The sequence below is a fragment of the Vibrio rotiferianus genome, from assembly GCF_002214395.1.
Lineage (GTDB): Bacteria > Pseudomonadota > Gammaproteobacteria > Enterobacterales > Vibrionaceae > Vibrio > Vibrio rotiferianus.
In genome coordinates, this window is record NZ_CP018312.1 from 2,766,726 (window position 1) to 2,882,068 (window position 115,343).

Below are 115,343 nucleotides of genomic sequence, written 5' to 3' on the forward strand. Positions count from 1 at the left end.
CCAACAACGTCAAGCGCATTCTCAATCGACGTAACAGTCGTTACCCCTTCGATTGTAAGCGATGCATCGCGGCTGATGACAATGTTCAAACGACCAGGTAATGGACGCCCAATCGATTCATAAGTTTTGCGTCCCATCACTACTGGTTTACCCATGGTGCAACGCTTAAACCATGCAAAATCGGCAGGAAGATGCCAAGGCATTTGGTTATCTTTACCGATAATACGATTGTCTGCCATCGCGGCAATCATGCTGATGATCATATTGGGTCCTTAAACTATTGGTCGACGGCGATAGAATAGCAGCCCCGGAACTGCCAAGCCAACCGCTAAGCCTGCAATAATAAACATCGCCTTAAGAAAGTTTTCCATGCACGTCGCAATAAGTTCAGGTGAGTAACCCAGGTGGTTTATCTCTACCATGGCAATCATCGCTTTATAAGCAAATACCCCAGGAACCATAGGGATTAAGGCTGCAACAGTGAATACTTTAGGGTGAGCAAGAAAACGATGCGACCAATGAACACCAATCATACCAACCAGAGTAGCGGCAAAAAAAGTAGCCCACTCAATCGGTAAGCCAAAATGCATCATCAAATATCGACTGCCATGGCCAATAGCACCACCCACTGCACAATAGACTAAAGCTCTCTGTGGCACATTGAACACCATAGCAAAGCCAACAGCTGGAATCGCTGCAAAAAACATGTCATTTAAAAGACCTAAAGCCAGTTCAAACACACTCATTAGCTCATCCACCCCCAAATGCCAGTCACCTCCATTGCCGCCACAATACCAAGACAGGTTGCTAAAGTAAGCAAGCTCGCCATAGTGAATCGCGCGATCCCCATGTTGATGTGACCTTTCAACATATCAGCAACCGAGTTAATGAGTGGAAAACCCGGAACCAGCATCAGTACTGATGACGCCATAGCGACCGTGGGCAGATTTCCGATATCAAAGATAACCGCTTGAGCAGAAACAAGAGTGGTAACAAAAGCCGTTGCAGCAAAGTTAAGTAATGGGTTGAAGTGACGATGACCTATCTCTTGACGTACTGTCATACCAACTGCTGAGGCTATAAACGTCATAGCGAACACCCCCCAATCCCCTCCGGCAAGGCGACTAAAGGCGGCGCACGATAGGCCAATCATAAATACCACCAACCATCTGTTATAACGTTCAGGGCTAATATGATTGAGCTTTTTTTGCGCCATATTGAAATCCAGCAGTCCACGCTCCATTAGGATACAGATACGCTGAATTTGGGTAATCACACGCATATTGATGCCGCGATCAGCACAGCTCCGTGCAGTGGTGATACAGTGATCTTCCATAACAGTGGTCACAACAAGTGCATTAGCAGAGAGTGCTACAGCAACTTCAGATACTCCACATGCAAGACCGATACGACGCATGATGTCACTCACCAAAGTGCTTTCTGCACCATGGGCCAATAACATCTGTCCAGACTGAGCGACTAACCTAGATATCGCTCTCTGCTTTGATGACATAGAGACTTCCTAATTCCTTTTATAAAAGCGTGTAGACGCAAACATTGCCGCCTACTAAATATGTGATTAAGCACAATTTGATATTGTGCCGCAAATCAAATCGGCTAAACATGATTTAGATACAAAAAAAGCCGCAATACACATTGCGGCTTAATGAATTAGCTAGCGATTAGTCGCGGACGTAAACAACGTGACCGTCGTCTTCTTCGTCGTCCCAGTCATCCCAATCGTCGTCGTCATCTTCAGTGATCACGTCTTTACCAGCCATTGCGTCTTTATGGTAATCGTCCCACATGAAGTTAACTTTATCTTCTTCAGCCACTTCTTCCTCTTCACGAGGTAGGTTTTCCATAAAGTCTGCTAGCTTGTAGCAAAGCTCTTTTGTACCGTTACGGTTGATCGCCGAGATCTTAAAGAACTCGTCTTCCCAACCTAGCGCATCCAAGATCTCTTGGATCTTTTCATTCGCTTCTTCTTCCGGCATCAGATCCGTTTTGTTGAAAACTAACCAACGAGGTTTGCCTGCTAGTTTTTCACTGTACTGCTCTAGCTCATCAATGATGGTTAGGGCATTTTGAATTGGATCAGACTGATCGATAGGCATGATATCAATCATGTGCAATAACACTCGGCAACGCTCTAGGTGCTTAAGGAAGCGAATACCTAGACCTGCACCGTCTGCTGCACCTTCGATAAGACCAGGAATATCAGCAACCACAAAGCTCTTCTCAGGAACCACACTCACAACACCCAAGCTTGGGATTAGCGTAGTAAATGGGTAATCTGCTACTTTTGGTTTTGCTGCGGATACTGCGCGGATAAAGGTTGATTTACCTGCGTTAGGCAGACCAAGCATACCAACGTCAGCCAATAGCAATAGCTCTAGACGGATTTCACGGATTTCACCTTTAGTACCCAACGTTCTCTGACGAGGAGCGCGGTTTACTGAAGATTTGAAACGCGTGTTACCAAGACCGTGCCAGCCGCCTTTAGCGACCATCACTTTCTTACCGTGTTCTGCTACTTCTGCAACGATTTCGTTAGTGTGGATATCAACTGCGCGAGTACCAACTGGCACGCGAAGCGTGATGTCTTTACCACGTTTACCAGTACAGTTACCGCCGCGACCGTTTTCACCGCGTTCTGCTTCGTAAAAGCGTTGGAAACGGTAATCGATCAGGGTATTTAGGTTTTCATCGGCTTGGATGTATACATCACCACCATCACCACCGTCGCCACCATCTGGGCCACCTTTGGTGATGAATTTTTCACGCCAGAAACTTACAACGCCGCTACCGCCGTCACCAGCCTGAACTTTTACTACCGCTTCATCTACGAACTTCATCTTTTACTCCGACTACTTCGTGCGTGGATTAAATCTGACTTGTCATCAAACAATTTTAGCAGATGACAGATCTAAGCTCCCAGATACCCAGCGCTCAGGGCTAAAACGAGAAACTTCGATATGTCGACTGCTACAAATAAAAAACCCCGCCGAATCGGCAGGGCTTTTGAATTCAGCTGTAAAGCTTTAATAATTAACCTAAAAGGTAAAATTACTCAGCTTCGATGCTTACAAACTTACGGTTCTTAGGACCTTTAACCTCGAACTTCACCTTACCTTCAGTAAGAGCGAATAGAGTGTGGTCTTTACCGATACCTACGTTGTTACCAGCGTGGAACTTAGTACCACGTTGACGAACGATGATGTTACCTGCAAGAACAGATTCACCACCGAAACGCTTAACACCTAGACGTTTGCTTTCTGAATCGCGGCCGTTACGAGTAGAACCACCAGCTTTTTTGTGTGCCATTGTTAAACTCTCCTAATAGATTAAGCGTTGATACCAGTGATCTTCACTTCAGTGAACCACTGACGGTGACCCTGTTGCTTACGAGAGTGCTTACGACGACGGAACTTAACGATTTTAACTTTATCGCCACGACCGTGTTGTACAACTTCAGCAACAACTTTGCCGCCCTCTACAAGAGGAGCACCAACTTTGATGTCTTCGCCGTTAGCAACAAGAAGAACTTTATCAAATTCTACAGTTGCACCAGTTTCAACGTCTAATTTCTCTAAACGAAGAGTTTGACCTTCGCTTACACGGTGTTGTTTACCACCAGATTGGAAAACAGCGTACATATTTTACTCCGCTTTTTCCGCACAGCCTTTTCATGAGGGTGTGCGCTAAACTAATCATCAATAGGGCGCAGATTCTACAGAAGAGATGCTCCTATGACAAGCCATATTTTGAAAAAATTGGCGAAAAGCTAATCGCCAAAGAAAAGTGCGGCAATCATGCCCTTTAGTAATGTATTAATCAACGTTTTTTAGTGTATTATTCGACAATTATATAAATCGAATAAGCCTTGCAGGGTCTAACTTCAGCCGGATATACGATGGATTTTAAAACTATCCAAGCGCTTACTGCCGATGACATGGCAAAAGTGAATGAAACAATTCAAGCCCAACTAAATTCTGATGTCTCTTTAATCAACCAACTCGGTTTCTATATCGTGAGTGGTGGGGGCAAACGCCTGAGACCACTTCTGGCAATATTGTCAGCACGTGCTCTTGGTTACCAAGGTAACGGTCATACTATGGCTGCGGCGTTTATCGAGTTCATCCATACAGCAACTTTGTTGCACGATGATGTAGTTGATGAATCTGACATGCGTCGTGGTAAAGCGACAGCGAACGCTGCATTTGGTAATGCGGCGAGCGTGTTAGTTGGGGACTTTATTTATACTCGCTCGTTCCAAATGATGACTGAGCTAGGATCAATGAAGATCCTTAAGCTAATGAGTGATGCTGTTAATGTGATCGCAGAAGGTGAGGTTCAGCAGTTGATGAACTGTAATGATCCTGACACGACTGAAGAAAGCTACATGCAAGTCATCTACTCGAAAACAGCACGTCTGTTTGAATCAGCAACACAAATTGGTGCGATTCTTAATGATGCTCCAGAAGAAGTAGAAGTGGCGTTACAAAACTACGGCAAATACCTTGGCACCGCATTCCAACTCATCGATGACGTGATGGATTATACGTCAGACGGTGAGGATATGGGCAAGAATGTTGGTGACGATTTAGCTGAAGGCAAACCAACACTACCTCTATTGCATGCGATGCGTAACAGTACACCAGATAATGCGCAGATGATCCGTGAAGCAATTGAAAAAGCGAACGGTATGGACAGGTTAGAAGAAATTCTTGCCGTCATGCAAGCTGCAGGCTCTCTCGAATACACCACGCAAAGAGCGCTGGATGAAGCAGATAAAGCCATTGCTGAGCTCGCAATCCTGCCAGAGTCTGAATATAAGCAAGCACTCATCACACTAGCCCATATGGCTGTAAAACGTACTAGCTAATAAAGTAGACCCAAATATAAAAAGGAAGAGCCCCGCTCTTCCTTTTTATTATCTGTTGTTTTTAAACGTTGAACATCATTCTAGTAATACTGGTCACTACTACCATGGAGTTGAGGGTTATCTTCTATTTCATCGAAGCTAACCGCTAATTGCTCTTCAGAGCCTTGCTTAGCCAACAGTACCGTTTCCGCTTCTTGGTCAACCACCAAAATGGTCCCTACTCCCTGCTGACACTCTACAACCATACCTTTACGGATTCGACTTGCTTCCATCATCTTCTCCTTCACAACGCTGCTTGGTTCTGACTCTGATACGTAAGCCAATAAAAAAGGATCAAAAAAGCCGATCTTAAGATCGGCTTTGTCATTATATGATGCTCTTTATATGGAGAGAGGCTTATTTAGCAAACTCAACACCAATGTTGATATCACCATTTAGCGTTTCTAGCATGCCATCAAGTGCTGACTTTTCGTAGTCACTTAGAGCACCGTAGCTTAGCACTTCTTCGACACCATCTTTACCTAGCTTCACAGGTTGTGCAAAGTAAGGAGCGTGCTCACTGCCACCTTCTACGTATGCACACTCAACCACACCTTCTTCACCTTGAAGAGCGCGAACTAGCGCTAGACCAAAGCGACACGCTGCTTGACCCATAGATAGAGTCGCACTACCGCCACCCGCTTTAGCTTCTACAACTTCTGTACCTGCGTTCTGAATACGCTTCGTCAGAGCTTCCACTTCTTCAGCGGTAAACTCAACACCTTCAACTTGAGAAAGCAGAGGAAGAATGGTTACGCCAGAGTGACCACCGATAACAGGCACACGAATGTCACCTGGATCTTTGTCTTTTAGTTCAGCGACGAATGTTTCTGAACGGATAACATCTAACGTTGTAACACCAAACAGTTTGCGCTTGTCGTAAACGCCTGCTTTTTTCAACACTTCAGCAGCGATTGGCACTGTGGTATTCACTGGGTTAGTGATGATACCTACACATGCTGTCGGGCATACTACCGCGATCTTCTCTGCTAGCGACTTAACGATGCCAGCATTTACGTTAAATAGATCTGCGCGATCCATACCAGGTTTACGAGCAACACCAGCTGAGATAAGTACCACGTCCGCACCTTCAAGTGCAGGTGTTGGATCCTCACCAGCGTAACCTTTGATAGAAACCGGAGTTGGGATGTGGCTAAGATCGGCTGCCACACCAGGAGTTACTGGAGCAATATCGTATAGGGCTAAGTCAGAACCTGCAGGAAGGCGGTTCTTAAGTAGAAGGGCCAGAGCTTGACCGATGCCACCAGCGGCACCAATAACGGCTACTTTCATGTAGTTCTCCTTGAGAGTATTTCTCTTATAAACGTATTCGTAGGGTATTTTGTAACCAGCTAAAATAAAGCTATCGGAATCACAACTTGATTACAATCAATTAACGTCAGCTTTGCGACCTCGCGCAACTCACTGTTATCGTGCTACAAATGAGGCCTCGATTATTCTGTTATTCGACTGAAATGACAAGAAATTCAATGTCATTTTTCACCTAGTTTTTGGAACAATACGAAACACTATTCTCTTTGGGGTTTACAGTGATGGAATTAACATATTAGTTGGAGCTTTTGGCTTTAGATGAATATCTATGCGAAAATATGCACATTGCTGATACTTAGATGAAGAGAATCAAAAAACACTATGCGCAATTCAGAAAAACAAGACAATTTAGTTCGCGCTTTTAAAGCACTATTAAAAGAAGAAAGCTTTGGCTCACAAGGTGAGATTGTTGATGCACTAAAACAGCAAGGTTTCGAAAGTATTAACCAATCTAAAGTCTCTCGCATGCTAACCAAGTTTGGTGCGGTTCGTACACGTAATGCGAAAATGGAGATGGTTTACTGTCTTCCTGCTGAGCTAGGCGTCCCAACAGTAAGTAGCTCTCTGCGTGAATTGGTGTTAGACATCGACCACAACGCCGCTTTAGTTGTTATCCATACTGGTCCAGGCGCAGCTCAACTTATCGCTCGTCTACTTGACTCACTTGGTAAGTCCGAGGGCATCTTAGGTGTGGTTGCTGGTGATGACACCATTTTTATCACACCAACAATGGCAGTAACGACGGAACAGTTGTTCCAATCCGTATGTGAGTTATTCGAGTACGCTGGTTAATGCTAACTACTTATGGGCTATGAAAATAGTTGAATTTTTGTAGCCCATAATTTATGTAAAATGTTTGCTAATTAGGCTAATTTTCACCCACAAAAAACGTGACACACATCACGCTATTAATTATTTTCATCAACCCCACCAGAAAACACTTAAGTAGCTGTAATAAAAGAACTATTACTCTCTATTTTCTTTTACTCCCATGACTACCCATTAGATTTTTTCGCTATAAGTTTTAACAATCGGATAATTTTCTGCCAAATTTTTGTTATTATTCGCTCGCTTTTTCAAACATTAGGATTGAAAAAGATGCCGTTTCCAGACAGGAAACTTCAGAAGTAACTTATGGTTACTTTTGGGTAGATAAAAAATAAAGGAAGGGAAATTCATGGCATTTACCAAACTTATTAAAGTAGGCGCAATCGCTGCAGCTGTAATGGGCGCAGGCGCTGTTAACGCTCAAGAATTCATCACAATCGGCACAGGTTCTGTAACTGGTGTTTACTACCCTACCGGTGGTGCAATTTGTAAATTGGTAAACAAGGGTCGTAAAGACCACAACGTTCGTTGTTCTGTAGAGTCTACTGGCGGTTCTATTTACAACGTGAACACAATTCGTGCTGGTGAGCTGGATTTTGGTATCGTGCAATCGGATTGGCAGTACCACGGCTACAACGGTACAAGCAAGTTTGCAGATCAAGGTCCATACAAGAAGCTACGCGCGATGTTCTCTCTTCACACAGAACCTTTTAACATCATTGCACGCGCAGACTCTGGTATTGAAAGTGTCCAAGACCTGAAAGGTAAACGTGTAAACATCGGTAACCCTGGTTCTGGTGACCGCGCGACAATGGGCGTAGTAATGGATGCTATGGGCTGGACAAACGACAGCTTCAAACTGGCATCTGAGCTAAAAGGCTCTGAGCGTTCACAAGCGCTATGTGACAACAAGATCGATGCGTTTATCTACATGGTTGGTCACCCGAACGGTTCAATCAAAGAAGCAACAACATCTTGTGATGCTAAGCTAGTATCTGCAACGGGTCCACAGATCGAAAAGATCGTAGCAGACAACCCATACTACGCATACAGTACAGTTCCAGCTGGCATGTACCGCGGTACAGACAAAGACGTAAATAGCTTCGGTGTTGCGGCAACGATGGTAACAACAACAGATGTATCAGATGATGTTGCATACAACGTAGCAAAAGCTGTGTTCGAAAACTTCGACACATTCAAACGTCTACACCCAGCATTCGCAAACCTGAAAAAAGAAGACATGGTGAAAGCTGGTCTTTCTATCCCTCTTCACCCAGGTGCAGAAAAATACTACAAAGAAATTGGTTTGATTAAATAACCAATTCGCCATAAATCAAGCAGAGAGGGATGGCTCTCTGCTTGAAAGCAGGTGGTAGTTCTAATCGCCTGTTCAATTCAATTATCCGGTTCTATTTCCTAGAATCGCGTTCAATTACTCAAGAAAAATTAAAGCTGGCTTTATTTAATCCAGAGCTTTGCCGTTCTACTGGAAACAGCCAGACACCAATAAGAAGCAAGTTTTGCCCTATTCACTACACTGAAAGAGGCGAAATAAGGTTCTCGAAAAGTAAATCTAAGACAGGACCATCAATAATAAGGGAAAAGTACATGTCGACGAACAACACTCCGTCACAAGATGTGCAAGAAATGGTGGCTCAAGCCGATACTGGCGCGCGCAGCCCATCTGGGCTACAAGGCCGAATCTTATGGTTCGTTCCGCTGTGCTGGTCACTATTTCAATTATGGTATGCATCTCCACTACCATTTATTTTTAATTTTGGCGTACTGAATGACACTGAAGCCCGTGCGATCCACCTTACATTTGCTACTTTTTTAGCATTTACTGCTTATCCTGCAATGAAGAATTCTCCACGAGATCATATCCCATTAATCGACTGGGCATTGGCGTTAGCGGGCAGTTTTTCAGCAGCTTATATCTTTATTTTCTATACCGAACTGGCTGGCCGTTCAGGCGCTCCAACCACCATGGATATCGTGGTTGCCGTTACAGGTATGGTTTTACTACTTGAAGCAACACGACGCGCATTAGGTCCACCACTGATGGTCGTGGCTGCCGTGTTCCTGACTTATACCTTCGCGGGCCCATACATGCCCGACGTAATTGCCCACAAAGGTGCAAGCTTAAACAAAGCGATGTCGCACCTATGGCTAACAACAGAAGGTGTATTTGGCGTTGCGCTTGGTGTATCAACATCTTTCGTGTTCTTATTTGTACTTTTCGGTGCCATGCTAGAACGTGCTGGTGCGGGCGCTTACTTCATCAAGGTTGCTTTCTCACTGCTTGGTCACATGAAAGGCGGCCCTGCGAAAGCGGCGGTTGTAGCATCCGGTCTATCCGGTCTCGTTTCAGGTTCATCCATCGCTAACGTGGTAACCACAGGTACATTCACCATCCCGCTAATGAAACGTGTTGGTTTTCCTGGTACCAAAGCGGGCGCAGTAGAAGTAGCTGCTTCAACCAATGGCCAGCTGACGCCGCCTATCATGGGCGCTGCAGCCTTCCTAATGGTTGAATATGTTGGTATCTCTTACGTTGAAGTAATCAAAGCAGCCCTACTTCCTGCACTTATTTCCTACATTGCTCTGATTTACATCGTTCACCTTGAAGCATGTAAAGCAGGCATGACCGGCCTTCCTCGTCGCCACAACCCAACCATGCTACAAAGCCTATTATCATTTACTGGCACTATCCTTGGCTTGTGCGTCATCAGCGCCTTGGTTTACTACGGTGTGGGTTGGACTAAAGACGTCTTCGGCGATGCAGCAACACCTATCGTTACTGTAGCTTTACTGATTGCTTATGTCGGTCTTGTGAAGATTTCAGCGAATCACGTTAAAGATGGCGCGATTGAAATTGATGCTGAGCTAACCGAAGTACCAGATCCGGGCCCAACAATTAAATCTGGTCTGCACTACCTATTGCCTATCGTCGTATTGGTTTGGTGTTTGACGGTTGAGCGTTTTTCGCCAGGCCTATCAGCATTCTGGGCCACGGTATTTATGATCTTCATCTTGCTGACACAGCGTCCGTTGATTGCAGTGTTGTCCAAAGAGGGTGATCTTGTCGAACAAACTAAAGACGGTTTTGTCGATCTAGCTGAAAGCTTAGTCTCTGGTGCGCGCAATATGATTGGTATCGGTGTTGCGACCGCAGCTGCGGGTACCGTTGTTGGTGTAGTAACACTAACTGGTATTGGCCTTGTAATGACGGACTTTGTTGAGTTCATCTCCGGCGGTAGCATCATACTGATGTTGCTATTTACTGCAGTGATCAGCTTGATCTTGGGTATGGGTCTACCAACCACAGCAAACTACATCGTGGTATCAACACTGATGGCGCCAGTTATCGTCACTTTAGGTGCAGCACACGGCTTGATCATCCCACTGATTGCGGTGCACTTATTCGTGTTCTACTTCGGTATTCTTGCCGATGATACGCCGCCAGTCGGTTTGGCTGCCTTCGCAGCAGCAGCTATTGCAAAATCAGACCCAATTCGTACTGGTATTCAAGGCTTTACCTACGATATTCGAACCGCAATTCTGCCATTCATGTTCGTTTTCAACACACAACTGTTATTAATGGGGATCGATACATGGTGGCATTTGGCGTTAACCGTGATCTCTTCGATCATTGCGATGTTGATCTTCTCAGCAGCAACACAAGGTTGGTGGTTCACACGTAACAAGTGGTGGGAAACCGTTCTCCTATTAGTGCTCACTTTCTCTTTCTTTAGACCAGGTTTCTGGTGGGACATGCTTTATCCCGCGAAAGTTCTTTCCCCTGGCGTTGAGATAGCTCAAATAACAGAAGGGCTAAATGTAGGAGAATCCATAGAGTTACGTGTCGCCGGTGAAAACCTTGAAGGTGACTACGTTGAAAAAACGGTACGTCTTCCGTTCGAAGATAAAGCAGCAACCGCTGAAGAACGTATTTCTTCAATGGGCCTAATGCTGACCGAGAACGACGGCAAAATGATCGTAGACATGGTTGAGTTTGGCAGCCCGGCAGAGTCAGCCGGAGTCGACTTCGACTGGGAGATCAAATGGATTGTTCAAGACGCAGATCGTCCAATGAAAGAATGGGTATTTGTGCCTTGCTTAATGATCTTGCTGGTACTTGCCCTGAACCAAAAACGTCGTGCTCGTAAGGAACAGCTGAGCGCATAACCGATTTGGCCCCGAGGATAAGGGGCCTCAATGAGAGACATTGAATGTACAAACAAATTCTTGTTCCGGTTGATCTAAATGACCAAGGCTTTTCTGACCGCGCTGTTGAATTAGCGGTATGGCAGGCAAAGCAAGCCAATGCTGAAGTTCACTTGTTAACTGTTTTGCCTGGTATTCATATGTCGATGGTCGCAACTTACTTCCCGAAAGATGCGGCGGCGAAAATGAAGCAAGACGTAAAACAGCAACTCAAAGCCTTTGCAGACCAACATATTGATGACGAAGTGATCTACAAAGTCCACGTTGCAGAAGGCAAGGCGTATGCAACCATCCTTGATTACGCAGAACGTTTAGGTGCTGACCTTATCATTATGCCAAGCCATAAACGCTCAAAGATCAACAAAGTGATGCTGGGCTCTGTGGCAAGTAAAGTGGTAGAGAACTCACCAATCAATGTAATGGTAGTGAAACCTCAAGGTTAACGCGCTCATTCAAACTCATAAAACAAAAAAGGTTGATGCTTGCATCAACCTTTTATTTTTACAATGTAGAAGACTTACCCCGCCGCTTTGACAAAGGCTTTCAATGCTTCACTGCTATGTTGAGCGTTAAGCTCACCAATCGCACCAGCAGCTTCAACCTGACCACCAGCTACAAATGCAAAATGACTAGCAATCGCTCTGGCGTCACTTAGATGGTGCGTCACCATCAAAACGGTAATACCACGCTCAGCAGCAAGCTGTTTAACCAGTGTCAGCATTTCTTCACGCAGCACTGGATCTAGTGCAGAAAAAGGTTCATCGAGTAACCACATTGGATGCGGCTGAACAAAACAACGCGCAAGTGCCACACGCTGACGCTGACCACCAGAAAGATGTTCTGGTAAACGGTCCAGATACTCAACAACCCCGACTTGCTTCGCCGCTTGCTCAACAAGCAGTTTTTGGTCTACCGTGAGCTTTAACCCCGGATGTAAGCCCAAACCAATATTGTCCCTTACTGACAGGTGAGCAAACAGGTTATGCTCTTGGAACAGCATTGAAAACGGACGCTGATAAGGCTCTTTACGCACGATAGACTCACCATCAACCAAAATATCGCCTTGGTCTGGATTGATGAAACCAGCCACTAACGCCAATAGGGTAGATTTGCCCGCCCCACTCGGCCCCATTAGCGAAACAATTTGCCCACGCTGAATGGCTAAGTCAAAACGAAACAGTTCACGTTGATAGGTGTACTGCACATCATCCAACACTAACATTGCGCTCTCTCCTTCGTTTTCAACACTTTCTCAATCACCGCAAAACAGCCGACACTGAGTAACAACAAGGTAACCGATACCACTGCAGCGGCATCCATTTGATAACTGCCCAGCAGTTGGAATAGATACAGCGGTAAGGTTCTAAACTCTTGCCCACCGAACAAGGCAATCGCACTTAAGTCGCCAATTGCAAACATAAAGCTGATAGCAAAAGCATGTGCAAATGGCTTGCGCAGTGCTTGCCACTCCACGACTTTAAAACGTTGCCAACCACGCATACCCAAACTGGCGCACACGTACTGGTACTGCTGTTCAATATGTAACATGGGTTGAGACAAGGTTTTAATCACATATGGCAATGCCATTAAGCCATTGACCAAAATAACCACAAAAAACGCCAAGCTGAAAACATCGGTAAACGATCGCAGTAACAGGAACAATCCGGTACTGATCACCAATCCCGGCGTTACTAAGATAATGGTTCCGATAAGCTCAATTTGATCGGCGCGAGTGTTTTTACACTGCAATCGCCAACGTCGGCTGGTCAGTAAAATCGATACGCCTGCTGCAACGGCAAGAGAGCTCGCCAGTGCCGCAACTTTGAGTGAATTAAGCAGTGCAGACCAAAAACGCTCATCGGTCAATACCGACCAAACTTGTTGGTTTATACCACTGAACACCACCATCACAAGTGGCGGTATTACTAGTAAAAAGGCACCTATGATCCAAAAGCTATCCCAAGCTTTTGACCACCCATGATCCTTCGTTAAATATTGCTGTACCGATGTGCTACCAGCGCTTACTGAGACTGGTTTCGTCAACTTCTGCACGCCAATCGCTAACAAGCCACATAGTAGCATTTGCCACAGTGCCAAAAGCGCCCCAGCCTGCAGATCAAAATCGAACTTAATCGCCTGATAAATGGCGAGTTCAATGGTGGTCGACTTCGGTCCGCCACCCAGCGCCATCACGGTGGCAAAACTGGTAAAGCAAAGCATAAACACTAAGCCACTTACGTGTGGTAATTGCTGCCTTAGGCGTGGCCATTCCACCCAACGAAACTTGTCCCAATGGCTCATTCCAAGGTGCGCGCACAGTTTATGTTGCTCTGCGGGGATCGATTCCAATGCTTGCAAAAGTAGGCGCGCCGCATAAGGCATGTTGAAGAACACATGCGCAAGTAAAATACCGTTCAGGCCATAGATGGAAAACGGCAGCTCCGAATCGATGCTTTTCAGCCATTGTGCTAACAAGCCGCTGTTACCGTAAATCGCCAATAAGCCAAATACACCAACTAACACCGGCAGAACTAAGGTAGACGCAAACAACTTTAGTAGTAGAGACTTCCCAAAGAACTCACGTCGAGAAAGTGCGTGAGCAACAGGAATAGCAAAGCCAACACTCAATAGTGTAGAAAGGAAAGCTTGGTAGAAGCTGAACTTGGTGACGTGTTGATAGTATGGGTCTCCCCACACCATAGACACATCAAGTGAAGGCGCTTGAACAATCAAAGCACCTAGGGCAGAAACAACAAAGGTCGCGATAATCATCGCGACCCCTAACCCTATTTTCGGAACAGAATTCAAAAGTAGAACCTATATTAGAACGTCAATGCGCTTTGCCACTCGCGAATCCAAGTCTTGCGCATTTTCGCGACTTCGTCTGCGCTGAAGCTTAATGGCTTGCTTGGCACGCTCAGCGTTTCAAAGCCTTTTGGTAATTCAACGTCAGTCACTGGGTACATCCAGTTACCTGTTGGCATCGCAGATTGGAAATCATCACTCAAAATAAAGTTCATGAACTCATCCGCAAGCTCAGCATTCTTTGAGCCTTTCACCTTAGCCGCCACTTCCACTTGCATGTAGTGCCCTTCGGCAAAATCTGCGCTTGCGTATTTCGCGTCATCTTCTGCAATCAAATGGTACGCGGGAGAGGTCGTGTAAGACAGCACTAAATCTGACTCACCGTTCAAGAACATCGAGTAAGCTTCTGACCAGCCTTTAGTAACTGTAACTGTTTTCGTTGCCAGTTGCTTCCACGCTTGAGTCGCATCATCGCCGTAGATAGACTTCATCCACAACATCAAGCCTTGACCCGGCGTTGAAGTACGAGGGTCTTGGTAAATCACTTTAAGATCATCACGCTCTTCCACCAGCTCTTTCATGCTTTTTGGAGGATTCGCCAACTTCTCCTTGTTGTATACAAACGCAAAGTAGCCGTAGTCATATGGTACGAAGGTCTTGTCTTTCCAACCACTAGGCAAAGTCGTTTTCGATGTATCGACATTATGTTCAGCCAGTAGCCCGGTCTTTTTCGCTTCCGCCATCAGGTTGTTATCCAAACCTAACACGATATCCGCTTTACTATTGTTTCCCTCTAAACGAAGGCGGTTAAGAATAGAAACACCGTCGTCCAGCGCAACGAAGCTAACATCGCACCCGCATTTGGCTTCGAAAGCTTTTTCGACTTTAGGACCAGGTCCCCAATCGGCAGCGAAAGAGTCGTACGTGTAGACAGTTAGAGTGTTTTCAGCGGCAAACGCTGAAGTAGAAGTGATGGCTGCAAGGGCAATCAGACTAAGAGTGGTTTTCACTGCTCGCTCTCCATTTGCATTAGTAAAAATGAGTTGAGCGGCACAGGGTTGAGACGGTATTTAGGACTTCCAATATCCAGACTCAATTCCTACGCCAGCATTATCTGGTTCAGGTAATACGGGTCCCTGTTTGCTCAACAACGTTAAGCGATTAGGTCTCAGCGCCCAATAGTATTGATAAGATCAATGCCAAATGGGTTTGCTCCCCGATGAGTTGGATGGATTGTAAAGGTCTTTTATTGATTACACAATCAACGTTGGTCATAACCCCAACGTGGCACTAAACCTTGCTCAATGCCGAGGTGATCCAGAATTCTCGCCACCATGAAATCAACCAAGTCTTCGATAGTTTTAGGTTGATGATAGAAGCCCGGCGCTGCAGGCATAATGGTGACACCCATTTGCGAAAGCTTGTGCATATTTTCAAGATGCAACGTCGAGAATGGTGTTTCACGCACCACAAGCAGTAACTGTCCGCGCTCTTTCATTACCACATCAGCAGCACGCTCAATCAAGTTATCCGACATGCCGTGTGCAATAGCCGCGACACTCCCTGCAGAACATGGACACACCACCATTTGCTTAGGTGCCGCAGAGCCCGAAGCCACAGGCGAGAACCAATCATCTTTGCCACAAACGGTGATGTTATCTGGATTGCAATTAAGGTGTTCAACCAGCGCCTTTTGCGCCGCTTCAGGGCCACTTGGCAGTTTCAGGTCATGTTCGGTCGCCATTACCACGCGGGCAGCCGAAGAGATCAACACGTAGACGTGGTAATCCGCTGCCACTAAACATTCAAGAAGACGAAGTCCATATGGGGCACCAGAGGCACCCGTTAGTGCTAATGTGATGGCTTTTTTAGGGGTTACTTTTTGCTGCATAAATGTCATTAAGCTTTTTGTTTCAGTTGTTCTAGAAGCTTGCCGTGGATACCACCAAAGCCACCATTACTCATCACGAGAATTTGGTCGCCCGGTTGCGCTCGTTCGACGATTTTTGCGACAAAAGTTTCCATCTCTGCATCAACAAACGCAGGCTGTTTACACTGGTCTGCAATCTCTTGTACCGACCAATCAATGCTATCTGGTTGGAAGAGGAACACTTCATCGGCACTGTGTAGAGAAGCCGCTAAAGTATTCTTATGCACACCACGTTTCATGGTCGCAGAACGAGGCTCTAAAACGGCAAGGATACGTTTTTCACCAACCTTGTTACGTAACCCGCCCAATGTCAGTTCAATCGCCGTTGGATGATGAGCAAAATCATCATAAACCGTCACGCCTTGCTCTTCGCCTTTTAGCTCCAAACGACGTTTGGTATTAATAAAGCGACCAAGAGCCTGACAAGCCAGTTCTGGTGCAACACCAACATGACGCGCAGCAGCAATAGCCATCAAAGCGTTATCTACGTTGTGGTCACCAACAAGGTCCCAGTCCACAACGCCTACTTTCTCACCTTGCAGTGACACTTCAAATTTTGAGCCATCAACAACCAGCTTGTGTGCTTGCCAATCACCATCGATACCAGAGAACTGCTTTTCAGTCCAGCAACCGCGCTCGATCACGTCTTGTAGCGACTGATCTTGCTTTGGTGCAAGGATCAAACCGTTGCCCGGAACAGTGCGCACCAAGTGGTGGAATTGACGCTTGATCGCTTCTAGATCGTCGAAGATGTCCGCATGATCGAATTCAAGGTTATTCATGATCAGCGTGCGTGGGTGGTAGTGAACAAACTTAGATCGTTTATCGAAAAAAGCACTGTCGTATTCATCCGCTTCGACGACGAAGAACATGCTCTCACCCAAACGAGCGGATACACCGAAGTTACCCAGCACACCACCAACAAGGAATCCCGGTTGGTAGCCACAATCTTCTAGGATCCAAGCCAACATACTTGAAGTGGTGGTTTTACCATGGGTACCCGATACCGCCAGAACCCAGCGATCGTGTAATAGAAACTCTTGTAACCACTGTGGGCCAGAGGTGTAACGCATATTGGTATTCAGCACATGCTCAACACATGGGTTACCACGGCTCATCGCGTTACCAATCACCACGAGGTCAGGTTGTGGGTCAAGCTGAGAAGGGTCAAAGCCTTCAATAATTTCAATACCTTGAGACTCCAACAGGGTACTCATTGGTGGATAAACGTTGGCATCCGAACCCGTCACTTTATGACCTAGCTGACGCGCTAAAATTGCCGCACCGCCCATAAACGTGCCGCAGATACCCAAGATATGAATGTGCATAAACTTAACCTTGTAATGCGTTCTTTAATCCTTTCATTATCGTGATAACCACCAGAAAAGCGAGAGCCTTTCGCTGTGTTCTTGCAGTCTCTTTCACAAATCTGACAGGGCTTAGGGCTGACTGACCAAGCATTAACCAAGAGATTCGCTTCTTATGCAATAAGACAAATAATTTGCGATCTCAGTCGGTTACTTCATTACCATTAATAAGATCTACGTCATAAACTTACATCTAACGCAATCGTTTAACATCCATAAAGAGATGACCCCATTGCGTAACACCCCCAACGAAATGAAAAATGTAAGGATAAACCATGTCAGGACTGCGCACCCTAGGCGAATTCATTGTTGAGAAACAAGCGGATTTCCCCCACGCTAGCGGTGATCTTTCATCTCTATTAGCTTCTATTCGTTTAGCTGCAAAAATCGTAAACCGCGAAATCAATGCGGCAGGTCTTGGTGATATCACTGGCGCTGTAGGTACAGAGAACGTACAAGGCGAAGATCAGCAAAAACTTGATGTATACGCGAACGACAAGTTCAAAGCAGCGCTCGAAGCACGCGACCAAGTGTGTGGCGTTGCCAGTGAAGAAGAAGATGAAGCGGTTGCGTTCAATAAAGAACTTAACCAAAACGCAAAGTACGTTGTGCTAATGGACCCACTCGATGGCTCATCAAACATCGATGTGAACGTATCAGTCGGTACGATTTTCTCTATTTACCGTCGAGTTTCTCCTATTGGTACCCCACCAACAGAAGAAGACTTCCTGCAGCCTGGCCACAAACAAGTGGCGGCGGGCTACGTGATTTACGGCTCATCCACCATGTTGGTTTACACCACGGGTAATGGCGTAAACGGCTTCACTTACGACCCATCGATTGGCAGCTTCTGTCTATCTCATGAAAACATGATGATCCCAGAAGACGGCAAGATCTACTCGATCAACGAAGGTAACTACATCCGCTTCCCGCAGGGTGTGAAGAAGTACATCAAGTACTGTCAGGAGAATGTGCCTGAAGATGGTCGCCCATACACATCTCGCTACATCGGCTCATTGGTTGCAGACTTCCATCGTAACCTGCTTAAAGGCGGCATCTACTTGTACCCAAGCACGCAAAGCCACCCTCAAGGCAAACTGCGTCTGTTGTACGAATGCAACCCAATGGCATTCTTAATTGAGCAAGCTGGCGGTTTGGCGTCTGACGGTGTAAACCGCATTATGGATTTGAAACCTACTGAACTGCACCAGCGCGTGCCTTTCTTTGTGGGTTCAAAGAACATGGTCAACAAAGTCGAAGAGTTTCTTGAGCTGAATCGCGAAGAAGACTAATTTCAGACCTTTGTCCAACGCGGCGGGTGTTTACCTGCCGCGTTTTTGTCGTTAAAGTGAACTGCGTAAATGTTAGCCAGATTAAGCCTCTAAACGCTTAATCCTCAATGAAAAGGAATATTCAAATGAGCTTAAACAACGTACCAGCAGGTAAATCACTGCCTGACGATATCTATGTCGTTATCGAAATCCCTGCTAACGCGGATCCAATCAAATACGAAGTAGATAAAGACACTGGTGCTGTATTTGTCGACCGTTTCATGTCTGCGCCAATGTTCTACCCATGTAACTATGGCTACGTGAACGATACTCTTTCTCTAGATGGCGACCCAGTGGACGTACTGGTTCCGACCCCTTACCCATTAATGCCAGGTTCTGTGATTCGCTGCCGTCCAGTCGGTGTACTGAAAATGACAGATGAATCGGGTGAAGATGCGAAAGTCTTCGCTGTCCCGCACTCTAAAATCTCAAAAGAGTACGAAGGCATTCAAGATGTTGACGATATTCCAGAGCTACTCAAAGCCCAAATCACGCAGTTCTTTGAACGCTACAAAGAGCTTGAAGCGGGCAAGTGGGTGAAAGTCGACGGTTGGGCTGATGTAGAAGCTGCGAAAGCTGAGATTTTAGAATCTTATGAACGCGCTCAAGGCCAAAAATAGCCTCTAATAAAGAGACAAAGAGCCGCGCTTATTAACTGCGGCTCTTTGTTCTAAGCTGTACTAGGGGCGATTAAATCAGTAACGTTTACTACCCTTGAGGGTTCTGCCCAACTCATATTCTCGACGAAACCTATCGTCAATCTCATCGCAAATACCTCGGTAATAACGCCTGCTTTCACCTAATGAGAAAGCGTCTTGAGCACAATAGTTAGCACGACCTGTTTCATAGCCGTTGCTATACGCCATGTAAAGCTCATCATCTTTGTTAAGCTCTTGCATAGACAGCTTAGTATCACCCGCTTCCGCGCGCTGCATACCGTATTGATTCCATTGCATGCTGTCAGTACCGCTTGGCGGTGTGCTATTAGAACAACCAACAAGCAGCAGTAGTATGATTGGAGATAGATATTTCATCGCAGACCTCCCAAGTCTTTGTTGTATATATCGTCAATGCATACGTTGCTGGTTCAAGTATAGTTCACACTCGCTGGCACCAATCTCCTGAAGCAATCTCTTCGGAAAGTTGTTCTGTATCTTGATAAAGATAGATCCAAGCTTGGCCAAACGGTGTTGCAATGCTCTCTCGTCGGTACTCCACTGGCACATCTTCAAGCAGGTCTAAAGCTTCTAACGTTTGTTCATCAATAAGGTAGACCTCTCCAAACACCCTCTTTTCACCGCGAGACAATGCCGGATAAGGCCCTAGATCGAACAGCGCAAACTGGGCATCAGTCTCATGATGCCCCAAAAACTGTGCTGACTTCAGGTAGTGATGGTTTGACTCTCCTTGACGAAGAGTGCCATAGACAAATACGAGATGCTGCATAACTGCTCCTTGTTATCGAATGCACCTAATCAAACTCGAATTGGTAAAGAATATCGACAGCACTATCTAATCCAGACACCGCCTCGATGTACAAATCCTTCATTAAACGGTAGCGAACGGTGAATTCACCTAACGAATTGAAAATACCAACGCCATATTTCACTTGAAGGCCTGGTAAAATATAGCCACTGACCGTTACTTGAGAGTCATCACCTGAACCTGCCGTGTCCAACTGCAAGTCTTGCACACCGAATGCTTCGCCAATCTCACCAACAACTTTGCCGCTTTTTGCTAAGCTTAGACCGATTAACGTAGTAGTCATCGCATTACCGCCAGATTCCGCATCAATATCTTGACCACGTAATAAGTAAGATAATGCATTTGCTTGTGGCATCGCAGGATCAGAGAAGATTTCTACCGAAGGATCACTCGCGGGTCCCGTCACTCGAACACCTGCAGTGACATCATCTTGAGTATTATCTGGGTTACGAATTGCCTTAATAGAAACATAAGGCTGATCTGCAGGACCATTCATCATGATCTTGCCTTCTTCAATCACCAAATCTTGGCCGAATGAACGGTAAGAACCATCAATGATGTTTACTTCACCGACAATAAACGGACCTTTATCTTTTTGCGTCACGTTCAAGTTACCTTGCAGCTCACCTTTTAGACCAAAGGCTGACAGCTGAAACTCGTCACCAATTTTAATATTAATATCAGTTTCAACATTAAATGGTAATGCAGGGGTTTCATCAACTGGCTGCATTTCTTTGTTCAAGATAACCGTGTCGCTCGACACACTGACCGCACTTGGTGGCAGCTCATCAATCAAAATACGCCCCCAAGGTAAGTTAACATTCCCCTCTACTTTGGCTAAAGTTGGCGTGACATCAATGGTCATATCTGGCTCAACTTTAATTCGCACCATAGGTGGCATATCAACTTTCAACTCTTTGGCAAATACTCGGGCTTTGGTGTGCCAGTTTTCTAAGTCGCTCCAATCTGCATCACCATTAATTTCAAGCTTGCCATCAGGTGTAATAATACCCGCATCTAAATCCGCTTGATGACCTTTGAAATTAATCGCAACTTGCCCAGAGTTAATATCGATTGGCGTGACTTCACCTTGCAGCTTCATTTGGTCAATCAGGAACTTACCATCCACTTTCGGATGCATCACATCACCAGACAGAGCCAGGTCGGTGTTCATGTTCGCTTTAAATAGGCTGTACTCACCGATCAGTGGTGCCAAGAAGTCTAAATGGAACGTTGATAGTGATACCTTACCATCGATAGTTGGCCGCTCTGACGAGACATCATTTAACGACACCTTCCCAGATAAATCGCCGTTATCTGTAACGTCAAATAACCACTCGGCATCCAGTTTGTCTTGGGCTAACTTAGCTTTAAGGCTGACACTGTCCCAACCAACCTTAATTGGCTGTTCTAGTGTTTGTTCTACCTGACCTTGCGGCATATCCACATTCACCGTGACTTCCGGTTTCATGTCTGGAGACCATTTTGCAAAAGCGTTGGCGTTCACTGAACCTTGCAGTTTGGTTTCGGCTGGTAAGAACTGTTTGATTTGGTCGAAATCAAAGTTAGTGATGGCTAACTTCGCTTCGCCGCTCTTACCGACACTGATATCTTCACTCAAACACACACTTGATTTTGACTGTAGCCAACAGTGTGCTTGTACATCCGCAATCTGCTTATCAATATTGACTTTAACGGCCGTCGATTTCTGTAGTGCCCAAGGGCCTTGTGGCGTACTTAGCGTGAGTCGGCGTAATGCACCATCCCAGATCATTTCTGGTTTCTGCTTGAAGGTGCCTTCGATTTCTAAACTACTTGAAACGATGTCTGAAACCACGTCTAGAGTCAGTTGGTGCAATTTCTCATCACCACTTAACTCCAAATCAGCACTATCGATGTTAATGTCATCGTAGGTAATGCTCTTCGCAACCAGACTAACATCGGCTTTTGGTGCAGGCAGAGGCGTCACATCCCCTTTTAGAGTGATGGTTTCTACCTTTGCCTGCTGTTGCCAATTCACTTGGTTAAGCGCGAGATCTAAGCTAATGTCTGGCTGCTTTAAACTGCCACGCAGTGCAACTGTACCATTCATCTTACCACCAAGATCAGGAACACTTTTTGCGAAATCGGGGAAGTTAACCTCAACATCCATCAAGATCTGTTTGTCGATCTTACCTTTTGCGCGCAAAGAGTTTGGACCATGAGATAAAGCCAAGCCTTGCGTATTAAGCCGAATGTCTTCGCCCTTTCCTGTCTTATCTGATGCCTCTAGTTGGCCTTCAATATTCAGTGGGTAGCCACGCAAAATACCGTCGATGTCTAGCTTAGGTAGGCTGACTTGCCAGCCACCTTGCTCAGTTAGAGAGCCAGAAGTTGATAGGCTACCACTGATGTCACCTTCCGCTTCTTTCCATTGCAAACCAGGCTGAATGTTCTTCAAATTCAGATCTGCTTGCCAGTTAATTGGTGCTGACCAGTTAGCCATCACCTTACCAGCTAATTCACCGCCTAACGTTTTGACAACGAGACTGTCCAAATCGATCTGTTCCAGGGTGCCTTTACCGTCTAACACCACGTCCACAGCAGGAATATCTTTACCCGAAGCCTTAGTTTCTAGCGCAACGGTATAGCCCTTTAGTGAGCCTTTGGCTGCGAGGCTAGGAACAGAAACTTGGTAATCACTCTTACCACTTAATGGCCATTGCGCGGCAACATCTTTCAGCTTGATATCAAATGGCAACTCAGGTTTGAGCGGTTGAACTTGGCCTTCAATCTTGGCTTTCACCAAGTCAGATAACGTCGCCTGCAATGATAAATCGCCAACCGAACCAGATGCAGACAGCGATAGTTTCTGACCTTTTACATCCGCTTGTTTAACCAGAGCGTCAATCTGCGCTTGAATTGGATAATCGGCTGATAATGTTACTTGAGTACTTAATTGGCCTTCCACTTCTGGCATATCAAGTTCTAGCGTTTTGACATCGACTTTGTCACCACCTGCTGTTGCTTCTAGCCCTAGATGGTGAACGACAACTGGAGTGTCGCCAGCTAATTTAAAATCATGAATATCCAGACGCTTTGCTTCAATGGTAAGCGGAATCCATACCTCAGGCAGTACAATCCCTTCAGGTTTAGCTTCTGCTGTAACTTGGGTTTTCGCGTCTTTTTGTTGATCTTCCGTAGAGTCTGGGGTCGCTTTAGCTTGCTTCTCTGCTTGCTTAGTCTTTGGCTCCGTATCTTTTGGTTGCGCTGGTTTCTCTTCTGTCGCACCTTCACTTGGTGCAAGTGCCACATTGATAGCTTTCAATGCAGTTGGAGCAATGACCAATCGGTCACCTTGCATCGACAATGCAGTCGAGAAATCTTGCCAATCAATCTTGTTACCCAAGATGTTCAGGTTGATGTCGTTAAAGCTAACGTTGTTAACAAAAATAGGAACGGGAGTACTGATTGAACGAAGCGGTGGTGTTTCTTCTTCTTGCTCTTCGTTTGAAGGCGGCAGCTCTGGCATCTGGAAGTTTACACCTTGCAGTGACAACTCATCCACACACACTTTAGGATCGAAGAAGCAACGGAAATTAATCGCTAGCGTTAAGCTATCCACCTTGGCATCAACATGAAGAGACTCATCAACAAAACTGACATTATGCAAAGCAAAACGTGGAAACAGCGAACCTTGTACCTCTTCCACTTTAAGTTGAGGCAAAGCCTTTTCTGCTCCCCAAAGTGCTAACTTCAAACCTGGGTGAGTAAATAATACTGTCGCTATCAAGAGCGAAATCAGCAACACAAAACCAAGCAGACCAAGCGAAAACCATTTCGTCCACTTAAGGGTTGTTTTCATCATAATTCAGGCCCTAAAGAGAAGTGGATGCGGAAATCATTCTTAGGCACGGCATCTAGGCCCCATGCGAAGTCAAAACTCACAGGACCAACAGGAGAAGCCCAACGGATACCAACACCGGCACCTGCTTTCCAATCAGGGGTTTTATTGAATGCATCACCGTAATCGTAAAACGCAGCTAGCCACCAATTGCCATAGACACGATATTGATATTCCAACGTGCTGGTCGCAATGTACTTAGCACCCGTCAAAGCGCCACTCTCATCAACTGGTGAAATCGACTCATAGCCATAACCACGAATATTGTTATCACCACCAGCGAAGAAACGCAGCGATGGCGACAGTTTTTCAAGTTCATCGGTAATATTTGCCCCGCCCTCTAGGCGTAACAAACCACGATGATTTTCTCCAATACCGCGAATCCACGATGTACGCCCTAGTAGTCGCAACACTCGAGTGTTGGACAACACCGCGGGATCACCGTACTCGATAGTCACGCTTTGTTTATCTCCCCACATTGGCATATTTCCGCCACGAGTTCGGGTTCTTGAAAAAGACGCACCAGGAAGGACAAACTGTACACCGTCTTCTTGCAAGCCTTGAGAATAGTTTTCATACAGGTGACGTACGTACAGAGTCTTATGCCAACCACCATCGGTAATCCAATGGCGCTCGACTGCCAGGTTTGATTCCAAACTCTCCGTATCACGGTTATCAAGACGCTTTAAACCGAACTGAAGTTGGTAGTACTCGTGCAATACATCATCAAGTGGGATTTTATAACCTGCGGTGACAGTTTGCTCTGGCTTAGACAGGGAAAGTGCAGTGTCGAAACTATGGCCTCGTGCACTCACCCACGGTTTTTTCCACTTTAATGTCCCGCGGACACCAGTATCGGTTGAATAACCAATACCCGTTTCAATTTGGTTTTTCGCAGCAGGAGCGAGGGACACTTTAATCGGTAAATCTCGTCCATCGTCAAGCTTAGTTAAATCTGGTTCAACAAACACAGATGAGAACCAATCAGTATTGGACAAGTTTTGATTGTATTGACCGACTTCTGAAACTAAATAGGGTTCCCCCTCCTTAAACGGGCGAAGTGACGCCACACGCTCTTCCCAGATTTGGCTACCCGTAATTTCCACTGAACCAAAGTAGTAGCGGATACCACTGTTGTAATGTAAGCGTACATTCGCCTCATTAAGCTCTGGAATGACTTCAAGCTTACTAAGCTCAAAATCACCATTAAAATAACCACGTTGCAGCGCCAAATTACGAATGCTTGATTTCAGAGAATCATACTCTCCATGGTTTAGGATACGGCCCACTTTGAGCGGCGACTTATTGAGCAGCTTAGTAAACTCTTCATCTTGATTCGCTTCACCTGATATCACCACGTCCATGACTTTAATTCTGACAGGTTCACCCGGTTGGACGTTAACGATCAACTCATCATTATCTTTCGTAATAGTGTATGAAATTTTCGCATGATAATAGCCGAGCGCATTGAGTGCTTCGGTGATACTTTGTTCTAATCGCGCCTGAAAACGCAAAGACGTAGAGTAATCATCTTCAGGAATGGAAGACAAATAAGCGTTCACATTATCTTCTAGCGCGCCATCAATCCCCTTTATCGTAAGGGATACATCGGCGTAAGCGCTATGAGAAAAGGCAAGTAGGCTGACAATGATCGGAGTAGCTTTTCTTATCATGCTTTTTAGCTGGACGAGGTTAAATAAACGTAAACAATAATAACGCCAAATAAAGGCTAAGTCTGTAATATTAATAGGTTTAACAAGGTCTATGTCATCACAACATCATATTCAGACTGAATAGAGTTTTTCGCAAAATTAAGACATGTATTAAAGGACAGATACCATGCTCAACAAACAGACAATGATCAGTATAGAAGATGCGCTGCCCGGTAGAGAGGCACCAATGCAGATCGAGGACACGCATTTTGTAAATCAATCGAGCTTAACAGCGCAGCCAAAAGCCAACCAGCAACAGTTATTACTCGGCCTGGGGTGTTTTTGGGGAGCTGAACGTCTTTTTTGGCAACTCGATGGCGTACTCTCAACATCGGTCGGTTACGCTGGCGGTTATACGCCAAACCCAACTTACGAAGAAGTGTGCACCGGCAAAACTGGCCATACCGAAGTAGTACGCGTGGTATTTGATGAACGCGTGATTTCTTTAGAGCAATTGCTGGCGGTATTTTGGGAAAAACACGACCCGACTCAAGGAATGCGCCAGGGTAACGACTTAGGAACTCAGTACCGCTCTGCCATTTATACTTACTCGCAAGAACAACAGAATGCAGCTGAAAAATCAAAAACTCAATATCAACAAGCACTACAAGAAGAGCTGCGCTCGACCATTACGACCGAAATTCAGCCAGCTGGACCATACTACTTTGCAGAAACCTACCACCAGCAATACCTAGCGAAAAACCCAAACGGTTACTGCGGCTTAGGTGGCACAGGAGTCTGTTTCCCACCGAGTCTCGAAGAATAGCGACAACAAAAAAGAGCGACTAAAGTCGCTCTTTTACAATTCTTGATTTTAAATTGGGAGAGAGAGAATCGCTTGGTTTACTTCTCTAAAAATTGAAAGATGTTGCGGATTTTTGACGTCTGGCAGTAACACTTTTCCATTATCAAAACGAAACTCGCCCACACCGACTATTGAGAACTGACCTTTAAACAAAGTCTTAACGAAACGCGCCACCTGACGTGGACGGTACACAGCAAACTCACGTAGCATAACTCACCTCAACATCCTTTTGAGAAAACACCAATTGCTCTTTCCTGGCAATCTTTATGCGCAATTTGCGACTGAGTTCATTCTAACAAAAATCCTCACTATCGCAACTATTTTGCACATCGTACGTTAAATAATTGTTATAAATGGTTCTACATTTTTATTCACTGTAAGTATATACTTGGAAAGTCTCGCAACCCATACGGAACATAACAATATGAAAACTAAGACTCTCCTCCCTATTTTTTTTGCTCTTGCGCCAAGCTTAGCACTTGCTCACAACCTCTCAATGGGGGAAAGCGTCCCTACCGTTAAAGTTGATGCTTACGGAGAGATCGTAATGCAAGGTGAAGGGGTAGCCTACCAACCTTGGGCAACACAACAAATGCTAGGTAAAGTCCATGTCATTCATGCAATCGCAGGCCGCAGCAGTTCAAAAGCAATGAACGCGCCGCTAATGACCGCGCTAACTGAAGCGAAATTCCCAGAAGGTGCTTACCAAACGACAACCATCATCAACCAAGATGATGCGGTTTGGGGTACTGGATCATTTGTAAAATCATCAGCACAAGACAGCAAACAAGAATTCCCTTGGTCATCAATGGTACTTGATGAAAATGGCGTGGTGGCAAACACTTGGGCTTTGCAAGAAGAGAGTTCTGCAATCGTAGTGCAAGACAAGCAAGGTAAGATCTTGTTCGTCAAAGAAGGCGCTCTAACCTCTGATGAAATCAACCAAGTACTTGGCTTGATCCAAGAAAACATCTAATGCACCTCAGCTCCTTGCAGACAATAAGCAAGGAGCACCTCCCCTTCATGAACGTAAGCTATTATTTCACATAAGATAATTTCTCTAGTCGCAACAAAAGAGTGAACTTTTCGCGAAAATGGGTGTTATATTATAACACCAGGTATCGTTTCAGGTTTTAAGATGTCCCCTCGCTGGCAAGTAACCACACATCATTGGCGTCGCACTGTTGTATTACTCAGTGTTGCGTTACTGCTTGCATGGAACTTTGCCACCATCGCACATCAACTTGATCTCATTCCAGAGCACCATAGCCATCATCATTGCCAGATGTTTGCTGGCTCACATCATGGCTTAGCTAAGGCTCAACCAGAACTTCTCCCCCCAACTTACCAGCGTTCGACGTATTCTGACTGTATCGAAACACAGTTTCACGTCAGTGATGTACGCTACACTGCACGCGCACCGCCTATATTTGCCTAAACTTAAGAAGCCCCCATACTAGAAATTAAACGGGTTGCTAACCCTATGATTTAAAAAGCAACCAAATAAAAAATTAAGCAAATTAGGAAAAGATAATGCCTTCTAAACACGCTCTAGCTCTTGTTATCGGACTATCACTAACAGCAACTGCAAACGCAGAGGAATACCGTCAACACGAAGCGCATGTGCACGGTCACGTAGAATTCAATATTGCTCAAGATGGTAAAGACCTGCTGATTGAAATCACTTCTCCAGGTGCAGACGTTGTTGGCTTTGAGCACGCACCAGAAAATGCAGAGCAAGAGCAAGCACTTAAACAAGCGATTGCTGCGCTAAAAGATACAGGCAAGCTATTTGCTATCAACAAACAAGCGAAATGTGTGATTGAAGATGTTCACGTATCTCACACACTTAGCCAAGACTCTCATGAAGGTCATGATCACCACGACCATGAAGGCCACGATCATGATAAACATGACCACGATGGGCATGAACACGACAAACATGATCATGAAAAGCATAGCGAGCATGAGCATGATGAACACGCACATGATGACCATCACGATCATGAAGGCCATGAGCATCACGACGAGCACGAGGGTCACGATCATGAACACGGCGGCCACGGCGAGTTTACGGCTGAATATCGCTACCACTGTGATTCAGTTGCTGACCTAAACAGCATTGATACCACTTGGTTCAAACTGTTCCCGGCAACAGAATCAATCAGCGTTAACTTGTTCACTGACACAACTCAGTCTGCGACCAACCTAAGCAAAGACAACACTAAGATCGCAATTAAATAACTTATATGGCGTGTAAGTAATCACTTACACGCCATTGCTTTGGTGATTTATTATGACTGAAACCACGTCAAACGTTGTTGAGCTGCATAATGCCCAGTTTGTCTGGCCCGGCTCAGAAAACGCAACCATCCATATCCCACAGTTACACATTGCTCAAGGCGAGCATGTATTTATCAAAGGCCCGAGCGGCTGTGGTAAATCAACTCTGCTTGCTCTGTTAACAGGCATCAATACACTCACATCCGGTTCACTGTCGGTATTAAATACTGATATTGCTAGCCTAAGGGCAAGTCAAAGAGACAAATTTCGTGCCGATCACATTGGCTATATCTTCCAACAATTCAATTTGTTGCCTTATCTAAATGTGATAGAGAACGTCCTAATTCCATGTCAGTTCAGTAAAGTTCGCCGCGACCGTGTTGCTCTCAATGCTTCAATAGCATCACTGGAAGAACAAGCAACAACACTACTAGAGCGTTTACGTTTACCAAAAGAACTGCATGACAAACCCGTTTCGGAGCTGAGTATTGGCCAACAGCAACGTGTCGCTGCAGCGCGTGCTTTGATCGGTCAACCTGAACTGGTGATTGCCGATGAGCCAACATCCGCACTGGACCATGACAACCGCAAAGCATTTATTGAACTACTAATGGAGCAAGCCAACCTTGCCAATGCCACGCTGGTTTTTGTCAGCCATGACCCAACTCTAGAATCTTTGTTCGACAGAACACTTAATCTGCCTGACATCAATCAAGCGAAGACCCTAGGAGGCGAATCATGAGTGCCGTTGTAAAGCTCGCTTGGAAAAGCCTGATGAACCGCAAAGCGACGGCCATTCTCACCATCATGACCGTCGCAATTTCGGTTGTCCTTTTATTGGGAGTTGAACGTATTCGAACCCAAGCAAAAGACAGCTTCGCTAACACCATTTCTGGCACAGACTTAATTGTCGGAGGCCGCTCGGGGCAAGTGAATTTGCTGCTGTACTCAGTATTCAGAATCGGCAATGCCACCAACAATATTGACTGGAAGAGTTACCAAGAGTTTGCTCACCACCGCGCTGTAGACTGGGCAATTCCAATCTCGTTGGGTGATTCGCACAAAGGCTTCCGAGTCATGGGGACCAACCACAGTTATTTCGAGCATTACAAGTACGGAAGTAAGCAACCACTAACCTTCTCTGAAGGCAAAGAATTCAATGGCTTATTTGAAACAGTTCTCGGTTCTGACGTTGCGAAGCAGCTCGGCTATAACATCGGCAGCGAAATCATCATTGCCCATGGCATCAGTGATGTTGGTTTTAGTCGTCACGATAATTTGCCATTTAAAGTCGTCGGTATTCTGGAGCCTACAGGTACGCCCGTTGATAAAACCGTACATGTATCGCTCGAAGCGATTGAAGCAATTCACGTTGGTTGGGAAAGTGGAGCACGCTTAGGACCAACACCAAAAGCAGAAGACCTCAAAAGCAGAGACTTCCAACCTAAGCAGATCACTGCCATGTTGGTCGGCTTGAAGTCACGCATTCAAACTTTTGCTCTACAAAGACAAATCAATACTTATCCAAAAGAGCCACTTAGCGCCATCATGCCAGGTGTCGCTTTGCATGAATTATGGGGCATGATGTCGGTTGCAGAGCAAGCGCTGATGGCGGTCTCTGGCTTTGTGGTCGTCGCGGGCTTGCTTGGGATGCTGAGTAGCCTACTGACAAGCTTACAAGAGCGCCGCCGTGAAATGGCAATACTACGTGCTATGGGCGCAAGGCCAAGACATGTCTTTTCACTACTGATCAGTGAAGCAAGTTTGCTGACTTTTGCAGGCATCATTACTGGTGTAGCTGGTTTGTATTCCATACTTGCCCTATTGCAACCGATAATCCAACAAAGCTATGGTATACATCTTACATTAACGGCGCTCTCTCCTTATGAGTGGATGCTACTTGGCTTGGTACAATGTGCCGGTATTGTGATTGGCTTCATCCCTGCATTCCGCGCTTACCGACAATCGCTCAGTGATGGGATGACAATAAGGATCTAGTAAAAATGTGGAAAAAAATACTCGCGAGCTGCTTGCTAGTGATTTCGTTTACTGCGCCAGTCATGGCCAGTGATGAAGCTCTGACACTTGATTGGATAGATCTTGTACCAGAAGCTGAACGGAAAATGTTTGATAGTGTGGGTATGCCAGCCTCCGATCACAGTGGTGGTGCGGCTCAACAGTCAAAGATTGGCAATGTTCGTTCGGAACTGAACGGTAGTGAGGTGAAGATTCCTGGCTTCGTGATCCCTTTAGAAGGCGATGCGAATACAGTGACAGAATTCCTACTGGTACCGTACTTTGGCGCTTGTATCCACGTTCCGCCGCCACCGCCAAACCAAATCATTTATGTAAAATTCCCGAAAGGCGCCCCAGTACAGGAGCTATGGGATGTCATTTATGTGGTGGGGACCTTAAAAACCGAGACCATCAGCCACGAATTGGCAGAAACCGGTTATGTCATTGAAGGCACAGCGATCGAAGCCTACGATGACATGTAGCTTGTTTACTTAATTGAATAGATACACCAAGGCGTCGATTCGGCGCCTTTTTTATGTCTGCAAGTTACACTATGTAGCGAGATAAATACGCTAAAACGCCAACATACAAAACCAAAAGTAGCACTATCGACAGGTGTTTTTTCAGTTTACTTGCATCTGAATATTTCATCACCCCTCCAAAATAACGATAACAATTTTAACAAGTCATTATCATTTTGAATAGCCTTTATTCTGTAAATACCGGACATGCCTCTCTGGTCGCACAACATTTATCGGTGTAAATTGACAAAGGCATAAAACGCAAGTTCTTGGTAGGGCATCAGCATATGGCAGAATCCATCAAACAACCCGTCGTCATCGAGCACGATGCGAGTTCCTCAACTCATCAAGCACACGATAAAAAATCAAGCTACATCAAAGACAGTGCAAGTCGAGTTCAAACAATTGCACAGACTTATGGCTTAGATGCGTTATTACAAAGCGATCCACCAGCCAAGTCTGCAATAGAACGAGCCCAACTACGAGAACAAAGACGACAAGAGCAAAGACAAAAGAATCTAGAACAGATATTAAAGCTTGCTCATACATCGTGTCGGGATGAGACCGCTGGGGATCCAGACCAAGATTGGTTATATCGCTTCTTTGATATGGCACAAGATATACACAACAGCTCAATGCAAAAACTCTGGGCTCAAGTATTAAAACGTGAGGTAACCAACCCAGGCTCAACATCAATGAAAGCGCTCAAAGTGCTGAAGGACATGACTCCTAAAGAAGCACAAATTCTCCAACGAGCATCTTCATTAGCCTGTAGCTTTGGGGGAGATAACAGTCGTAAACTTCTTATTGGATATAAAGCGCATGGTGGCATATTCAGTTTTGGTAAACGAGATACAACCAACAGTCTGAATATGGGGAGCTTCCAGCTTCCTTATTCGAGTTTACTAGTGTTGATTGAATTGGGGCTACTACACAGCACCGAATTAGAGTCTGGAGAGATTGGCATTGAAACGCCGTTAATGCTCACGTATCAAGGCAAGAACTTGTCACTACAGGTGAACACAAAAGGTGTGCGCCTGCTGTACTACCGCTTTACTCCAACAGGCAATGAGTTATGTAAGCTACTTGGCAACAAAACTAACAGTCAGTACTACGATCAGATGTTAGCGCTTTTAAATCATAAGTTTAGTGTTCATAGCGAAGCGACACCTACGGTAAATCATACTGTTTAGTACAGCAAAAAGAGCTTTTGGTCACCTATGATCCAAAAGCTCTTTGGACTGCACAACGACTTTTTGGCCACCTATGATCCAAATGCTTTTTTATCGGATCACGCCGCGTTGTTTAAGGTCGATTAAACACAACTCCACCAGCTCTTCGACACTCTTTTCGCCCGCTGGCAAATCAATTTCTGGGTTTGCTGGTGCTTGGTATTCTGAGTCAATACCGGTGAAATTCGGGATTTCACCTGCGCGTGCTTTTTTGTACAAACCTTTCGGATCGCGACCTTCACACACTTCTAAAGAGGCATTGACGAACACTTCAATAAACTCACCTTCAGGCAGCAGATCACGCACCAATTGACGCTCAGCACGATGAGGAGAAATAAACGCCGACAGAACAATCAAACCAGCATCAGCCATCAGTTTCGCCAACTCACCAATACGGCGAATGTTCTCGCGGCGATCTTGCTCAGAAAAACCTAAATCGCTACACAAGCCATGACGAACATTGTCGCCATCAAGCAAATAAGTGTGATAACCCAGTTCGGCTAAGCGATTTTCCAATGCGCCTGCTACTGTTGATTTGCCTGCACCAGATAGCCCAGTAAACCAAAGTACCGCAGGCTTCTGCTTTTTTAATCCAGCACGAAACTGTTTATCAACCGAATGCTGATGCCAAACGATGTTTTCATCTTTTACCGGAGTTTCGGCAGCCATAACGTATCCTTGTAAATTTACAGATTAAAACGGAAAGAAGACCGGAATCAGCGTCAGAACTAACACTGAATACACGATGGAAATCGGCACGCCAATTCGCACATAATCGGTCAATTTGTAATTCCCTACGCTGTACACCAACAGGTTGGTTTGGTATCCGTAAGGAGAAATAAAACTGGCACTGGCGCCAAACAGCACCGCCATTATGAAAGGCATTGGGTCAACGCCATAACCTACCGCCATACTGTAGCCAATAGGGAAAGACAGCGCTGCCGCCGCATTGTTGGTCACCAACTCAGTTAACACCAAAGTCATGATGTAAGTGGCGACTAAAGCGCCAAACACGCCCCAGCCATTAAAGGCTTCGATAAACATATTCCCCATACGCACCGATAAGCCGGATGAAATCATCAATTGCGCAATAGATAACGCTGAACCCACAATCACCACGATATCAATTGGGAAGCGACGACGAAGTTCGGAAAGTTGAATCACGCCAAAGGCAAGTAGCGCAATCAAATACGCCGCCAGACCTTTGATAATAGGTACGAGTTCCAGCAGTGCACAGCCAATCACTGCAGCAAAGCCAAACAACACCAAGGCAGATTTGTTGGCATCCAAGCGTGCACTCGAATCCAGATCGTTCACCAACACAAACTCTTTTCGATGCGCGCGGCGTTCCGTCTCAAAGCGCTTACCGGGAACCAAAACTAACGTATCACCCGCAGCTAAGGTAATGTTGCCTAAGCCACCTTCAAGACGCTCATGGCCACGACGAATTGCTACCACAACGGCATCGAAGCGATCACGGAAGCGACTCTCTTTAAGTGTTTTATGGCAGAAAGTCGCCGATGAACTCACCACCACTTCCATAAAATTCTGACCATTGAGGTGTTGATGGCCAAACAACGTTAAACCAGGGATTTCCTGTAGCGTCGCCACGCTCTCTACATCGCCACAAAACAGCAGTCGGTCTTTGGCATTGAGGACAAAGTCAGGCCCGACAGACGGAACACTGACACCATCGCGTATCACTTCAGCCAAGAATAGTTTTCTCAGTGCGCGTAAGTTGTTTTCCGTGATAGTACGTCCAACCAATGGCGATCCTGGTTCAACTCGAGATTCTAAGAAGTAAGGTAAATCTTCTTGGCTTTGGTCATCATAGTTTGGCAATAAATAACTCAGCGGAATAAGAATAAGTACTCCGCCCACCAGCACCGCCAAACCAATCATAGTCGGAGTAAAGAAATTCAGGCTTGGTAAGCCCGCATCCTCAACAAAGCTGTTGATGATTAAATTGGTCGAGGTACCAATCAGCGTCAGCGTGCCACCAAAAATCGCCGCATAAGAAAGGGGAATTAAAAGCTTAGAAGGCGCGTGCTGTTGATTACGTTTTATGGCACCAATTAATGACACCACCACCGCTGTATTGTTAGTGAAAGAAGAAAGCAAAGCAGTAGAAAAGCCTAATTTGGCAATAACACTACCCAGATTACCTTCAGAAATACTGCGACTGACCCAACTAATTAATAACGTTTTTTCTAATGCGCTTGATGCAAGAATTAATAGCACTAAGGTCAGAAGTGAAGAGTTAGTAAAGTTTGCCGCAATGGTATTGAGCTCTAACATACCAGCCATAAAAGCAATAAAGGCAGCGCCAGCAAAGACATAACTTGGTTTAAGTTTGGTTACGAGTAAACAAGTGATAATGCCAAGCAAAATCGCTAATACAAATCCTTGTTCCCACATAGCCAATCCTTACCAATAAACCCAATACGGGCACAACAACTCGTGCAAACTTAGCTGCACGGAGTGACAAACGAGTAACCAGACAAAAAAGCAAAGCAAGCGAAAAAGAACGCCAGAATGCTCGGTTTCTTGGGCTTCCGGAGCATCCTGGATTCGGGGGAAATCAGCCTGACGGGTTTCGCAACCCCATCAGGCTTGATGAACCAAATTACTTCTTCAGTAACTGGCTTAGATCTTTGGCTTCCCAGTGTGGGAAGTGCTTACGAACGAGAGCATTGAGTTCAAGCTCGAACGCAGAAACATCCGCAAGACCACGCTCAACAGCCGCCAAGCTTTCTTTCACCATGCCCGCCCCAACCGTTACATTGGTTAGACGATCGATGATGATGAAGCCGCCGGTATCGGCACAATCTTGGTAGTTATCCAACGCGACAGATTCGTTCAGCGACCACTCACACAAGCCAATGCCGTTAAGCGGCAACTCCGCTGCGCCGTGAGTCGAAAGGTTGTTGATGTCGTACTGGTGACGAATCGCTTCAACGTGACCCACCGTCTTCTTACCAGCAATCTTAATGTCGTAATCACGACCCGGTTGCAGCGGTTGCTCTGTCATCCACACAACGTCAGCCAACAAGTGGTTGGTTGATTCTACTTGCGCATTTTCTAGTACCAATAAATCACCACGACTGATGTCGATTTCGTCATTTAGAGTCAAGGTCACAGCCAGACCTGCTTGTGCTTCCTGTACATCACCATCAAAGGTCACGATGCGTGCTACGGTTGAGGTTTTACCTGATGGCAGCGCCTTAATCGCATCACCTACTTTCACTGAGCCTGATGAAATCGTGCCCGCAAAACCACGAAAATCGAGGTTAGGACGGTTTACATACTGAACAGGGAAACGGAAGTCGCCTTTGCCTTTCTCGTGGTCAACGTCAACAATCTCAAGTAGCTCAAGCAGAGATGGACCTTCGAACCAGCTTAGGTTCTGTCCTTTCTCTACTACGTTGTCGCCTTCTAGCGCTGACAACGGAATGATCTGGATATCCGTCTCACCCACTAGGTTCTCTGAGAACTGTAAGTATTCATCGCGGATCTCTTCAAAACGTTCTTGTGAATAGTCCACCAAGTCCATTTTGTTGATCGCTACAACGAAATGTTTCAAACCCAGTAGGTTAGAAATGAATGAGTGACGACGCGTTTGGTCCAACACACCTTTGCGTGCATCAACCAGAATCACAGCCAAATCACAGGTCGATGCGCCTGTTGCCATGTTACGCGTGTACTGCTCATGCCCTGGTGTATCAGCAATGATGAACTTACGCTTCTGCGTCGAGAAGTAACGGTAAGCCACATCAATGGTGATGCCCTGCTCGCGCTCTGCTTGTAGACCATCTACCAGCAATGCCAAATCTGGCTTTTCACCCGTGGTGCCTACGCGTTGGCTATCCGAGTGAACTGCCGCTAGCTGATCTTCATAAATTTGTTTTGAGTCGTGGAGTAAGCGACCGATTAGGGTACTTTTACCGTCATCTACCGAGCCACAAGTCAGGAATCTAAGTAACGACTTGTACTGGTGTTGTTTTAAATAGCCTTCAATACCAAGCTCGGCTAATTGAGCTTCAACTGCACTGTTCATTATCTTTCCTTAGATCCTTTAGAAGTAACCTTGACGTTTCTTAAGCTCCATCGATCCTGACTGATCGTGGTCGATCGCACGACCTTGGCGCTCACTTGAGGTTGCCACCAGCATTTCTTCGATGATGCCTGTTAGCGTGTTTGCTTCAGACTCAATCGCGCCAGTCAGCGGGTAACAACCCAAAGTACGGAAACGTACACTCTTCTCTTCAATCACTTCACCTGGTTCTAGCTCCATGCGGTCATCGTCTACCATGATCAGCATGCCATCACGCTCAACAACCGGTCGCTTGTCTGCAAGGTACAGAGGCACGATCTCGATGTTTTCTAGGTAGATGTATTGCCAGATATCCAGCTCAGTCCAGTTTGAAAGTGGGAACACGCGAATGCTCTCCCCCTTGTTTACTTGACCGTTGTATGTTTTCCAAAGCTCCGGACGTTGGTTTTTCGGATCCCAGGTATGGTTCTTATCACGGAATGAGTACACGCGTTCTTTTGCACGAGACTTCTCTTCATCACGACGTGCACCACCGAATGCTGCATCAAAACCGTACTTGTTCAGAGCTTGCTTCAAACCTTGAGTCTTCATGATGTCAGTATGCTTAGAAGAGCCGTGTACAAATGGACTACAGCCCATTGCTAGACCTTCTGGGTTCTTATGAACCAAAAGCTCAAAGCCATACTTCTCAGCGGTACGGTCACGAAACTCGATCATCTCGCGAAATTTCCAATCCGTATCAACGTGCAATAAAGGGAATGGAATTTTGCCCGGATAGAAGGCTTTACGCGCAAGATGCAACATAACTGATGAATCTTTACCAATCGAATACATCATGACTGGGTTATCGAACTCAGCAGCAACTTCACGGATGATATGAATACTCTCCGCTTCGAGCTGTTTAAGGTGAGTTAAACGTTGTTGGTCCATGTTTTGTCTTTCCTTTTTAAGCTTGAAGGCTCATTAGTCCCTAATTTTTTGTCTGAAATTATATGGAGCTGGCAATAGCACTTTTGTTGAATTCAGTACTAGACAAAAACCAGTCCAACTTTTGAGATAGACGCACAACTTCGCCGACAACAATCAAAGACGGAGCTTGAGCTTCTTTAGATAATTCAGATAGTTGAGAAAGTTCTCCGGTGAAAACTTTTTGCTGGATTTGCGTACCGCGCTCGATGATGGCGATAGGGGTTGAGGCTGCCCTACCATGTTTGATGAGCTGATTCTGAATATAGTGTGATTTCATCAGTCCCATGTAGATCACTAAAGTCTGATTCCCACGAGCTAGTGTCGACCAGTCCATGTCATCACTTTCTTCTTTCAGATGACCGGTGACAAACAGTGCTGATTGCGCGTAATCACGATGCGTCAGCGGAATTCCGGCATAAGCGGTTGCACCCGCAGCGGCAGTAATGCCCGGAACGACTTGGAAACGCACGCCGGCGTCTGCCAAGACTTCCAGCTCTTCACCACCACGGCCAAACACAAATGGATCGCCACCTTTAATGCGTACCACTTTGTAGCCTTGCTTAGCAAAATCCACCAGCAGTTGGTTGGTCTTCTCTTGCGGCACACTGTGGTGACCCGCACGTTTACCAACGCATACCAAAATGGTTTCGCTTGGGATTAACGCCATGATCTCGTCAGACACTAGATAGTCGTATAGCACAACGTCAGCTTGTTGCAGGCAGTTAAGCGCTTTAAGCGTTAATAGCTCTGGGTCGCCCGGACCTGCACCGACAAGGGCAACTTCACCCGGTTGAAGAGATTGTTTGCTGAAACGGGGAAGATCAGCAGCTTGGTTATTCGAAACCAGCCGAGGCTTATTGATTGGGAGAGTCGTTACTGAATCGTTCACTGCCATGTGCTTGCTCATCATCCATTGATATCGGTATGAGCAGCATTATGGCTGCCTGGCTATATTACCTGAAATTCTAAAATTTCATTTTTTATTCAAAAAACTGCTAAGAAGCTTTGGTTTGGTCTCATTCTAATTTGCACAAAAAGCAAACACACTAGAATATTGTTAGGCTATTTCTTATCTAATTATCACAATTTTCTCTCCAGCAATCGTTTCGTCACATAAAAGTTTGTTACAGTACGCCACACTTCCCTATCCCATTAAATTGGAGCACTTCATGAAAATGGCTGTTAATCCTCTATCCGTCGCAGTTTTGGGTGGCATGTTAGCACTTGCTAGCCCAGCAATGGCGGACACCATCAAGTTACGTATTATCGAAACCACCGACATTCACACCAATGTGATGGATTACGACTACTACAAAGACCAGCCTTCTCAGCAAATTGGTCTTAGCCGTGCAGCAACACTGGTAAAGCAAGCTCGTGAAGAAGCCGTGAACAGTGTTTTAGTCGACAATGGCGACTTGATTCAAGGCAGCCCGATGGGCGATTACATGGCAGCAAAAGGGGTTAACGCAGGCGAAATCCACCCGGTATACAAAGCGATGAACCAGCTGGATTACGATGTGGGTAATATTGGTAACCACGAATTCAACTATGGTCTTGAGTTCCTGAAAAACTCTATTGACGGTGCAAACTTCCCTTATGTTAGTGCTAACGTTTTCGACAAGAAGACAGGTGAGCACTACTTCAAACCTTATCTAATTAAAACGCACACGTTCAAAGACACTGATGATCAAAGCCACGAAATCAAAGTGGGTTACATCGGCTTCGTACCACCGCAAATCATGGTATGGGATAAGAAGAATCTAGAAGGCAAAGTCTTCGCTGAAGACATCACTGAAACAGCGAAAAAGCTGGTTCCTCAGATGAAGAAAGAAGGCGCAGACGTGATTGTGGCGATCCCACACTCAGGCATTTCGACTGACCCATACAAACTAGGCGCTGAAAACTCGGTTTACTACCTTACAGAAGTTGAAGGCATTGATGCGATTGCGTTTGGTCACTCTCACGCGGTGTTCCCGGGTAAAGACTTTGCCAAGCTGCAAGGTGTCGACAACGCAAAAGGCACGATTAATGGCGTAACCGCAGTCATGCCAGGCCGCTGGGGTAGCCACGTTGGCGTAATGGACTTAATGCTGAAAGAAAAAGACGGCAAATGGCAAGTGGTTGAAGGTCAATCCGAAGCGCGTCCTATCTTCGATAAAGCCAACAAGATGTCTTTGGCAGAAGCAGATAAAGGCATCGTGGATGCACTGGTTGATGACCACAAAGGCACACGTGAATTCGTCAACCAGCCAATCGGTAAAGCGAATGACGTGATGTACAGCTTCCTAGCGCTTGTACAAGATGACCCAACGATTCAAATCGTAAACCTAGCGCAGAAAGATTACGTGGAACGCTTTATCCAAGGCGACCCAGATCTTGCAGATATTCCTGTATTGAGCGCAGCGGCACCATTTAAAGTCGGCGGACGTAAAGACGATCCAAATGGCTTCACGGAAGTAGAGTCCGGCCAGCTGACTTTCCGTAATGCCGCGGATCTTTACTTATACCCGAATACGCTGGTAGCAATGAAGGTTAAAGGCAAAGAAGTTCACGAATGGCTAGAGTGTAGTGCAGGTCAGTTCAATCATATTGATGTTAACAGCACCCAACCTCAGTCTTTGATCAACTGGGATAACTTCCGTACTTACAACTTCGACGTGATTGATGGTGTGAACTACCAAATCGATGTTACTCAACCGCCGAAGTACGATGCGGATTGTAAAGTGATCAACCCAGATTCACAGCGTATCGTGAACCTGACTTACAACGGTAAGCCAGTAGATCCAAAACAAGACTTCATCATCGCAACCAACAACTACCGTGCTTACAGCGCAACCTTCCCAGGCACTGGTCCGGACTTCATCGCGTTTGATGCTCCAGATGAGAACCGTTCAGTAGTTGCCGCTTACATCTCTCGCATCAGTAAAGAGCAAGGCGAAGTGACACCAAGCGCGGATAACAACTGGTCTTTCGCACCAATCAAATCGGATAACAAACTTGATGTTCGTTTTGAAACCTCACCAAGTGATAAAGCTGCGCAGTTCATCAAAGAGAAAGGGCAGTACCCGATGAAACGTGTCGCAACTGACGAAGTTGGTTTCGCGATTTACCAAATTGACCTGAATAAGTAAGGCAAGTTTGGCAATGATTTCAAGCGGCTCTCATGAGCCGCTTTTTTGTTGTCAGTAAAAACCGTTAGAATGAGAAAAACCGTTTCTGAGTTATCACATGCACAGCGATCTTTTTTCTGACTTAATCAATCATGGCTTCCTCGAAGATGAAGCGAATCAGCTAATTGAACATGGGCAACAGCTAGAGTTGCCGACACGCCATATTCTCAATCACCAAGGTGAATCCAGTTCGCACATCTACTTTGTGTTAGAGGGCTTGTGCCACGCCAGTTATCTGACCGACAAAGGGAAGGAATTCAGTAAAGAGTTCTACTGGGAAAAAGACTGGGTGATTGGCTTTGAAGGGCTTATCAAGAATCAGCCTTCGCCATATTTATTGGAAACACTGACGCCTTGTCATCTGTTTTGCTTACCGGTTGAAGTACTACATCAGTGGCGTTCAGAAAAGCATCCTATCTACTTAAAGCTGCTCGAAGCGCAGCTGATGCATAAAGAAAACAAAGAACGCTTTATGTTGCTCTACTCACCAGAAGAGCGCTACCAACTGTTTTGTCAGCATTATCCAGACTTAGAACAACGCATCACCGATAGCCAGATTGCCGCTTACTTGGGTATTACCGCGATCAGTCTTAGCCGCATTAAGTCGCGCTTAAAGAAAGGCAATGAATAAGATCAGGTAGGCAGGAAAAAACAAAGGCGCTCATATCGAGCGCCTTTGCATTAAATGAGGTCCTGCTTACTTCAGAATACGAGCACGGAATTGACGACCTTTCATCTTACCGTTACTGATGGTTTGCAGTGCTTTCTTCGCCACAGATTTCTCTACCGCAACATAAGAACGCATTGCCATTAGCTGGATCTTACCCACTTGTGCACCCGTGATACCATTTTTACCAGTCAAACAGCCAAGGATGTCACCCGCACGTACTTTCTGTTTCTTACCGCCATCGATATTAATCGTCACCATCTTCGCTTGGTATGGCTGCTGAGTTGATTTCGCTGGCAGTGTTGCTGGTACCACATCCATATCTAGGTACTCTTCAATACGAGCTACACGTAGACCATCTTTCTCACCAAAGAAGCTGAACGCCAGACCTTTGCTGCCCGCACGACCAGTACGACCAATACGGTGAACGTGTACTTCAGGGTCACGAGACAGTTCGAAGTTAAATACTGCATCAAGGTTGTCGACGTCTAAACCACGCGCCGCCACGTCTGTTGCAACAAGGATAGACACACTCTTGTTAGCAAACTGTACCAGAGCTTGGTCGCGTTCACGTTGTTCTAGATCGCCATGAAGGTCCACCACACTGAAGCCTTTGTGATGCAGTTCATCTGCCACATTCTGTACTTCTTTCTTGGTATTACAGAACACTACTGCTGACTCTGGCTGGTGCGTCAGTAGTAGGTTTGCCAGAGCTTCATCGCGTGCTTCTGAACCTTCAACGTTGTAAAAGTATTGCGCGATGCTCGACGTATCATGTGTCGATTCTACTTTGATCATCTCTGGTGATTGCATAATACGTTGAGCAATCTGTTCGATCTTCTCTGGGAAAGTCGCACTGAATAGCAGTGTTTGACGTTGTTTAGGCGCAGCATCAATGATCGCATCGAGGGCGTCTTGGAAGCCCATTTCCAGCATGCGATCTGCTTCATCTAGAACCAGCGTGTTTAGCTCTTCTAGGTTAATGCGACCTTTCTCTAGGTGATCAAGAATACGACCTGGCGTACCCACCAGAATATGAGCACCATGCTCTAGTGAACCGATTTGCGGTCCCATTGGCATGCCGCCACACAGTGTCAGTACTTTAATGTTGTGAATACCACGACCTAACGTACGGATCTCTTTTGCCACCTGATCAGCCAGTTCACGCGTTGGACACAACACCAAAGATTGTACACGGAAGCGCTTCACGTTTAGGTTGGATAATACGCCCAGACCAAATGCCGCCGTTTTACCTGAGCCGGTTTTACCCTGACCAATCACATCACGCTGATTCAAAATCGCAGGTAAGCTCAACGCTTGAATTGGCGTCATATGGGTGTAATTCAATGATTCAAGCGTCTCTAGTAGCGCTGGATTAAGCCCTACTTGGTCAAAAGTTTGTTTGCTCACAGGGAAATATCCTCAGGTGGGATGAAAAAGAGGGCACATTATCGCCAGATTTGTCACGAAGACCAGTGAAAATTAACCATTGTTAATGAGTAATAGCAGAAAACGACGTAAAGTCAGCTGCATTCGCTTATTAATGGATATTGGAAATGATCAACTGGACTGCCCTACCTTTCTCTCAACTGACAACAACACAACTCTACGAGATGCTGCGCCTGCGCGTTGATGTCTTTGTGGTGGAGCAAACCTGTCCTTATCCAGAACTGGACGGCAAAGATACACTGGAAGGCGTTTTTCACCTATTGGGCTACAAAGACGATGAACTGGTTGCCTGCGCTCGTCTATTGCCTGCTGGCACCACTTACGACAATGTCAGTATTGGTCGTGTAGTAACCAAGCAAAGCGCCCGTGGTGGTGGTCTTGGACATGAACTGCTTGAACAAGCCTTACAACATTGCCAACAGCTTTGGGCTGGTCAAACGATAGATATCGGTGCGCAAGAACACCTGATGGCTTTCTATGCGAGTCATGGCTTTGAAGTCATTTCCGAAAGCTACCTTGAAGATGGTATCCCCCATGTCGATATGCGCCGAGTGAGCTAAATGTCACCCCACCACCTGGCGTTACTATTACTGGTTATCGGCAACTTGGCGGCGTCACTCTCCGATGTCGCCGTCAAACTGATTGAAGGCGGCATTAGCCCGTTCCAATATATGTTCGTGCGCCAGTTGGCTTCACTGCTGCTCATCCTACCTTTCTATCTCAGACAACAACCGGATAAACGTAGCCTAAAGCAAGCACCTATTACCTTGTTGCGAGCGCATCTAATATTAATTGGTAGCGGATGTATGATGGTTGCGGTGACTCACCTCCCTCTGGCAACTGCAAACGCGGTTTTTTACGCAGCGCCGATTTTAATGTTGCCGCTGTCGATATTGTTCCTCAAAGAGCATCCTCCATTAAGTAAAATCTTGCTCACTTGCTTCGGGTTCCTTGGTGTCCTAGTGGTACTCAGACCGGATCATTTTCATTGGGCTGCATTGTTTGCACTCGGCACGGCGACCACACTGGCAATGTTTAATATATTGGTAAGAAAGCTACCCAGTGAACAGTCTGTCGTCACCACACTTTGGTGGACCACTCTATTCTCGTTACCTATCTCTGCAGTACTGGCTGGGTTTTACTGGCGACCTATGACGGGACAGGAATTGGTATTAGTTATCGCTAGTGCAGTATGCATCTTAAGCTATAACAGCTTGGCAGTACTGGCATATCAAAAAGCTCCAGCCGGAGAAATTGCTTTAGCTGAATACTCTGGCTTAGTGTTCGTAACACTCTTTGGGATATGGTGGTTTGACGAGATTCCAGATTGGCTGACTGCGGTAGGGATCCTGATGATCGTATTACCGCTCTTTCCATGGAATAAGAGAAGACGGCTCACCAATCGAGAGGCATCAGATTGAGATGCTATCACTAGCAAACAGAAGGATATAAAAAAGGCGCGAATCATCGCGCCTTTAGAATGTGTGCTAATGAACGTTATTTATTGCGCCCGAATGTTCCATCAGATAAGCGGAAGAACATCACCGACTCGCCACTTTTCTCAAGCTGCAGCATATCTAACTTACCATCGTCAGCGAGCTTAAAGCGAACCAATTGACCTTGTTTAATCCGGCTCAGTGGTTTATCGCTGCCTTCAATTTTGACCAAGGCGTTTAAGTCAGCCATCGAAAGTTGATTGCTACGGAATACTTGGGCCAGCGTATCACCGTTTTTAACCGTGTACTCTTTCCACTGTTCCGATTTGGGTTCTGAGTTCTGTGCTGAGCGCTGTTCACTTAAGCTTTGCGCGTTCAGTTGAATGGCAACACGTTGACTCTCAACTTGAGCATCATCGATAAGTGCCTCAGTATCTTTGGGTACAGGGATGATCAGAAGCACCAACACCACTGGCACTAATACCATCAGTGCACGTTGATGGAGTTTTGGAAAGCGTTGCCAAAACTGAGCCACAGGTTGTACTCTTTCCTGCCACTTCTCTTTGTTAAACGGCTGCTTCCAATCGATAGCAGCGAACTTTTGTTTCATCAATTCGACGTGGTCGACTTGCTGCTTTTTCTTTCTGCGACGATTCATTCTGATGAGTCCTTTAATACTTCTAATCTCAGTATAAAAATACCAGCGCGGAGAGTATATGTTTTTCGCCAAAGTAAAATGTAATTTGGCGTAAATTAGCAGAAATTTCACTTGGAGTAAGAGATAAGTCACACCCTCCGATCCAGAATGCGACATTCGAGCACAATCATTTAAACCGAGGCTCGAACCTGATATCCTGTGCCTTTATCACTCCTAATAAGAGCGACATTCATGTCTGAAATTAAATTTGAAACTGCAGAACAGAAAGCGAGCTACGGTATTGGTCTGCAAATGGGTCAGCAACTGGCTGGTTCTGGTCTAGAAGGCCTTAGCGTTGACGCTATCGCTGCTGGTATTGCAACTGCACTAACTGGTGACATGCCTTCTATCGAGATCGACGAGATCAACAACGCACTGCAAGAGCTACACACTCGTGCAGAAGCAGTTCGTCAAGAAGCAGCTAAAGCAGCAGCAGCTGACGGCGAAGCGTTCCTAAAAGACAACGCTCTACGTCCAGAAGTAAACGTTCTTGAGTCTGGTCTTCAGTACGAAATCATCACTGAAGGTACTGGCGAAATCCCAACGGCAGCGTCTCAAGTACGTGTTCACTACCACGGCGAGCTAACTGACGGCACTGTATTCGACAGCTCTGTATCTCGCGGTCAACCTGCTGAGTTCCCAGTAACTGGCGTAATCAAAGGTTGGGTTGAAGCTCTTCAACTAATGCCTGTTGGCTCTAAGTGGAAACTATACATCCCACAAGACCTAGCATACGGTGAGCGTGGCGCAGGTGCTGCTATCCCTCCATTTGCTGCTCTAGTATTCGAAGTAGAGCTACTAGACATCCTTTAATTTGGATTTTTAGCAAAGCTAATAACGGCGACACATTGTGTCGCCGTTTTTTTTGGATAATACTGAGACAAATTCTTAGAAAGAATAGTTAGCAGTAAGTAATAAGGAGATGATATGTATAAGAAAGTGGCTATCGCAGCACTTGCCAGTGTCGCATTGATGGGCTGTCAAAGCACATCGAAAGAGAATCAAGTAGGCATTGACAGCGGCTATAGTGAAATTGCGAACGCGGCACTAATGGGAGCAGTTAAAGCTTGGTCAAAACAGGGGGCAGCAGATACTGATCTAGTTTCTGCCATTCAAAAAAGTACAAACGTGTCATCCGAACAAGCTATTGGTGGTGTAGGTTCACTATTGGCCTTAGCTCAGAGTTCTCTGGGTAATAATGAGGCATCAGAATTAGCGGGACTAGTTCCAGGCTTTGACTCTCTACAGGCAAGTGGCCTGTCTGCTTTAATCGCAAACAGCGAGACAGTAAAAGGTGCGTTCTCAGCTCTAGGTATGGACCCATCCCTGATTTCCACTTTTACTCCCCTAATCTTAAATGCGCTGCAAAGCCAAGGTGCAAGTTCTGGCCTACTCGATAGCCTAGGTACTATCTGGAAATAAGCGAGAAGCGAGAAGCGAGAAGCGAGAAGCGAGAAGCGAGAAGCGAGAAGCGAGAAGCGAGAAGCGAGAAGCGAGAAAATTATGTAGGGTTGGCACACAGTGTCGACCCTTTTTCTTTGAATTCAGATAATCAAATCCAAATATGGGCTAGTAGTGCTAGTAACTTTCGACTTGCTCTCCGCGAGCAAATCTCGCAGGTCGTAAGCCGTTATTTCACTAGCTTACAAAAACAAAAAAGCCGAGCTAAAGCTCGGCTTTTTTTGTTCTTACGAACTGAGATTACTCAGCAGCTTCTTCAGCTGCTGGGCGATCTACAAGCTCAATGTAAGCCATTGGAGCTTTATCACCAGCACGGAAGCCAGCTTTTAGGATACGAGTGTAACCGCCCTGACGAGCAGCAAAACGTGGACCTAGTTCGTTAAACAGTTTTGCAACTACTTCGTTATCACGAGTACGTGCAAATGCTAGACGACGGTTAGCAACACTGTCAGTCTTAGCTAGTGTAATCAAAGGCTCAACTACGCGACGTAGCTCTTTTGCTTTTGGCAAAGTAGTCTTGATAACTTCATGACGTACTAGAGAGCTAGCCATGTTGCTGAACATCGCTTTGCGATGTGAGCTGTTGCGGTTGAGTTGACGACCACTCTTACGATGGCGCATGACCTAATCCTTCTAACTAGTATCGATTAATCTTCAGCGATTGATGCAGGCGGCCAGTTTTCTAGGCGCATGCCCAGAGACAGACCACGTGACGCAAGTACGTCTTTAATCTCAGTAAGAGATTTTTTACCAAGGTTAGGCGTTTTAAGTAGCTCAACCTCAGTACGTTGTACTAGATCACCGATGTAGTGAATCGCTTCTGCTTTCAAACAGTTAGCAGAGCGAACTGTTAGTTCAAGATCGTCTACAGGACGCAGTAGGATCGGATCGAATTCTGGCTTCTCTTCCTTCTCCTCAGGTACACGTACATCACGAAGATCTACGAACGCATCCAATTGTTCAGCTAGGATAGTAGCTGCACGACGGATTGCTTCCTCAGGTTCTAGAGTACCGTTTGTTTCCATATCGATAACAAGCTTGTCTAGATCAGTACGCTGTTCTACACGAGCTGCTTCTACAGCGTAGGCAATTTTGTCTACAGGGCTGTAAGTAGCATCTACTAGTAGGCGACCGATTGGACGCTCATCTTCTTCAGTATGGATACGCGCTGAAGCTGGAACATAACCACGACCACGTTCTACTTTAATACGCATTGCGATTTCAGCGTTGTCATCCGTTAGGTGACAAATAACGTGTTCAGGGTTAGCGATCTCTACATCACCGTCATGGGTGATGTCACCTGCAACCACAGGGCCCGAGCCTGATTTGTTCAAAGTAATGAACACTTCATCTTTGCCTTCGGCAACGCGTACAGCCAAACCTTTAAGGTTTAGAAGAATTTCAAGAATATCTTCTTGAACGCCTTCTTTAGTGCTGTACTCATGAAGTACGCCTTCGATTTCTACTTCTGTTACAGCACAACCTGGCATAGAAGATAGAAGAATACGGCGAAGTGCATTACCCAGAGTATGACCAAAGCCACGCTCTAATGGCTCAAGAGTTACTTTTGCGTGAGTCGAGCTGATTTGTTCAATGTCAACTAGACGTGGCTTAAGAAATTCTGTTACAGAACCCTGCATTGTGTCCTCTCTTTAGTTTAAACCTTACTTAGAGTAAAGCTCGACGATCAATTGTTCGTTGATGTCAGCTGATAGATCAGAACGCTCAGGCATACGCTTGAATGTACCTTCCATCTTGCCACCATCTACTTCAATCCAAGTTGGTTTTTCACGTTGTTCAGCAACTTCTAGAGCTGCTTTGATACGAGCTTGCTGTTTAGCTTTCTCGCGAATAGAAACAACGTCATTAGCCGCTACTTTGAAAGAAGGAACGTTTACAACTTTACCGTTAACTAGGATAGCTTTGTGGCTAACTAGCTGACGTGCTTCTGCGCGAGTTGCGCCAAAGCCCATGCGGTAAACTACGTTATCAAGACGACCTTCAAGAAGCTGAAGCAGGTTCTCACCTGTGTTGCCTTTAAGACGTGCAGCTTCTTTGTAGTAGTTACGGAATTGTTTTTCTAGAACGCCGTACATACGACGAACTTTTTGCTTCTCACGAAGCTGAACGCCATACTCAGATAGACGACCGCGACGAGCGCCGTGTACACCTGGTGCGTTATCAATTTTACACTTGGTATCGATCGCGCGAACACCAGACTTAAGGAATAAGTCAGTGCCTTCACGACGGCTAAGCTTCAGCTTAGGACCCAAATATCTTGCCATGATCTTTCTCCAGTAATCTAAAAAACGTTATACGCGACGTTTCTTAGGTGGACGACAACCGTTATGAGGGATTGGTGTAGCATCAACGATGTTTGTGATGCGGAAACCAGCTGCGTTCAGAGCGCGAACAGTAGATTCACGACCTGGACCAGGACCCTTAACCATAACTTCCAAGTTCTTTAGACCGTATTCTTTAGCCATTTCAGCACAACGCTCAGCAGCAACCTGTGCAGCGAACGGAGTAGACTTACGAGAACCACGGAAACCAGAACCACCTGCAGTAGCCCAAGCTAGAGCGTTACCTTGACGGTCAGTAATGGTTACGATTGTGTTATTGAAAGAAGCATGGATGTGCGCAACGCCATCTGCAACTTGCTTGCGTACGCGCTTACGAGCGCGAGTTGGTTGTTTAGCCATTGTACTCTACCTTCCCGATTATTTCTTGATCGGCTTACGCGGACCCTTACGGGTGCGAGCGTTGGTTTTAGTACGCTGTCCACGTAGTGGTAGACTGCGACGATGACGAAGACCACGGTAACAGCCAAGGTCCATAAGACGCTTGATGTTCATAGATACTTCACGACGTAGATCACCTTCTACAGTGTACTTAGCTACACCATCACGCAGTTGATCGATCTGCTCTTCAGTTAGTTCACTGATCTTAACATCTTCAGCAATACCCACTTCAGCTAGGATAGCTTGAGAGCGAGTTTTACCGATGCCGTAGATCGCCGTTAGAGCGATTACAGCGTGTTTCTGATCAGGAATGTTAATGCCTGCTATACGGGCCATTATTCACTCCTAAGTGTTTCTATAAAAGAATTAGCCGCAGCAAAGCCCGTGATGGATACGCTGCGGAGTACTACTTCTTTTGCACGCAAAAGGTAGGCCGAGGAATATACTCGACCTAACCTTCGTTTTCAAGTAAAAATTTCTGCTAATTAGCCTTGGCGCTGTTTGTGCTTTGGCTCACTGCAAATCACGCGAACAACACCGTTGCGCTTGATTACTTTACAGTTACGGCAGATTTTTTTAACGGAAGCACGAACTTTCATTGCTAAACTCCGTAATTGAAACTGAGTCTACCGTCGAATTAACGACCGTAGCCTTTCAGATTCGCTTTCTTCAACACAGAATCATACTGTTGAGACATCAGATGAGTCTGTACCTGTGCCATAAAGTCCATGATAACAACAACTACGATAAGTAGTGATGTACCGCCGAAGTAGAAACGTACGTTCCACGCGACCATCATGAACTCGGGAATCAGACAGATAAAGGTAATGTACAGTGCACCCGCTAGGGTTAAACGTGTCATCACTTTATCAATGTACTTAGCTGTCTGCTCACCTGGGCGGATACCGGGTACGAATGCACCGGACTTCTTCAAGTTATCTGCTGTTTCACGCGGGTTGAAAACCAACGCCGTGTAGAAGAAACAGAAGAAAATAATCGCTGCTGCATAAAGCATTACATACAGCGGTTGACCTGGGCTAAGAGCCAAAGACACGTCAGTTAACCAACCGAACGCGCTGCTCTCACCATTCTGACCAAACCACTGAGCCAGTGTTCCTGGGAACAGGATAATACTTGATGCGAAAATCGCTGGAATAACACCCGCCATATTAATTTTAAGTGGCAAGTGCGAGCTTTGCGCAGCAAATACTTTACGACCTTGTTGACGCTTCGCGTAGTTAACGACGATACGGCGTTGACCACGTTCCATGAAAACAACGAAGTAAATTACTGCAAAAGCTAATACCGCAATTAGCAACAGAAGAAGTACATGCAATTCACCTTGACGCGCTTGCTCGATTGTTTGACCGATTGCAGAAGGCAATCCAGCAACAATACCTGCAAAAATCAGAATGGAAATACCATTACCGATTCCTCGCTCTGTAATTTGTTCACCTAACCACATTAGGAACATGGTACCGGTTACTAAACTTACGGTAGCAATTAGCGTAAACATGGTTTGGTTCATAACAACCAGATTGTCGACCATGTTTGGTAAGCCAGTTGCAATACCAATAGCTTGGAATGTTGCAAGTACAAGCGTGCCGTAGCGTGTATATTGGCTGATCTTACGACGGCCTGCTTCACCCTCTTTTTTGAGTTCCGCTAACGCTGGATGAACTACAGTTAGCAATTGGACAACAATAGATGCCGAAATATACGGCATGATGCCCAATGCTAATATAGATGCACGCTCAAGAGCACCACCGGAGAACATGTTAAACATTTCAACGATGGTACCTTTTTGCTGTTCGAACAAATCGGCAAGTACAGCAGCGTCAATACCAGGAATCGGCACAAAAGAGCCGGCTCGGAATACTAAAAGTGCACCAATTACGAATAACAAGCGCGACTTTAGTTCACTTAAGCCGCTCTGAGCACTACGAAAATCTTGTCCTGGTTTCTTAGCCATCTGTACCTCGTTCCTCGAGATTATTCCTCGATTTTACCGCCTGCAGCTTCGATTGCAGCTTTAGCGCCTTTAGTCACACGTAGACCTTTAACAGTCACTGCTTTGTTAATTTCACCAGAAAGAACAACTTTTACGAATTCGATGTTCTTAGTGATGATGTTAGCAGCTTTAAGGCTGTTTAGATCAACCACGTCACCAGAAACTTTCGCTAGCTCAGCTAGACGAACTTCAGCAGACACTAGGCTCTTACGAGAAGTGAAACCGAATTTTGGTAGACGTTGTTTCAGAGGCATCTGACCGCCTTCGAAACCTGGACGAACTTTACCGCCAGAACGTGATTTTTGACCTTTGTGACCACGGCCACCAGTTTTACCTAGGCCAGAACCGATACCACGACCTACACGCTTAGGAGCATGCTTAGAGCCCGCAGCCGGTGCAAGAGTATTCAAACGCATTCTGATTACTCCTCAACTTTAACCATGTAGTAAACCTTGTTGATCATACCGCGTACGCACGGAGTATCTTCAAGTTCTACTGTGTGGTTGATTTTACGAAGACCTAGACCACGCAAAGTAGCTTTGTGCTTTGGTAGGCGGCCAATTGAGCTTTTAGTTTGAGTTACTTTAATAGTTGCCATGGTGTTCTTACTCCGAAATAGATTCAACAGTTAGACCACGTTTAGCAGCAACCATTTCTGGTGACTTCATGCTACCTAGTGCATCGATCGTTGCACGAACGATGTTGATAGGGTTCGTAGAACCGTATGCTTTAGATAGTACGTTGTGTACACCAGCAACTTCTAGTACTGCACGCATCGCACCACCTGCGATAACACCAGTACCTTCTGCAGCAGGCTGCATGTAAACTTTAGAGCCCGAATGGCGACCTTTCACTGGGTGGTGAAGAGTGCCTTCGTTTAGCGCGATCGTAGTCATGTTACGACGTGCTTTTTCCATTGCTTTTTGAATCGCTGCAGGTACTTCACGAGCTTTGCCGTAACCGAAACCTACACGACCGTTACCGTCACCAACTACTGTTAGTGCAGTGAAGCTCATGATTCGACCGCCTTTAACCGTTTTAGAAACGCGGTTAACTGCGATTAGCTTTTCTTGCAAATCATTCGCTTGAACTTGTTGTTCTTTAGCCATCTTCCAACCCTACCTTAGAATTTCAGACCAGCTTCGCGAGCAGATTCTGCTAGCGCCGCTACTCGACCGTGGTATTGGAAACCAGAACGATCAAATGCAACTGCAGTTACGCCTTTTTCAAGAGCGCGTTCTGCAACAGCTTTACCTACTGCTTTAGCTGCATCAACGTTACCAGTGTATTTCACTTGCTCACGGATCGCTTTTTCTACAGTAGAAGCTGCTGCGATAACCTCAGAGCCATTAGCCGCGATAACCTGTGCGTACACGTGACGAGGAGTACGGTGTACAACTAGGCGAGTCGCACCCAGTTCTGCAATCTTACGACGTGCACGTGTAGCACGACGGATGCGAGATGCTTTCTTATCCATAGTGTTACCTTACTTCTTCTTAGCTTCTTTAGTACGCACATTTTCATCTGCGTAACGAACACCTTTGCCTTTGTAAGGCTCAGGTTGACGGTAAGAACGAATGTCAGCCGCAACTTGACCAACTAGTTGCTTATCACAACCAGTGATGATGATTTCAGTTTGGCTTGGACATTCAGCTTTAATACCCGCTGGCAACTCGTGCTCAACTGGGTGAGAGAAGCCTAGTGTTAGACCTACAGCGTTGCCTTTAATAGCAGCACGGTAACCAACACCTTTAAGAGTTAGCTTCTTAGTAAAGCCTTCAGTAACACCAACAACCATGTTATTAACTAGAGCGCGAGCTGTACCAGCTTGTGCCCATGCGTTAGTAACACCTTCTTTAGGACCGAAAGTCAGGTTGTTTTCTTCCTGAGCGATAACAACAGCGTCGTTAAGAACGCGAGTTAGTTCGCCTTTAGCACCTTTTACAGTGATTTCTTGGCCGTTTAGTTTCACCTCTACGCCAGCTGGAATAGCGACAGGTGCTTTTGCAACACGAGACATAGTCTACTCCTATTAAGCTACGTAACAGATGATTTCACCGCCAAGACCTGCTTTACGTGCAGCGCGGTCTGACATCAGACCCTTGGAAGTAGAAACGATAGCAATACCAAGACCACCCATTACAGAAGGAAGTTGATCTTTCTTCTTGTAAACACGTAGACCTGGACGAGAAACACGTTTAAGTTGCTCGATTACTGGTTTTGCTTGGAAGTACTTAAGTGTAACTTCTAGCTCAGGTTTTGCTTCGCCTTCAACAGCGAAGTCAACGATGTAACCTTCAGCTTTTAGTAGTGCAGCGATTGCAACTTTAAGCTTTGAAGAAGGCATTTTAACAGCAACTTTGTTTGCTGCCTGACCGTTACGAACGCGGGTCAGCATATCCGAAATCGGATCTTGCATGCTCATATGATTTACTCCAAATGATTAAGTGGCAATTACCAGCTAGCCTTACGAAGACCCGGAATCTCGCCTTTCATGCAAGCTTCACGAACCTTAATACGGCTTAGACCGAACTTACGTAGGTAACCGTGTGGACGACCAGTTTGGTTACAACGGTTGCGCTGACGTGATGCACTTGAATCACGTGGAAGAGATTGCAGTGTAAGAACCGCATTCCAACGATCTTCTTCAGATGCGTTTACATCGCTGATGATAGCTTTTAGCGCCGCACGCTTTTCAGCGAACTTAGCTACTAGCTTCGCACGTTTTGCTTCACGTGCTTTCATTGAATTTTTAGCCATAACAGTAACCCTTCACCTTACTTACGGAATGGGAAGTTAAAGGCAGCCAGCAGAGCACGGCCTTCCTCATCAGTACCAGCAGACGTCGTAATAGTGATGTCTAGACCGCGTACTCGATCAACTTTATCAAAGTCGATTTCCGGGAAGATGATTTGCTCGCGAACGCCCATGCTGTAGTTACCGCGACCGTCAAAAGACTTAGCGCTAACACCACGGAAGTCACGTACACGTGGAAGTGCGATAGAGATTAAACGCTCTAAAAATTCCCACATACGTTCGCCACGCAAGGTTACTTTACAACCGATAGGGTAGCCTTCACGGATTTTGAAACCAGCAACAGATTTACGCGCTTTAGTGATAAGTGGCTTTTGACCAGAGATCGTTGCCATATCAGATGCTGCGTTTTCTAGCAGTTTCTTATCGTTGATTGCTTCACCAACACCCATGTTTAGGGTGATTTTCTCGATTCTAGGGACTTGCATGACGCTTGTGTAGCTAAACTGTTTGGTCAGTTCAGCGACTACAGACGACTTGTAGTAATCATGCAGTTTCGCCATAGTAGAACTCCAAATTACTTCTATTAGTTAGAAACGATTTCGTTGTTAGATTTAAAGAAACGTACTTTCTTACCATCTTCAAAACGGAAACCGATACGGTCAGCTTTACCAGTAGCTGCGTTAAAGATCGCCACGTTAGAAACATCGATTGCTGCTTCTTGTTCAACGATACCACCTTGTTGACCTAGAGCCGGAACCGGCTTTTGGTGTTTCTTAACAAGGTTGATGCCTTCAACGATAACTTTACCAGTTGCTAGGACCTTAGTTACTTTACCTTTCTTGCCTTTGTCTTTACCAGCAAGAACGATTACTTCGTCATTACGACGGATTTTAGCTGCCATTTCTACGTGCTCCTTACAGAACTTCTGGAGCCAGTGAAACGATCTTCATGAACTTATCGCCACGAAGTTCGCGTGTCACAGGACCAAAGATACGTGTACCGATTGGTTGCTCTGTATTGTCGTTCAACAATACGCAAGCATTTCGGTCGAAGCGAATGACAGAACCGTCAGGACGACGTACGCCTTTACGGGTGCGCACTACCACCGCCTTCAGAACGTCACCTTTTTTAACTTTACCGCGAGGAATTGCTTCCTTAACAGTAACTTTGATAACGTCACCGATATGTGCATAACGGCGGTGAGAGCCACCCAGAACCTTAATACACATTACGCTGCGTGCGCCTGAGTTATCAGCTGCGTCCAGCATACTTTGCATTTGGATCATGTTAGTGCTCCGCTAAATTATAAAAAAACTAGACCCTCTCGGGTCGGGCTGCCTCTTTAAAAGGGACGCGAATTGTACCACCCTTTTTTTCAATTGGGTAGTCAAAAAATAAACGGCCCCAAAAATAATTTTGGAGCCGTTTAGTTTCATAGAATTAGCTAGGATTAACCTTTAGCTTTTTCTAGAACTTTTACCAAAGTCCAAGACTTAGTCTTAGACAGTGGACGACACTCAGCGATTTCAACTGTGTCGCCTAGGCCACACTCGTTGTTCGCGTCATGTGCGTGTACTTTAGTCGTACGCTTTACGAATTTACCGTAAATTGGGTGTTTCACCATGCGTTCGATAGCAACTACGATAGACTTGTCCATCTTGTCGCTAACTACACGACCTTGTTGAGTACGTTTTACTTCGCTCATTATGCGCCTGCCTTCTCAGTCAAAACAGTTTTCACACGTGCGATATCACGGCGTACAGCTTTCAGAGTATGAGTTTGCTGTAGCTGACCAGTTGCAGCTTGCATGCGCAAGTTGAACTGTTCGCGTAGCAAATTCAATAGCTCAGCGTTAAGCTCTTCAACGCTTTTCTCGCGTAGATCTTGTGCTTTCATCACATCACCTGCTTAGTTACAAATGTAGTCTTGAATGGCAGTTTACGAGCCGCTAGGCGGAACGCTTCACGTGCCAATTCTTCAGGTACACCACCCATTTCGTACATAACCTTACCAGGTTGGATTTGGGCTACCCAGTACTCAACGTTACCTTTACCCTTACCTTGACGAACTTCAAGTGGTTTTTCTGTGATTGGTTTGTCTGGGAACACACGGATCCAGATTTTACCTTGACGCTTAACGTGACGTGTCATTGCACGACGTGCCGCTTCAATTTGACGAGCAGTTAGACGACCACGGCCAACAGCTTTAAGACCGAATTCGCCGAAGCTTACATCAGTACCTTTAGCTAGACCACGGTTACGACCTGTCTGAACCTTACGGAACTTAGTACGTTTAGGTTGTAGCATCTGTCGACTCCTTACTTACGGCCTTTACGCTGCTTCTTAGGCTTGTCGCCTTTAGGCTCTACAGCGTTAGCTGCTGGCATACCACCTAGGATCTCACCTTTGAAGATCCAAGTTTTAATGCCGATCACACCGTATTGAGTGTGAGCCGAAGAAGTTGCGTAATCAATGTCTGCACGTAGAGTGTGTAGAGGCACACGACCTTCACGGTACCACTCAGAACGTGCGATTTCAGCGCCGCCTAGACGACCGCTTACTTCCACTTTGATGCCTTTAGCACCTAGACGCATTGCGTTTTGTACCGCGCGCTTCATAGCACGACGGAACATAACACGACGCTCTAGTTGAGACGCGATGCTGTCACCAACAAGTTGTGCATCAAGTTCAGGCTTACGTACTTCAGCGATGTTAATTTGCGCTGGTACACCTGCAATTTTTGCTACAGCTGCGCGTAGTTTCTCAACGTCTTCACCTTTCTTACCGATTACAACGCCTGGACGAGCAGTGTGAATAGTCACACGGATGCTCTTAGCAGGACGCTCGATAACGATACGTGAAAGAGACGCTTTTTGTAGTTCCTTAGTTAGGAACTGACGTACCTTGAAGTCGCCGTCTAGGTTGTCAGCGAAATCTTTGGTGTTAGCAAACCATGTAGCATTCCAAGGCTTAACGATGCCAAGACGAATACCATTAGGATGTACTTTTTGACCCATTGCTTACTCTCCTAGTCTCTAGCGATCTGCTACAACAACAGTGATGTGGCTTGAACGCTTCAAGATACGATCCGCACGACCTTTAGCACGAGGCATAATACGCTTCATGATAGGGCCTTCATCTACAAAGATTTTTGCGACATTCAGATCGTCAATATCTGCACCTTCGTTGTGCTCCGCGTTAGCGATAGCAGACTCTAGAACTTTCTTAACTAGAACAGCAGCTTTTTTGTTGCTGAAAGTTAGGATTTCTAGAGCTTGGTCAACAGATTTACCACGAATTAGATCCGCAACTAAGCGAGCTTTCTGAGGCGAAATGCGAGCAAAGTTATGTTTAGCAATAGCTTCCATCATTTACTCCTTAACGCTTCTTAGCTTTCTTATCCGCAGCGTGACCGCGGTAAGTACGTGTTGGTGCGAATTCACCTAGTTTGTGACCGATCATTTCTTCGGTAACGAAAACAGGTACGTGCTGACGACCATTATGGACAGCGATGGTCAAACCGATCATCGATGGGATGATCATTGAACGACGGGACCAAGTCTTAAGTGGCTTTTTGTCTCCGCTTTCCACCGCTTTCTCTACCTTCTTCAGCAAGTGTAGGTCAATAAATGGACCTTTCTTGAGAGAACGTGGCATGGCGATTCCTCTTTATATAGATTACTTGTTACGACGACGTACGATGTACTTGTCAGTGCGTTTGTTCTTACGAGTCTTGAAGCCTTTAGTTGGCATACCCCAAGGAGATACTGGGTGACGACCGCCAGATGTACGACCTTCACCACCACCGTGTGGGTGATCAACCGGGTTCATTACTACACCACGTACGGTTGGACGTACGCCGCGCCAGCGTGAAGCACCAGCTTTACCAAGTTCACGTAGCATGTGCTCAGAGTTACCAACTTCACCGATTGTTGCACGGCCTTCAGAAAGAACTTTGCGCATTTCGCCAGAACGTAGACGGATAGTTACGTACGCACCGTCGCGAGCAACGATTTGAGCGTAAGCACCAGCCGAACGAGCTAGCTGACCACCTTTACCAGGTTTAAGTTCAACGTTGTGTACAGTTGAACCTACTGGGATGTTACGCATTGGTAGAGTGTTACCAGCTTTGATTGGTGCATCAACACCAGACTGAATAACATCACCCGCGTTAACACCTTTAGGTGCTAGGATGTAGCGACGCTCACCGTCTTTGTATAGAACTAGAGCAATGTTTGCGCTACGGTTTGGATCGTATTCTAGACGCTCAACTGTCGCTGGGATACCGTCTTTAGTACGTTTGAAGTCAACTAGACGGTAGTGGTGCTTGTGACCACCGCCGATGTGACGTACTGTGATACGACCGTTGTTGTTACGGCCACCGTTCTTAGAGTTTTTCTCTAGAAGAGGTGCGTATGGCTTGCCCTTGTGTAGGTCAGCGTTAACAACTTTAACAACGTGACGACGACCAGGGGAAGTCGGCTTACATTTAACAATAGCCATTCTTAACTACTCCTGTTATTCCGCGCCGCCAACAAAGTCAAGATCTTGACCTTCTTTCAAAGTAACGTACGCTTTCTTAACGTCGCTGCGGCGACCTTGGCGTAGACCTTGACGTTTGGTCTTACCCTTAGTGATAAGAGTATTTACAGACTTAACTTCAACTTCAAAAAGCTTTTCTACAGCTGCTTTGATCTCTTTTTTAGTTGCATCTTTAGCTACTTTGAAAACGATAGTGTTCGCTTTCTCAGCTGCCATAGTTGCTTTTTCAGAGATGTGCGGAGCACGTAGAACTTTTAGGATACGCTCTTCAGTGATCATGCTAGCATCTCCTCAACTTGCTTAACTGCTTCAGCAGTCATTACAACTTTGTCGAACGCGATTAGTGAAACTGGGTCGATGCCAGCAACGTCACGTGCGTCAACTTTGTATAGGTTACGAGCAGCTAGGAATAGATTCTCATCTACTTCGCTAGTCACGATTAGAGCGTCAGTTAGCTCAAGCTCTTTAAGCTTAGCAACTAGCTCTTTAGTCTTTGGCGCTTCAACTGAGAAGTTATCAACAACGATTAGACGCTCTTGACGAACTAGCTCAGAAAGAATGCTCTTCATAGCACCGCGGTACATTTTTTTGTTTACTTTTTGGCTGTGATCTTGTGGTTTCGCAGCAAAAGTAACACCACCTGTACGCCAGATTGGGCTACGGATTGTACCAGCACGCGCACGGCCAGTACCTTTTTGACGCCATGGCTTAGCGCCACCGCCAGAAACTTCTGAACGTGTTTTTTGAGCACGAGTACCTTGACGAGCACCTGCTGCAAACGCAACAACTACTTGGTGTACAAGAGCTTCGTTAAACTCACGTCCGAAAGTAGTTTCGGAAACAGTTAGTGCATCAGCACCTTTAACCATTAGTTCCATTACTTACTCCTGAGACGTTATGCTTTAACAGCTGGTTTAACGATCACGTTGCCACCTGTTGAGCCCGGTACTGCACCTTTAATAAGAAGCAGATTGCGCTCAGCGTCAACACGTACGATCTCTAGGTTTTGAGTCGTTACACGCTCAGCACCCATGTGACCTGCCATTTTCTTGCCTTTAAATACGCGACCTGGAGTTTGACATTGGCCAATTGAACCCGGTGCACGGTGAGACAATGAGTTACCGTGAGTCATATCTTGAGTACGGAAGTTCCAACGCTTAACAGCGCCTTGGAAGCCCTTACCTTTAGATGTACCAGTAACGTCTACTTTCTTAGTTTCGTTGAATAGTTCAACTGTTAGCTCAGCGCCAACTGCGAACTCTTCACCGTTTTCCAAACGGAATTCCCAAAGACCGCGACCAGCTTCAACGCCAGCTTTAGCAAAGTGACCTGCTTCAGCTTTGTTTACACGGTTAGCTTTCTTAGAACCAGCAGTTACCTGAATTGCTGCGTAGCCGTCTGTCTCAAGAGTTTTAACTTGAGAAACACGGTTTGCTTCAACTTCAACAACTGTTACTGGGATAGAAACGCCGTCTTCAGTAAATACGCGGGTCATGCCCACTTTACGACCGATTAGACCAATCATTCTTCTAATCTCCCTTAACCTAGGCTAATTTGAACGTCAACGCCCGCAGCAAGGTCTAGACGCATTAGAGCATCAACAGTTTTGTCTGTTGGCTCAACGATGTCGATTAGACGCTTGTGAGTACGAATTTCGTACTGGTCACGTGCTTTCTTGTTAACGTGTGGAGAGATAAGAACTGTGAAACGCTCTTTACGAGTTGGCAGTGGGATTGGACCACGAACCTGTGCGCCAGTGCGCTTAGCTGTTTCAACGATTTCCGCTGTAGAAGCGTCGATTAGTTTGTAATCGAATGCTTTTAGGCGGATACGGATACGTTGGTTCTGCATGAGACAGAGCTCCAATATTAAAAATTACACAAACAATATCGCCACTCAGACTCGTCAAGACGAGAGAATGCCGATTGATTTATGTGAAACCGTAGCGTCCAAGATTAGGACACATTGTCAGTTAATTTTCGATTAACTATCCCTATATACCAGAGTCACGTCTGGGGATAGTTTTTCCGAAGAAAAGATAGCTAATTGTATTAACCGCGAACATAAGCTGAGTCTACATTACCTCGTAAATCACTAGGATTTACTCGCTCCTCATTGCTCATTGGTTCACAACTGGCTTAACCAGTGCGACGCATTATACAGATCACACTTTAGGATGCAAGAGCTGAGTGAAAAATAATCGAATAAAATCCAACCACCCGAAATATCCAAAAGTTCTGCCGCCGCATAAACAAAAAGGACGCCGTAGCGTCCTTTTTTAAACAGGAATGATAATAGCGCTGGCTATTACTTCTTGCTTGATAGTGCACCGAAACGCTTGTTGAAGCGATCAACACGGCCGCCTGTATCAACGATACGTTGCTTACCAGTGTAGAATGGGTGACACTTGTCACATACGTCTAGGTGGATAGATTCCTTCGCTAGAGTAGATTTGAACTCAAAAGAGTTGCCGCAAGAACAAGTAGCAGTTACTGCTTTGTATTCTGGGTGGATACCAGCTTTCATGGGATAACCTCAATAGTAGGCCGTGTCGCTATACGAATCTAAGCCGCACACCACACGTAATTAATATCAAAAATGCGATACCGCATCGACCAATTGCCGAAGCCATATCTCAAGGCGCAGTATAGTAATGAATCACCTTGCTAGGATCAACACATTTGGCAACTTTTTCGCCACTTTTTTCACCAGCACTTATATATGGAGGGCTTTCTCTTACCTTATTTGAGGATTACTCGAATTCCGCCGAAGGTTTTAATAGACTATACCCTCTTCTTCCCTCTTTTATATAGTTAAGATTCTATGCGCCCATCCATCGCTAGAGTGGCACTACCAGTACCACTCGACAAACAGTTTGATTACATCATTCCTGGGCATCTCTTTCCGCTCATTGGAGGAAGGGTGTCTGTTCCTTTCGGCCGTCAGACCCTTGTCGGCATAGTCACAGCGATGGTGAACCATTCTGATTTTCCTAAAGAGCAACTGAAACCAATCAAAGCAGTATTAGACGCCCAACCTCTATGGTCAGAGAAACTATACTCCTTACTTACTTGGTGTAGTCAGTTTTACCAATACCCTCTCGGAGATACATTACACAACGCGATGCCCACTGCACTGCGTAAAGGTAAACCTGCAGACTTTGCTACGCTGCAAGAGTGGAAGATCACTACATCGGGTAAAGATAAGCTGATGCAAGGTTTAGGGCGCGCAGTCAAGCAACAGCGTGCTTTGCAGATGTTAGTTAATGGCTCAGTTCCGCATCAAGAGTTTATTGATCATGAAATTGGGTCTAGCGTACTTAAATCTTTAGAAGAGAAAGGCTGGGTCGAACGCATAGAGAAGAAGCCAACAATCACTAAGTGGGGCCAACAAGTCGAGTGCGACGTTGAGAAGCCAAAACTCAACCATGAACAGGCGCTGGCTATTGCAAGCGTAAACAGCCAAACCGGTTTTGCCTGCTATTTATTAGAGGGTGTGACGGGCTCTGGTAAAACAGAAGTTTACTTGAACCTAATCAAGCCAGTTCTTGAGCAAGGCAAACAAGCTTTGGTTTTGGTGCCAGAGATAGGTTTAACACCACAAACTATCAACCGCTTTAAACATCGCTTTAATGTTCCCGTTGATGTGATCCATTCTGGGCTAAATGATACCGAGCGGCTGAATGCTTGGCTTTCTGCACGGGACAAAGCCGCCGGCATCATTATTGGTACCCGCTCTGCCCTGCTAACGCCTTTCGCCAATCTCGGCATTATTATCGTCGATGAAGAGCACGACTCGTCTTATAAACAGCAAGATAGCCTACGTTATCACGCGCGTGATGTTGCGGTTATGCGCGCACATAAAGAGCAAGTGCCTATTGTGCTTGGCTCAGCGACCCCTGCTTTAGAAACGCTGCATAATGCGCTATCGGGCAAATACCACCACTTAACGTTGACTCAACGTGCTGGCTCTGCTGTGCCAACGACGAATAAAGTACTCGATGTAAAAGGCCTCTATTTAGATAGTGGATTATCCGCGCCTTTGATTGCAGAAATGCGCAAACACCTAAAAGCAGGCAATCAAGTCATGTTGTTCTTAAACCGCCGAGGCTTTTCACCAGCATTGATGTGCCATGAATGTGGCTGGATTGCGGAATGTAAACGTTGTGATGCTTACTACACCTTCCATCAATACAGCAATGAGATTCGCTGTCATCACTGCGGCTCACAGCAACCTGTGATTCATCAATGCCAAGGTTGTGGTTCGACTCAGTTGGTCACTGTGGGTGTGGGAACCGAACAGCTTGAGTTGCAACTGGCTGAGCTCTTCCCAGAATACAAAGCCATTCGTATTGATAGAGATAGCACGCGCCGTAAAGGCAGTTTAGAAGATGCGCTCGAATCGATTCGTAAAGGCGAATACCAAATTCTGATTGGTACGCAGATGTTAGCAAAAGGCCACCACTTCCCAAATGTTACGCTTGTTGCGCTACTCGATGTTGATGGTTCCCTCTACAGTAGTGACTTCCGCGCCTCCGAGAGACTGGCTCAACTGTTTATTCAGGTAGCAGGCCGCGCTGGCCGAGCAAGTAAGCCGGGAGAAGTGATACTGCAAACCCACCATCCAGAACATAGTTTGCTACAGGCGCTGCTGCAAAAAGACTACCAACACTTTGCCATGACCGCATTAGAAGAACGTAAACTGGCTCAATTACCGCCATATAGCTTCTTAACATTATTTAAAGCAGAGGCGAACCAAAGCGAAGTGGTCGAAGACTTTTTACGTCAAGTGCGTTTTACCCTTGAATCACACCCGCTATTCGATGATTCCTGCATGGTATTGGGACCGACTCCATCACCATTAGCCAAGCGTGCCGGGAAATATCGTTGGCAGTTGTTACTGCAAACTCAGCATCGCTCATTGATGCAAAAGTTATTAACCAGTGCGAAACCTGCTATTGAGTTGTTGCCAAATGCCAAGAAAGTACGCTGGAATTTAGACATAGAACCACAAGATCTCAGCTAGCAAACGTTTAACTATGTAATGAATTACCGTCTTATGTGATGAAAATCACAATCGCATTGCAATTTTTGTTAATCAGGCCGTAACTTTCACTTTAGAAATGAATAGACTATCCAAATTAGCAAAGTCTAAAGTGGATCAATCACATAGGCTGATATTAGAACAATGACAAACGTCATCTGGCAATCAATTGAGAGGGTATAAACTATGGCGACAATGAAGGATGTTGCCCAGCTTGCTGGAGTCTCTACCGCAACCGTGTCGCGAGCTCTGATGAATCCGGAAAAAGTATCATCATCGACACGAAAAAGAGTAGAAGATGCAGTACTTGAAGCTGGCTACTCACCGAATTCATTAGCACGCAACTTACGTAGAAATGAATCAAAAACCATTGTCACTATAGTTCCCGACATCTGCGATCCGTACTTTTCTGAAATCATTCGTGGTATCGAAGATGCAGCAATGGAACATGGCTACCTAGTCCTACTGGGCGACAGTGGTCAACAGAAAAAACGAGAAAGCTCATTTGTAAACCTCGTCTTTACCAAACAAGCTGATGGCATGCTACTGCTTGGCACCGATTTACCATTCGATGTCAGCAAGCCAGAACAGAAAAACTTACCACCTATGGTGATGGCTTGTGAGTTTGCTCCTGAGCTAGAACTGCCAACCGTACACATTGATAACCTAACCTCTGCTTTTGAAGCCGTGAACTACCTAACTCAATTAGGCCATAAGCGTATCGCTCAAATCTCTGGTCCAGAGAGTGCTGCACTATGCCAATTCCGTCAGCAGGGTTACCAACAGGCGTTACGTCGTGCGGGCATTACTAAAGAAGCACAATACAGTATCGTTACTGACTTCACCTTTGAAGGCGGTGCACAAGCAATCCGTAAACTACTCGAACTACCAGAGCCACCTACCGCTGTATTCTGTCATTGTGACACCATGGCTATTGGTGCGATCCAAGAAGCAAAACGCCTAGGATTGAGAGTTCCACAAGACATCTCAATTGTTGGGTTTGACGATATCCAATTTGCTCAGTACTGCGATCCACCGTTAACTACCATCTCGCAACCTCGTTATGAGATCGGTCGCCAAGCCATGCTAATGATGCTAGAGCTGTTAAAAGGTCATGATGTACACTCCGGCTCTCGCTTACTTGAGACCAAACTTGTTGTTCGAGGTAGTGCTGCTCCACCACCATTACGCTGATAACTAACTAGCCACTCTAGCATCGCTAAAGTGGCCAGTTTCCTGCACGTAGCTAACAAGATTACATTGTCAGGGTGTTTTCTCTCCTCGTTCTGGATTACCATACTGTCAGAATCCTTGATGACCTGAAGTTACCGTGGCAAATAGAGATTATGTACGACGTGGTCGTGGCACGCCGAAAAAAACAACCAAGAAACAACCATCACGAAAAAAACCTTGGCGTAGTGGCCTACTAGCTGTCTTGCTTGTGGGGGGCTTTGGCTATGGCTTATACCTACTCAGTACCGATCCTGAGCCAGAAAAGCCAGTAGCGAAACAAGAGCCGGTGAAGACAAGCAAGCCGAAACCAAAGAAAGAACTTCCACCTCCTCCTGAGGAAAAGTGGGAATATGTCGAGTCTTTACCTAGCCGTGAAGTCGAAGTTGTCGCGAAAGAAATTGAAGTTTCAAAGATCCCTTACATAATGCAATGTGGGGCGTATAAGACTCAGGCTCAAGCGGAAGACCGCAAGCTAGCGATCGCTTTCCAAGGAATCTCTAGCCAAATACGTAAGAAAGAAGGCAGTTCTTGGTACCGTGTCGTACTAGGACCGTACAAATTCAAACGTGATGCTGAAAAGGATCGCCACAAGTTGCAACGAGCGAAGATCGAGCCCTGCGCAATTTGGAAAGAGACTTTATAAGTCTGACTAAACATTAAATCTAAAGACCAGCTGAGAGATCAGTTGGTCTTTTCTTTTACCGAGGTCCCTACTCGCTCTCTTCCTCGTTCAAAACGACAAATCATAATGTCTACAAAGGAAAAACGACTTCCCCTTGAATCCCGAATCCCTTCCCCCCATATAATGATTAAATCCAAAGAGAAATAATTAAGAGGTCGACTGTGACTACTATTGTATCTGTACGTCGAAACAACAAAGTCGTCATCGCGGGTGATGGCCAAGTATCATTAGGCAATACGGTAATGAAAGGCAATGCACGTAAAGTCCGTCGCCTGTACAACAATCAAGTACTTGCAGGTTTTGCCGGTGGTACTGCCGATGCTTTCACTCTATTCGAGCGTTTTGAAAGTAAGTTGCAAATGCATCAAGGCCACCTAACTAAAGCAGCCGTTGAACTAGCTAAAGATTGGCGTAGCGACCGAGCACTTCGAAAACTAGAAGCGCTGCTGGCTGTAGCCGATGAAACCGCTTCACTGATCATCACAGGTAATGGTGATGTGGTTCAGCCAGAAAATGACTTGATCGCGATTGGCTCAGGTGGTGCATACGCACAAGCGGCAGCCACTGCACTATTAGAAAACACAGACCTAGATGCTCGCGAAATCGCAGAAAAAGCATTGAACATTGCAGGTGACATCTGTGTATTCACCAACCACCATCACACTGTAGAAGAACTAGAATCTACAGCAGAACTTCCTAAGCCTACGGCTTAAGCGTAATCGTAACGAAGTAAGGAAAGAATATGTCTGAAATGACTCCTCGCGAAATCGTTCATGAACTGAACCGCCACATCATTGGTCAAGACAAAGCAAAACGTTCGGTTGCGATTGCACTGCGTAACCGCTGGCGTCGCATGCAACTTGAAGAAAGCTTGCGTGTAGAAGTAACACCAAAAAACATCCTAATGATTGGTCCAACTGGTGTGGGTAAAACTGAGATTGCTCGTCGTCTTGCAAAACTGGCTAACGCGCCGTTTATCAAAGTAGAAGCGACCAAGTTCACCGAAGTTGGCTACGTGGGTAAAGAAGTGGAAACCATTATCCGCGACCTAACAGATGTTGCCGTAAAGATGACCCACCAGCAAGCAATGGAAAAAGTTAAGTTCCGTGCAGAGGAGCTGGCTGAAGAGCGTATTCTTGACGCCCTACTGCCACCAGCTCGTGATGCTTGGGGTCAAGCTGAACAAACTGAAGACAGCTCAAACACTCGTCAAATTTTCCGTAAAAAACTCCGTGAAGGTAAGTTAGACGATAAAGAGATCGAAATCGACGTAGCTGCGCCACAAATGGGTGTGGAAATCATGGCTCCTCCAGGTATGGAAGAGATGACCAACCAACTGCAGGGCATGTTCCAAAACCTAGCTGGTGACACCAAGAAAAAGCGTAAGCTGAAAATCAAAGACGCAATGAAAGCGTTGGCGGAAGAAGAAGCGGCGAAACTGGTAAACCAAGAAGAACTGAAAGAATCTGCGATCTTCAACGTAGAGAACAACGGCATCGTATTTATCGACGAAATCGATAAGATTTGTAAGCGCGGTGAGAGCTCTGGCCCTGACGTGTCTCGTGAAGGTGTTCAACGTGATCTACTACCTCTGATCGAAGGTAGCACAGTATCAACCAAGCACGGTATGGTGAAAACAGATCATATCCTGTTTGTTGCTTCAGGTGCATTCCAAGTGGCAAAACCTTCTGATTTAATCCCAGAGCTACAAGGTCGTCTACCTATTCGTGTTGAGCTTGAAGCGCTAACTAGCAACGATTTCAAACGCATCCTAACTGAACCGAAAGCGTCTCTAACTGAGCAATACATTGCACTAATGAAGACAGAAGACGTGGACGTCGAGTTCACTGAAGATGGCATCACGCAAATCGCGGAAGCGGCATGGACAGTAAACGAAACCACTGAGAACATTGGTGCTCGCCGTCTACACACTGTGATGGAACGTCTGATGGATGAGATTTCTTACGATGCGACGGAAAAAGCCGGTGAGAAATTCGTCATCAACGCGGCATACGTGAAAGACCGCCTAGGCGATACGATTGAAGATGAAGATCTAAGTCGCTTCATTCTTTAACGAGCACTCTATAGAGTTCAAAGCCCAGAACCTTGTTTCTGGGCTTTTTCGTTCTTAATGACCGTTATTCTTGCTACCTTTGGAGCAAAAGAGTTCGTCATCCTAGCGAGCTCAAGCGAGACTAAGGATCTAATAACAACATTCACCGTCCCCCTCTCTTTCCAAGAAAGAGCGCTATTTTATTCCCTCAAATATGGAAACTGTGTTCCTTCTCCGTAACCCTTTGACTCTTAATTGAGTTGCGTCAGGTCAATAGCGTAACGGGCGCTTTGTGCTTATACTGGGCACATTGGTTACTAGCACGAAATATCCATGAAACAATCTTTACAGATCTGGCTTGAAGCCGCTCGTCCAAAAACATTACCACTGGCACTGGTATCGATTCTTACTGGGAGCGTACTCGCATATTCTGCGGGGCACTTTTCTCTTACGATCGCTATCATGGCATTTGTCACTGCCACGCTACTGCAAATTTTGTCTAACCTAGCGAACGATTATGGTGATGCTGTGCAAGGCACAGATAACGACAATCGCTTAGGTCCTCAGCGCGCGATGCAGTCTGGTGCAGTAACCGCAGACCAAATGAAGAAAGCGATCATCTTCAACATCATCCTGACTGCTATTGCAGGCTTAACTTTGGTGTTTTATGCCCTAAGCTCTTTTGAAAGTATCCTTACTTTTATCGGGTTAGGTATTCTTGCCATCCTAGCGGCAATTGCTTACACCATGGGCAGCAAGCCATACGGCTATGTTGGCTTGGGGGATCTCTCAGTATTCTTATTCTTTGGTTTACTTGGGGTCTCGGGGACGTACTTCCTTCACACTGGTCATGTGGATGCCACACTTTTCCTACCAGCGTTAGGTTGTGGCCTGCTAGCGGTTGCGGTACTGAACATCAACAACATGCGTGATATTGAAAACGACAGTGAATGCGGCAAACGCACCATGGCGGTTCGACTTGGCCAACGTAAAGCGAAGCAATACCACTTTATTTTGCTTGGCTCTGCCCTCGTAGCTTTTGCAAGCTATTTACTGATTCAAGGCAAGCCGGTTTGGATCAGCCTGCCATTCCTTGTCAGTGTGTATGTAGTCGCGCAGCACGGTAGAGCAGTATGGCAAACGCAGCAACCAGCACAAATTGCACCGATGATGCCCGTTGTCGTCAAATGCTCTCTGGTAACTAACGTTTTGTTTGCAACAATTGTGGTAGCTCAAACTCTCGTGAGTTAAAAAAGGAATGTCATTGCATTGACTTAATGCCTCTATATACTCAAAGACAACAGTTTCTGTTTAGAAAGGCACGCTATGGAATACAATACCTCAGCACTCTGTGATATCTATCTTGATCAGGTAGATGTGGTTGAACCGATGTTCAGTAACTTTGGTGGTCGCGCATCCTTCGCAGGACAAGTGACAACGATTAAGTGTTTTGAAGACAACACACTGATCCGCGAAACGTTAGAGCAAGATGGTATCGGGCGAGTATTGTTGATTGATGGTGGCGGCTCTCTACGCAGAGCATTAATCGATGCAGAAATCGCAACACTAGCCGAAGAGAATGAATGGGAAGGGATTGTCGTTTACGGGTGTGTCCGCGAAGTGGATGAACTTGAAGACATGAATCTAGGCATTCAAGCACTAGCCTCTATTCCTGTTGGTGCAGCTAACCAAGGTATCGGTGAAATTGACGTACCTGTGAACTTTGGCGGAGTCAGCTTCCTACCAGAAGATTACATCTACGCAGACAGCACCGGCATTATTCTTTCACCAGAGCCGCTCAACATTGATCTTGAACTAGATGCGGATGACGAAGAACAAGAGTTAAGTTAGCCAGCCTCAAATACACAAACACCCGCACATGGCGGGTGTTTTTGAATCTGGATGCAGAGTGGATTATTCCACTTCGTCCATCTTGCCAAGTAGTGCACGAATGCGCTCTTGCCATTGCGCGTGCTCTTGTTGAGCCTGCTGAGATTTTTGCTCAAGTTCTTCACGTTGTGAACGAAGCTCAGTCGCTTCAGTTTCAAGCTTTGCTTTGTCTTCTTTCAGCTCTTCAACTTCCATTTGAAGAAGAGTGATTGTGTCAACTGCAGTTTGAATTTTCGCTTCTAGTTTTTCTAGTACTTCAAAAGACATCTGGGCCTACCTTGATTATTCGGTTGGGATGAATCGTCATCGTTCATCTAATATAGCTTCATTCTACTCAGCGTAGCGTTCAGAAACACTTACTATATTCGATCTTTCGCATCATTCGGTTAAAAAATCAGCGCAATCTCACTAAACCTTGACTTTTCTTATCTACGAAGCATTTTTGCTCCTCTTTTTTGCCCATGATGAGCGCTAAAAGTCACTCTACATTGATCAAATTCAACTTAGATAGAGTTAAAGCTCAGCAAAAAGGCAAACGTTTACTTTGTGGTGTGATAGAATCGCCGCGCAAATTCTTCTTCCCCTGTTACTTGGAGACATCATGAAACGCGATTTAGCAATGGCATTTTCCCGTGTTACTGAAGGTGCAGCACTAGCTGGTTACAAATGGCTAGGCCGTGGCGACAAAAATGCAGCCGACGGTGCGGCTGTTGAGGTAATGCGCACCCTACTGAATAAAACAGACATCAGCGGTGAAATCGTTATTGGTGAAGGTGAGATCGATGATGCACCAATGCTCTACATCGGCGAACAAGTTGGTTGTGGTGGCGATGAAGTGGATATCGCAGTAGACCCAATCGAAGGCACCCGCATGACAGCGATGGGCCAATCGAACGCACTTGCTGTATTAGCTGCGGGCGAGAAAGGCAGCTTCTTGAAAGCGCCTGACATGTACATGGAGAAATTAGTAGTAGGCCCTGGCGCAAAAGGCGTTATCGACCTTGGCAAACCACTCAAAGAAAACCTAGAAAACGTCGCTAAAGCACTGAACAAATCTCTTGATACACTTGTTGTCATTACTCTTGCTAAACCTCGTCACGATGACGTGATCGCAGAGATGCAAGCAATGGGCGTTCGCGTATTCGCAGTGCCAGATGGTGATGTAGCCGCTTCTATCTTAACGTGTATGCCAGACAGCGAAGTAGACGTAATGTACTGCATCGGTGGTGCACCAGAAGGCGTAGTATCAGCTGCGGTTATCCGCGCGCTAGACGGTGACATGCACGGTCGCCTTCTTCCTCGCCACGAAGTAAAAGGTGATACGGAAGAAAACCGCATCTACGGCGCAGCAGAGCTTCAGCGCTGTGAAGAAATGGGTGTTAAAGCCAATGTCATTCTAAAAATGGAAGACATGGCGCGCAGCGACAACGTTGTGTTCTCAGCAACAGGCATCACTAAGGGTGACCTACTAGAAGGCATCTCTCGCCAAGGCAACATCGCAACGACAGAAACTCTATTGATCCGCGGCCGCTGTCGCACTATCCGCCGTATCAAATCTACGCACTACCTAGAGCGTAAAGATCCGGAAGTGCGAGATATTATTCTTTAAGTATTGTTCGAGGCTCCCACTCACTCTGAGTTGGAGCCTTTCTTTCCTTGTAAGTCATTCTAGCGAGCCTCAGCGAGACTAAGAATCTAGTTCCAGCAAGCTCTTAGCCTTTATTCCTACCCCAGACCACAGAATCAACGGATAATAGATTCTGAATCACACTCGTTCCTCGTTGTTCAGAATGACGATTACTTTAGCAAGCTAATAAACCAAAAGAATTCGTCATCCTAGCGGCTCAAGCGAGACTAAGGATCTATTATTAGCGCGCTGGGATTTATGAGCTTTATCACCTCTATAATGCTTGGAATGTAGATTCTGAATCACGTTCGTTCCTCGTTGTTCAGAATGACGATATATATTTGTTCGCATGAACATAGGCCCGACAAATCCCCACTCAAATTAAGTCAACACTTTTCTTTACTAACCCTATCGCGCATAATATGTACGGATGTATAAAGGTGGGTATATGAAGACCGTAGATAGGATTTTGCAAATCGTTAAGCGTGACGGGTCTGTCACAGCAAAACAACTCTCTTCTGAGCTGGGTATGACGACCATGGGTGCGCGTCAGCATCTGCAAGGCTTGGAAGATGACGGGATCCTGTCCACGTATGATATGAAAGTGAAAGTTGGTCGCCCAACTCGCCATTGGTCTTTGACACAAAAAGGTCACGAGCAATTTGCTGACCGACATGGCGAGCTCACCATTCAGTTTATCGAAGCGGTTGAACACATTTTTGGCAAAGACGGCCTCGACAAAGTGACCTCAGAGCGAGAAAAGCTTACCCAGCAGAACTATCAACAGCACATCGAACAATGTGATTCACTAGAAAGCAAGCTTAGAACGCTAGTGTCTCTTCGTGAACAAGAAGGGTATATGGCGGAGCTTGAACAAGATGAACACGGCTTTATTCTTATTGAAAACCATTGCCCTATCTGCAAAGCAGCCACTCGTTGCCCGAGTTTGTGCTCATCTGAACTCAATGTCTTTCAATCTCTACTGGGTGACAATACCACCATAGAACGAACCGAACACATCATCAGTGGTCAACGACGTTGTGTATATCGCATCTACCAGTAAATGAACTCAATACACCTCAAACACAACCCGTCTTAAAACTGAGACCATCTAAACGTTACCACTGACAACAGCCAGAACTGAATTACGCTTACTTTACTATCATTAAAAATGTTCCAGATGGAATTGGAAGTAAAGTTATGCCAAATACAGTTAAGACTCAGCACTTACCGCCCTTCGACGAAATGGTGAGAATGGCGGAGAAAGATCCAGAAGCGTTTGAACAATTTCGTCATGATATGGCAAAAGAAATGATCGATTCTGCGTCGAATCAGATGAAAGACCGACTATGGGCTCAGCAAAGCCATATTGATCGTGTGATTGATAATTGTAAGAACCCCAATCATACCAACGTCGTTCTGATGAACGAGCTCCAGAAGCAAATGGTGAAGTTTAGAGAGGCACTAGAGGGAGATGGTGAGCCATCGCAAAAGGCAGATGTGGTTGAGCTAATCGCATTTAAAGGCCGAAATGATTTTTACTGAACACTACTGGATATATCGAGAAAGTTAGGGTTAGATTCTCTCACTAATTCTAACTTCCACTCTCGCTTCCATTGCTTCAGTTGTTTTTCACGACTAATTGCAGTCGGTATGTCTTCAAACAACTCAAAGTAGACGAGCTTGTGCACATTATATTTCTTGGTAAAACCTTCTACTATGCCGTTTTTATGCTGCCATATTCTTTGCGGCAACTGACTGGTAACACCAATGTAGAGAACAGCGTTGTTGTTTGAAGTTAGGATATAGACACAAGGTACCTTGTCGATAGCTCTTTCTCCTTAATGATCTACTGTTACTTTTCCATTGTAATTCACTAGCTCGGTCTGTTTACTCCAAATTCGGAGCACTCGGTGAGTAGACTCTGAATCACGCTCGTTCCTCGCTGTTCAGAGTGACGGTTATTTAACTTTCTATTAAATAAGAGAAATCAGCCATTCTTGCGAGCCTCAGCGAGACTAAGAATCTACTTTCAACGAGTACGATACCTAAGGCTCTTACTCCGGCTCAGGTCCGTATTTGTTCTGACCAGCGGTACCTTTCAAGAAACCACACTCGACAAGAATCCACAAACCACAGATCAATGATACCGAAGCAATTAGCATTTGTGGTGTTGAAGCTTCTTGCGCTGCAGGGTTGGTCATTGGCGTTGCGACTCGTCCAATAATCAAAGGAATGTTTAACGCCAACCAATAGATAGATTTATCGCGATCATGCCAACGTTTCGTTGTAATCGCCAAATCAGGGATCAGCAGAATCATTAAAAACACTGGCAATAAGATGTAAGAAAATGCCGGGAATAGCTTGCTGATGCCAGCGCCAAACCCCAGAATCAGGATGTAATAAATAATATTCCACACCCAATACGTTTTACGACCTATACGCCCTTGGAAAGAAAACAATAACTCTTTAATCGACATCGACACACTCAACATATTGAAAACGCGACCAGATTTAGCCGCATCAAATAAAACTAGTGAGGTTAATTTACCACCTTCTGGAAGCAATCAATATCCATATCTCGAACATTCACCGTCAAACTGCGCACATGACTCGCTTGCTCTTGTAAAACGACCATCAACGCCCTTGAGAGCTCACGTTTTTGCTCGGCACTTCTACCAGCCAGCAAATCAAAGTTGATATGAATGAAGTCGACACTATCGCCCTCTTCTCCTACGAGCCAGTTGTGGCAACGTAAAGCTCGAGACTTCACAGATGCTAACTCAAATAATCCGCTATCAAGCGTGACTTTATGTAGATCTTCCAATAACCCCTGAACATTCACTCGCTCATCCACCGAGTTGGAATATTCTAAAACTAAGTTTGGCATTTTGATTCCTTTCTTGTTACGGCTAACTTTTAGCCCACAGTAATACCAATCTAGGCAGCATTTTCCGAGGAATGAACTATCATTCTGTCTACGCGATCACCAATCGATTGCTTTTGACAAAAATAACAGAACTAATGCAGCACCGACCAGATGAAGAAAGCCGAATAAGACATGACGCCAATCATGATCTGTTCACATTATTCTGTTATATTCCTACGTAGATTTTTTACATTAATTGAAATAAATATGGAGATATTCCTATGCGTCGTCCTGTAGTGATGGGTAACTGGAAACTAAACGGTAGCAAAGCAATGGTAACTGAGCTGCTAACTGGTCTTAATGCTGAGCTTGAAGGCGTTGAAGGTGTTGACGTAGCAGTAGCTCCACCAGCACTTTACATCGATCTAGCTGAGCGTGTAATCGCAGAAGGCGGTAACAAGATCATCCTTGGTGCACAAAACACTGACCTAAACAACAGCGGTGCATTCACTGGCGATATGTCTCCAGAAATGCTGAAAGACTTCGGTGCATCTCACATCATCATCGGTCACTCAGAGCGTCGTGAATACCACAACGAATCTGACGAGTTCATCGCGAATAAATTCAACTTCCTAAAAGAAAACGGTCTAACTCCTGTTTTCTGTATCGGTGAATCTGAAGCTCAAAACGAAGCTGGCGAAACTGAAGCAGTTTGTGCACGTCAAATCAACGCAGTTATCGACACTTACGGTGTTGAAGCTCTAAACGGCGCAATCATCGCTTACGAACCAATCTGGGCTATCGGTACAGGTAAAGCAGCAACAGCTGAAGATGCACAACGCATCCACGCTTCTATCCGCGCACTAATCGCAGCGAAAGACGAAGCAGTTGCAGCACAAGTTATCATCCAATACGGCGGTTCTGTTAAGCCAGAAAACGCAGAAGCTTACTTCTCACAACCAGACATCGACGGTGCTCTAGTTGGTGGCGCTTCTCTAGACGCTAAGAGCTTCGCAGCAATCGCTAAAGCAGCGGCAGCAGCTAAAGCTTAATTTCGCTTTTTACTAAGCAGAAATAACAAAGGGATGCACCATGCATCCCTTTTTTGTTTAATTACGTTCTATTCAGTGAAGCCCGTAATTCCAAAGAGCTTAAGTGACATCAGAAATCCTTTCCCTCTACACATCCAACTCAAAGCAACCAAAGAACAGACATCCCCAAAAGACATTCGTCATTCCGAGGAGCCTAAGCGACATCAGGAATCTACTCACCACAGACACCAAACCATTTACATCAAAACAACGAACTCAATCGCACTTCCCTTTATTGCCACTTTATTCCATCCAATTAAGCAAGCGTATTCACTTACCCTACCCTCTGGATTTATAGTTACCTATGATTGTTCAAGGAGGAGCAACAAAGATGGCAACACCTATCTCAGATATCGCCAATGTCATTCATCATGGTGGGAAACATACCGTCACTGGTTCTTGTCATGAGTTGAAGCTGCCACATGGCAGTATATTGATCGACTGCGGACTATTTCAGGGGAAAGATATCAACGTTGGAAACAGAAAACCCTCACTCGATATCGATTTCCCAACAAGGCACATTAAAGCATTAGTGCTGACTCACGCTCATATTGACCACATTGGTCGACTCCCTTGGTTACTCGCCAGTGGCTTCAAAGGACCAATTTATTGCACCAAAGCGACAGCAGAACTGGTTCCATTGATGCTAGAAGATGGACTCAAACTGCAACTAGGTTTGAATTACCATCAGCGTCAGCAAGTGCTCAATGTGATCAAGAAACAACTAAAGCCCTTTGAATACCAACAATGGATACCGCTTGGTAATCAGTGTTACCTCCGCTTTCAGCCTGCTGGACACATTCTTGGTTCTGCTTATCTCGAGTTCAAACTCCCAAACCATGAAACCATCGTCTTTTCTGGAGACTTAGGGCCATGCAATACACCGCTTCTACCAGATCCAAAGCCTCCAAAACGCGCTGACTATTTGTTTATTGAATCAACCTACGGTAATAAGCAACACGAAGATATAGAAACACGGACTGCTCGTTTAAGTCATATCATTGACCATGCATTGAACGATGGCGGCGTAATATTGATACCGGCTTTTAGTGTAGGTCGAACCCAAGAGCTGCTGTTTGATATTGAACAGCTAATCCACCAACGTGCTCTCACTTCTTCTTTACCTATTATCCTCGACTCACCGCTTGCAAAAAAAGTCACCAAAACATACCGCCGCTTCAAAAAACTCTGGGGCAAAGAAGCCAAACAAAAACTCGTAAATCATCGTCACCCACTCGCGTTTGAGCAGTGCATTACCGTAGATAATCACCGAGAGCATCAAGCATTAGTCAATCGGCTCTCCTCAACCGATGAGCCTGCGATCGTAGTTGCAGCGTCAGGGATGTGTGAAGGAGGAAGAATCGTCAACTACTTAAAAGCACTTCTGCCAGATGAACGAAATGATGTGCTATTCGCAGGTTATCAAGCTCAGGGAACACTAGGTCGGGCGATTCAATCGGGAGATTCTGTTGTCGATATCAACAACGAGCAAACCGAAGTCAATGCGCAGATTCATACCATATCGGGCTACTCTGCTCATGCCGATCAAAACGATCTATTGAAATTCATTACTGGGGTTACCAAACAGCCCAAAGCTGTACATTTGATACATGGAGAGGAAGAGGCAAAACAAGAACTTGGGAAGAGAATTGAGCAGGAGGAGATCGAAGTGGTTTATTAGCACAAGGCTAGACTCCGAAAGTAAAGTCTAGCCTCGCTTAAAGAGCTTAATCGCTACCAAACAAGTCGCGAGTGTAAACTTTATCTGCAACGTCAGCGAGCTCTTCAACCATACGGTTTGAAACGATCACATCCGCAGCTTGTTTAAACTCGTTAAGATCACGAATCACACGCGAATTAAAGAAGTCATCTTCTTTTAATACTGGTTCGTATACAACCACTTCAACGCCTTTAGCCTTAATACGCTTCATAATGCCTTGAATAGAAGAAGCTCGGAAGTTATCGGAGCCAGCTTTCATGATCAGGCGGTATACACCCACCACTTTTGGTTCGCGTTTTAAGATCGACTCAGCAACAAAATCTTTGCGAGTGCGGTTTGCTTCCACGATCGCGCCAATAATGTTATTTGGTACGTCTTGGTAGTTTGCTAATAGCTGCTTGGTGTCTTTCGGTAGACAGTAGCCACCGTAACCAAATGATGGGTTATTGTAGTGATCGCCAATGCGAGGGTCTAAGCCAACACCTTCAATGATCTGACGAGCATCTAGACCATGTGCTTCTGCGTACGAATCCAATTCATTAAAGTAGGCTACACGCATTGCTAGATAAGTATTCGAGAACAGTTTAACCGCTTCCGCTTCGGTCGAGTCAGTAAACAAAACTTGAATATCTTCTTTAACTGCACCTTCAACCAACAGCCCAGCGAACACCTCTGCTCGCTCACTACGTTCACCAACAATGATACGAGATGGATGAAGATTGTCGTAGAGCGCTTTGCCTTCTCTCAAAAACTCAGGTGAGAAGATGACATTTTCACAGCCTAACTCTGCTTTAACTCGAGCAGTATAACCAACTGGCACCGTGGACTTAATAACCATTACTGCTTCAGGATTTATCTCAATAACATCCTTGATCACAGCTTCAACTGAAGATGTGTTGAAGTAGTTCGTTACTGGATCGTAATCCGTAGGTGTTGCAATAACCACGTATTCAGCGTTCTTGTATGCTAACTCTTTGTCCGTCGTTGCAACAAAGTTAAGCTCTTTATTTGCTAAAAAGAATTCAATTTCAGCATCAACAATCGGAGATTGTTTGTTGTTCAGCAACTCAACTTTGTCAGCGATAATATCGAGAGCAACTACCTCATGATTTTGTGCTAAAAGCATAGCATTAGAGAGCCCTACATAGCCCGTACCAGCAACTGCGATTTTCATTAAAACTTCCTATTATTCTTTCTTGCTCTTTGCTTTTTAAGCCAGCAGAGCATAAAACTGCGCCGATTATAAAGCACTCTCAGCAAGTTTTGACCGTTGTCATGTCAAAAGTCACGCTTTCGGCTCAAATTATCTTTAATACGTTCTCTGTAAAAGGAAGCACTCGACCATCACTTTAAACAACGTGTTTACAAGATTGCCAGACTAGATCACTGATACCATCGCTTGGCTCAAATCCAGTAGGCGCATTAATCAAAGCTTGCCTCACGGATTCTAGATCATTGCTAGAACAGTTCTGATTAAGATCAGCTAAAAGCGCGTTGTATTCTTTGAGGGATAATGAGACTTCATTTGCCACCATTATCCGAGGATGAACGGTCTCTTTGACATTATCGCCAATAAGAAGCTCTTCGTATAACTTCTCTCCCGGTCTTAAACCCGTATATAAGATTTCTATATCACCATGAGGGTTTTCTGGCGTTTGCACGTCTCGACCACTAAGGTGAATCAAGTTTTCGGCAAGTTGGCTGATTTTTACGGGCTGTCCCATGTCCAGAACAAATACGTCCCCCCCTTGTCCCATCGAACCAGCTTGTATTACTAACTGAGCCGCTTCAGGGATGGTCATAAAGTAGCGTGTAATATCAGGATGGGTGACCGTTACTGGACCTCCCGCTTCGATTTGCTTCTTAAAAAGAGGGATAACTGAGCCAGATGAGCCGAGTACATTCCCGAACCGAACCATACAGAAGCGAGTGCCATTGTGCTTATCAGCTTCCTGCTTCGACAGTGCTTGTAATCCAAGCTCGGCCAAACGCTTAGTCGTACCCATCACATTAGTCGGACGCACCGCTTTGTCTGTTGAAATCAAAACAAAAGAGCGAACGCCACACTCAATCGCTGCCAAAGCGGTTTGGTAGGTACCTTCTACATTATTTGCTATCCCTTCCGTCACGTTAAATTCGACTAAAGGGACGTGTTTGTATGCAGCCGCATGATAAACAGTTTCAACATTAAACGACCTTAGAACTTCACAAACTCGCTTGAAGTTCTGCACATTACCTAAAATCGGTAATAGCTCTATATTAAGTTCATTAGCAATGGGCCTTAACTCTCGTTCGATAGTGTACAAGGCAAACTCAGAGCACTCAAAGAGCACCAGTCGAGTCGGCTTTTGGCTCAATATTTGACGACATAACTCAGAACCAATTGACCCACCAGCCCCAGTCACCATCACGCTCTGGTCAAGAATATTGGCGAAAAGCAGAGACGGGTCTGGCGCGACTTGATCTCTTCCAAGCAAATCATCAATTGAGACTTCTTTAAGATGATCAAGAGAAAGAGTGCCGTTGAGCAGATCATCCAAGTTAGGGATAGTAAGAACTTCAAACTGACGTTCTGCTAAGTACTCGATGATCGCCCGGCGCTGTGCACGAGAAGCTGATGGCATGGCTAATAGAACTTTGCTTATCCCATGTTTGCTTTGGAGCTTAGATAACACATCACGAGAGTAGACTGTTAAGCCCTGAACGATACTTCCTTGTATGCTTCTCTTGTCATCAATAAAGGCTGCGACCTTATATTCATGGCCTTGTTTTACCAAATTGACCAGTTGACGTCCGGCGGAACCAGCGCCATATACAACGACTGCCTCCTTGCCATTCATCGCAACCCCTCCAATATAGCCTCGTATTAGCATCCTTGAGCCACCAACCAAAGCAATTAAATAGGTTAAATAAATAATGGGGACTGAACGAGGCAAAAATGCTTGAAAGTAATAAGAAAAGAGGACTAAAGTAAGAGAAGAAACTCCTGACGAGACACATACAACAATAACTGCATTTGCACTCATGAATCGCAATATCGCCCTATAAAGGCCACTCTTCGCAAATACAGTAACAGAGCAAAGCACTAAAGCACCCAGTACATACCAATGTGCGACTGATGGAGAAAACGCTTCAACCTCACTCATTCGAGTATAGAAAGCGGCCCAAAATGCGATAAAGATAAAAACACCATCAGCGATGAGACTGATCAATCTTTTTAGTGGTCGTGGAAGTGTAAGTAATTTAGCGATCATTATTAGGTATTGAGTTAATTAACTGGGCTCAGCACATATCTTCTAGCCCAGTGTTAAGGAAATCATTTTTGAGCAAGAGTTAGAACGTCTCTAAGAACCGCAGCCGTTTTTTCCATCTCACGACTAGTCAACGTTGGGTGCACCAAAAACATCAGGCTGGTTTCTCCAAGTTCTACTGCGTTGACTAAGCGCTGCTTCGGTCGCCAAGGCGTATTGTCAAACGCCTTTTCTAAATAGACTTCAGAGCAACTCCCTTGATAGACAGGAACTCCTCGTTTAGTAACTTCTTCAACAATACGATCTCGTGTCCAGCCAGGCGCTAACCGTTGAGGCTCCACAAACAAATAGTGCTTATATTCTGCATGCAATGAGTGGTCTGGAACCTTCACCGTCCGAACGACTTCAAACTGCTGTGCTATCTCATCAATAATTGCAGCATTCTTCTGACGACTTTGAGTCCAACATTGCATTTTTTTCAGTTGAATTCGCCCAATAACAGCTTGGAGTTCAGTCATGCGCCAGTTTGTACCAAAACTTTCATGCAACCAACGAAAGCCAACTGGGTGCTCTCGATGATACACCGCATCATAGCTCTTACCATGATCCTTAAACGACCACATCTTTGACCACAGCGCTCTATCATTTGTTGTCACCATGCCGCCTTCACCACCAGTCGTCATGATTTTGTCCTGACAGAAAGACCAAGCACCAATATGACCAATAGAACCGACGCTACGACCTTTATATTTCGCACCATGTGCTTGTGCGCAGTCTTCGATAACACAAAAACCGTATTGCTCAGACAATGCCATAATAGCGTCCATCTCTGCAGGCATCCCCGCTAGATGAACCACAATGACCGCTTTCGTCTTTGCTGTTAATACAGCCTGAATAGATTCTGCAGTAATCGCCTGACTATTGAGATCTACATCTGCAAATACCGGACAAGCCCCACTTGTTACGATCGAAGACGCTGTTGCTAAAAATGTTCGAGGTGTAGTTATCACCTCATCCCCAGCACCGATGTCGAGAGCTTTCAATGCAAGGTCTAGAGCGAGCGTTCCATTCGCTAACGCAACCCCGTGCTGACATCCTGCCCACTGAGCAAACTCTTGCTCAAACAATCGGCATTCATTCCCCGTCCAATAATTGACTTTATTGGATAGTAAGGTCGAACTCACTGCATCTGCTTCTTCTTGAGAAAATGAAGGCCAAGGAGAGAAAGGAGTATTTAACACAAAAACACCTAAAATTTAGTCTATCAATATTAGCGAAAGAGTTTGGCTGGCGAACCGACAACCGTCTTATGGTCATCAATATTTGAAACCACCGTCGCTCCAGCACCCACTACAACCGCATTCCCTATCGTTATCAGTTGCTTGACCTGACAACCAATCCCCAACCAAGAAGATTCACCAACACTCACTCCACCAGCAAGGTTGGCTCCAGGGGACACATGCACACCATCTTCAAGGATGCAATCGTGGTCAATAGTCGCCGCCGTATTGATGATGCTCGCTTGCCCTACCTTAGAAAAAGCATTTATAACGCAATTTGCCATGATTACAGACCCAACGCCCACTTTTGCGTAACGGCTTATGACAGCAGAAGGATGAATCAGAGTCCCTAGCGTTGCGCCCACTTGTAACAAGTGGTGGTGTTTAGCCAACCTTATTGCGTTGTTACCAATCGCGACTATTACCGCATCATAGTCTAGTGCTCGTTGTAATAAATCTTCAGTTGAGCCAAGAACTCTCCAATGCTCCAACCCACTAAGAGCTGGGAAACGATCATCGAAAAAGTCTATGGTGTTGTAGCCATTTAGTTCAGCAATATCGGCAACAACTTTACCGTGTCCACTAGCACCAAGAATCGCAATCTTACTCATCATGGTTTCCTTCAAACGGATCTACAGTAACGTGTCCTTCTGCAGATACACCATCTTTAACAATTACTTTTTTTACTGTAAGAAAGAGAATTTTAATATCCAGCCACAAAGTTCGATTATCGACATACCAAACATCAAGATTGAATTTCTCATCCCAGCTAATGGCATTTCGACCATTAATTTGTGCCCAACCAGTAATACCGGGGCGAACCTCATGCCGACGAGCTTGTTCAGCATTATACAAGGGCAAATAGTCCATCAGCAGAGGCCGCGGACCAACTAAGCTCATATCCCCTTTTAGTACATTCCAAAGTTCCGGAAGCTCATCTAAACTGCTGTTTCTGAGCTTATTACCTAACGAGGTCATGCGCTCAGAGTCCGGAAGTGGATTTCCTTGTATAACAACAGCATCCTTCATGGTGCGAAATTTTACCATTTCAAATGGTTTTCCATTGAACCCAGGACGCGTTTGGCGAAACAAAACCGGAGAGCCAAGGTTTTTACGAATCTTCCAAGCGACTAACGCAATAATGGGAGATAACAAAATAAGTGCAAAGAGGGATACGAGAAAATCAATCAGCCTTTTCATCTTTTACCTCTGCTGACTTCAGCTTGGATGTATTAACTCCTGTAACCCAAGCAACCCATTTATCCGCTAACAGAGCGCGGTTAAATTGACTCTCTGCGAGCTGGCGAGCGTTTGACCCCATCTGGGTCAGAATTTCTCTTTGGTTGGCAGCTTTTTCTAACGCGTCAGCAAACGCCTTTGGGTCCTCGGGCTGAACAACAAATCCACATTGATTTGTCTCAATCATTCCAGCCAACCAGCCTGGATAGTTATTGATGACGGGTAGGCTCGCTGATATATAGTCAAAGAACTTATTGGGAGAGGTCCCATAATAAAAGGCTGGAATATTCTCCAGTACTTGCATACCAATATCCGCGCTCGCCATCAGACCAGACAACTTCTGCTTGTTTACCGGGGGGTGAAATACCACATTATTCAACTCAAGCTCTTTAGCTTTCCTCTCCAGTTCTGGCTTTAATTTCCCTTGCCCGACTAAAACTAGCTTAATATCCTCTCGGCCACGGTTTTGTAGCTCTACTGCAGTATGTAAAACAGCATAGAGGCCATTTGCTATTCCATGAGTACCAGTGAAGATCGCCATCATTTCTGTTTCTTTCACACCGTCTGGGCGCCAAGGCTCACTTGGCTGACTAAAGATAGATAAATCACAACCATTCGGCACCATGGCTATTTGATTTTCGTCCACGCCACGCTTTTTAATGCCTTCAACAATACCGGGAGATAAACCAATACAGCGATGCGCACTTCGGTAAGAGGCCCATTCTAAAAACGACATAAGCCCTAGAAAGATTGGGTTCTTGATCACACCCATTTCTTTGGGTAATTCAGGCCACAAGTCTCTTACTTCAAAGACGAATGGCTTGCCACGTAACCAACGAGCAAAGATTCCTGGGATCCCAGCGGTAAGTGGGGTTGTTGTTGCGAACAACACATCGTATTTTTCAGTAAAGGCTAGGCCAATACTCTTTAAGGCAAACTTCACAAATGTCATACTACGCTTTATAAAACCGTCGGAGTTTGAGTAAGCCAAATCAAATTCAGTGATTCGAATGCCATCGACGATACCTTCACGTTTGCCGGAAACAAACGCCGCGTCTAATCCTGTCTCGCCACCACCGTAAGTGCCGCAGACCATAGTGACATTATGCCCATGATGAATAAGGCGCTTGGCCATTTCATAGGAACGTATTCCTGTCGACCCTTTTGGTGTAGAAAAGTGTTGATGAAAATAAAGAATATTCATGAGCGAAATTGATACTCTGTTGTAATTTTGCCACCTGACGAAATCTCTACCTCAAGTACAGGGATAGAGCTTTCTTGGTAGTAATAACGAGACTCTCTGCCTGCTACGATTTCTAAACGGACAATCTTTGCATCACTATCTATGAAGATCTTGTGATTGCCATTCGTCACAGTTTGTCCCTGAACTTGCCAATTATCAGGGTTCAGTCGCCAACGCAGGACAGCCTTATTCTTAAAACCTTTGACTTCGTCGATAACCATCAGAGACGTTTTAGTAAGAGAAACTCTTCTTAGATGCTCACATCCCAAATAATCTCGATAACCCGCTTGCCCAGTTAGTTGACGCTCATCAAAGTGGGTATTCTTTGCTTTTAACCAGCCACCTAGTAAAAAACGGCTAAGCCTAGGCATTTGCTCATTCCCATCAAACTGAATGGTATTGTGGCTTTGTGTACCGCCATAGTAGTCAATATAGTCTTGACCAGCGTTATAACTGAACGTACCGCCATCGCGCAGCAAGTTCACTCCATCACACCATAGATCGACATGAAGCGCATCATTTTGAGCAGGTCTAAACCGAAACTTGGGATAGTTAAATAAAGCAAATGCTCCCGATTGATTTCTCAAGCCGATATAACCACCATCAGAGAAATGGAATGATGCTGGTTCTGGTAAGACGCTCCTCGGTTTTTGCAACTTTAATAACGAAAGTACGCCATCAAAGTTTCCATCTTCTTGCCATGCTGAAGTTTGAAGAAATAAGATAGATGCTAGCTGCACAGACGGACGAAAGTCTCGATAATCAGTATCTGTTAACTGTAACAAGCGAGCACCGTCGTTATGCCCCAAGTTAGGTGCATCACCGGTTGATGGTTCGATTAAGAGATACAGCCACTGAGTTGCCAAGCTTACCTTTTCAGTCAACCCTCGAGTAAATGGGCTCAGCTCTAGTTCTCGGCGCCAAAGCTCTGCCATTGAGTAGGTATCTAACATCACCCTGTGGTAGTTCACCGAATACTGACTGAAGGTACCATCCCAAGCAATCAGGTGCTTGGCTCGGTTTTCTAACCATTTTCTCCCCAATTTTTGCCACTGTTTCCCACAGTCATCGCCATTGGCAACCAACCAACTGCCTCCGATAAACAAAGCGGCAGCTTCTGATGTGCCATGATTATTATCTTGCGCGACAGCGTAGGAAATCGTAGGAGCAATACGCTTCAAGTGTGCTTTCACTAAAGTCAAAAGTGCAGGTTCAGAATCATGCACTTGATTGAGCAACTTAGCAGCAAAGGCTAAGTGCATGACTCTTATTGAAGCTTCTTGCCCGCATTTCCAGTTCGGGCCAAGATAAGTTGCGTTCTGTTCTATCCAACTTTTAGCAGTAGCATTCAACTCTTCTAAAGCAGCGCCTCTCCCTGCAAGGTAATCTCTTGCTAGCCCTAAAACCCAATCAAACCGTGATGCCTCCCAAATACCTTTAATATCTCCCACATTTGAATCGAAGTCAGGTAGACTGAACCAAGGTTTATCCATGTCAGAGAATTCTTTTCCAGTAAGGATATTTTTTTTCCATTTCAAGTCAGCCATTGATAAGCTGGACATCCAACCAAATGCAATGAAAGCGTAAGAATGACTAGACTCACCTTGACTCGAAGAGGGTAAAGGTCGAAATAAAAGGCCCGATATCGGAAGAGGCTTCAAACGTTTTACTGGATTTAATCCTGTTCGGACGCCAAGGTTATATGCAGCAACGCGAAATAAATTAAAAAGACCCAGTGCTTTTGCTGTCTGCACTTTTAACTTAAGACTCATCGCTGTTTACGTAACTGTTCAGCGATTTCAATTGTCACTCGTGCAACTTCAAATAACTCTTGAACTGGAATAGGAGACTCTTTACCTGATTCAATGGCGTTGAGGAAAGCCGCTGCACAGTCAGTTTGCCCTTTATCTTGTTTCCAAAGGTTCATTTTATTAAAACCTGGCCAGCCGAATGCTTTTAGTTTACGGAAGTTATCAAGTTGAAGCACACGCCCTGCGGCGAATACTTCTACTCGCTCTTTAGGGAAATTCGCAGCACCATTGGCCAAGTAATGAATTGTACCGAAAGACCCATCAGCAAAACCAAGAATAATGGCTGCTTTATCCTCAGTAATTACAGCTCCGTCAACACCTCCCATGCGACGGCACTGTACAGAAACAATTTCTGAATCGGCTAAAAAGCGCATCAAGTCGATGAAGTGGCATGCCTCACCAATGATACGACCACCACCAACTTCATTATCTTGCGTCCAGTGGTCTGCTGGAATCGCGCCAGCATTCATTGTCATCATAAAGCTCTTGGGCTCTTTGACTGACGAGAGCAACTCTTTCATTTTTTGAATTTGAGGAGAAAAACGGCGATTAAATCCAACCATTAATTTTGGTGCCGAAGCAGAAGATACCTTCGAGTAATAGGTAGCTTCTACTTCTGCAAGTTCTTCTAAGGTGACAGCTAAAGGCTTTTCAACAAATACATTTTTACCCGCTTTAAGGGCTTCAGAGACAAAGTAAGCATGGCTGTTATGACGTGTAACAATAGCTATAGTATTAATTTCAGAGTCAGAAATCATCGCACTCGTATCTGTAGTCGTTGTAGCAAAACCCGCTTTTTCACCATTGGTTACACCATTAATACCACCAGAAGTTGCAATAGTATGCAGTTGAGCACCACCTGCTTTAAATGCTGGGATCAGCATTCGAGAAGCGTAGTTTCCAGCCCCAACAAAACCCACAACAGGCTTAGATGCCTCAAACGTCATTGCACTGTTGAGCGATACGGATTTCACGTGACGCGCAATGGGATCGCTCAGATATTGAAGCAAAATACCGAGTGCGGATTCACCAGAAGTCAGGAGCTCGTAGGCCTGAGCCACATCTTCGAAATTAAATCGATGAGTAATAAGAGGCTTAACGTCTACTTGGCCCGAAGACATCATATCTAAGATGGCTTCAAAGTTACGCTGCTCGGTCCAACGCACAAAAGCATAAGGGTAGTCATTGCCCTTGTCTTCGTAGTCTGCATCGTAGCGACCAGGCCCATAAGAGCAAGAGACTTGAAATGTCAGTTCTTTTTCGTAGAAGTCCGCACGATTGAGCTCTAATCCGGTCACACCGACAAGAATAATGCGACCACGTTTACGACTCATTCGTGCCGCCTGGGTGACAGGGTCGTTGGATTTCGTTGAAGCTGTAATAATGACGCCATCAACACCATTCCCACGGCTGAATGCCATACCAGCAGCAATAGGATCTTCCCCCTTCCCCGGATTACAAACTTCGGCACCAAATTGCCTAGCCAGCGCTAACTTCGCATCGTCATAATCAATAGCCAACACACGACAACCTTGAGCACGAAGCAATTGAACTGTAAGCAACCCGATTAAACCAACCCCGGTTACTACAAACGCTTCACCCAGCGTAGGATCCGCTAAACGGATACCTTGCAAGCCAATGCTCGCAACAACGGTAAATGACGCCTCTTCATCAGATACGTTATCAGGGATAAGTGCGCATAAGTTTTTTGAGACACGAACGACATCGGCATGTGGTCCGTTAGAAACGACACGATCGCCTTCTTTGAAGCCTTGAACACCTTTCCCTACCGCATTAACGACTCCAACATTGCAATAACCCAAAGGAAGTGGTTGTGCCAACTTCGATTGTACGGCTTCTAAAGTGGTCATTACCCCATCTGTCTGGATCTTTTCAAGTACCATTTTAACTTTGTCGGGCTGTTGCCTCGCTTTGTCGAATAAACTTGCTTTCCCAAAGTCTACCAACATGCGCTCGGTACCGGCAGAGATTAACGAAATACTGGAATCAATTAATAGATTGCCAACCGAAATTTTTGGTGCCGGAGCTTCCACTAAATTAGAGATCCCCTTAGCCATATCTTGAAGTACTTGTTTCATCATTATCTTCTAAAAATTAACGTTATTAAATTCCAATAAACACCCAAGAGTAAAAGCGGTTACATTTGCAATCATGTAGCAGCCCAGAATAAGCTACTATAGGCCGTTAACAGCAACTGGACCTACTATTGCAAGTAGTTTTATTAAGAGGCTAACTTCATGACAGTTTGCTTAAAAACTTAAATAACTGATAAAAGAAAAATCACATAACAGTATATAGAAATCACCGCACAAACAAACCAAATATTGAAAGGTAATTCCAAGTACTGATTATGAAGAATTTCAAATTAAGTCATATATTTTAACAAGTAGTCACACTCGTAAAAAGAACTTTAAGACCATAAAAGTAAAGTTCCAAGGAAAATGCCAATACGACCTAAAGTCACTTCATTACCATCGATGTAATAGGCAATATCATTCACCACAAAATTCAAGGACGGGTGGAGGTGGAATCGCAGCGGTATAATAAATACAAAGCAGACCATTTAGACATTGAATTTTTCCAAAACATCTTGATACTTTTTGGCTGCAACATCTATTGAATACCTTTTAGTAAACTCTTCAACAAGTTCATATTTATTCTCATACTTACCATCTAAAACATCAAAGATTGTTTTTTCCAAATTTTTTACGTTAGCATCAACAGTAATCGATATATCACCCAATGGTTTATATGCCTTCAAGTTAGAAAGTATTGGGAGGCAATTGCAACTGATACCTTCCAATATTGATGAACTCAGCTGATCGGTGACAGGAAGCGAAATAGTGTAATCTGATGCACACAAAATCTCATTAAGCTCTGATTGTTCTAAAAACCCCTTTATATATAACAAGTTTTCAACATTAAAATTCTTATCAATTTCTCTAGAATAATTTAAATCAGCATCACCTTCAATTTGTATTAAATACAGTAACTTTCTTTTTTTTGAAACATTTTTAAATGCTTCTAGTATTATATCTATATTGTAAAGTCTAGTTAATCGTCTATTCGAGAATATGACAACCGCACCCAATGGTATTTTTAATTTTTCTCTAGCAGAATCCCTCAAAGATTGACTATAGTGAAATTCTCTAGAAACACCCAAAGAAAACTCATAAACATTTAAATCTATGCATAGCTCATTTACCGAATCGGTCATTTGAGAAGACGAGGACGTTATTATTTCCGCGCTTCCCAATATCGCCTTAATAAGAATCTTATATGGCAAGTTGGTATTTTTAAGCGTTGCTCGGTACACTTCACTACCATAAGTAGTTAATATATATTTTTTACCAGACAAAAAAGCAGACAAGCCATACCCACTACTATTATGCGCATGAATTAAACTACTATTCGCAAGGGTAAATTTTAGATAAACCCCCAAGTATACATATTGTAAAATTGCGGGAAGCCAACTGAGAAATCCTGGTATTGGACAATAGTTTCTAACATATTCATATTGTTCAGATACATTACCAATACCACCATCAAGATGTTTTATGTGATAGATTTCAACCTCATTAATATCTTCAACATTTATATTTGAAAATATTTCTAACCACTGTCTAACATGAGGACTAAAAGGGTTAGCCAAATAAACCAGTTTTCTCACACTTCAAGACCTCTTGTTTTTTTCAATAGATACACAGAAACTAATAAGTATGAACAAACAAACGAAATGGAAACTGAAAATAAGGAAATGTCTAACATAAACAATATTCCACAAAATGAAACCGCCCATAAAACAGAGCAAATCACAAGTAACTTATACAAACGAAAAGCAATAACAATTTGTATTGAATAGGAGTTGAAAACAGCGAGAAAAGATGACAACCACAACAGTAAAGCCTCTTTAGTCATAAGATCACTCTTGACTATTTTTGTATAGAGAACCAAATCATAGTAGTAGCAGGAAGCCAATCCTACAAAAAAAACAATCGACAACAACAAAAATATCGAAGAGTAAACAACATAAGGAATGCAGCTTAATTGCCCCCTTTCACTACCTAAGGACATCCTAGGAATGAGAATATTGCCAATGATACCAGGAAGAAAAGTTACGGCAGTAAAGAACTGGTAATAAATTGAAAAAGATACTTTCTCCCCCCCTATAAGATTGGATTGAGAAAATAAGAATGAAAATATAACAGAAAAACCAAATATAGATATAGAAATTGAGTTTTTAAATACTTTGGTAGTTTCTAACATTGATAAATCAAAGACAAACCTACCTTTACCCTTACAAAAAACTAATACCGCCCCGACTACAGATGCTATAAAAGCTGACAGTGTATATAAGTAAATAAAATCACGTTCATTCAATTCTAAAAAGATCAAAAAGAGCATTGATAATACATTGCAAAAGCCAAACACAGCCCAAATAATGGCTGAGTAAGAATTCATCAACATCATGTTCAATACTGCTGAACAAAGATAAATCACAGCAAAACTCAAAGCATATATAATGACAGCACCACTAAAGTTTGTAAGCGATCCTGGTTTTAATGACAGTAAAGTAATTGCTGACATGGTTACTATAAAAATAGAAACATAAAAGTAATCAAACCTTATATTCTTTTTTTTATCCGACAAGATTTGGGGGCTAATACCCATAACCCCCAAATTAACAATCATACTCACCGACAAAACAAATGAAATAAAATTACCGTATGACTCCAAGCCATATTTGGATAAAACTAAACCACCAAATAATATGGGGCTTAATTTTGCAAATATAGTTCCTAATACTAAATAAAAAAATGCCTTAAGCATATTGGCATTCCGTAGAACTTACCATATACCTTTCGTATCCACTTTAATTCCTGAGCTTATTCTATTTTTTTTGAACTCTTTATGATCTACAAGCATCAAATGTACATCAGCTTCTGCTTTAGCAAATTCAAATGGTACTAGTTCCAGATCTTCCATTGATTTAGGCAACTCATCAATGTTCGGTTCCACAGCAAGAACACGGCCAGAGTGAAAGTCTTTAATCGCATTTGAAATATGTAAAGCAGGGCTTTCACGTAAGTCATCAATATCCGGTTTAAATGCCAAACCGTAACAAGCGACTATAACGTCTTTTACTGTTTTATCTGGGTTCGCTTGCAAGAACTCTGCAATCGCCAATTTAACTTTGTTAATCACCCATTCAGGCTTGCTGTCATTCACTTTACGCGCAGTGTGAATAATTTGTGCTTCATCAGGTGTTTTTGAAACAATGAACCAAGGATCAACAGCAATACAATGCCCTCCAACTCCAGGCCCTGGCTGAAGGATATTAACGCGAGGGTGACGGTTAGCTAAAGCGATCAACTCCCATACATTGATGTCCAATTTATCACAAATGATTGAAAGCTCATTCGCAAATGCGATCTGAACATCACGTGAACTGTTTTCTGTTAGCTTTGCCATCTCTGCTGTTCGAGCATTCGTAACAATACACTCACCTTTCACAAAGGCTTTATACAGCTCGATTGCACGTTCCGAACAACGGGGGGATATTCCACCGATGACGCGATCATTCTCTACTAACTCACGCACTACATGCCCAGGCAAGACACGCTCAGGACAATGTGCAACGTTAATATCAGCATGATCACCATGCGTTTGTGGAAAGCTCAAATCAGATCGCACAGATGCTAACCATTCAGCAACCTTCTCTGTTGTCCCCACTGGAGACGTTGACTCCAAAATGACTAAGTCACCTTTTTTGAGTACTGGCGCAATTTCGCGACATGCAGCTTCTATAAATGATAAATCTGCAACTGGAATTTCACCTATTTCGCAAGGTAAAAATGGGGTAGGAACAGCGATAAGGAATGCATCAGCTGATTCTGCTTGAGTTGTTGCTCTCAAATATCCTTCTGTCACCGCCGCATTGACTATCATATCTAGGTCAGGTTCAACGATATGGATCTTGCCTAAATTAATGGTATCAACCGCATGTTGGTTTACATCAACCCCTATGACGTTTCTTTTGCGAGAGGCAAACATTGCAGCGGTTGGTAAACCAATATAACCGAGCCCAATAACTGATATTGTTTCAAAAGACATAAACTTACTACTTTTTAAATGGCCAAAATATCCAGTATACGTTGGCAAGCTTGCCCATCTCCGTATGGATTATGTGCAGTACTCATTATTTGGTACTTCAAAGGTTCGGTAAGTAGTGTACTCACATTCTCTATGATTGCTTTTCCATAAGTACCTACTAATTTCACAGTTCCAGCATTTACAGCTTCAGGGCGCTCTGTTGTATCACGCATAACTAATACTGGTTTACCTAGTGAAGGAGCTTCTTCCTGAATGCCACCTGAGTCCGTTAATATAAGGTCTGCTTTTGTCATTAAATAAACGAACGATAAATATTGCTGAGGCTCGATTATATGTACATTACCAATGTTTGATAAAATTCGTTTTACTGGCTCAAGTACATTTGGATTTAAATGCACTGGATACACAATTTGTACACTTGGGTGTTCAAGTGCAATGGTAGAGATAGCTTTACATATACGCTCAAAACCATCACCAAAACTCTCTCTTCGATGACCTGTTACAAGTATCGTTTTCTGCGAAGTGTTTAAAAAAGGGAACTGCTTTTCTAACTCTTTTTCAAGCAATACGTCTGACAAGATTTTTTCTTTTACCATTAATAACGCATCAATTACCGTATTGCCCGTGACAAAAATGTTGTGTGAGGCGTGGTTTTCTCGAATTAGATTATCTTTAGAAGTTTCAGTGGGAGCAAAATGATATTGAGCTAGTGCTGCTGTCAGCTTTCTGTTTGCTTCCTCAGGCCATGGTGAGTACATATTGCCAGTCCTTAATCCAGCTTCCACATGACCAACAGCTATTTGCTCAAAGTATGCGGATAGAGAGGCTGCAAACGTGGTAGATGTATCACCGTGCACTAAAACAATATCAGGCTTGTATGCTTGAAGGATTGGCTTCATTTCGATCAAGATGCGGCTTGTCAGTTCATTTAAGCTCTGTCCAGTCTTCATAACATTTAAGTCATAATCTGGTTGGATCTCAAACAACTCTAAAACTTGGTCTAACATTTCTCGATGCTGAGCAGTGACACAACATCTTGCTTCAAACCTATCATCGTTTTTTAATGCTGTAACAAGCGGAGCCATTTTAATAGCTTCTGGCCTAGTACCAAATACCGTTAACACTCTTTTCTTTTTCAAAGCCTAACCCTGAGAACTTCAAACACGCTACCGCCCTTAGGCCTAGCCCCTAACCGCGACAGAATTAACTCAATTTTGTCTAAATAATAAATACCTAATCCAGAGCGTCATCATTGATTTTAGTTCTAAGAAAACAATGCACTGTAAGGTCTCGCCCCCTCCAAGTGTTTGATGTAAATATTGATTTAGAAATACTAAACCCTTAAATCATCGCCTCGCCTACATACCGAGTCATTCTCGTTGAGCCAAGCATCTCGAGATTACTTGATGAGGTAGTATCCTCCCTTCATAAATCAGCGTAACAATAGGCCACGATAGAAATAGAGGAACTATCAAGCAGAAAGAAAGATACCCAGATTCAGTGTAAAACGGTTTGTATTGATTTGGCAAAAATTGCTCCTACTTATTTGTACTTAATCAACATGAAAAACTAGCAAGGAAGAAAAATTAAGCCGTCGCCGTTTGTGGTGATATCGACATAAGTTGAAGAAAGCGTCGTTACGATGGAAGCTCCTGCTTGGTAATAGAAAAACCTTAAAACGAGAGAAATACGGCAACCACTCTTGGACCAATTTCGAAACTATTAGGTACAAGAGGTCGTGAGATTCTGCAGGGGTAACGAAACTAGGATGCAAGCATCTGCAATCACTAGTTATTACATGTAACAATAGACCGAGCCTTTGGATCAAGCACTTAGTTGCCGCTCGAAGTTTCAATAAAGCTACGGCTGTACGGATAAATAAACTGATGAGATGCACTTGGGTAATAATGTCACTTTACGCTGTTACAAATCGCCACTTTTGGATCATGTCCTTTTGAGCTAAAATCTGGCGGTCACGTTAATAAAACCTTGGCTTTTTTATGTTTCTCGAACTTAGTTTTGTCTTTTTTTCATCCTTCGCCACTCTTTTCTTGATGCGTAAAGTAGCCAGAAAGGTCGGTTTAGTTGATAAGCCCAACGCAAGAAAGCTGCATGACGGCACGGTACCATTAGTTGGAGGCATCTCCATCTGCTTAGTACTCGCACAATACCTGACGTTTAAACCCGAAATCATTGAACATAGTTGGCTCTATGTACTGTGCATCTCGACTTTAACCTTAATTGGCGCCATAGATGATAAAGTAGACTTGAGTTTCAAGATCAGATTGGGCATACAAGCTTTACTGTCTATTGTCATGATGAAGCTTGCTGGTATAGAGCTCCACAGTCTAGGTAATATGTTCGGAACCGGCGAGGTATCCCTCGGAGGGTTAGGGAGTGTTATCACTATCTTTGCCGTCATTGGTGCAATCAACGCATTCAATATGGTTGATGGTATTGATGGCCTATTAGGGGGCCTTTCTATTGTGACTCTAGGAGCACTAGCCTATTTATTGCAAGTTGACAGTCAGCACGGCGCTGCTTATTTATGTGTAGTGATTATCGTGGCAATGCTACCTTATATTTTTATGAATTTAGGAATATTAGGTCGAGAGCGTAAAGTATTTATGGGAGATGCTGGAAGCATGATGATTGGCTTCACAGTAATTTGGCTATTACTTGGAGTAAGTCAAACCGAACAATCTGAACCTCTTATCCGACCAGTTACTGCACTGTGGCTCATTGCACTGCCTTTGATGGATATGGCTGCTATTATGATCCGAAGAATCCGACGAGGAGACTCACCATTTAAACCGGACCGTGAACATCTGCATCATATTTTCCAAAGGTTAGGGCTGGGCCCGAAGCAAACTTTGATAGCTATCTGTTCCATTGCCATCTTTTTTTCAGCGGTGGGGATTTACGGAGAAACAGCCAATATACCTGAAGTTGCAATGTTTTTATTATTCCTCGCTTGCTTCGTAGGCTATGCCACTTTACTCGCTTACGTTTGGCGGATAACAAGCTTTTTCCGCAGTAAGTTTATAAAACGCGCTCCTGCACAAGACTCAAAAGTGTCCTGAAACTCAGGAGCTTTACTTAGTTTAAAGCCAGCCTCGTGTGCTGGCTTTACCCCAAGTCATCAGAAAACCGTTCAGTTATAGCCCTACTTCTTTAAAGAGTGGGACAAGCAATTTATTTCCGAACTCACTTAAGTGATTGTCGTCGTAATAGATCGGTAAACCGTTTTTATCAATATAGCAGTATTTTCCATCACATAGGTACTTACTTGCATCAAGGATTCTTAAACTACAATCACTTGATGCCTTTTCTAGAGCATCCATAACCCACCCACTTCGCTTTTGGAATTCACCTATTGATAGCTCATCAATTGAAGTTCCTTTCCACAGGGATTTTGCGACATAGTTAGGTACATTTCTTGAGTACTCAGGGATAGGCGAAAGAGCGACAACGTTGCGATTTTCAGCGACTGAGCACCATGTGCTGGTAAAGCTCTCATAAAGTGCGTTACTTTCAACTCCAATATCTGATTTGTTAGAACCAAGCTTACCAAGATAGTAATATGCCCAACGAGAAACCACTAGAATAGGCACTCCTGGGTAAGTACTTTGTACATAACTTATTTGTTTCTCAACAAATGTCTGACATTCCCCTCCCCCTTGCTTTCTCGGGTCACCACTTCCTAAAGGAGGACATCCAGCTTTTGCGATAAATAAAACAGATTGTCCATTTTGCAAACTATCTTCGACAGCCGTCACTACTGCACTTGCGTGGCTATCCCCAAAAACAATAAGTGAAACATCTCCGGATTTGTCTCCATAGCGACAGTATTCAGAATCAACTCCCGACAACGTCAAACATGATTCCTTTCGTGGTTCCCTATTCAAGTACTCTAAATCAGCCTTTATGACATTTTCAGGAATTCGAAAATAGTAAGGTAAACCGTTAGTAACAAATACCGATGTACTGAGAGTACAAACCATGAAGAATACAAAACTAAAGCGACAAAGCGTGGCAAAGCTAAAACGAACGTTTCGCGATGGACTTTCTACTAAATAAAGCGAAGCAGTGGCAATAGCAAGAGAGATTCCCGCTCCGAGGATAACCGTTACAGGGGTAAACTCCCCAAAGGTTTTCAATATAAAAACGGCAACAGGCCAATGCCATAGATACCATGAATAGGAAACATTGCCAAAATAACTCACTATACGATGTCTGTAAAATGAAAACTCCCACTGCAGCCAAAGTAAACCTGCGGTGAGAACAATGGGAATCACAGCAATAGGATTAGGCCATAAAGCTTGTGGTCCAATAACCAATACTGTCAGCACAAGAGATAAAACTAGGGTCAGTGCTGCGTTTTTTCGATGATGCTCAGAAAGGTGCTCACTAGAGGGTAAAAAATAGACCAAGCCTCCAAGGATCATTTCCCAAGATCTAGTAAATAGAGAGAAATAAACATCCTGAGCATCATCCTGCATCAGGCAATAGGTGAGAGAGAGCAAAGCGAGCCCCATGAGGACGGCAGGGAATCTACGCTTGCTCAAGAGCTTTACAGTAAAGAGGAAAATAAACGGCAAAATCAGATAAAACTGCCATTCAACAGATAACGACCAGGTATGAAGTAAAAACTTTTCGCTTGATTCCGAATCAAAGTAACCCGCTTCTCGTGCGAATATTATATTGGACAGAAAGAACAGACTAGCAACTAGATGCTTAGATAACTGACGATACTCTAGGGGCAAAAGCAAAAAGTATCCTAGTACCATTAAAGAAAAGCAAAGGACTAACAAGGCAGGAATAATACGTTTTGCTCGTGCAAAAAAGAACCGCCATACGTTAAACTGCCCACTTTCATAACTTTTACAGATAATACTTGTCATCAGAAAACCTGATATGACAAAAAAGATATCAACCCCTATAAAACCAGACGAAACAAAGGGAACCTTAAAGTGGTATAGGACTACAGCTATTACAGCTAGCGCTCGCAATGCATTTATATCATGTCTAAATGATTTCTGTGACATATTTAATTTCGACTACTTTAACGTTCAATAGGTAACTATTTTTTCTTACGTTCAAAAAGATAATCCATCGTAGAATAGATCGCAAATTGAGGATATTGCACCAAGAGTCTTTTTAAAACATAATCTTCCTTAACGGCACGGTATAGCCATCGTAAATTGTATTTATTTACCCAGTTAGGATAATACTGCACATTACCTGAAGATTGATGAAGAAAACCACCACAAGTATAAATTCGTTGAACACTACTGTTAATTTTCTTAATCATTCTGCCAAATTTTTCTTGGTGTGGCGTCCCCATACCACAGATCACAAACGTAGCACCACTATCTGCAATCTGTTGTATTACTGCGTATTTTTCTTCATCGCTATCAAAGTAACCATGACGAAACCCTGCAATACGAAGACCTGGGTATTTTTGGCGAAAAGATGCAATTGTCCCTTGAATTTCCTTATCTTTCGCACCAATAAAATAGACAGAGTGCTCACTTCCATCCAACTTATCGAGGAAAGTTTTAGCAAAGGAACCGTAATCAAAACTAATCCTAGGAATTTTCTTTCCCGAAAAAGCAGAAAACCACCAACAAGATACCAATGCATCGCTATAGAATACATCAACATCAGAGTGTTCATCCAAACGATTTCGCAACAGCATATATGAGTATGGGTTCACGAAACTGATTAATTTGGCATTCTGGTTTGAAATAGGAGGTGAACTCAATACCATATTGAGATCACTCTCAATATTTTGAGCATGGACAACTTTCTTGATAATGTCTCTAGGCATAGGTAATCAATTAAACTAGCGGTTTCCACGTACCAGACGGAGAAATAAATTAAAAAGACCAACTGGAAGACAAGAAGCGATTAACGCCCCTATTCGATAGCGGTCATAAATCAAACATGGATGGTTGAGCAAAAGATGGCGAGCTTCCAAACGCTGCCCTGCGAGAAGGTTATTTTTAACACAACTCAAAACCGTATAATGCATGAGCCTTTTTAAGCTTTCTTGCAAATTTTCAGGAACTTGCCCCTGATCGAGCATGTCCTGGTAGACACTAAGTTGAGGCGCTGGCTCATAAACTTTATTAATGTCACAAGCACTCCCTTCAATAGATAAGTCATAATGGACACAGACCTCTGGGGCATACATCACCTTACCTAAACATGCAATCTTTGCCCATACAACTTGATCTTCCCCCATTTTCATCCCTACTGGAAAGCCACCAACTTCCTTTAACTTACTTCTCTTAATGCAAACCGAAGATGCTGTTATCGGTAAATCGGCATTTAAACAAGAAGCAAATAAATCATTTATTGTTCCACCAAGCTTGGGAATAGCTCGCATTAACGCAGGGCGAACCTCTGTACCAGTATTAAACGCATAATGGGTGCAATACATGACAGCATTAGGCGAAGACTCAATTAATAAAGTAATATTTTCAACAAATCGAGGAAGCCAATAATCATCAGCATCTAAAAAAGCAACATGATGTGAAGTTGCAGCATCAATGCCTGTATTTCTGGCGACAGATACTCCTTGATTAGACTGCTGAATTAGAGTTACATCAGGGTGATATTGTTTAACAAGGCTCGCCCCTATATCGTTTGAGCCATCATCAACAACGATGATTTCTTTTACCTTGAGTGTTTGTGCTTTTATCGACTCAATGGCTCGCAATATGAATTTTTCTTTATTGTATAAAGGTATAACAACACTAAGAGAAGGAGACATATCAACTACTTATAATTATTGAGGGTATGTGGAAGCTTTGAAGTACAACAGATGCAGCCAATTGCAAAGGCAAGCATGATTGAAGACGTCCCATTAAATACTACGTGACCTGCGGTGATTGAATGTAAAAAAATCAGGCCAAAGAGAGCAATGTAGAAAAACCGTCCATACACGAATGCTCGATAGATACCATAGAAGAACATAAAGATATAACTGACCGCAGAGATTAAGCCATAACAGAAGAAAAGTTCGAATAAATCATTTTCCAATAATTTTCTTCCAGTCACATCAAAAGCTGTCGGGTCAAGATAACCAAAAAAGGCACCAGCCCCAAACAAAACTCGTATAGAATAAAAGCCAAACCAAGTCACTTGCTCGAACGCATTAATAATAAACTGGTCTCGACTACTCGCCAATAGCACCCATTTGTTATCAATATTATTAAACTTGTAAATAATATTCTCAAATACTGAGCCTAATATTTCCAGCAATGGAGGGACAACATAGTAAGCAATGATTGAAAACAGAGCTAGGGAAATAAAAGGGAATTTCTTGGCAAGCTTCATCGCTAAATAGCTCAGCCCACACAAAAAGAAAATAAGCCCACCTTTAGTACCAATAAGTGCAGTGGTAACTAACAGCATCAGAATATGAGCTAGACGTTTAAAAGAGAACTTCTGAGTTTGATGCACTAACACTAAAGCGCAAGACCCCATTACAACACCGAGTCCGTTTCCAGAAACAAACAGTCCTCGCGTTGCAATACCTTTAGAGTAGTTAGCAATATGAAATCCGGAAAAATAAGCAAGCAAGACTAGCACGCTTACTACCGTACCATAGATGATCAGCCAACGTTCAAGCTCAAATCGTGTTAAGCGCTTTTGCTTAACTTGATCCACAAAAAACAAAATACAAAATACGACATACACTATTTTTGATGAAGTCACCACACCATAAAGAAATGGCTTAAACTCCCAATGAAAGAGTGCAGACACACACTCAACTAATGTAAAGTAGAACAACACGAAAAATGCCGTCTTTTGAGTGTTTTTCGTACTTAACTTAGAGATAAGATAGATAACAAATACCGTTGCCAGTAGGCGCCCAAGTTGTGATGGGGAACCAATACTGCCATCGCCAATAATTTTCAGCTTAAATAATGCTCCCGACATATTGTCAAAAATAGGCAGGATCAGGACATTAAACCAAAAGAATGCATCGACAATAGAAAGAGAAAGAGCACTGCGCTTCTTCCCGCTTCTATTAATCAATGGAAACCTTTCGATCCGCTCACTCACGGGGTTATCTACTCTCATTTTTAAGCATGGCTTCTTTCAGGTTTACTGCTAACTTTGCCCATGCGTAGCGAGTTTCCGCAATAATTCGAGACTGTTTAGCTAGATGCAACATCACTTCTGGCTTGTTTTGCAAATGCTCAATACCGATTGCGAGCTGTTCAGCATCAGGCAGATCGACAAAGACGGCTTCCGAATCAGATAACAGTTCAGCCGTAGCTGTAATCACTTGTCCAGATGGTTTGAAGGCCACAATTGGCAATGCACAAGCTAGCGCTTCTAAAATGGTTTGGCCCAGAGGTTCATAAGTAGATGACATAATAAACAAATCTGATGCCTGATAATACGGCGTAGAATCTTGGACCACTCCAGAAAAAGTAATTTGCGACTCTAAAGCATATTCTACAACCAATTGCTTGTAGAGCTCCTCTTGCTCACCTCCTCCAACCAAAAGTAAGTGGCAATCAGGTAATGATCTCATCGCTTCGATAACAAGTCGAAAACCTTTCGCTTCTACAAAACGCCCTACACATAAAAGTACTAACTTATCATCGGGCAAGCCCAAGCGATTTCGCAAGTCGCTTTTTTGTTCTTGTTCCAGCGGCAGAAACCGATGGCAGTCTACGCCAGGCTTAACAAGTAATAGCGACTTAGGGTGTCGATAGCAGCTATTGACTTGTTGCTGCATATTTTCACTGAAAACAGCAAGTTGATCAGCACTCTTTAATGCCCTTTGCTGCAGCCATTTGTGATAATGATATCTTAAATTCTGTTTAACTTTACCCAAACCAGACTGCTGAGATAAACGGGATGGATGGTTTTGATACTTAACGACACCTGGCAGTAAATAAACGACATTCACCATTCCAGCCAACTTTGCGAGCCAAGTAGTGGTATGGAAACGGCTGACTGCAAACTCTGGCTGATAAGTTTCATTCACATACTTCAGTGCTGAAAACAACGCCTTTAGAGTCCAAAGACCAGCAATCGGCTGTAACAATTTAGGCAGAGCATGACTTGTTGGGTAGCGATAGATTCGAACGCTTTCTAACTCTTCAAATTCAAGAAGCGGTTGCTCACTTACCGTGTTTACATCGCTAACTACCACATGTACCTGATACCCCTGTTCAACATAACTTTGAGCAAGGTAGCGTAGTGAATTTTCAATGCCTCCTATATTAGGAAAATAGGCATTACTAGTAATAACAACCGACTTCATACTTTATCACCCGTGCCTTTTAGAAATCTGTCGCCACGCACTTATGGCCTAATTGATTCGCACGAGCATCAATAATTTGCTTAACCTTACTCCACAAAACTTCCGTCTCTTGCTTAAACTGAGCCGCACGATCCTTAATCACATTATGAGCTTCAGATTCAACATCAAGAGACTTATCGATCAACGCTTCTAACTGCTCTGGGGTCACATCGGGTGACAGCAAAAATGCTTCCGCTTGATAATCTTCATGCAGGCGCTCGTACTTGTGGCTCCAACTGGTTGAAATACAAGCAATACCATTTGACAGCGCACTAATACAGCCATGAAAACGAGAACAAAGTACAGCACTCGATGCTGCAATAATGCCTTTAACATGAAGAGGATCAGCTTCTTCAACCACCATTAAAGGCTGGTCTAGTTGTTGGTTCAGTTTATCAATCAGCGCACGATCTTCCATCCCTTCATGGTTAAGGAAAAATGGCGTTAACCCACGCTCACGATAAATAGAAACTGCGTGAAGTAGTGTGGACTCATAACTCTCTAGCCATTGCTTGTTCTTGTTACGAGGATTTACCATGTTTTTGTTTGGCACGATACAAGCTAGCGGTTGGCTCACATCAAAACCTTCTGGTAGCGTTCCCTTGACAGCATTGGTGAAATCACCAAATTGATGTAAAGATGCAAAGTCACCAGTAATATTATGGATGTATTGGTAAGTATCTGCTTCACGTGCGCATACTAATGCCGCTTTTGGAAAGCTTTGCTTAATTTGCTCTCTTACCTTTTCGTCTGAGAACGGCCCCATAGCTTGAGGCATAAAAATATAAGGTTTACCGTGCGCGGCATTTCGCTCAATCTCACCACTTAAGTGGCGAATACTCATTTTAGGCGACCATTGGTCAGAGTAGGAAAAACCTGATGCGTCAATAACGACATCTATATCGGCCTCAGTAACCACCCCCCATTTCTTTAGATATCGGCGGACTTTTGTAGGGAGATGGTATGTCACCCCATTAACATCAAGGTATAGTTTACGAGCTGAGAATTTCTGCCAAGCGCCAACAGAGGCGCGCTGATGAAAGCTTGCCTTTGTACTAGGTGTTAGCGCAATTTCAGCCTCAGGCCAGTAAGCTTCAATACGCTGTAGAATGCCACGTAACATTAGCTCAGCGCCTTTGTTTTCAAATTCGACACCTTTCAGTTCAATAATCACGCTACTACTTCCTTAATTAATTGTTTCGCTGTCTTCTTCTGGGAGAATGGAATCATACCTTGTGGATCGGCATAACCTAATGCGATGACCATGATTGGTCTTTGATCTTTTTCTAGGCCAAGACGCTTACACATCCTTTTTTCGTATTGCTCAATGTCAGGCCAGTTAATGACACATGAGCTCAAGCCTAAAGTCTCAAGAGATAACATCAGTTGCATCGATGCAAGAGAACCGTCGATATAAATTACGTGACGATCACGTTCGTACGGATAACAGCTCAAATCACCGACAACAACAATCAAAGACTGAAAGTTGTGAGAGAAGCCTGCTGTACCCATTGGGATCGCACCAATCTCTTGTGCTAACTCTGGGTTGTTCACTACATGAAATTCAAAAGGTTGGCGATTACACGCACTGGGCGCCAACGCGGCGGCTGATACCGCCTTTTCAATTAACTCGCTTGGCACAGGCTTATCCTGGAACCAACGAACCGAACGACGCTGCCTGCATAGACTAATAAACTGCTCGAACTCGATATTTGAAGGGGTATTTGCCAATCGCTCATACGGCGAGTAATTGCCATTGAAAGGCTGAGTATCGCTAGAACTTTCACGAACCTCTATACCCTCAACGAAGCCGTTAAACTGCTCGCGGAGGTCGTCAACAAGAGAGTTGGCACCAACAACTACGGCTTCAAAATATTGGGACAACACATCGGTTGCCCACTTTTTTTCGTTTGCTTCTAATTGTCCACTTGAAACGCAACTTATATAGCGCTCGACCGTTGGCTGAATAAAAGCAAGGCCAAACACATCACGACGAGGGCGCATTATTAGCCCCTTTTCAACTCGGTGAATGTTTCGGCGTAACATTGCACTCGCTTGATCTGGTTGCTCAAGGCGCTTCCAGTAGTTCATACGCCCTTGCAACACCGACTGATGCTCGCGACGAAACTCACTGCTAAAAAAACAGTAGTACAAGGAAGACAGCACCCTATTCTTAGCAAAAAATGGGACTAATTTTTTATCGAAATTCTCAATTAAAGCTCGGATCTTCGCTCGACTTTCTTGAGAAATCACGCGTTTAAGCAGTGAACGCATAACCATTCCAAATAGACGTTTAAGTTAAAAGTATTGTAACGTGAAGCAACGAATAGGAGGCAACATCAATACATACAGCCTTTTCGTCTAATGAAACGAAAAGGCCAAATCAGAGAAAGCGTCATCACCTTTGCCATCGGCCAAGTGGAACGATGGGCAAATAAGGCAAAATACGACGCGGAAGTATAGCCAATAACCGTCGCAATTGCAGCACCCTGCGCTCCATATTCAGGAATGAGTAGCGCATTGCCAACAACATTCATCACCGCTCCAATCACCTGAGTAAGAAGGGAGAAGCGCAGCAAGTTCTCGGCTAATAACCATTTACTGAGGAGGGCACGCATAAAGATAAATACACCCGCCCAAATATGAATAACCAACACTTTAGCTGAAGCTTGATAAGCATCACCAAATAAAAAAGTCACTCCCCAAGGCGCCAGAACCTGAACCAAAATAGCCAGCGATAATGCAGACATACATAAAATATCACACAGTTTTTGCAGTTGAGTCTGATATTTGTCAGGAGTTTCTGCCTTTGACTTCAACAGTTGAGGAAAATAAGACGTAACAATCGCCAAAGGGAAGAAATACCATACTTCTGATAACTTCGCCGCAACAGCATACACCCCCACCTCAGCATCACTACTCAACCAACCAAGCATTACCTGATCGATTTTCAAGTAAATGATGGCAGCCATTCCCGATAAAAACAGCCACCATGACTGCTTTAAAAGTCCTTTTGCTTCATATCCACAGTAAGAAAGTTGGCGAAATGCTCCGGTTTTAACATGGAAAATAACAAGTAGCCCAATACAGGTCAGGGCCATCTCTATCGCGGTTACCCAGACAAAAAACGAAAAATCAACCCCTGCCCATATGCCTGCAAACTTGACCATACTCATCAAAAGCAAAATACAAGATCGCACCTTTGCAGCCAAACGGTTTAAGAGTTCGGCTTGAATCCAAAAATCGAAAACAAGAAGGGTTTGGAAACATTGGCCGACAAGAAGAATGATGAAGTTTTTCCACTCAGTAGGCCCCATAAAATACCAAGCGACAAGTCCCGCAATGGATGAAAAAACTATCGCTGCCACGAACCTCATCACGAGACTACTCCCAATGACGATATCTCTTTGTTCTGGCCGATTCACTATCTCGCGCGTGATTATACTATTTAAGCCCAGCGCACTTAATGGCCCTAGCAAAGCAACCAAAGAAATCAGGTAATTGAGTTGGCCAAAATAGGAAGGAGCAAGGTATCGGGCTAATGCCATAGTAACCAGCATCGATAGACCGAGGGTAAAAACCTTCTCAACCATGAGCCAGATAGAGCTGTTTTTTGCGGACATAGGAAGTTAAATCGTTAAAGTGAATGATGGGAGATTTATAAAAAAACCACTGCCCTAGGAGATTACCTCTACCTAAACACAGTGGTCAATTTAAAGGTTGTATTATCGGCTTATAAATGAATTACTCAGGCGTATCGCTCATCTTCATGCCTTTTGACTGGGCATAATCGAGAACTTTGGCTAAATCGTCAGTACAAATCGCAACACCTTTGGCCTTAGCTTTCTCACAATCATCATAGACATCGTGCGTAGTGACATGAAGGGACAGTCCATTTTCTACTGCATAATCAACCGCATTATAATATGCATTCCAGTCCATAAACTTTGCATCAATACTCATCCCTTCATTATCATCAAAAACCGGCTGCTGCCAATTGGAGTGAAACCCTCGAACAGAATCAAACACATCAAGCAAAGCTGCATCTGTAACGCTATTTCGGTGACCGTATGGATAGGCAAACCTTGTAATGGGGCCATACTGCTTCATGCGATTGTTACACGCTTCGACTTCATAGAGCATATAAGCCTGCACGTTTTCAGAGTACGTTGTTGCAGATTGGTGTGAACATGAATGGTGACCAACAATCTGCCCCGCTTCATGTAGCCAGTCTAAAAACTTTAGGTTATCTGGCGCAATATTATTGTAATTCACAAAGAACGTCGCCTTCACTCCATAAGTTTGGAGTACTGGAAGCGCATACTTATACCAAAACCAAGTGCCGTGATCATCAAAAGAGATAGAAAACTTAGGGTTATCTGATCTGACATAGTTGTCGGAGTTGTTGCCATTGCAGCCCAATAATACAGCACAGAGAGTTACTACAAGAATTCGGTTCATAGTCTAATATTTCAAAAAATAAGGTGGGGGATTTATCAACAGAAGTAAAGTATTCAACGTCGGTTTGCCGAATTATATTCCACCTCTGCAACTTGAAGCAACGCCACTACGAACATACCCACTTTTCATTTGAGTTGTCAGCATACCTCTGCAGCTGCTCAACACTACCGACAGCACATAGAAAGCGCTGACCAAAAGAGTCAGAGAGCTTTAACCAATGAGACGCTGTCATATTCCATCGATTTAAAATGGTTGAAGATGTGGATGATAGTACAGATTTTTTGTCAGGACGGATGACCTGTCCAAGCACTTCAAACATCGATACAGAATACATAGCTTAACTTGGATAAACGTTCAATTAGCCACTTTCTTCGATGGTCATAGTTCTGACCCGAACATTTGTCCTCCCCACACAAAAATGCACGACGTACACATCGTGAAATGCAGTGATAGTAAGCGGTATCAGATAAAGAAAACTTAGTCGAGCGAGGCTAAGTCATAAACCCCAAATAACTCAAATATACAACAGCGATGAATGAAAAAAGGTGGAGAGAAAACGAATAGAGTAGAACAAATGAAGAGAAAGAAAAACAAACTTAAGCAAAGGCTAATTAAATGAGTGTCCCGGTTATTTAAAAAATACCCTCAGACACAGATGTCTGAGGGTATTACTCTACCTAAAGCATTCAATTAGCGAATACAACCATATTATTGCCAATATGAACAGCTCAGATACTAGTTGGTGTCTTTAGTAATCGATGTCTTTAGTGAATTCATCGCTTGTGATTACTGGCACTTGTAGACGGTCTGAATCGCCGATGTGCTTGTATGCCGCGTAAACTGTTACTGCGTCACCACCAGTTGTACCATCAAAACCAGTTGCACCGTTGATGTACAGTTTTAGGTTTAGCGTTTCGTATTGTGTGTTAACGCCTGCATCTTTAAGTGCATCGACAATAGCTACGTCAACTTTAGTTTGACCTGGCTTAGCTGCACCAACGACACCTAGGTCGTATTGAGAACCGTTAACAGTAGTTGCTACTGCGTAGATATCGTAAGTTGCTGACGTTGCGTTTGTTACCCAAACGAAAGGAGCTACTGCATCACCTACTGGTAGGTAAGGAATGTTAGTTGCTGGTGTGTCCAAAGTAATAACACCAGCTGTCTCTTGAGCGTTAAGAGTTACAGTTTTACCTGCTAGGTCTGTTAGCTCGTAAGATACTGTGAACTTACCAGCAGAGATTTGCGCTGTATCGTCTGTAACATTTGCAGCTGCAACTGAAGCAAGTGTAACAACATTACCGTTACCAGTTGCATTAGTAGATACTGATTCAGTAAATGCAACTTTAGTTGCTGTGTTAACAACCTTAGTACCAGCTGCTGGTGTAGCAGTACCGTTACCAGTTGCACCGTCAAACGCAGCCAGTGGACCTTTAACGATTACTGTTTCTTTGTCTACTACGAACTCACCTAAAACGTTAGCTTTGTCATCTGCATATGTAGCATTCAGTGCAAGCTGTTCATCATTTGCGCCTGCAGCAGTCACGTCACTATCAATACTTTGAAAAGCTTTAGGAGTAATTGTGTTAGGTGCCACCGTCTTAAAGATGGTTTGGGTAGACGCTAACGTTACAGGTTCTAGTTTAAACTGAGAAACAACTTCAGCAACTGTTGCTGTATCTTTAGCTGTTGAGTCGATAACTTCGCCAGCAGACGTTCTAACAACTGAAGTCGCAGTAACTTTGCTGTTAAGTGCTGTACCTTCGTCTAGGATTACATAACCAGAAGCAACTGTCGCTTTTGTGATTGCTAGATTAAATACAGTATTTACAGTTTCACCTGAAGTTTGAACCTGAGCAACACGGAAAACAACTTCATTCTCATTAGCAGACATAAGCGTGAATGTTGCTTCGTTAGATGGCGCTGTTAAAGAATATGTCTGACCAGCTGCAAACGTTGCACCGTCTAAAGTAATTGTTACTGTATCGTCTTTAGACCAGTTAACGTTCGACTTGATACCCATAGTGTCAGCGATTTTGTACACTGTACCATCGTTAGCTACAGACTGAGCAACTAGGCCTTCAGCACTAATTTTAGTTGCTGTAGCCGTAGTTTCAGCAGCCATAGCACCAGTAGAAATTGCTGCTACTGCCGTCGCAAGTAGCGTCTTTTTCCATAAATTCATGTTTAAATATCTCCAATTTCATGAAATCTAGGGTTTTTACAAACCGCACTAAGTGCGCAACTTAACATGTGCGATTAGTGAAGCCACCCCAAAGCCTTTGGTTACAAACCCATTTTGCAACCAAAATCTATTAACGGGCTTAGCCCATTTAGTAGCGGAAATAATAATCGAACCCTTCTTTCGAGACAACAAAAAAAACGTTAATTCGATCAATTTTTCACACTAAATCTCATTTACAAACTAGAAAAACAGATACTTATTACAGCATCATGCCTCTATAAAAAGTGTTGTATTCCTACAAACTCTATCAAAAACACACCTTACAACACCAAAATCAAGGCTAGTGTGTGATTATTGCACTATGATGACATACCCTTCCCAACTAAGAAAAGTGCCTCTCTCACAATTATTGCTATTGGTCATTGTTTGTGGGCTTAAAACCTTAAGTTGTCCATGCCTTGTTGGAAACTCTGAGTAATACTTTCCCACTGATCGGTCGAATGAATGATTTGTGGGGTTATCAACATCACTAACTCTGTCTTATTGTTCGATGTCGAGGTATGGCTGAACAGCGAACCAACGGCCGGAAGATCTTTTAGAAACGGAATGCCGGACGAGTTATCACTGGTGTTGTTCGAGACTAAGCCAGCCAAGATAATTGTTTGCCCACTTTTTGCGACCACTTCTGTATTCAAGGTACGCTCAAAAATATTTGGGTTACCGGACGCCCCTGTGGCGCCATTCACCTCGTTAGAAATCTTTTCACTGATCTCCATGATCACGATACCCTGCGCATTGACCGTTGGAGTCACGCTAATTTCCACACCCGTGTTGCGGTATTCGACTTTAGTTTCAGTCAGATCTGAACCACCTAAGTCATCACTTACCGTGGAGCCAATAACAGAGATCTGAGTACCGACCGAAAGATCAGCCTTTACGCCGTCTCTTACTAACACCGACGGGTTAGAGAGTACATTCACATGCTGGTTGGTTTGCAATGCTGTCGCAATCAATGCTCCGTTGCTTCCACCTATAGAGAGAGCGCCACCCGATTTGCCACTGGTAAATAAGCCACCGTCAAGCAGGAAGTCTTTTGGCATAGGCACACTGCCGCTTTTAAGCGCGAAGTCCACACCTAGGCTAAACTCGTCCGTCAGGGTGACTTCTGCAATGACCACATCTAACAAGACTTGCTTTGGCAGCACATCTAGTCGTTCAATCATTGGTCTGACTGACTGGTATTCTTTACCTGTGGTGTAAAAAATAATTGCGTTGGAGCGCTCGTCAACAACAAAGCTCATATCCTCTGAGCTGCTACCAACGTTTTTACGGGTTGTCGGTACTTGACCGGTACTTTCTGTATTTGCAGATGCACTTGCAGAGCTCTTACGTGTACTTGATGTTACGCTGCCCCCACTGCGTGCGGAAATCAATGGCGATAAGCTTTCTCCGATGTCCGATGCACGAGCGAAACGAGGGTGATAAATGAAGTATTGCTTTGTTTCTGCCATTGATGGTCGGTCGATCTGTCTTGCCCAATAACGAACACGATCAAGCCCTTCTTTGCGAGAAGAAAACACTACCATAGAATCAATATTTGGCAACGGCACCAATACAATGTTTTTGTTGGCATGATTACCAATCGAAACTGGCAAGCCTTCATTTTCTAATAAATTGGCAATCTGCTCACCAAACTCCTCGGTATTTAGATAAGTTAGACGCATTAAACCAATATACTTTCCGCGATTGGAAGGTGCATCCAACATACGAATGATATCCAGTGCTCGTAAAATACTGTCGCGCTTGCCTCGGATAAATAATGCACTTTGCTCATGGTCAGCCGTAATTTTTGCATCCACCAATTGGCTTAACGTCTGTTGAATACTGAGCTTAATACCGTATTTAAGTTGTACTACCTGCACAATATCACTGGTGGTTTCTGGCACGTCTTGCTCTCGTTCACCGATACCAATAACCACTGGCGCACTTTTACCACGACTGTTGGCTTCCTTGGTATGGAGGAAGAATGTATTGTTTTTGAAGGTAATGCTGATATTACTTTCATCCAGCAATTGGCTAACAATGCGGTAAAAATCTTGTTGCGTGACATCGTTCGCCACATTTAAGGTCACTTGTTGATCTTTGCTTGTAAGCTCCTGATCAATGACATAGTTAGCGCCTAATACCTGACCAAAACTGTATTGAATGAAATCGGTCACAGGCATGCTTTTCGCTACCGCAGCAATGCGTTGATTCGCGTCAAATTGCTCTGCTAGCGATTGGTTAGTAGCATGGCTTTGGTCTTGTTTTGGCAATGTTTGCAGTGTTTGATAACTCGGCAAGGATTGCGAGGTGGGTTCATCCGTCTCTGGTATGCTATTGAGTGGCCCCGAGTCTTGCTCTTGCGTTGCTAAGAATGACTTTGCCACTTCATATTTGTGCTCTTGTTGCGTCGTTGCACAACCTGCAAGTACCAACATAATTGAGGTCGCAAGGGTTAAGCGAGAAATAGTACGTGTCCCATGACATTGCTTAGCAATGTTCGTGTGCAAACCGCCAGATGCGATGCACGCCGTTACGCTGGTTGAATTGGCATTGGTGTTTTTTACAATCATAGCGGTGAAAAAATTCTCATTGTGATGGTGTGCTCACCATTTTGTATGGTGATGCTGTTTTGGTGAATCTCGCTCAACATAAATTGCTCTATCGCCTGAGATTTCGTCCATTTGTAACTGGTATTCTGTTCTGTGATAGCTGTTGCTTTTGCGTTTATAGTGCTTTGGCGGAACACGGCAAATGGCTGTGCATGACGGAAAATACCGACCAGCTCGTATCGGTTATTGCCAATGTAAAGCTCTGACAGTTCACCCTGCTGGGCTTTTTGTTGCTCTGGGTCTTGCATTTTTTTGTCTTGTTCACTTAAGCCATCCATGTTCTCTTGATTTGGCTTTTCAACCTCACCACTACGAGCAATGAGTAACTGTGCAACGGCTTGGGCTTGTTCGTCGCTTAACTTACTCAAAATATAGGCAGATTGAATGCCAAGGGCACTGCCTTGGTTTGTATCGCTGTCATCTTGCGTAAAACGTGTAGTCGCATCAAGAGCAATGCCACATATCACCATCAACGCACAAAGCGTGATTAAGCTGTTTTTCTGCAACTTTGTTACAAGCGCCGTTTTATTTAAGGTTAAGGTTGCTCGCTTCATAAGTTACTTCTCATTGACCACATTCGGATTTTTAGCCATTACTCTTATAGTGGCGCGTGCCGTGGTAAATGCCCCTATACTTCCTTCACTCATTCCACGCATATTAATGATCCACCCCTGTAAGCGGATCGGGGTAGCTTGCTGCTCCAAGCTTTGGAGAAACCCAATAAAGTCTGAGATTTTTCCGTTTAACCCTACTTCCAAGCGATACTCGGTGTAGTTGCCCTGTGGCACAGATCCTAACCAGCGTGTATTGGCCATTTTGAGGTCATGTTGCTTAATAAGCGACTCGATTTTTTTTTGTTGCTGAAGCTGGATCGCATCATCCGTTCGGCCAGATACGAATTGAGCTTGTTGTTTTTCTACTTGCGCTTCAAGCTTGGTTTCTAGCTTAGCGATAAACTCTGTTCTTTCTATCAGTGCTTCTGACTTCTCTAAACGTTGGTTTAAACTACTAATTTGTTGCCATTTTTCATTTTGCCACTCTAACAATGGCACTAAGCCAAAACGTAGGAGCATTAATATTCCTACGATACCCAGAAGGGCTCTGCGGTCATTGAGTAGATTCATGATGACTCTCCTTCTGGTTGCGTTGCCAAAGACTCATTCTTCTGTTGCTCAAGACTTTGCCAATCTCCATTGTTGTTTAACTGAAATGAGATCGAAAAGCGGTCACGGTTACGCTGACGACTAACAGCAGTAATGAACTTTGCGTCTTGAACTAATGGATGTTGAATTAGGTGGGTCAGTAGCTCAGTAGCGCTCGCCGCATTGCCTCGCAAAACTACTAGGCCATCATCATAATTGATCTGCGTAAAGCGAATATCGAGCTCTAATTGACTGAGAACTACAAGCCAGGCAGGTGAACTTAGCTTTAATCCGCTTAAACTCTCTTCACCTTGTTTTAGTATTTGTAGTTGCTGTTGTATTGTTTGCTGCGTACTAAGAACTTGGTTGATCTGTTGGCTTTTCGCCTGATAACTTTCTAGCAAGCTTTGGTGATGCCAATTCAAATACACTGAGCTTGCAGCCATGTAAACAGCTACAAGGCTAAGAGACATGATGATAGCGGGCTTTAGCTGTCGTTTTAATTCGCTATAATCTTGCGCTTTTTGGAAGCTAAATTGCGACAATAAGCGCAAAAGTTTAGCCCTCAAGGCCTGTACAAGTGCCTGCGTATATTGATGTAGATCTAACGCTTGCTGGCTAGCCGAGTGGCTGACTCCTGACATCCATTGAAAGTGCTCAGTATTACGACAACCTAACGTGTCACTGCTGGAGCTAACGCCGATTTGTTGTGCAACATATAACGTACCTGAAGGTGTTTTTGCTGCAACGATAGTATCAGGCTGTGCTATCAGATAGGATTCTGGTATTACCCAGCGTACGGAGCTAGGCAGTTTAGCTACTACCTCAGCTTCTGGCTGCCAAAATGTCACCTTGAAAACACCTTCAATTGGCTTGTGAACTTCAAAGTGAATGTGGCTTTCTGATTTCGCCGCTAACTCAAGCTTAACGATTTTTTTAAGTGCCGCTGAAGTCGGGGCTTTATACTCTTTACTCCACTCTTTGTAATGCTTGCGCCCAAGTATGACAATGAATGGTTTACCAATCGTAGTTCCATCACTTTTACTTGTCTCAGTGATCGTGTAAGCCTCACCATCATAAGCAAAGCGATGCCAGCCCTGCGAATATAATGCGGTAAGTTTGATCAATAGTTTGTTAAAGGTTACTTTCATTAACTTAATGTCTGTTGGTTTTCGCCACTGTATTTTTATGCCAAGCGTTTTCGCTTTTGGTTAGTTAGCCATAGTCCACTTTTATTTAGCGACGGTGGCGAATTTCATATGCCTGCGATTTTCCATTAGAGAGCAGGCGCACGTCAAGGGCTACTCGGCGTACAATATTGCCAACCTGAACCCGCAACTGAATCTGTGTGGTAGCGCTAGGAGTGTAACCGAAAGCTTCTTCGTTTCCTGTTAAGCCAGCCAAACGTCTGAACTCAAACTGGTCAAGCTCACCTCGGTTACGACGCTCTATGATCGACGGCAAGTAATCTGACTCAATATAGGCTCGCAACACTTTTACTGGGGCGTTCAGAAGGTTGATGAATGACGTTGAATATAACGTCATACAACAGTTCAAAGATTCTTGCAGTGTTAGGTTACCATTAAGGTTCCCTGAAAGCGTCGCATTAATTATATCCCGATACTCACTCTCTAATTGCAATGGTGATAAACGAGGCACTATATTTAATGTTTCAAATTCTGACTGAGTCACTCCGCCAAACTCCCAATTTTCTACTGGGTGTTGCCAGTTATACACTGTTTTTTCAAGTTTCTCTCTTTGATCCTCTGGATAACCGTTTGCAATCAAGTAATCAGCTTGAACGCTCCGTGGTGTCGTCGAGAGGGAAACAAGGCCATTGATATCCTGCAGCTTAATGGTAATACCATCAAGATTGAACGGCTCCCCATAAAAATTCCACTGCAATGGCGTTTCAGTATCAGCAATCGTCACATCACTTAGATCATTTTGCTGATACTCCCCTTGAGGCTGATTTTTTTCAATCCGAGTTAACATTTCAAACAGCACGCGTTTTTCTGCTGAATAAAGTAACAACTCTGCTTGAGTTTTATCTTGATACCCCTGTGCTAACCGAACTTGGTTTTTCGCTTGATGGCTAATTTGCAATGCCAATACCATTATAATGGTACTGATCAGCAATACTTGAATCAACGCGACGCCCTGCTGGCGATATAGTTTAATAGCCATCGTCCGAATATCTGCCTAAAGTGAAAGCGGGGGGGTGTAGTTGCACTAGCCATTGTATTTCTTGGACGCCATCACCCCACACAAGGTTTATCTGCTGTGGTGCCTCTTTTGTCGAGATCGCATTATAGGCCGAATACCATATTGGGTTACGAATCGCACCTTCAGCAAAATCCCCGATATTATCCGGTTCAGGCTCTAGAGCTTTATATTCAAATAGCGGGTTTTGTTGGAGCTTGGCCAATACAATGCGATAGGTATAGCTGAACTTTTGATTTGCCTTCGTCAACATCCAGCCTTGCATTGGCGCTTCTTCATAAATAAGCCAGTGACTAAAATCATCTTGCTGCTGGCTATAAACACGAATCACAGCAGGGACATTGGCTTGGCTCACGGCTTTTTCTGTTACCGCAACAAATCCATTTTCTGTCCCCTCGAAGTAATATGTCGGCATGCCTGTTTGGTCATAAACAACGTAGGGTGTAATAGCAGAAACAGCAGCCTTGAACTGATCTTCCTTACGGATCTGGTTTAGCGTTTGGTAAAAGTGTCCGACTTCGCCATCCCAGTATTGCAAAAACTGTCGATAAGCGATAGTTGCGGTCGTAATGATGCTCATTAAAATCAACGTGGCAACCAACATTTCGATCATGGTAAAACCACACTGCTTCCTGTGTATTAGCTTGACCATGTTAACTCCTGGTAGCTTAGGCTACGGTCCGAGTTTCGATTCCCTAACCATAACGTAACCTGCCAAAACTTGATGGTACCTTTAGGGGTAACAAACTGACCTAAATCAGCATCAAACATTTGTGGACGAGTTTTATTGGCAAGGACTTGAGCCTCCCATTTATAGGGTTTCCCGCCCACCAATGTCTCACCATACGCGCTGTCTTGCTGGTGCTGTAGTTGCAGCTCTGCTTGAATGATTGGTAACAGCGTTTGGACACTGTTGTGCTCTATGATGGTATCCGTGGCTTTCTGAGAGGACATTAGCCCTCCACGATACACCTCGACCGTCGCAGCAAGAACGAGGAACATGATAAAGCCAGCAACGAGTGTTTCCATCAAAGTGAAGCCACGTTGTTTCGTATTCACTCTGTGTTGACGAAAGTGGAGTCTTGCTAACTGATTGCAACTTCTCATTATTGGCTCTCTATCACACTCATTATATCCAGTGTACGAACACTTTCATCACGATTGACTTGCTCTGATTCTTGATTTTGAGCCACCCAATAGGTGATACTAGATTCGCTAGGTAAACCTGTAGCTTGGAACTCTATGCTCTGTGGGCTTAACGAAATTTGTGGTAATTCAACGACTGGAAAACTTGCTCCCTCTGTGACTAACTGGATACTATGTTCTTCTAGATTCAACGTTGTGCCACAGCCACACAAATAGGCTTGATAGCTTGCCTGCTGAATTTGGGACTTAACTTGATTCACATCCCGCTGACGCTGCGTTTTTTGCACCATATCGACCCCAATACCACCGAGCAATGACGTCAGGATCATTCCAATAGTCAGAACAACCAACAACTCAATCAATGTAAAACCGTCTTGTTTTGATGGTTTCGGCG

At 44.4% G+C, this 115,343-nt stretch carries 122 protein-coding genes (2 of these 122 cut by a window edge); 34 read left to right on the forward strand and 88 right to left on the reverse strand.

What is annotated here, in order from left to right; translation table 11 throughout:
- From folA to rplU, 6 genes are all read right to left on the reverse strand, one after another.
- Positions 1 to 263, reverse strand: partial view of a type 3 dihydrofolate reductase gene (gene folA / locus BSZ04_RS21885; protein WP_088881370.1) — the 5' portion only. Its footprint begins 217 nt before the window's first position; 263 of the gene's 480 nt are visible here — the first part of the coding sequence; it begins with the start codon at positions 261 to 263; its stop codon lies beyond the left edge, outside the window.
- 9 nt (positions 264 to 272) lie between these two features.
- The gene (locus tag BSZ04_RS21890; RefSeq protein ID WP_029560911.1) at positions 273 to 746 is read right to left on the reverse strand and encodes a threonine/serine exporter family protein; all 474 of its coding nucleotides are present in this window, start codon (positions 744 to 746) and stop codon (positions 273 to 275) included.
- Entirely contained in the window at positions 746 to 1,513 is a 768-nt protein-coding gene (locus tag BSZ04_RS21895) for a threonine/serine exporter family protein (RefSeq protein ID WP_010445606.1), read from the reverse strand. The genes BSZ04_RS21890 and BSZ04_RS21895 overlap by 1 nt, the downstream gene beginning before the upstream one ends.
- A 169-nt stretch (positions 1,514 to 1,682) precedes the next feature.
- Positions 1,683 to 2,858: an Obg family GTPase CgtA gene (cgtA, locus tag BSZ04_RS21900; RefSeq protein WP_045386426.1), complete on the reverse strand. Its 1,176-nt coding sequence runs from the start codon at positions 2,856 to 2,858 to the stop codon at positions 1,683 to 1,685.
- Between the two features lie 211 nt (positions 2,859 to 3,069).
- Positions 3,070 to 3,327, reverse strand: coding sequence for a 50S ribosomal protein L27 (rpmA, locus tag BSZ04_RS21905; protein ID WP_005383095.1), 258 nt, complete (start codon positions 3,325 to 3,327; stop codon positions 3,070 to 3,072).
- A gap of 20 nt (positions 3,328 to 3,347) precedes the next feature.
- The gene (gene rplU / locus BSZ04_RS21910) at positions 3,348 to 3,659 is read right to left on the reverse strand and encodes a 50S ribosomal protein L21 (RefSeq protein ID WP_000271393.1); all 312 of its coding nucleotides are present in this window, start codon (positions 3,657 to 3,659) and stop codon (positions 3,348 to 3,350) included.
- Positions 3,660 to 3,916: 257 nt separating this feature from the next.
- Between rplU and ispB the strand changes: the two genes are divergently transcribed.
- The gene (ispB, locus tag BSZ04_RS21915; protein WP_010445457.1) at positions 3,917 to 4,888 is read left to right on the forward strand and encodes an octaprenyl diphosphate synthase; all 972 of its coding nucleotides are present in this window, start codon (positions 3,917 to 3,919) and stop codon (positions 4,886 to 4,888) included.
- Between the two features lie 80 nt (positions 4,889 to 4,968).
- Here ispB and BSZ04_RS21920 read toward each other — a convergent pair whose 3' ends face one another.
- On the reverse strand, positions 4,969 to 5,160 hold the full coding sequence (locus tag BSZ04_RS21920) for a hypothetical protein (RefSeq protein ID WP_010445455.1): 192 nt from the start codon (positions 5,158 to 5,160) through the stop codon (positions 4,969 to 4,971).
- Positions 5,161 to 5,284: 124 nt separating this feature from the next.
- Positions 5,285 to 6,220 carry a malate dehydrogenase gene (gene mdh, locus BSZ04_RS21925; RefSeq protein ID WP_038885336.1) on the reverse strand — a complete coding sequence of 312 codons (936 nt, stop codon included), beginning with the start codon at positions 6,218 to 6,220 and terminating at the stop codon, positions 5,285 to 5,287.
- A gap of 360 nt (positions 6,221 to 6,580) precedes the next feature.
- Here mdh and argR point away from each other — a divergent pair, with 360 nt between their 5' ends.
- From argR to BSZ04_RS21945, 4 genes are all read left to right on the forward strand, one after another.
- Complete coding sequence (gene argR, locus BSZ04_RS21930) at positions 6,581 to 7,051, forward strand: transcriptional regulator ArgR (protein WP_010445450.1); 471 nt, start codon at positions 6,581 to 6,583, stop codon at positions 7,049 to 7,051.
- A 385-nt stretch (positions 7,052 to 7,436) separates the two neighbouring features.
- Entirely contained in the window at positions 7,437 to 8,405 is a 969-nt protein-coding gene (locus BSZ04_RS21935) for a TAXI family TRAP transporter solute-binding subunit (RefSeq protein WP_010445448.1), read from the forward strand.
- A 290-nt stretch (positions 8,406 to 8,695) separates the two neighbouring features.
- Positions 8,696 to 11,275: a TRAP transporter permease gene (locus BSZ04_RS21940; RefSeq protein ID WP_038885337.1), complete on the forward strand. Its 2,580-nt coding sequence runs from the start codon at positions 8,696 to 8,698 to the stop codon at positions 11,273 to 11,275.
- A 44-nt stretch (positions 11,276 to 11,319) separates the two neighbouring features.
- Positions 11,320 to 11,757 (forward strand): universal stress protein, encoded by a 438-nt coding sequence (locus BSZ04_RS21945; RefSeq protein WP_005430588.1) that lies wholly within the window; start codon positions 11,320 to 11,322, stop codon positions 11,755 to 11,757.
- A 74-nt stretch (positions 11,758 to 11,831) separates the two neighbouring features.
- Here the strand turns inward: BSZ04_RS21945 and thiQ are convergent, their stop codons facing one another.
- From thiQ to mpl, 5 genes are all read right to left on the reverse strand, one after another.
- Positions 11,832 to 12,536 (reverse strand): thiamine ABC transporter ATP-binding protein, encoded by a 705-nt coding sequence (thiQ, locus tag BSZ04_RS21950; RefSeq protein ID WP_088881371.1) that lies wholly within the window; start codon positions 12,534 to 12,536, stop codon positions 11,832 to 11,834.
- Entirely contained in the window at positions 12,530 to 14,122 is a 1,593-nt protein-coding gene (gene thiP / locus BSZ04_RS21955) for a thiamine/thiamine pyrophosphate ABC transporter permease ThiP (protein ID WP_088881372.1), read from the reverse strand. The genes thiQ and thiP overlap by 7 nt, the downstream gene beginning before the upstream one ends.
- A gap of 14 nt (positions 14,123 to 14,136) precedes the next feature.
- Positions 14,137 to 15,129, reverse strand: coding sequence for a thiamine ABC transporter substrate binding subunit (gene thiB, locus BSZ04_RS21960; protein WP_088881373.1), 993 nt, complete (start codon positions 15,127 to 15,129; stop codon positions 14,137 to 14,139).
- Positions 15,130 to 15,380: 251 nt separating this feature from the next.
- Complete coding sequence (locus BSZ04_RS21965) at positions 15,381 to 16,019, reverse strand: flavin prenyltransferase UbiX (RefSeq protein ID WP_038885341.1); 639 nt, start codon at positions 16,017 to 16,019, stop codon at positions 15,381 to 15,383.
- Positions 16,019 to 17,377, reverse strand: a complete 1,359-nt coding sequence (gene mpl, locus BSZ04_RS21970) for a UDP-N-acetylmuramate:L-alanyl-gamma-D-glutamyl-meso-diaminopimelate ligase (protein WP_088881374.1) — start codon at positions 17,375 to 17,377, stop codon at positions 16,019 to 16,021. Before mpl ends, BSZ04_RS21965 begins: the two co-directional genes overlap by 1 nt.
- Positions 17,378 to 17,691: 314 nt before the next feature.
- On the opposite strand from mpl, the gene fbp reads away from it, so the two are divergent.
- Positions 17,692 to 18,708 carry a class 1 fructose-bisphosphatase gene (gene fbp, locus BSZ04_RS21975; RefSeq protein ID WP_005430527.1) on the forward strand — a complete coding sequence of 339 codons (1,017 nt, stop codon included), beginning with the start codon at positions 17,692 to 17,694 and terminating at the stop codon, positions 18,706 to 18,708.
- Positions 18,709 to 18,833: 125 nt separating this feature from the next.
- Complete coding sequence (gene ppa / locus BSZ04_RS21980) at positions 18,834 to 19,367, forward strand: inorganic diphosphatase (RefSeq protein ID WP_088881375.1); 534 nt, start codon at positions 18,834 to 18,836, stop codon at positions 19,365 to 19,367.
- Between the two features lie 75 nt (positions 19,368 to 19,442).
- On the opposite strand, the gene BSZ04_RS21985 is transcribed toward ppa, so the two are convergent.
- The 4 genes from BSZ04_RS21985 to tamA form a co-directional block, all read right to left on the reverse strand.
- Positions 19,443 to 19,781: a DUF2799 domain-containing protein gene (locus BSZ04_RS21985; RefSeq protein WP_010445425.1), complete on the reverse strand. Its 339-nt coding sequence runs from the start codon at positions 19,779 to 19,781 to the stop codon at positions 19,443 to 19,445.
- Positions 19,782 to 19,845: 64 nt separating this feature from the next.
- Positions 19,846 to 20,193, reverse strand: a complete 348-nt coding sequence (locus BSZ04_RS21990) for a gamma-glutamylcyclotransferase family protein (protein ID WP_010445423.1) — start codon at positions 20,191 to 20,193, stop codon at positions 19,846 to 19,848.
- 25 nt (positions 20,194 to 20,218) lie between these two features.
- A complete protein-coding gene (gene tamB, locus BSZ04_RS21995; protein ID WP_088881376.1) occupies positions 20,219 to 24,079 on the reverse strand; it encodes an autotransporter assembly complex protein TamB in 3,861 nt (1,286 codons plus the stop codon).
- Positions 24,076 to 25,788, reverse strand: coding sequence for an autotransporter assembly complex protein TamA (tamA, locus tag BSZ04_RS22000; RefSeq protein ID WP_088881377.1), 1,713 nt, complete (start codon positions 25,786 to 25,788; stop codon positions 24,076 to 24,078). Before tamA ends, tamB begins: the two co-directional genes overlap by 4 nt.
- A gap of 166 nt (positions 25,789 to 25,954) precedes the next feature.
- Between tamA and msrA the strand changes: the two genes are divergently transcribed.
- On the forward strand, positions 25,955 to 26,593 hold the full coding sequence (gene msrA, locus BSZ04_RS22005) for a peptide-methionine (S)-S-oxide reductase MsrA (RefSeq protein ID WP_088881378.1): 639 nt from the start codon (positions 25,955 to 25,957) through the stop codon (positions 26,591 to 26,593).
- A gap of 48 nt (positions 26,594 to 26,641) precedes the next feature.
- Here the strand turns inward: msrA and BSZ04_RS22010 are convergent, their stop codons facing one another.
- Entirely contained in the window at positions 26,642 to 26,842 is a 201-nt protein-coding gene (locus BSZ04_RS22010; protein WP_010445417.1) for a DUF1107 domain-containing protein, read from the reverse strand.
- Between the two features lie 214 nt (positions 26,843 to 27,056).
- On the opposite strand from BSZ04_RS22010, the gene BSZ04_RS22015 reads away from it, so the two are divergent.
- The 7 genes from BSZ04_RS22015 (at position 27,057) to BSZ04_RS22045 (ending at position 32,645) form a co-directional block, all read left to right on the forward strand.
- Positions 27,057 to 27,608 (forward strand): YtfJ family protein, encoded by a 552-nt coding sequence (locus BSZ04_RS22015; protein WP_088881379.1) that lies wholly within the window; start codon positions 27,057 to 27,059, stop codon positions 27,606 to 27,608.
- Positions 27,609 to 27,770: 162 nt separating this feature from the next.
- Positions 27,771 to 28,070 (forward strand): DUF2607 family protein, encoded by a 300-nt coding sequence (locus tag BSZ04_RS22020; protein ID WP_038885351.1) that lies wholly within the window; start codon positions 27,771 to 27,773, stop codon positions 28,068 to 28,070.
- A 95-nt stretch (positions 28,071 to 28,165) separates the two neighbouring features.
- Entirely contained in the window at positions 28,166 to 28,876 is a 711-nt protein-coding gene (zrgA, locus tag BSZ04_RS22025) for a zinc uptake protein ZrgA (protein ID WP_045386405.1), read from the forward strand.
- A gap of 52 nt (positions 28,877 to 28,928) precedes the next feature.
- Positions 28,929 to 29,657: an ABC transporter ATP-binding protein gene (locus tag BSZ04_RS22030; protein ID WP_010445409.1), complete on the forward strand. Its 729-nt coding sequence runs from the start codon at positions 28,929 to 28,931 to the stop codon at positions 29,655 to 29,657.
- Positions 29,654 to 30,913: an ABC transporter permease gene (locus tag BSZ04_RS22035; RefSeq protein ID WP_010445407.1), complete on the forward strand. Its 1,260-nt coding sequence runs from the start codon at positions 29,654 to 29,656 to the stop codon at positions 30,911 to 30,913. The genes BSZ04_RS22030 and BSZ04_RS22035 overlap by 4 nt, the downstream gene beginning before the upstream one ends.
- A gap of 5 nt (positions 30,914 to 30,918) precedes the next feature.
- The gene (locus tag BSZ04_RS22040; RefSeq protein ID WP_010445406.1) at positions 30,919 to 31,413 is read left to right on the forward strand and encodes a DUF3299 domain-containing protein; all 495 of its coding nucleotides are present in this window, start codon (positions 30,919 to 30,921) and stop codon (positions 31,411 to 31,413) included.
- 326 nt (positions 31,414 to 31,739) lie between these two features.
- Positions 31,740 to 32,645 (forward strand): TIGR03899 family protein, encoded by a 906-nt coding sequence (locus tag BSZ04_RS22045; protein WP_088881380.1) that lies wholly within the window; start codon positions 31,740 to 31,742, stop codon positions 32,643 to 32,645.
- A 90-nt stretch (positions 32,646 to 32,735) separates the two neighbouring features.
- Here the strand turns inward: BSZ04_RS22045 and cysC are convergent, their stop codons facing one another.
- The 5 genes from cysC to cobA form a co-directional block, all read right to left on the reverse strand.
- Positions 32,736 to 33,353 (reverse strand): adenylyl-sulfate kinase, encoded by a 618-nt coding sequence (gene cysC / locus BSZ04_RS22050; RefSeq protein WP_038885354.1) that lies wholly within the window; start codon positions 33,351 to 33,353, stop codon positions 32,736 to 32,738.
- Positions 33,354 to 33,377: 24 nt separating this feature from the next.
- Complete coding sequence (locus BSZ04_RS22055; RefSeq protein WP_010445401.1) at positions 33,378 to 35,102, reverse strand: SLC13 family permease; 1,725 nt, start codon at positions 35,100 to 35,102, stop codon at positions 33,378 to 33,380.
- Positions 35,103 to 35,310: 208 nt separating this feature from the next.
- Positions 35,311 to 36,741: a sulfate adenylyltransferase subunit CysN gene (gene cysN / locus BSZ04_RS22060; RefSeq protein ID WP_088881381.1), complete on the reverse strand. Its 1,431-nt coding sequence runs from the start codon at positions 36,739 to 36,741 to the stop codon at positions 35,311 to 35,313.
- 18 nt (positions 36,742 to 36,759) lie between these two features.
- Positions 36,760 to 37,668, reverse strand: a complete 909-nt coding sequence (gene cysD / locus BSZ04_RS22065) for a sulfate adenylyltransferase subunit CysD (protein ID WP_005450539.1) — start codon at positions 37,666 to 37,668, stop codon at positions 36,760 to 36,762.
- A 58-nt stretch (positions 37,669 to 37,726) separates the two neighbouring features.
- On the reverse strand, positions 37,727 to 38,602 hold the full coding sequence (gene cobA, locus BSZ04_RS22070) for a uroporphyrinogen-III C-methyltransferase (RefSeq protein WP_045402724.1): 876 nt from the start codon (positions 38,600 to 38,602) through the stop codon (positions 37,727 to 37,729).
- Between the two features lie 274 nt (positions 38,603 to 38,876).
- On the opposite strand from cobA, the gene cpdB reads away from it, so the two are divergent.
- Together cpdB and BSZ04_RS22080 are read left to right on the forward strand one after the other, a co-directional pair.
- Positions 38,877 to 40,838, forward strand: coding sequence for a 2',3'-cyclic-nucleotide 2'-phosphodiesterase (cpdB, locus tag BSZ04_RS22075; protein ID WP_162531083.1), 1,962 nt, complete (start codon positions 38,877 to 38,879; stop codon positions 40,836 to 40,838).
- A gap of 97 nt (positions 40,839 to 40,935) precedes the next feature.
- On the forward strand, positions 40,936 to 41,508 hold the full coding sequence (locus BSZ04_RS22080; protein ID WP_077201137.1) for a Crp/Fnr family transcriptional regulator: 573 nt from the start codon (positions 40,936 to 40,938) through the stop codon (positions 41,506 to 41,508).
- A 66-nt stretch (positions 41,509 to 41,574) separates the two neighbouring features.
- Here BSZ04_RS22080 and dbpA read toward each other — a convergent pair whose 3' ends face one another.
- Positions 41,575 to 42,954 carry an ATP-dependent RNA helicase DbpA gene (gene dbpA / locus BSZ04_RS22085; RefSeq protein ID WP_005430562.1) on the reverse strand — a complete coding sequence of 460 codons (1,380 nt, stop codon included), beginning with the start codon at positions 42,952 to 42,954 and terminating at the stop codon, positions 41,575 to 41,577.
- A 146-nt stretch (positions 42,955 to 43,100) separates the two neighbouring features.
- On the opposite strand from dbpA, the gene BSZ04_RS22090 reads away from it, so the two are divergent.
- The gene (locus tag BSZ04_RS22090; protein ID WP_045370147.1) at positions 43,101 to 43,553 is read left to right on the forward strand and encodes a GNAT family N-acetyltransferase; all 453 of its coding nucleotides are present in this window, start codon (positions 43,101 to 43,103) and stop codon (positions 43,551 to 43,553) included.
- Positions 43,554 to 44,414: a DMT family transporter gene (locus BSZ04_RS22095; protein ID WP_088881382.1), complete on the forward strand. Its 861-nt coding sequence runs from the start codon at positions 43,554 to 43,556 to the stop codon at positions 44,412 to 44,414.
- Positions 44,415 to 44,490: 76 nt separating this feature from the next.
- Here the strand turns inward: BSZ04_RS22095 and BSZ04_RS22100 are convergent, their stop codons facing one another.
- Positions 44,491 to 45,087: a LysM-like peptidoglycan-binding domain-containing protein gene (locus tag BSZ04_RS22100; protein ID WP_010445390.1), complete on the reverse strand. Its 597-nt coding sequence runs from the start codon at positions 45,085 to 45,087 to the stop codon at positions 44,491 to 44,493.
- A 231-nt stretch (positions 45,088 to 45,318) separates the two neighbouring features.
- Between BSZ04_RS22100 and BSZ04_RS22105 the strand changes: the two genes are divergently transcribed.
- Both BSZ04_RS22105 and BSZ04_RS22110 read left to right on the forward strand, forming a co-directional pair.
- A complete protein-coding gene (locus BSZ04_RS22105; protein ID WP_005437303.1) occupies positions 45,319 to 45,939 on the forward strand; it encodes a BamJ family beta-barrel-assembly machinery protein in 621 nt (206 codons plus the stop codon).
- Positions 45,940 to 46,053: 114 nt separating this feature from the next.
- Positions 46,054 to 46,548, forward strand: a complete 495-nt coding sequence (locus BSZ04_RS22110; protein WP_088881383.1) for a DUF2780 domain-containing protein — start codon at positions 46,054 to 46,056, stop codon at positions 46,546 to 46,548.
- A gap of 279 nt (positions 46,549 to 46,827) precedes the next feature.
- Here BSZ04_RS22110 and rplQ read toward each other — a convergent pair whose 3' ends face one another.
- The 29 genes from rplQ to rpmE all read right to left on the reverse strand — a co-directional run bounded on the left by rplQ (position 46,828) and on the right by rpmE (position 61,163).
- Complete coding sequence (gene rplQ, locus BSZ04_RS22115) at positions 46,828 to 47,208, reverse strand: 50S ribosomal protein L17 (RefSeq protein WP_005383141.1); 381 nt, start codon at positions 47,206 to 47,208, stop codon at positions 46,828 to 46,830.
- Between the two features lie 26 nt (positions 47,209 to 47,234).
- On the reverse strand, positions 47,235 to 48,227 hold the full coding sequence (locus tag BSZ04_RS22120; RefSeq protein ID WP_010445384.1) for a DNA-directed RNA polymerase subunit alpha: 993 nt from the start codon (positions 48,225 to 48,227) through the stop codon (positions 47,235 to 47,237).
- 24 nt (positions 48,228 to 48,251) lie between these two features.
- Entirely contained in the window at positions 48,252 to 48,872 is a 621-nt protein-coding gene (rpsD, locus tag BSZ04_RS22125) for a 30S ribosomal protein S4 (RefSeq protein WP_005383146.1), read from the reverse strand.
- A gap of 27 nt (positions 48,873 to 48,899) precedes the next feature.
- Positions 48,900 to 49,289 (reverse strand): 30S ribosomal protein S11, encoded by a 390-nt coding sequence (rpsK, locus tag BSZ04_RS22130; protein ID WP_001118870.1) that lies wholly within the window; start codon positions 49,287 to 49,289, stop codon positions 48,900 to 48,902.
- Between the two features lie 18 nt (positions 49,290 to 49,307).
- Positions 49,308 to 49,664 carry a 30S ribosomal protein S13 gene (gene rpsM / locus BSZ04_RS22135; RefSeq protein WP_005450559.1) on the reverse strand — a complete coding sequence of 119 codons (357 nt, stop codon included), beginning with the start codon at positions 49,662 to 49,664 and terminating at the stop codon, positions 49,308 to 49,310.
- A gap of 149 nt (positions 49,665 to 49,813) precedes the next feature.
- Positions 49,814 to 49,927 carry a 50S ribosomal protein L36 gene (rpmJ, locus tag BSZ04_RS22140; RefSeq protein ID WP_000868186.1) on the reverse strand — a complete coding sequence of 38 codons (114 nt, stop codon included), beginning with the start codon at positions 49,925 to 49,927 and terminating at the stop codon, positions 49,814 to 49,816.
- A 38-nt stretch (positions 49,928 to 49,965) separates the two neighbouring features.
- Entirely contained in the window at positions 49,966 to 51,300 is a 1,335-nt protein-coding gene (gene secY / locus BSZ04_RS22145) for a preprotein translocase subunit SecY (protein WP_005435093.1), read from the reverse strand.
- A 20-nt stretch (positions 51,301 to 51,320) separates the two neighbouring features.
- Positions 51,321 to 51,755, reverse strand: coding sequence for a 50S ribosomal protein L15 (gene rplO, locus BSZ04_RS22150; protein ID WP_005450562.1), 435 nt, complete (start codon positions 51,753 to 51,755; stop codon positions 51,321 to 51,323).
- Between the two features lie 5 nt (positions 51,756 to 51,760).
- Positions 51,761 to 51,937 carry a 50S ribosomal protein L30 gene (rpmD, locus tag BSZ04_RS22155; protein WP_000201159.1) on the reverse strand — a complete coding sequence of 59 codons (177 nt, stop codon included), beginning with the start codon at positions 51,935 to 51,937 and terminating at the stop codon, positions 51,761 to 51,763.
- 7 nt (positions 51,938 to 51,944) lie between these two features.
- Positions 51,945 to 52,448, reverse strand: coding sequence for a 30S ribosomal protein S5 (rpsE, locus tag BSZ04_RS22160; protein WP_004745894.1), 504 nt, complete (start codon positions 52,446 to 52,448; stop codon positions 51,945 to 51,947).
- Positions 52,449 to 52,462: 14 nt separating this feature from the next.
- On the reverse strand, positions 52,463 to 52,816 hold the full coding sequence (rplR, locus tag BSZ04_RS22165; RefSeq protein ID WP_005435088.1) for a 50S ribosomal protein L18: 354 nt from the start codon (positions 52,814 to 52,816) through the stop codon (positions 52,463 to 52,465).
- 9 nt (positions 52,817 to 52,825) lie between these two features.
- Positions 52,826 to 53,359, reverse strand: a complete 534-nt coding sequence (gene rplF, locus BSZ04_RS22170; protein ID WP_010445333.1) for a 50S ribosomal protein L6 — start codon at positions 53,357 to 53,359, stop codon at positions 52,826 to 52,828.
- A 12-nt stretch (positions 53,360 to 53,371) separates the two neighbouring features.
- The gene (rpsH, locus tag BSZ04_RS22175; RefSeq protein ID WP_005450567.1) at positions 53,372 to 53,764 is read right to left on the reverse strand and encodes a 30S ribosomal protein S8; all 393 of its coding nucleotides are present in this window, start codon (positions 53,762 to 53,764) and stop codon (positions 53,372 to 53,374) included.
- Between the two features lie 29 nt (positions 53,765 to 53,793).
- Positions 53,794 to 54,099 carry a 30S ribosomal protein S14 gene (gene rpsN / locus BSZ04_RS22180; protein ID WP_004410442.1) on the reverse strand — a complete coding sequence of 102 codons (306 nt, stop codon included), beginning with the start codon at positions 54,097 to 54,099 and terminating at the stop codon, positions 53,794 to 53,796.
- Positions 54,100 to 54,116: 17 nt separating this feature from the next.
- Positions 54,117 to 54,656, reverse strand: coding sequence for a 50S ribosomal protein L5 (gene rplE / locus BSZ04_RS22185; protein WP_010445325.1), 540 nt, complete (start codon positions 54,654 to 54,656; stop codon positions 54,117 to 54,119).
- A 23-nt stretch (positions 54,657 to 54,679) separates the two neighbouring features.
- Entirely contained in the window at positions 54,680 to 54,997 is a 318-nt protein-coding gene (gene rplX / locus BSZ04_RS22190) for a 50S ribosomal protein L24 (protein ID WP_010445323.1), read from the reverse strand.
- Positions 54,998 to 55,010: 13 nt separating this feature from the next.
- Positions 55,011 to 55,382, reverse strand: a complete 372-nt coding sequence (rplN, locus tag BSZ04_RS22195; protein WP_004410450.1) for a 50S ribosomal protein L14 — start codon at positions 55,380 to 55,382, stop codon at positions 55,011 to 55,013.
- Positions 55,383 to 55,546: 164 nt separating this feature from the next.
- Positions 55,547 to 55,801 carry a 30S ribosomal protein S17 gene (rpsQ, locus tag BSZ04_RS22200; RefSeq protein ID WP_010445317.1) on the reverse strand — a complete coding sequence of 85 codons (255 nt, stop codon included), beginning with the start codon at positions 55,799 to 55,801 and terminating at the stop codon, positions 55,547 to 55,549.
- Positions 55,801 to 55,992, reverse strand: coding sequence for a 50S ribosomal protein L29 (rpmC, locus tag BSZ04_RS22205; RefSeq protein WP_004410456.1), 192 nt, complete (start codon positions 55,990 to 55,992; stop codon positions 55,801 to 55,803). Before rpmC ends, rpsQ begins: the two co-directional genes overlap by 1 nt.
- Positions 55,992 to 56,402 carry a 50S ribosomal protein L16 gene (gene rplP, locus BSZ04_RS22210; RefSeq protein ID WP_005379577.1) on the reverse strand — a complete coding sequence of 137 codons (411 nt, stop codon included), beginning with the start codon at positions 56,400 to 56,402 and terminating at the stop codon, positions 55,992 to 55,994. Before rplP ends, rpmC begins: the two co-directional genes overlap by 1 nt.
- A gap of 11 nt (positions 56,403 to 56,413) precedes the next feature.
- A complete protein-coding gene (rpsC, locus tag BSZ04_RS22215; RefSeq protein WP_005435080.1) occupies positions 56,414 to 57,112 on the reverse strand; it encodes a 30S ribosomal protein S3 in 699 nt (232 codons plus the stop codon).
- A gap of 18 nt (positions 57,113 to 57,130) precedes the next feature.
- Entirely contained in the window at positions 57,131 to 57,463 is a 333-nt protein-coding gene (rplV, locus tag BSZ04_RS22220) for a 50S ribosomal protein L22 (RefSeq protein WP_010445309.1), read from the reverse strand.
- Positions 57,464 to 57,473: 10 nt separating this feature from the next.
- Entirely contained in the window at positions 57,474 to 57,752 is a 279-nt protein-coding gene (rpsS, locus tag BSZ04_RS22225) for a 30S ribosomal protein S19 (protein WP_005431614.1), read from the reverse strand.
- 21 nt (positions 57,753 to 57,773) lie between these two features.
- Positions 57,774 to 58,598 (reverse strand): 50S ribosomal protein L2, encoded by an 825-nt coding sequence (gene rplB, locus BSZ04_RS22230; protein ID WP_010445306.1) that lies wholly within the window; start codon positions 58,596 to 58,598, stop codon positions 57,774 to 57,776.
- 15 nt (positions 58,599 to 58,613) lie between these two features.
- On the reverse strand, positions 58,614 to 58,916 hold the full coding sequence (gene rplW / locus BSZ04_RS22235; RefSeq protein ID WP_004398471.1) for a 50S ribosomal protein L23: 303 nt from the start codon (positions 58,914 to 58,916) through the stop codon (positions 58,614 to 58,616).
- Positions 58,913 to 59,515 (reverse strand): 50S ribosomal protein L4, encoded by a 603-nt coding sequence (gene rplD, locus BSZ04_RS22240; protein ID WP_005435074.1) that lies wholly within the window; start codon positions 59,513 to 59,515, stop codon positions 58,913 to 58,915. The genes rplW and rplD overlap by 4 nt, the downstream gene beginning before the upstream one ends.
- Before the next feature lie 17 nt (positions 59,516 to 59,532).
- Positions 59,533 to 60,162: a 50S ribosomal protein L3 gene (gene rplC, locus BSZ04_RS22245; RefSeq protein ID WP_005435072.1), complete on the reverse strand. Its 630-nt coding sequence runs from the start codon at positions 60,160 to 60,162 to the stop codon at positions 59,533 to 59,535.
- Positions 60,163 to 60,176: 14 nt separating this feature from the next.
- A complete protein-coding gene (gene rpsJ, locus BSZ04_RS22250; RefSeq protein WP_004410492.1) occupies positions 60,177 to 60,488 on the reverse strand; it encodes a 30S ribosomal protein S10 in 312 nt (103 codons plus the stop codon).
- A 456-nt stretch (positions 60,489 to 60,944) separates the two neighbouring features.
- The gene (gene rpmE / locus BSZ04_RS22255; protein ID WP_010445294.1) at positions 60,945 to 61,163 is read right to left on the reverse strand and encodes a 50S ribosomal protein L31; all 219 of its coding nucleotides are present in this window, start codon (positions 61,161 to 61,163) and stop codon (positions 60,945 to 60,947) included.
- Between the two features lie 297 nt (positions 61,164 to 61,460).
- Between rpmE and priA the strand changes: the two genes are divergently transcribed.
- The 7 genes from priA (at position 61,461) to rraA (ending at position 69,499) form a co-directional block, all read left to right on the forward strand.
- Positions 61,461 to 63,662, forward strand: coding sequence for a primosomal protein N' (gene priA, locus BSZ04_RS22260; RefSeq protein ID WP_088881384.1), 2,202 nt, complete (start codon positions 61,461 to 61,463; stop codon positions 63,660 to 63,662).
- Positions 63,663 to 63,866: 204 nt separating this feature from the next.
- The gene (gene cytR, locus BSZ04_RS22265; protein WP_045386374.1) at positions 63,867 to 64,874 is read left to right on the forward strand and encodes a DNA-binding transcriptional regulator CytR; all 1,008 of its coding nucleotides are present in this window, start codon (positions 63,867 to 63,869) and stop codon (positions 64,872 to 64,874) included.
- Between the two features lie 136 nt (positions 64,875 to 65,010).
- On the forward strand, positions 65,011 to 65,556 hold the full coding sequence (gene ftsN / locus BSZ04_RS22270; RefSeq protein ID WP_088881385.1) for a cell division protein FtsN: 546 nt from the start codon (positions 65,011 to 65,013) through the stop codon (positions 65,554 to 65,556).
- 200 nt (positions 65,557 to 65,756) lie between these two features.
- Positions 65,757 to 66,308, forward strand: coding sequence for an ATP-dependent protease subunit HslV (gene hslV, locus BSZ04_RS22275; protein WP_009698878.1), 552 nt, complete (start codon positions 65,757 to 65,759; stop codon positions 66,306 to 66,308).
- A 29-nt stretch (positions 66,309 to 66,337) separates the two neighbouring features.
- Positions 66,338 to 67,669, forward strand: coding sequence for an HslU--HslV peptidase ATPase subunit (hslU, locus tag BSZ04_RS22280; RefSeq protein ID WP_010445268.1), 1,332 nt, complete (start codon positions 66,338 to 66,340; stop codon positions 67,667 to 67,669).
- Between the two features lie 312 nt (positions 67,670 to 67,981).
- Positions 67,982 to 68,899, forward strand: a complete 918-nt coding sequence (locus tag BSZ04_RS22285) for a 1,4-dihydroxy-2-naphthoate polyprenyltransferase (RefSeq protein WP_010445265.1) — start codon at positions 67,982 to 67,984, stop codon at positions 68,897 to 68,899.
- Between the two features lie 75 nt (positions 68,900 to 68,974).
- Positions 68,975 to 69,499, forward strand: a complete 525-nt coding sequence (gene rraA, locus BSZ04_RS22290; protein WP_010445263.1) for a ribonuclease E activity regulator RraA — start codon at positions 68,975 to 68,977, stop codon at positions 69,497 to 69,499.
- A gap of 63 nt (positions 69,500 to 69,562) precedes the next feature.
- On the opposite strand, the gene zapB is transcribed toward rraA, so the two are convergent.
- Positions 69,563 to 69,805, reverse strand: coding sequence for a cell division protein ZapB (gene zapB / locus BSZ04_RS22295; protein WP_010445262.1), 243 nt, complete (start codon positions 69,803 to 69,805; stop codon positions 69,563 to 69,565).
- 334 nt (positions 69,806 to 70,139) lie between these two features.
- Here zapB and glpX point away from each other — a divergent pair, with 334 nt between their 5' ends.
- The 3 genes from glpX (at position 70,140) to BSZ04_RS22310 (ending at position 72,710) form a co-directional block, all read left to right on the forward strand.
- The gene (glpX, locus tag BSZ04_RS22300) at positions 70,140 to 71,147 is read left to right on the forward strand and encodes a class II fructose-bisphosphatase (protein WP_088881386.1); all 1,008 of its coding nucleotides are present in this window, start codon (positions 70,140 to 70,142) and stop codon (positions 71,145 to 71,147) included.
- Between the two features lie 466 nt (positions 71,148 to 71,613).
- Positions 71,614 to 72,228: a helix-turn-helix transcriptional regulator gene (locus tag BSZ04_RS22305; RefSeq protein ID WP_010445258.1), complete on the forward strand. Its 615-nt coding sequence runs from the start codon at positions 71,614 to 71,616 to the stop codon at positions 72,226 to 72,228.
- Positions 72,229 to 72,365: 137 nt separating this feature from the next.
- Complete coding sequence (locus BSZ04_RS22310) at positions 72,366 to 72,710, forward strand: DUF3135 domain-containing protein (protein WP_088881387.1); 345 nt, start codon at positions 72,366 to 72,368, stop codon at positions 72,708 to 72,710.
- On the opposite strand, the gene BSZ04_RS22315 is transcribed toward BSZ04_RS22310, so the two are convergent.
- The 3 genes from BSZ04_RS22315 to BSZ04_RS22325 form a co-directional block, all read right to left on the reverse strand.
- The gene (locus tag BSZ04_RS22315) at positions 72,704 to 72,994 is read right to left on the reverse strand and encodes a GIY-YIG nuclease family protein (protein ID WP_088881388.1); all 291 of its coding nucleotides are present in this window, start codon (positions 72,992 to 72,994) and stop codon (positions 72,704 to 72,706) included. The two genes, BSZ04_RS22310 and BSZ04_RS22315, sit on opposite strands and share 7 nt — an antisense overlap.
- A 228-nt stretch (positions 72,995 to 73,222) precedes the next feature.
- A complete protein-coding gene (locus tag BSZ04_RS22320) occupies positions 73,223 to 73,645 on the reverse strand; it encodes a DUF805 domain-containing protein (protein WP_088881647.1) in 423 nt (140 codons plus the stop codon).
- A 62-nt stretch (positions 73,646 to 73,707) separates the two neighbouring features.
- Positions 73,708 to 74,055, reverse strand: a complete 348-nt coding sequence (locus tag BSZ04_RS22325; protein WP_010445253.1) for a 5-carboxymethyl-2-hydroxymuconate Delta-isomerase — start codon at positions 74,053 to 74,055, stop codon at positions 73,708 to 73,710.
- Between the two features lie 260 nt (positions 74,056 to 74,315).
- Here BSZ04_RS22325 and tpiA point away from each other — a divergent pair, with 260 nt between their 5' ends.
- Positions 74,316 to 75,086 carry a triose-phosphate isomerase gene (gene tpiA, locus BSZ04_RS22330; protein WP_088881389.1) on the forward strand — a complete coding sequence of 257 codons (771 nt, stop codon included), beginning with the start codon at positions 74,316 to 74,318 and terminating at the stop codon, positions 75,084 to 75,086.
- 370 nt (positions 75,087 to 75,456) lie between these two features.
- Positions 75,457 to 76,806, forward strand: a complete 1,350-nt coding sequence (locus BSZ04_RS22335; protein WP_088881390.1) for an MBL fold metallo-hydrolase RNA specificity domain-containing protein — start codon at positions 75,457 to 75,459, stop codon at positions 76,804 to 76,806.
- Positions 76,807 to 76,852: 46 nt separating this feature from the next.
- On the opposite strand, the gene BSZ04_RS22340 is transcribed toward BSZ04_RS22335, so the two are convergent.
- The 12 genes from BSZ04_RS22340 to wecB all read right to left on the reverse strand — a co-directional run bounded on the left by BSZ04_RS22340 (position 76,853) and on the right by wecB (position 92,943).
- Positions 76,853 to 78,019, reverse strand: coding sequence for a nucleotide sugar dehydrogenase (locus BSZ04_RS22340; protein WP_088881391.1), 1,167 nt, complete (start codon positions 78,017 to 78,019; stop codon positions 76,853 to 76,855).
- A gap of 175 nt (positions 78,020 to 78,194) precedes the next feature.
- Positions 78,195 to 80,099 (reverse strand): polysaccharide biosynthesis protein, encoded by a 1,905-nt coding sequence (locus tag BSZ04_RS22345; protein WP_088881392.1) that lies wholly within the window; start codon positions 80,097 to 80,099, stop codon positions 78,195 to 78,197.
- Positions 80,100 to 80,161: 62 nt separating this feature from the next.
- A complete protein-coding gene (locus BSZ04_RS22350) occupies positions 80,162 to 81,337 on the reverse strand; it encodes a DegT/DnrJ/EryC1/StrS family aminotransferase (protein WP_088881393.1) in 1,176 nt (391 codons plus the stop codon).
- 29 nt (positions 81,338 to 81,366) lie between these two features.
- Positions 81,367 to 81,987 carry an acetyltransferase gene (locus BSZ04_RS22355; protein WP_088881394.1) on the reverse strand — a complete coding sequence of 207 codons (621 nt, stop codon included), beginning with the start codon at positions 81,985 to 81,987 and terminating at the stop codon, positions 81,367 to 81,369.
- On the reverse strand, positions 81,980 to 82,576 hold the full coding sequence (locus tag BSZ04_RS22360; RefSeq protein WP_088881395.1) for a sugar transferase: 597 nt from the start codon (positions 82,574 to 82,576) through the stop codon (positions 81,980 to 81,982). The genes BSZ04_RS22355 and BSZ04_RS22360 overlap by 8 nt, the downstream gene beginning before the upstream one ends.
- Positions 82,560 to 83,819: a glycosyltransferase family 4 protein gene (locus BSZ04_RS22365; protein ID WP_088881396.1), complete on the reverse strand. Its 1,260-nt coding sequence runs from the start codon at positions 83,817 to 83,819 to the stop codon at positions 82,560 to 82,562. Before BSZ04_RS22365 ends, BSZ04_RS22360 begins: the two co-directional genes overlap by 17 nt.
- Positions 83,816 to 85,351 carry a heparinase II/III family protein gene (locus tag BSZ04_RS22370; RefSeq protein ID WP_231896309.1) on the reverse strand — a complete coding sequence of 512 codons (1,536 nt, stop codon included), beginning with the start codon at positions 85,349 to 85,351 and terminating at the stop codon, positions 83,816 to 83,818. Before BSZ04_RS22370 ends, BSZ04_RS22365 begins: the two co-directional genes overlap by 4 nt.
- Positions 85,352 to 85,626: 275 nt before the next feature.
- Entirely contained in the window at positions 85,627 to 87,768 is a 2,142-nt protein-coding gene (locus tag BSZ04_RS22375) for a bi-domain-containing oxidoreductase (RefSeq protein ID WP_088881398.1), read from the reverse strand.
- A gap of 485 nt (positions 87,769 to 88,253) precedes the next feature.
- Positions 88,254 to 89,360, reverse strand: coding sequence for a glycosyltransferase (locus BSZ04_RS22380; RefSeq protein WP_088881399.1), 1,107 nt, complete (start codon positions 89,358 to 89,360; stop codon positions 88,254 to 88,256).
- A complete protein-coding gene (locus BSZ04_RS22385; RefSeq protein ID WP_088881400.1) occupies positions 89,357 to 90,520 on the reverse strand; it encodes a hypothetical protein in 1,164 nt (387 codons plus the stop codon). Before BSZ04_RS22385 ends, BSZ04_RS22380 begins: the two co-directional genes overlap by 4 nt.
- An 18-nt stretch (positions 90,521 to 90,538) precedes the next feature.
- Positions 90,539 to 91,804: a UDP-N-acetyl-D-mannosamine dehydrogenase gene (wecC, locus tag BSZ04_RS22390; RefSeq protein ID WP_088881401.1), complete on the reverse strand. Its 1,266-nt coding sequence runs from the start codon at positions 91,802 to 91,804 to the stop codon at positions 90,539 to 90,541.
- A 14-nt stretch (positions 91,805 to 91,818) separates the two neighbouring features.
- Positions 91,819 to 92,943: a non-hydrolyzing UDP-N-acetylglucosamine 2-epimerase gene (wecB, locus tag BSZ04_RS22395; protein WP_088881402.1), complete on the reverse strand. Its 1,125-nt coding sequence runs from the start codon at positions 92,941 to 92,943 to the stop codon at positions 91,819 to 91,821.
- Positions 92,944 to 93,804: 861 nt separating this feature from the next.
- On the opposite strand from wecB, the gene wecA reads away from it, so the two are divergent.
- Positions 93,805 to 94,887: a UDP-N-acetylglucosamine--undecaprenyl-phosphate N-acetylglucosaminephosphotransferase gene (gene wecA, locus BSZ04_RS22400; protein ID WP_088881403.1), complete on the forward strand. Its 1,083-nt coding sequence runs from the start codon at positions 93,805 to 93,807 to the stop codon at positions 94,885 to 94,887.
- Between the two features lie 75 nt (positions 94,888 to 94,962).
- Here wecA and BSZ04_RS22405 read toward each other — a convergent pair whose 3' ends face one another.
- From BSZ04_RS22405 to BSZ04_RS22490, 18 genes are all read right to left on the reverse strand, one after another.
- Positions 94,963 to 96,852 carry an acyltransferase family protein gene (locus BSZ04_RS22405; RefSeq protein ID WP_088881404.1) on the reverse strand — a complete coding sequence of 630 codons (1,890 nt, stop codon included), beginning with the start codon at positions 96,850 to 96,852 and terminating at the stop codon, positions 94,963 to 94,965.
- Between the two features lie 35 nt (positions 96,853 to 96,887).
- The gene (locus BSZ04_RS22410) at positions 96,888 to 97,637 is read right to left on the reverse strand and encodes a WecB/TagA/CpsF family glycosyltransferase (protein WP_088881405.1); all 750 of its coding nucleotides are present in this window, start codon (positions 97,635 to 97,637) and stop codon (positions 96,888 to 96,890) included.
- Between the two features lie 15 nt (positions 97,638 to 97,652).
- Entirely contained in the window at positions 97,653 to 98,585 is a 933-nt protein-coding gene (locus BSZ04_RS22415) for a glycosyltransferase family 2 protein (RefSeq protein ID WP_088881406.1), read from the reverse strand.
- Positions 98,586 to 98,590: 5 nt separating this feature from the next.
- Positions 98,591 to 99,901 carry an O-antigen ligase family protein gene (locus BSZ04_RS22420; RefSeq protein WP_088881407.1) on the reverse strand — a complete coding sequence of 437 codons (1,311 nt, stop codon included), beginning with the start codon at positions 99,899 to 99,901 and terminating at the stop codon, positions 98,591 to 98,593.
- Entirely contained in the window at positions 99,888 to 101,099 is a 1,212-nt protein-coding gene (locus tag BSZ04_RS22425; protein ID WP_088881408.1) for a glycosyltransferase family 4 protein, read from the reverse strand. The genes BSZ04_RS22420 and BSZ04_RS22425 overlap by 14 nt, the downstream gene beginning before the upstream one ends.
- 19 nt (positions 101,100 to 101,118) lie before the next feature.
- Complete coding sequence (locus BSZ04_RS22430) at positions 101,119 to 102,312, reverse strand: polysaccharide pyruvyl transferase family protein (RefSeq protein WP_088881409.1); 1,194 nt, start codon at positions 102,310 to 102,312, stop codon at positions 101,119 to 101,121.
- Positions 102,309 to 103,412, reverse strand: coding sequence for a nitroreductase family protein (locus BSZ04_RS22435; protein ID WP_088881410.1), 1,104 nt, complete (start codon positions 103,410 to 103,412; stop codon positions 102,309 to 102,311). Before BSZ04_RS22435 ends, BSZ04_RS22430 begins: the two co-directional genes overlap by 4 nt.
- A 65-nt stretch (positions 103,413 to 103,477) precedes the next feature.
- Complete coding sequence (locus BSZ04_RS22440; RefSeq protein ID WP_088881411.1) at positions 103,478 to 104,761, reverse strand: flippase; 1,284 nt, start codon at positions 104,759 to 104,761, stop codon at positions 103,478 to 103,480.
- A gap of 121 nt (positions 104,762 to 104,882) precedes the next feature.
- Positions 104,883 to 105,599 (reverse strand): polysaccharide deacetylase family protein, encoded by a 717-nt coding sequence (locus BSZ04_RS22445; protein ID WP_088881412.1) that lies wholly within the window; start codon positions 105,597 to 105,599, stop codon positions 104,883 to 104,885.
- A gap of 748 nt (positions 105,600 to 106,347) precedes the next feature.
- Positions 106,348 to 107,784, reverse strand: a complete 1,437-nt coding sequence (locus tag BSZ04_RS22450) for a hypothetical protein (protein WP_088881413.1) — start codon at positions 107,782 to 107,784, stop codon at positions 106,348 to 106,350.
- A 434-nt stretch (positions 107,785 to 108,218) separates the two neighbouring features.
- The gene (locus tag BSZ04_RS22455; RefSeq protein ID WP_088881414.1) at positions 108,219 to 110,399 is read right to left on the reverse strand and encodes a secretin N-terminal domain-containing protein; all 2,181 of its coding nucleotides are present in this window, start codon (positions 110,397 to 110,399) and stop codon (positions 108,219 to 108,221) included.
- Complete coding sequence (locus tag BSZ04_RS22460) at positions 110,396 to 110,992, reverse strand: hypothetical protein (protein WP_088881415.1); 597 nt, start codon at positions 110,990 to 110,992, stop codon at positions 110,396 to 110,398. The genes BSZ04_RS22455 and BSZ04_RS22460 overlap by 4 nt, the downstream gene beginning before the upstream one ends.
- 3 nt (positions 110,993 to 110,995) lie before the next feature.
- Positions 110,996 to 111,562: a GspMb/PilO family protein gene (locus BSZ04_RS22465; RefSeq protein ID WP_088881416.1), complete on the reverse strand. Its 567-nt coding sequence runs from the start codon at positions 111,560 to 111,562 to the stop codon at positions 110,996 to 110,998.
- A complete protein-coding gene (locus tag BSZ04_RS22470; RefSeq protein WP_088881417.1) occupies positions 111,559 to 112,731 on the reverse strand; it encodes a hypothetical protein in 1,173 nt (390 codons plus the stop codon). The genes BSZ04_RS22465 and BSZ04_RS22470 overlap by 4 nt, the downstream gene beginning before the upstream one ends.
- Positions 112,732 to 112,816: 85 nt before the next feature.
- Complete coding sequence (locus BSZ04_RS22475; RefSeq protein ID WP_151899072.1) at positions 112,817 to 113,731, reverse strand: hypothetical protein; 915 nt, start codon at positions 113,729 to 113,731, stop codon at positions 112,817 to 112,819.
- Between the two features lie 25 nt (positions 113,732 to 113,756).
- Positions 113,757 to 114,455: a PulJ/GspJ family protein gene (locus tag BSZ04_RS22480; protein ID WP_088881419.1), complete on the reverse strand. Its 699-nt coding sequence runs from the start codon at positions 114,453 to 114,455 to the stop codon at positions 113,757 to 113,759.
- Positions 114,443 to 114,910, reverse strand: coding sequence for a PulJ/GspJ family protein (locus BSZ04_RS22485; RefSeq protein ID WP_088881420.1), 468 nt, complete (start codon positions 114,908 to 114,910; stop codon positions 114,443 to 114,445). The genes BSZ04_RS22480 and BSZ04_RS22485 overlap by 13 nt, the downstream gene beginning before the upstream one ends.
- On the reverse strand, positions 114,910 to 115,343 hold the 3' portion of the coding sequence (locus tag BSZ04_RS22490; protein WP_088881421.1) for a type II secretion system protein. It continues 73 nt past the right edge of the window; 434 of the gene's 507 nt are visible here — the last part of the coding sequence; its start codon lies off the right edge, out of view; the stop codon is at positions 114,910 to 114,912. Before BSZ04_RS22490 ends, BSZ04_RS22485 begins: the two co-directional genes overlap by 1 nt.

Coding starts and splice junctions, on each gene's coding strand:
- BSZ04_RS21890 (WP_029560911.1), bottom strand. CDS start 746: ATGAGTGTGTTTGAACTGGCTTTAGGTCTTTTAAATGACATGTTTTTT.
- BSZ04_RS21895 (WP_010445606.1), bottom strand. CDS start 1,513: ATGTCATCAAAGCAGAGAGCGATATCTAGGTTAGTCGCTCAGTCTGGA.
- cgtA (WP_045386426.1), bottom strand. CDS start 2,858: ATGAAGTTCGTAGATGAAGCGGTAGTAAAAGTTCAGGCTGGTGACGGC.
- rpmA (WP_005383095.1), bottom strand. CDS start 3,327: ATGGCACACAAAAAAGCTGGTGGTTCTACTCGTAACGGCCGCGATTCA.
- rplU (WP_000271393.1), bottom strand. CDS start 3,659: ATGTACGCTGTTTTCCAATCTGGTGGTAAACAACACCGTGTAAGCGAA.
- ispB (WP_010445457.1), top strand. CDS start 3,917: ATGGATTTTAAAACTATCCAAGCGCTTACTGCCGATGACATGGCAAAA.
- BSZ04_RS21920 (WP_010445455.1), bottom strand. CDS start 5,160: ATGGAAGCAAGTCGAATCCGTAAAGGTATGGTTGTAGAGTGTCAGCAG.
- mdh (WP_038885336.1), bottom strand. CDS start 6,220: ATGAAAGTAGCCGTTATTGGTGCCGCTGGTGGCATCGGTCAAGCTCTG.
- argR (WP_010445450.1), top strand. CDS start 6,581: ATGCGCAATTCAGAAAAACAAGACAATTTAGTTCGCGCTTTTAAAGCA.
- BSZ04_RS21935 (WP_010445448.1), top strand. CDS start 7,437: ATGGCATTTACCAAACTTATTAAAGTAGGCGCAATCGCTGCAGCTGTA.
- BSZ04_RS21940 (WP_038885337.1), top strand. CDS start 8,696: ATGTCGACGAACAACACTCCGTCACAAGATGTGCAAGAAATGGTGGCT.
- BSZ04_RS21945 (WP_005430588.1), top strand. CDS start 11,320: ATGTACAAACAAATTCTTGTTCCGGTTGATCTAAATGACCAAGGCTTT.
- thiQ (WP_088881371.1), bottom strand. CDS start 12,536: ATGTTAGTGTTGGATGATGTGCAGTACACCTATCAACGTGAACTGTTT.
- BSZ04_RS21965 (WP_038885341.1), bottom strand. CDS start 16,019: ATGACATTTATGCAGCAAAAAGTAACCCCTAAAAAAGCCATCACATTA.
- mpl (WP_088881374.1), bottom strand. CDS start 17,377: ATGCACATTCATATCTTGGGTATCTGCGGCACGTTTATGGGCGGTGCG.
- fbp (WP_005430527.1), top strand. CDS start 17,692: ATGTCAGGACTGCGCACCCTAGGCGAATTCATTGTTGAGAAACAAGCG.
- ppa (WP_088881375.1), top strand. CDS start 18,834: ATGAGCTTAAACAACGTACCAGCAGGTAAATCACTGCCTGACGATATC.
- BSZ04_RS21985 (WP_010445425.1), bottom strand. CDS start 19,781: ATGAAATATCTATCTCCAATCATACTACTGCTGCTTGTTGGTTGTTCT.
- BSZ04_RS21990 (WP_010445423.1), bottom strand. CDS start 20,193: ATGCAGCATCTCGTATTTGTCTATGGCACTCTTCGTCAAGGAGAGTCA.
- tamB (WP_088881376.1), bottom strand. CDS start 24,079: ATGATGAAAACAACCCTTAAGTGGACGAAATGGTTTTCGCTTGGTCTG.
- tamA (WP_088881377.1), bottom strand. CDS start 25,788: ATGATAAGAAAAGCTACTCCGATCATTGTCAGCCTACTTGCCTTTTCT.
- msrA (WP_088881378.1), top strand. CDS start 25,955: ATGCTCAACAAACAGACAATGATCAGTATAGAAGATGCGCTGCCCGGT.
- BSZ04_RS22010 (WP_010445417.1), bottom strand. CDS start 26,842: ATGCTACGTGAGTTTGCTGTGTACCGTCCACGTCAGGTGGCGCGTTTC.
- BSZ04_RS22015 (WP_088881379.1), top strand. CDS start 27,057: ATGAAAACTAAGACTCTCCTCCCTATTTTTTTTGCTCTTGCGCCAAGC.
- BSZ04_RS22020 (WP_038885351.1), top strand. CDS start 27,771: ATGTCCCCTCGCTGGCAAGTAACCACACATCATTGGCGTCGCACTGTT.
- zrgA (WP_045386405.1), top strand. CDS start 28,166: ATGCCTTCTAAACACGCTCTAGCTCTTGTTATCGGACTATCACTAACA.
- BSZ04_RS22030 (WP_010445409.1), top strand. CDS start 28,929: ATGACTGAAACCACGTCAAACGTTGTTGAGCTGCATAATGCCCAGTTT.
- BSZ04_RS22035 (WP_010445407.1), top strand. CDS start 29,654: ATGAGTGCCGTTGTAAAGCTCGCTTGGAAAAGCCTGATGAACCGCAAA.
- BSZ04_RS22040 (WP_010445406.1), top strand. CDS start 30,919: ATGTGGAAAAAAATACTCGCGAGCTGCTTGCTAGTGATTTCGTTTACT.
- BSZ04_RS22045 (WP_088881380.1), top strand. CDS start 31,740: ATGGCAGAATCCATCAAACAACCCGTCGTCATCGAGCACGATGCGAGT.
- cysC (WP_038885354.1), bottom strand. CDS start 33,353: ATGGCTGCCGAAACTCCGGTAAAAGATGAAAACATCGTTTGGCATCAG.
- BSZ04_RS22055 (WP_010445401.1), bottom strand. CDS start 35,102: ATGTGGGAACAAGGATTTGTATTAGCGATTTTGCTTGGCATTATCACT.
- cysN (WP_088881381.1), bottom strand. CDS start 36,741: ATGAACAGTGCAGTTGAAGCTCAATTAGCCGAGCTTGGTATTGAAGGC.
- cysD (WP_005450539.1), bottom strand. CDS start 37,668: ATGGACCAACAACGTTTAACTCACCTTAAACAGCTCGAAGCGGAGAGT.
- cobA (WP_045402724.1), bottom strand. CDS start 38,602: ATGGCAGTGAACGATTCAGTAACGACTCTCCCAATCAATAAGCCTCGG.
- cpdB (WP_162531083.1), top strand. CDS start 38,877: ATGAAAATGGCTGTTAATCCTCTATCCGTCGCAGTTTTGGGTGGCATG.
- BSZ04_RS22080 (WP_077201137.1), top strand. CDS start 40,936: ATGCACAGCGATCTTTTTTCTGACTTAATCAATCATGGCTTCCTCGAA.
- BSZ04_RS22090 (WP_045370147.1), top strand. CDS start 43,101: ATGATCAACTGGACTGCCCTACCTTTCTCTCAACTGACAACAACACAA.
- BSZ04_RS22095 (WP_088881382.1), top strand. CDS start 43,554: ATGTCACCCCACCACCTGGCGTTACTATTACTGGTTATCGGCAACTTG.
- BSZ04_RS22100 (WP_010445390.1), bottom strand. CDS start 45,087: ATGAATCGTCGCAGAAAGAAAAAGCAGCAAGTCGACCACGTCGAATTG.
- BSZ04_RS22105 (WP_005437303.1), top strand. CDS start 45,319: ATGTCTGAAATTAAATTTGAAACTGCAGAACAGAAAGCGAGCTACGGT.
- BSZ04_RS22110 (WP_088881383.1), top strand. CDS start 46,054: ATGTATAAGAAAGTGGCTATCGCAGCACTTGCCAGTGTCGCATTGATG.
- rplQ (WP_005383141.1), bottom strand. CDS start 47,208: ATGCGCCATCGTAAGAGTGGTCGTCAACTCAACCGCAACAGCTCACAT.
- BSZ04_RS22120 (WP_010445384.1), bottom strand. CDS start 48,227: ATGCAGGGTTCTGTAACAGAATTTCTTAAGCCACGTCTAGTTGACATT.
- rpsD (WP_005383146.1), bottom strand. CDS start 48,872: ATGGCAAGATATTTGGGTCCTAAGCTGAAGCTTAGCCGTCGTGAAGGC.
- rpsK (WP_001118870.1), bottom strand. CDS start 49,289: ATGGCTAAACAACCAACTCGCGCTCGTAAGCGCGTACGCAAGCAAGTT.
- rpsM (WP_005450559.1), bottom strand. CDS start 49,664: ATGGCCCGTATAGCAGGCATTAACATTCCTGATCAGAAACACGCTGTA.
- rpmJ (WP_000868186.1), bottom strand. CDS start 49,927: ATGAAAGTTCGTGCTTCCGTTAAAAAAATCTGCCGTAACTGTAAAGTA.
- secY (WP_005435093.1), bottom strand. CDS start 51,300: ATGGCTAAGAAACCAGGACAAGATTTTCGTAGTGCTCAGAGCGGCTTA.
- rplO (WP_005450562.1), bottom strand. CDS start 51,755: ATGCGTTTGAATACTCTTGCACCGGCTGCGGGCTCTAAGCATGCTCCT.
- rpmD (WP_000201159.1), bottom strand. CDS start 51,937: ATGGCAACTATTAAAGTAACTCAAACTAAAAGCTCAATTGGCCGCCTA.
- rpsE (WP_004745894.1), bottom strand. CDS start 52,448: ATGGCTAAAGAACAACAAGTTCAAGCGAATGATTTGCAAGAAAAGCTA.
- rplR (WP_005435088.1), bottom strand. CDS start 52,816: ATGGATAAGAAAGCATCTCGCATCCGTCGTGCTACACGTGCACGTCGT.
- rplF (WP_010445333.1), bottom strand. CDS start 53,359: ATGTCTCGTGTTGCAAAAGCACCTGTCGCTATTCCAGCTGGCGTAGAG.
- rpsH (WP_005450567.1), bottom strand. CDS start 53,764: ATGAGCATGCAAGATCCGATTTCGGATATGCTGACCCGCGTTCGTAAC.
- rpsN (WP_004410442.1), bottom strand. CDS start 54,099: ATGGCTAAAAATTCAATGAAAGCACGTGAAGCAAAACGTGCGAAGCTA.
- rplE (WP_010445325.1), bottom strand. CDS start 54,656: ATGGCGAAACTGCATGATTACTACAAGTCGTCTGTAGTCGCTGAACTG.
- rplX (WP_010445323.1), bottom strand. CDS start 54,997: ATGGCAGCTAAAATCCGTCGTAATGACGAAGTAATCGTTCTTGCTGGT.
- rplN (WP_004410450.1), bottom strand. CDS start 55,382: ATGATCCAAATGCAAAGTATGCTGGACGCAGCTGATAACTCAGGCGCA.
- rpsQ (WP_010445317.1), bottom strand. CDS start 55,801: ATGAGCGAAGTAAAACGTACTCAACAAGGTCGTGTAGTTAGCGACAAG.
- rpmC (WP_004410456.1), bottom strand. CDS start 55,992: ATGAAAGCACAAGATCTACGCGAGAAAAGCGTTGAAGAGCTTAACGCT.
- rplP (WP_005379577.1), bottom strand. CDS start 56,402: ATGCTACAACCTAAACGTACTAAGTTCCGTAAGGTTCAGACAGGTCGT.
- rpsC (WP_005435080.1), bottom strand. CDS start 57,112: ATGGGTCAAAAAGTACATCCTAATGGTATTCGTCTTGGCATCGTTAAG.
- rplV (WP_010445309.1), bottom strand. CDS start 57,463: ATGGAAGCTATTGCTAAACATAACTTTGCTCGCATTTCGCCTCAGAAA.
- rpsS (WP_005431614.1), bottom strand. CDS start 57,752: ATGCCACGTTCTCTCAAGAAAGGTCCATTTATTGACCTACACTTGCTG.
- rplB (WP_010445306.1), bottom strand. CDS start 58,598: ATGGCTATTGTTAAATGTAAGCCGACTTCCCCTGGTCGTCGTCACGTT.
- rplW (WP_004398471.1), bottom strand. CDS start 58,916: ATGATCACTGAAGAGCGTATCCTAAAAGTTCTACGTGCTCCGCACATC.
- rplD (WP_005435074.1), bottom strand. CDS start 59,515: ATGGAACTAATGGTTAAAGGTGCTGATGCACTAACTGTTTCCGAAACT.
- rplC (WP_005435072.1), bottom strand. CDS start 60,162: ATGATTGGTCTAATCGGTCGTAAAGTGGGCATGACCCGCGTATTTACT.
- rpsJ (WP_004410492.1), bottom strand. CDS start 60,488: ATGCAGAACCAACGTATCCGTATCCGCCTAAAAGCATTCGATTACAAA.
- rpmE (WP_010445294.1), bottom strand. CDS start 61,163: ATGAAAGCTGGTATCCACCCAGAATACAAAGCAGTAACTGCTACTTGT.
- priA (WP_088881384.1), top strand. CDS start 61,461: ATGCGCCCATCCATCGCTAGAGTGGCACTACCAGTACCACTCGACAAA.
- cytR (WP_045386374.1), top strand. CDS start 63,867: ATGGCGACAATGAAGGATGTTGCCCAGCTTGCTGGAGTCTCTACCGCA.
- hslU (WP_010445268.1), top strand. CDS start 66,338: ATGTCTGAAATGACTCCTCGCGAAATCGTTCATGAACTGAACCGCCAC.
- BSZ04_RS22285 (WP_010445265.1), top strand. CDS start 67,982: ATGAAACAATCTTTACAGATCTGGCTTGAAGCCGCTCGTCCAAAAACA.
- rraA (WP_010445263.1), top strand. CDS start 68,975: ATGGAATACAATACCTCAGCACTCTGTGATATCTATCTTGATCAGGTA.
- zapB (WP_010445262.1), bottom strand. CDS start 69,805: ATGTCTTTTGAAGTACTAGAAAAACTAGAAGCGAAAATTCAAACTGCA.
- glpX (WP_088881386.1), top strand. CDS start 70,140: ATGAAACGCGATTTAGCAATGGCATTTTCCCGTGTTACTGAAGGTGCA.
- BSZ04_RS22305 (WP_010445258.1), top strand. CDS start 71,614: ATGAAGACCGTAGATAGGATTTTGCAAATCGTTAAGCGTGACGGGTCT.
- BSZ04_RS22310 (WP_088881387.1), top strand. CDS start 72,366: ATGCCAAATACAGTTAAGACTCAGCACTTACCGCCCTTCGACGAAATG.
- BSZ04_RS22320 (WP_088881647.1), bottom strand. CDS start 73,645: ATGTCGATTAAAGAGTTATTGTTTTCTTTCCAAGGGCGTATAGGTCGT.
- BSZ04_RS22325 (WP_010445253.1), bottom strand. CDS start 74,055: ATGCCAAACTTAGTTTTAGAATATTCCAACTCGGTGGATGAGCGAGTG.
- tpiA (WP_088881389.1), top strand. CDS start 74,316: ATGCGTCGTCCTGTAGTGATGGGTAACTGGAAACTAAACGGTAGCAAA.
- BSZ04_RS22335 (WP_088881390.1), top strand. CDS start 75,457: ATGGCAACACCTATCTCAGATATCGCCAATGTCATTCATCATGGTGGG.
- BSZ04_RS22340 (WP_088881391.1), bottom strand. CDS start 78,019: ATGAAAATCGCAGTTGCTGGTACGGGCTATGTAGGGCTCTCTAATGCT.
- BSZ04_RS22345 (WP_088881392.1), bottom strand. CDS start 80,099: ATGATCGCTAAATTACTTACACTTCCACGACCACTAAAAAGATTGATC.
- BSZ04_RS22355 (WP_088881394.1), bottom strand. CDS start 81,987: ATGAGTAAGATTGCGATTCTTGGTGCTAGTGGACACGGTAAAGTTGTT.
- BSZ04_RS22360 (WP_088881395.1), bottom strand. CDS start 82,576: ATGAAAAGGCTGATTGATTTTCTCGTATCCCTCTTTGCACTTATTTTG.
- BSZ04_RS22365 (WP_088881396.1), bottom strand. CDS start 83,819: ATGAATATTCTTTATTTTCATCAACACTTTTCTACACCAAAAGGGTCG.
- BSZ04_RS22370 (WP_231896309.1), bottom strand. CDS start 85,351: ATGGATAAACCTTGGTTCAGTCTACCTGACTTCGATTCAAATGTGGGA.
- BSZ04_RS22375 (WP_088881398.1), bottom strand. CDS start 87,768: ATGAAACAAGTACTTCAAGATATGGCTAAGGGGATCTCTAATTTAGTG.
- BSZ04_RS22385 (WP_088881400.1), bottom strand. CDS start 90,520: ATGCTTAAGGCATTTTTTTATTTAGTATTAGGAACTATATTTGCAAAA.
- wecC (WP_088881401.1), bottom strand. CDS start 91,804: ATGTCTTTTGAAACAATATCAGTTATTGGGCTCGGTTATATTGGTTTA.
- wecA (WP_088881403.1), top strand. CDS start 93,805: ATGTTTCTCGAACTTAGTTTTGTCTTTTTTTCATCCTTCGCCACTCTT.
- BSZ04_RS22405 (WP_088881404.1), bottom strand. CDS start 96,852: ATGTCACAGAAATCATTTAGACATGATATAAATGCATTGCGAGCGCTA.
- BSZ04_RS22410 (WP_088881405.1), bottom strand. CDS start 97,637: ATGCCTAGAGACATTATCAAGAAAGTTGTCCATGCTCAAAATATTGAG.
- BSZ04_RS22415 (WP_088881406.1), bottom strand. CDS start 98,585: ATGTCTCCTTCTCTTAGTGTTGTTATACCTTTATACAATAAAGAAAAA.
- BSZ04_RS22420 (WP_088881407.1), bottom strand. CDS start 99,901: ATGAGAGTAGATAACCCCGTGAGTGAGCGGATCGAAAGGTTTCCATTG.
- BSZ04_RS22425 (WP_088881408.1), bottom strand. CDS start 101,099: ATGAAGTCGGTTGTTATTACTAGTAATGCCTATTTTCCTAATATAGGA.
- BSZ04_RS22435 (WP_088881410.1), bottom strand. CDS start 103,412: ATGCGTTCACTGCTTAAACGCGTGATTTCTCAAGAAAGTCGAGCGAAG.
- BSZ04_RS22440 (WP_088881411.1), bottom strand. CDS start 104,761: ATGTCCGCAAAAAACAGCTCTATCTGGCTCATGGTTGAGAAGGTTTTT.
- BSZ04_RS22445 (WP_088881412.1), bottom strand. CDS start 105,599: ATGAACCGAATTCTTGTAGTAACTCTCTGTGCTGTATTATTGGGCTGC.
- BSZ04_RS22450 (WP_088881413.1), bottom strand. CDS start 107,784: ATGAATTTATGGAAAAAGACGCTACTTGCGACGGCAGTAGCAGCAATT.
- BSZ04_RS22455 (WP_088881414.1), bottom strand. CDS start 110,399: ATGATTGTAAAAAACACCAATGCCAATTCAACCAGCGTAACGGCGTGC.
- BSZ04_RS22460 (WP_088881415.1), bottom strand. CDS start 110,992: ATGAAGCGAGCAACCTTAACCTTAAATAAAACGGCGCTTGTAACAAAG.
- BSZ04_RS22465 (WP_088881416.1), bottom strand. CDS start 111,562: ATGAATCTACTCAATGACCGCAGAGCCCTTCTGGGTATCGTAGGAATA.
- BSZ04_RS22470 (WP_088881417.1), bottom strand. CDS start 112,731: ATGAAAGTAACCTTTAACAAACTATTGATCAAACTTACCGCATTATAT.
- BSZ04_RS22480 (WP_088881419.1), bottom strand. CDS start 114,455: ATGGTCAAGCTAATACACAGGAAGCAGTGTGGTTTTACCATGATCGAA.
- BSZ04_RS22485 (WP_088881420.1), bottom strand. CDS start 114,910: ATGAGAAGTTGCAATCAGTTAGCAAGACTCCACTTTCGTCAACACAGA.